The organism is Azospirillum sp. A1-3 (assembly GCF_023806445.1).
Classification (GTDB): Bacteria; Pseudomonadota; Alphaproteobacteria; order Azospirillales; family Azospirillaceae; genus Azospirillum.
The window spans coordinates 403,480-518,822 of the sequence record NZ_JAMSLU010000007.1; the positions used below are offsets into that span (position 1 = coordinate 403,480).

91 protein-coding genes and 8 pseudogenes (1 of these 99 running past the window's edge) are annotated in these 115,343 nt (G+C 64.8%); 57 read left to right on the plus strand and 42 right to left on the minus strand.

Annotated features, from left to right (window positions below):
* A protein-coding gene (locus tag M5E06_RS36130; RefSeq protein WP_502802026.1) for a HigA family addiction module antitoxin crosses the window boundary here: on the minus strand, positions 1 to 266 show its beginning. The gene continues 1,015 nt to the left of window position 1, outside the view; only the first 266 of its 1,281 coding nucleotides appear in the window; the start codon lies at positions 264 to 266; its stop codon lies off the left edge, out of view.
* On the opposite strand from M5E06_RS36130, the pseudogene tnpA (M5E06_RS32290) reads away from it, so the two are divergent.
* Positions 222 to 487 (plus strand): annotated as a pseudogene (gene tnpA, locus M5E06_RS32290) (IS200/IS605 family transposase); the annotation flags it as partial. The gene M5E06_RS36130 and the pseudogene tnpA (M5E06_RS32290) sit on opposite strands and share 45 nt — an antisense overlap.
* Before the next feature lie 92 nt (positions 488 to 579).
* Here tnpA (M5E06_RS32290) and ypfJ read toward each other — a convergent pair.
* Complete coding sequence (gene ypfJ, locus M5E06_RS32295) at positions 580 to 1,503, minus strand: KPN_02809 family neutral zinc metallopeptidase (RefSeq protein WP_252141741.1); 924 nt, start codon at positions 1,501 to 1,503, stop codon at positions 580 to 582.
* 437 nt (positions 1,504 to 1,940) lie between these two features.
* On the opposite strand from ypfJ, the gene M5E06_RS32300 reads away from it, so the two are divergent.
* The 4 genes from M5E06_RS32300 (at position 1,941) to M5E06_RS32315 (ending at position 5,945) form a co-directional block, all read left to right on the plus strand.
* On the plus strand, positions 1,941 to 2,153 hold the full coding sequence (locus M5E06_RS32300; protein ID WP_252141742.1) for a hypothetical protein: 213 nt from the start codon (positions 1,941 to 1,943) through the stop codon (positions 2,151 to 2,153).
* A 56-nt stretch (positions 2,154 to 2,209) separates the two neighbouring features.
* A complete protein-coding gene (infC, locus tag M5E06_RS32305) occupies positions 2,210 to 2,743 on the plus strand; it encodes a translation initiation factor IF-3 (protein ID WP_081506050.1) in 534 nt (177 codons plus the stop codon).
* A gap of 220 nt (positions 2,744 to 2,963) precedes the next feature.
* Entirely contained in the window at positions 2,964 to 4,613 is a 1,650-nt protein-coding gene (locus M5E06_RS32310; RefSeq protein WP_252141743.1) for a PAS domain-containing hybrid sensor histidine kinase/response regulator family protein, read from the plus strand.
* Between the two features lie 111 nt (positions 4,614 to 4,724).
* The gene (locus M5E06_RS32315) at positions 4,725 to 5,945 is read left to right on the plus strand and encodes a D-alanyl-D-alanine carboxypeptidase (protein ID WP_252141744.1); all 1,221 of its coding nucleotides are present in this window, start codon (positions 4,725 to 4,727) and stop codon (positions 5,943 to 5,945) included.
* Positions 5,946 to 5,955: 10 nt separating this feature from the next.
* Here the strand turns inward: M5E06_RS32315 and M5E06_RS32320 are convergent, their stop codons facing one another.
* Positions 5,956 to 8,214, minus strand: coding sequence for a hybrid sensor histidine kinase/response regulator family protein (locus tag M5E06_RS32320; RefSeq protein ID WP_252141745.1), 2,259 nt, complete (start codon positions 8,212 to 8,214; stop codon positions 5,956 to 5,958).
* 250 nt (positions 8,215 to 8,464) lie between these two features.
* Positions 8,465 to 8,887 (minus strand): MerR family transcriptional regulator, encoded by a 423-nt coding sequence (locus tag M5E06_RS32325; protein WP_252141746.1) that lies wholly within the window; start codon positions 8,885 to 8,887, stop codon positions 8,465 to 8,467.
* A 92-nt stretch (positions 8,888 to 8,979) separates the two neighbouring features.
* Between M5E06_RS32325 and M5E06_RS32330 the strand changes: the two genes are divergently transcribed.
* Together M5E06_RS32330 and M5E06_RS32335 are read left to right on the plus strand one after the other, a co-directional pair.
* A complete protein-coding gene (locus tag M5E06_RS32330; protein WP_252141747.1) occupies positions 8,980 to 11,208 on the plus strand; it encodes a heavy metal translocating P-type ATPase in 2,229 nt (742 codons plus the stop codon).
* A gap of 40 nt (positions 11,209 to 11,248) precedes the next feature.
* Positions 11,249 to 11,728: a DUF411 domain-containing protein gene (locus tag M5E06_RS32335; RefSeq protein WP_252141748.1), complete on the plus strand. Its 480-nt coding sequence runs from the start codon at positions 11,249 to 11,251 to the stop codon at positions 11,726 to 11,728.
* A gap of 52 nt (positions 11,729 to 11,780) precedes the next feature.
* Here M5E06_RS32335 and M5E06_RS32340 read toward each other — a convergent pair whose 3' ends face one another.
* Positions 11,781 to 12,968, minus strand: coding sequence for an acyltransferase family protein (locus M5E06_RS32340; protein WP_252141749.1), 1,188 nt, complete (start codon positions 12,966 to 12,968; stop codon positions 11,781 to 11,783).
* A gap of 382 nt (positions 12,969 to 13,350) precedes the next feature.
* Here M5E06_RS32340 and M5E06_RS32345 point away from each other — a divergent pair, with 382 nt between their 5' ends.
* Complete coding sequence (locus M5E06_RS32345; RefSeq protein WP_252141750.1) at positions 13,351 to 13,737, plus strand: YkvA family protein; 387 nt, start codon at positions 13,351 to 13,353, stop codon at positions 13,735 to 13,737.
* Here the strand turns inward: M5E06_RS32345 and M5E06_RS32350 are convergent.
* Entirely contained in the window at positions 13,734 to 14,318 is a 585-nt protein-coding gene (locus M5E06_RS32350) for a D-glycero-alpha-D-manno-heptose-1,7-bisphosphate 7-phosphatase (protein ID WP_252141751.1), read from the minus strand. The genes M5E06_RS32345 and M5E06_RS32350 overlap by 4 nt on opposite strands.
* Before the next feature lie 125 nt (positions 14,319 to 14,443).
* Positions 14,444 to 15,616, minus strand: a complete 1,173-nt coding sequence (locus M5E06_RS32355; protein ID WP_252141752.1) for an RNA-guided endonuclease InsQ/TnpB family protein — start codon at positions 15,614 to 15,616, stop codon at positions 14,444 to 14,446.
* 611 nt (positions 15,617 to 16,227) lie between these two features.
* Between M5E06_RS32355 and M5E06_RS32360 the strand changes: the two genes are divergently transcribed.
* The 11 genes from M5E06_RS32360 (at position 16,228) to M5E06_RS32410 (ending at position 26,431) form a co-directional block, all read left to right on the plus strand.
* Positions 16,228 to 17,685, plus strand: a complete 1,458-nt coding sequence (locus M5E06_RS32360; RefSeq protein ID WP_252141753.1) for a type II and III secretion system protein family protein — start codon at positions 16,228 to 16,230, stop codon at positions 17,683 to 17,685.
* Entirely contained in the window at positions 17,685 to 18,467 is a 783-nt protein-coding gene (locus M5E06_RS32365) for a CpaD family pilus assembly lipoprotein (protein ID WP_252141754.1), read from the plus strand. Before M5E06_RS32360 ends, M5E06_RS32365 begins: the two co-directional genes overlap by 1 nt.
* Before the next feature lie 7 nt (positions 18,468 to 18,474).
* Positions 18,475 to 19,728, plus strand: a complete 1,254-nt coding sequence (locus M5E06_RS32370) for a CpaE/TadZ family protein (RefSeq protein ID WP_252141755.1) — start codon at positions 18,475 to 18,477, stop codon at positions 19,726 to 19,728.
* Between the two features lie 3 nt (positions 19,729 to 19,731).
* Positions 19,732 to 21,156: a TadA family conjugal transfer-associated ATPase gene (locus M5E06_RS32375; protein WP_252141756.1), complete on the plus strand. Its 1,425-nt coding sequence runs from the start codon at positions 19,732 to 19,734 to the stop codon at positions 21,154 to 21,156.
* Complete coding sequence (locus M5E06_RS35970; RefSeq protein WP_252141757.1) at positions 21,153 to 22,142, plus strand: type II secretion system F family protein; 990 nt, start codon at positions 21,153 to 21,155, stop codon at positions 22,140 to 22,142. The genes M5E06_RS32375 and M5E06_RS35970 overlap by 4 nt, the downstream gene beginning before the upstream one ends.
* Before the next feature lie 15 nt (positions 22,143 to 22,157).
* Entirely contained in the window at positions 22,158 to 23,108 is a 951-nt protein-coding gene (locus M5E06_RS32385) for a type II secretion system F family protein (protein ID WP_252141758.1), read from the plus strand.
* A 40-nt stretch (positions 23,109 to 23,148) separates the two neighbouring features.
* Positions 23,149 to 23,874 carry a Crp/Fnr family transcriptional regulator gene (locus M5E06_RS32390; protein ID WP_252141759.1) on the plus strand — a complete coding sequence of 242 codons (726 nt, stop codon included), beginning with the start codon at positions 23,149 to 23,151 and terminating at the stop codon, positions 23,872 to 23,874.
* 168 nt (positions 23,875 to 24,042) lie between these two features.
* Entirely contained in the window at positions 24,043 to 24,228 is a 186-nt protein-coding gene (locus M5E06_RS32395; RefSeq protein ID WP_252141760.1) for a Flp family type IVb pilin, read from the plus strand.
* Positions 24,229 to 24,293: 65 nt separating this feature from the next.
* Positions 24,294 to 25,574 (plus strand): pilus assembly protein TadG-related protein, encoded by a 1,281-nt coding sequence (locus tag M5E06_RS32400; RefSeq protein WP_252141761.1) that lies wholly within the window; start codon positions 24,294 to 24,296, stop codon positions 25,572 to 25,574.
* Between the two features lie 55 nt (positions 25,575 to 25,629).
* Positions 25,630 to 26,022 (plus strand): TadE family protein, encoded by a 393-nt coding sequence (locus tag M5E06_RS32405; protein WP_252141762.1) that lies wholly within the window; start codon positions 25,630 to 25,632, stop codon positions 26,020 to 26,022.
* Positions 26,023 to 26,029: 7 nt separating this feature from the next.
* Entirely contained in the window at positions 26,030 to 26,431 is a 402-nt protein-coding gene (locus M5E06_RS32410; RefSeq protein WP_252141763.1) for a TadE/TadG family type IV pilus assembly protein, read from the plus strand.
* A gap of 10 nt (positions 26,432 to 26,441) precedes the next feature.
* Here the strand turns inward: M5E06_RS32410 and M5E06_RS32415 are convergent, their stop codons facing one another.
* Positions 26,442 to 26,876: a pilus assembly protein N-terminal domain-containing protein gene (locus tag M5E06_RS32415; protein WP_252141764.1), complete on the minus strand. Its 435-nt coding sequence runs from the start codon at positions 26,874 to 26,876 to the stop codon at positions 26,442 to 26,444.
* Between the two features lie 55 nt (positions 26,877 to 26,931).
* Between M5E06_RS32415 and M5E06_RS32420 the strand changes: the two genes are divergently transcribed.
* From M5E06_RS32420 to M5E06_RS32440, 5 genes and pseudogenes are all read left to right on the plus strand, one after another.
* Positions 26,932 to 27,660 (plus strand): tetratricopeptide repeat protein, encoded by a 729-nt coding sequence (locus tag M5E06_RS32420; protein ID WP_252141765.1) that lies wholly within the window; start codon positions 26,932 to 26,934, stop codon positions 27,658 to 27,660.
* Positions 27,657 to 28,154, plus strand: coding sequence for an A24 family peptidase (locus M5E06_RS32425; RefSeq protein WP_252141766.1), 498 nt, complete (start codon positions 27,657 to 27,659; stop codon positions 28,152 to 28,154). The genes M5E06_RS32420 and M5E06_RS32425 overlap by 4 nt, the downstream gene beginning before the upstream one ends.
* 41 nt (positions 28,155 to 28,195) lie before the next feature.
* The gene (gene cpaB / locus M5E06_RS32430) at positions 28,196 to 29,776 is read left to right on the plus strand and encodes a Flp pilus assembly protein CpaB (protein ID WP_252141767.1); all 1,581 of its coding nucleotides are present in this window, start codon (positions 28,196 to 28,198) and stop codon (positions 29,774 to 29,776) included.
* A gap of 55 nt (positions 29,777 to 29,831) precedes the next feature.
* Positions 29,832 to 31,172: a tetratricopeptide repeat protein gene (locus tag M5E06_RS32435; protein ID WP_252141768.1), complete on the plus strand. Its 1,341-nt coding sequence runs from the start codon at positions 29,832 to 29,834 to the stop codon at positions 31,170 to 31,172.
* A 153-nt stretch (positions 31,173 to 31,325) separates the two neighbouring features.
* A pseudogene (locus M5E06_RS32440) lies at positions 31,326 to 31,472 on the plus strand (transposase); the annotation flags it as partial.
* Between the two features lie 165 nt (positions 31,473 to 31,637).
* Here the strand turns inward: M5E06_RS32440 and M5E06_RS32445 are convergent.
* Together M5E06_RS32445 and M5E06_RS35975 are read right to left on the minus strand one after the other, a co-directional pair.
* Positions 31,638 to 33,230 (minus strand): GlcNAc-transferase family protein, encoded by a 1,593-nt coding sequence (locus tag M5E06_RS32445; protein ID WP_252141769.1) that lies wholly within the window; start codon positions 33,228 to 33,230, stop codon positions 31,638 to 31,640.
* Between the two features lie 92 nt (positions 33,231 to 33,322).
* Positions 33,323 to 34,618 (minus strand): calcium-binding protein, encoded by a 1,296-nt coding sequence (locus tag M5E06_RS35975; protein WP_252141770.1) that lies wholly within the window; start codon positions 34,616 to 34,618, stop codon positions 33,323 to 33,325.
* Positions 34,619 to 34,682: 64 nt separating this feature from the next.
* Here M5E06_RS35975 and M5E06_RS32455 point away from each other — a divergent pair, with 64 nt between their 5' ends.
* Positions 34,683 to 36,353, plus strand: coding sequence for a putative sodium/potassium/calcium exchanger (locus tag M5E06_RS32455; RefSeq protein ID WP_252141771.1), 1,671 nt, complete (start codon positions 34,683 to 34,685; stop codon positions 36,351 to 36,353).
* 405 nt (positions 36,354 to 36,758) lie between these two features.
* On the opposite strand, the gene scpB is transcribed toward M5E06_RS32455, so the two are convergent.
* Both scpB and M5E06_RS32465 read right to left on the minus strand, forming a co-directional pair.
* Entirely contained in the window at positions 36,759 to 37,586 is an 828-nt protein-coding gene (gene scpB, locus M5E06_RS32460; RefSeq protein WP_252141772.1) for an SMC-Scp complex subunit ScpB, read from the minus strand.
* 10 nt (positions 37,587 to 37,596) lie between these two features.
* A complete protein-coding gene (locus tag M5E06_RS32465; RefSeq protein WP_252141773.1) occupies positions 37,597 to 38,535 on the minus strand; it encodes a DUF1403 family protein in 939 nt (312 codons plus the stop codon).
* Between the two features lie 543 nt (positions 38,536 to 39,078).
* Between M5E06_RS32465 and M5E06_RS32470 the strand changes: the two genes are divergently transcribed.
* Both M5E06_RS32470 and M5E06_RS32475 read left to right on the plus strand, forming a co-directional pair.
* On the plus strand, positions 39,079 to 39,561 hold the full coding sequence (locus tag M5E06_RS32470; RefSeq protein ID WP_252141774.1) for a DUF1579 domain-containing protein: 483 nt from the start codon (positions 39,079 to 39,081) through the stop codon (positions 39,559 to 39,561).
* Positions 39,562 to 39,630: 69 nt separating this feature from the next.
* Positions 39,631 to 40,662, plus strand: a complete 1,032-nt coding sequence (locus M5E06_RS32475; RefSeq protein ID WP_252141775.1) for a tyrosine-type recombinase/integrase — start codon at positions 39,631 to 39,633, stop codon at positions 40,660 to 40,662.
* A 629-nt stretch (positions 40,663 to 41,291) separates the two neighbouring features.
* Here M5E06_RS32475 and istB read toward each other — a convergent pair.
* The 5 genes from istB to M5E06_RS32500 form a co-directional block, all read right to left on the minus strand.
* On the minus strand, positions 41,292 to 42,044 hold the full coding sequence (gene istB / locus M5E06_RS32480; protein ID WP_252141534.1) for an IS21-like element helper ATPase IstB: 753 nt from the start codon (positions 42,042 to 42,044) through the stop codon (positions 41,292 to 41,294).
* Between the two features lie 9 nt (positions 42,045 to 42,053).
* Positions 42,054 to 43,580, minus strand: a complete 1,527-nt coding sequence (istA, locus tag M5E06_RS32485) for an IS21 family transposase (RefSeq protein WP_252141533.1) — start codon at positions 43,578 to 43,580, stop codon at positions 42,054 to 42,056.
* A gap of 286 nt (positions 43,581 to 43,866) precedes the next feature.
* Positions 43,867 to 45,993, minus strand: coding sequence for a bacteriohemerythrin (locus M5E06_RS32490; RefSeq protein ID WP_252141776.1), 2,127 nt, complete (start codon positions 45,991 to 45,993; stop codon positions 43,867 to 43,869).
* Between the two features lie 45 nt (positions 45,994 to 46,038).
* Entirely contained in the window at positions 46,039 to 47,259 is a 1,221-nt protein-coding gene (locus tag M5E06_RS32495; RefSeq protein WP_252141777.1) for a GGDEF domain-containing protein, read from the minus strand.
* A 161-nt stretch (positions 47,260 to 47,420) separates the two neighbouring features.
* Complete coding sequence (locus tag M5E06_RS32500; protein ID WP_252141778.1) at positions 47,421 to 49,196, minus strand: sensor domain-containing diguanylate cyclase; 1,776 nt, start codon at positions 49,194 to 49,196, stop codon at positions 47,421 to 47,423.
* Between the two features lie 282 nt (positions 49,197 to 49,478).
* Between M5E06_RS32500 and M5E06_RS35980 the strand changes: the two genes are divergently transcribed.
* A complete protein-coding gene (locus M5E06_RS35980; RefSeq protein ID WP_252141779.1) occupies positions 49,479 to 51,203 on the plus strand; it encodes an HD domain-containing phosphohydrolase in 1,725 nt (574 codons plus the stop codon).
* Between the two features lie 33 nt (positions 51,204 to 51,236).
* A pseudogene (locus tag M5E06_RS32510) lies at positions 51,237 to 52,126 on the plus strand (transposase); the annotation flags it as partial.
* A 165-nt stretch (positions 52,127 to 52,291) separates the two neighbouring features.
* On the opposite strand, the gene M5E06_RS32515 reads toward M5E06_RS32510, so the two are convergent.
* Positions 52,292 to 54,610, minus strand: a complete 2,319-nt coding sequence (locus tag M5E06_RS32515) for a glycosyltransferase (protein WP_252141780.1) — start codon at positions 54,608 to 54,610, stop codon at positions 52,292 to 52,294.
* Between the two features lie 366 nt (positions 54,611 to 54,976).
* Here M5E06_RS32515 and tnpA (M5E06_RS35985) point away from each other — a divergent pair.
* Positions 54,977 to 55,195 (plus strand): annotated as a pseudogene (gene tnpA / locus M5E06_RS35985) (IS200/IS605 family transposase); the annotation flags it as partial.
* 84 nt (positions 55,196 to 55,279) lie between these two features.
* On the opposite strand, the pseudogene M5E06_RS32520 reads toward tnpA (M5E06_RS35985), so the two are convergent.
* Positions 55,280 to 56,937 (minus strand): annotated as a pseudogene (locus M5E06_RS32520) (ISL3 family transposase).
* A 148-nt stretch (positions 56,938 to 57,085) separates the two neighbouring features.
* On the opposite strand from M5E06_RS32520, the gene M5E06_RS32525 reads away from it, so the two are divergent.
* The gene (locus M5E06_RS32525) at positions 57,086 to 57,562 is read left to right on the plus strand and encodes a transposase (protein WP_502802032.1); all 477 of its coding nucleotides are present in this window, start codon (positions 57,086 to 57,088) and stop codon (positions 57,560 to 57,562) included.
* A 41-nt stretch (positions 57,563 to 57,603) separates the two neighbouring features.
* Here the strand turns inward: M5E06_RS32525 and M5E06_RS32530 are convergent, their stop codons facing one another.
* Entirely contained in the window at positions 57,604 to 57,759 is a 156-nt protein-coding gene (locus M5E06_RS32530) for a hypothetical protein (protein WP_252141781.1), read from the minus strand.
* 201 nt (positions 57,760 to 57,960) lie between these two features.
* Between M5E06_RS32530 and M5E06_RS32535 the strand changes: the two genes are divergently transcribed.
* From M5E06_RS32535 to M5E06_RS32560, 6 genes are all read left to right on the plus strand, one after another.
* Entirely contained in the window at positions 57,961 to 58,116 is a 156-nt protein-coding gene (locus tag M5E06_RS32535) for a hypothetical protein (protein ID WP_252141782.1), read from the plus strand.
* A 412-nt stretch (positions 58,117 to 58,528) separates the two neighbouring features.
* Positions 58,529 to 60,712 (plus strand): papain-like cysteine protease family protein, encoded by a 2,184-nt coding sequence (locus tag M5E06_RS32540; protein ID WP_252141783.1) that lies wholly within the window; start codon positions 58,529 to 58,531, stop codon positions 60,710 to 60,712.
* A 40-nt stretch (positions 60,713 to 60,752) separates the two neighbouring features.
* Positions 60,753 to 62,756, plus strand: coding sequence for a hypothetical protein (locus tag M5E06_RS32545; protein WP_252141784.1), 2,004 nt, complete (start codon positions 60,753 to 60,755; stop codon positions 62,754 to 62,756).
* 182 nt (positions 62,757 to 62,938) lie between these two features.
* Positions 62,939 to 67,525, plus strand: coding sequence for an N-acetylmuramoyl-L-alanine amidase (locus tag M5E06_RS32550; protein WP_252141785.1), 4,587 nt, complete (start codon positions 62,939 to 62,941; stop codon positions 67,523 to 67,525).
* Positions 67,518 to 69,068 (plus strand): hypothetical protein, encoded by a 1,551-nt coding sequence (locus M5E06_RS32555; protein ID WP_252141786.1) that lies wholly within the window; start codon positions 67,518 to 67,520, stop codon positions 69,066 to 69,068. The genes M5E06_RS32550 and M5E06_RS32555 overlap by 8 nt, the downstream gene beginning before the upstream one ends.
* 313 nt (positions 69,069 to 69,381) lie before the next feature.
* On the plus strand, positions 69,382 to 69,597 hold the full coding sequence (locus M5E06_RS32560; RefSeq protein ID WP_502802027.1) for an IS4 family transposase: 216 nt from the start codon (positions 69,382 to 69,384) through the stop codon (positions 69,595 to 69,597).
* A 50-nt stretch (positions 69,598 to 69,647) separates the two neighbouring features.
* Here the strand turns inward: M5E06_RS32560 and M5E06_RS32565 are convergent, their stop codons facing one another.
* The 5 genes from M5E06_RS32565 to M5E06_RS32585 form a co-directional block, all read right to left on the minus strand.
* A complete protein-coding gene (locus M5E06_RS32565; protein WP_252141787.1) occupies positions 69,648 to 70,259 on the minus strand; it encodes a hypothetical protein in 612 nt (203 codons plus the stop codon).
* Positions 70,260 to 70,325: 66 nt separating this feature from the next.
* The gene (locus M5E06_RS32570; protein ID WP_252141788.1) at positions 70,326 to 71,288 is read right to left on the minus strand and encodes a hypothetical protein; all 963 of its coding nucleotides are present in this window, start codon (positions 71,286 to 71,288) and stop codon (positions 70,326 to 70,328) included.
* A 138-nt stretch (positions 71,289 to 71,426) separates the two neighbouring features.
* A complete protein-coding gene (locus tag M5E06_RS32575; protein ID WP_252141789.1) occupies positions 71,427 to 72,503 on the minus strand; it encodes a CsgG/HfaB family protein in 1,077 nt (358 codons plus the stop codon).
* A gap of 100 nt (positions 72,504 to 72,603) precedes the next feature.
* Entirely contained in the window at positions 72,604 to 73,050 is a 447-nt protein-coding gene (locus M5E06_RS32580; RefSeq protein WP_252141790.1) for a curli production assembly/transport component CsgF, read from the minus strand.
* 589 nt (positions 73,051 to 73,639) lie between these two features.
* Positions 73,640 to 74,653, minus strand: a complete 1,014-nt coding sequence (locus M5E06_RS32585) for a sensor histidine kinase (protein ID WP_252141791.1) — start codon at positions 74,651 to 74,653, stop codon at positions 73,640 to 73,642.
* 579 nt (positions 74,654 to 75,232) lie between these two features.
* Between M5E06_RS32585 and M5E06_RS32590 the strand changes: the two genes are divergently transcribed.
* The gene (locus tag M5E06_RS32590) at positions 75,233 to 75,841 is read left to right on the plus strand and encodes a bacteriohemerythrin (RefSeq protein ID WP_252141792.1); all 609 of its coding nucleotides are present in this window, start codon (positions 75,233 to 75,235) and stop codon (positions 75,839 to 75,841) included.
* Positions 75,838 to 76,209 carry a transposase gene (locus M5E06_RS32595; RefSeq protein ID WP_502802033.1) on the plus strand — a complete coding sequence of 124 codons (372 nt, stop codon included), beginning with the start codon at positions 75,838 to 75,840 and terminating at the stop codon, positions 76,207 to 76,209. Before M5E06_RS32590 ends, M5E06_RS32595 begins: the two co-directional genes overlap by 4 nt.
* Positions 76,210 to 76,302: 93 nt before the next feature.
* Here M5E06_RS32595 and M5E06_RS32600 read toward each other — a convergent pair whose 3' ends face one another.
* The 10 genes from M5E06_RS32600 to M5E06_RS32645 all read right to left on the minus strand — a co-directional run bounded on the left by M5E06_RS32600 (position 76,303) and on the right by M5E06_RS32645 (position 87,998).
* Positions 76,303 to 77,994, minus strand: a complete 1,692-nt coding sequence (locus M5E06_RS32600) for a methyl-accepting chemotaxis protein (RefSeq protein WP_252141793.1) — start codon at positions 77,992 to 77,994, stop codon at positions 76,303 to 76,305.
* Between the two features lie 228 nt (positions 77,995 to 78,222).
* Entirely contained in the window at positions 78,223 to 79,398 is a 1,176-nt protein-coding gene (locus tag M5E06_RS32605) for an acetyl-CoA C-acetyltransferase (protein ID WP_252141794.1), read from the minus strand.
* An 87-nt stretch (positions 79,399 to 79,485) separates the two neighbouring features.
* Positions 79,486 to 80,859 carry a TIGR00366 family protein gene (locus M5E06_RS32610; protein WP_252141795.1) on the minus strand — a complete coding sequence of 458 codons (1,374 nt, stop codon included), beginning with the start codon at positions 80,857 to 80,859 and terminating at the stop codon, positions 79,486 to 79,488.
* 100 nt (positions 80,860 to 80,959) lie between these two features.
* A complete protein-coding gene (locus M5E06_RS32615; RefSeq protein ID WP_252141796.1) occupies positions 80,960 to 81,616 on the minus strand; it encodes a 3-oxoacid CoA-transferase subunit B in 657 nt (218 codons plus the stop codon).
* Positions 81,609 to 82,271 carry a CoA transferase subunit A gene (locus M5E06_RS32620; RefSeq protein ID WP_252141797.1) on the minus strand — a complete coding sequence of 221 codons (663 nt, stop codon included), beginning with the start codon at positions 82,269 to 82,271 and terminating at the stop codon, positions 81,609 to 81,611. The genes M5E06_RS32615 and M5E06_RS32620 overlap by 8 nt, the downstream gene beginning before the upstream one ends.
* A 375-nt stretch (positions 82,272 to 82,646) precedes the next feature.
* A complete protein-coding gene (gene atoC / locus M5E06_RS32625; protein WP_252141798.1) occupies positions 82,647 to 84,098 on the minus strand; it encodes an acetoacetate metabolism transcriptional regulator AtoC in 1,452 nt (483 codons plus the stop codon).
* Positions 84,095 to 86,053: a two-component system sensor histidine kinase AtoS gene (gene atoS / locus M5E06_RS32630; RefSeq protein WP_252141799.1), complete on the minus strand. Its 1,959-nt coding sequence runs from the start codon at positions 86,051 to 86,053 to the stop codon at positions 84,095 to 84,097. The genes atoC and atoS overlap by 4 nt, the downstream gene beginning before the upstream one ends.
* A 15-nt stretch (positions 86,054 to 86,068) precedes the next feature.
* On the minus strand, positions 86,069 to 86,371 hold the full coding sequence (locus tag M5E06_RS32635) for a ribbon-helix-helix domain-containing protein (protein ID WP_252141800.1): 303 nt from the start codon (positions 86,369 to 86,371) through the stop codon (positions 86,069 to 86,071).
* 214 nt (positions 86,372 to 86,585) lie between these two features.
* A complete protein-coding gene (locus M5E06_RS32640; RefSeq protein ID WP_252141801.1) occupies positions 86,586 to 87,053 on the minus strand; it encodes a hypothetical protein in 468 nt (155 codons plus the stop codon).
* Positions 87,054 to 87,569: 516 nt separating this feature from the next.
* Entirely contained in the window at positions 87,570 to 87,998 is a 429-nt protein-coding gene (locus tag M5E06_RS32645; protein ID WP_252141802.1) for a Ros/MucR family transcriptional regulator, read from the minus strand.
* 803 nt (positions 87,999 to 88,801) lie between these two features.
* Between M5E06_RS32645 and M5E06_RS32650 the strand changes: the two genes are divergently transcribed.
* From M5E06_RS32650 to M5E06_RS32720, 15 genes are all read left to right on the plus strand, one after another.
* Positions 88,802 to 89,635 carry a lytic transglycosylase domain-containing protein gene (locus M5E06_RS32650; RefSeq protein ID WP_252141803.1) on the plus strand — a complete coding sequence of 278 codons (834 nt, stop codon included), beginning with the start codon at positions 88,802 to 88,804 and terminating at the stop codon, positions 89,633 to 89,635.
* 120 nt (positions 89,636 to 89,755) lie between these two features.
* Entirely contained in the window at positions 89,756 to 90,064 is a 309-nt protein-coding gene (locus M5E06_RS32655; RefSeq protein WP_252141804.1) for a TrbC/VirB2 family protein, read from the plus strand.
* A 3-nt stretch (positions 90,065 to 90,067) separates the two neighbouring features.
* On the plus strand, positions 90,068 to 90,406 hold the full coding sequence (locus M5E06_RS32660) for a VirB3 family type IV secretion system protein (protein WP_252141805.1): 339 nt from the start codon (positions 90,068 to 90,070) through the stop codon (positions 90,404 to 90,406).
* Positions 90,399 to 92,783 (plus strand): VirB4 family type IV secretion/conjugal transfer ATPase, encoded by a 2,385-nt coding sequence (locus M5E06_RS32665; RefSeq protein ID WP_286209084.1) that lies wholly within the window; start codon positions 90,399 to 90,401, stop codon positions 92,781 to 92,783. The genes M5E06_RS32660 and M5E06_RS32665 overlap by 8 nt, the downstream gene beginning before the upstream one ends.
* Before the next feature lie 13 nt (positions 92,784 to 92,796).
* Positions 92,797 to 93,522, plus strand: coding sequence for a type IV secretion system protein (locus M5E06_RS32670; RefSeq protein WP_252141806.1), 726 nt, complete (start codon positions 92,797 to 92,799; stop codon positions 93,520 to 93,522).
* A 3-nt stretch (positions 93,523 to 93,525) separates the two neighbouring features.
* Entirely contained in the window at positions 93,526 to 93,936 is a 411-nt protein-coding gene (locus M5E06_RS32675; RefSeq protein ID WP_252141807.1) for an EexN family lipoprotein, read from the plus strand.
* A gap of 6 nt (positions 93,937 to 93,942) precedes the next feature.
* Positions 93,943 to 94,995 carry a TrbL/VirB6 family protein gene (locus M5E06_RS32680; RefSeq protein ID WP_252141808.1) on the plus strand — a complete coding sequence of 351 codons (1,053 nt, stop codon included), beginning with the start codon at positions 93,943 to 93,945 and terminating at the stop codon, positions 94,993 to 94,995.
* Positions 94,996 to 95,038: 43 nt separating this feature from the next.
* Positions 95,039 to 95,224: a hypothetical protein gene (locus tag M5E06_RS32685; RefSeq protein ID WP_252141809.1), complete on the plus strand. Its 186-nt coding sequence runs from the start codon at positions 95,039 to 95,041 to the stop codon at positions 95,222 to 95,224.
* Positions 95,221 to 95,952 (plus strand): VirB8 family type IV secretion system protein, encoded by a 732-nt coding sequence (locus M5E06_RS32690; RefSeq protein ID WP_252141810.1) that lies wholly within the window; start codon positions 95,221 to 95,223, stop codon positions 95,950 to 95,952. The genes M5E06_RS32685 and M5E06_RS32690 overlap by 4 nt, the downstream gene beginning before the upstream one ends.
* 113 nt (positions 95,953 to 96,065) lie before the next feature.
* Complete coding sequence (locus M5E06_RS32695) at positions 96,066 to 96,803, plus strand: TrbG/VirB9 family P-type conjugative transfer protein (RefSeq protein WP_252141811.1); 738 nt, start codon at positions 96,066 to 96,068, stop codon at positions 96,801 to 96,803.
* A gap of 9 nt (positions 96,804 to 96,812) precedes the next feature.
* A complete protein-coding gene (gene virB10 / locus M5E06_RS32700) occupies positions 96,813 to 97,949 on the plus strand; it encodes a type IV secretion system protein VirB10 (RefSeq protein ID WP_252141812.1) in 1,137 nt (378 codons plus the stop codon).
* Complete coding sequence (gene virB11, locus M5E06_RS32705; RefSeq protein WP_252141813.1) at positions 97,946 to 99,007, plus strand: P-type DNA transfer ATPase VirB11; 1,062 nt, start codon at positions 97,946 to 97,948, stop codon at positions 99,005 to 99,007. The genes virB10 and virB11 overlap by 4 nt, the downstream gene beginning before the upstream one ends.
* A gap of 47 nt (positions 99,008 to 99,054) precedes the next feature.
* The gene (locus M5E06_RS32710; protein ID WP_252141814.1) at positions 99,055 to 101,073 is read left to right on the plus strand and encodes a type IV secretory system conjugative DNA transfer family protein; all 2,019 of its coding nucleotides are present in this window, start codon (positions 99,055 to 99,057) and stop codon (positions 101,071 to 101,073) included.
* A gap of 79 nt (positions 101,074 to 101,152) precedes the next feature.
* The gene (locus tag M5E06_RS32715; protein ID WP_252141815.1) at positions 101,153 to 101,758 is read left to right on the plus strand and encodes a hypothetical protein; all 606 of its coding nucleotides are present in this window, start codon (positions 101,153 to 101,155) and stop codon (positions 101,756 to 101,758) included.
* 93 nt (positions 101,759 to 101,851) lie between these two features.
* Complete coding sequence (locus M5E06_RS32720) at positions 101,852 to 102,940, plus strand: relaxase/mobilization nuclease domain-containing protein (RefSeq protein WP_252141816.1); 1,089 nt, start codon at positions 101,852 to 101,854, stop codon at positions 102,938 to 102,940.
* A gap of 42 nt (positions 102,941 to 102,982) precedes the next feature.
* On the opposite strand, the gene M5E06_RS32725 is transcribed toward M5E06_RS32720, so the two are convergent.
* Both M5E06_RS32725 and M5E06_RS32730 read right to left on the minus strand, forming a co-directional pair.
* On the minus strand, positions 102,983 to 103,618 hold the full coding sequence (locus M5E06_RS32725) for a hypothetical protein (protein WP_252141817.1): 636 nt from the start codon (positions 103,616 to 103,618) through the stop codon (positions 102,983 to 102,985).
* 196 nt (positions 103,619 to 103,814) lie between these two features.
* Positions 103,815 to 105,614, minus strand: a complete 1,800-nt coding sequence (locus M5E06_RS32730) for a PQQ-dependent sugar dehydrogenase (protein ID WP_252141818.1) — start codon at positions 105,612 to 105,614, stop codon at positions 103,815 to 103,817.
* 605 nt (positions 105,615 to 106,219) lie between these two features.
* On the opposite strand from M5E06_RS32730, the gene M5E06_RS32735 reads away from it, so the two are divergent.
* Positions 106,220 to 106,576, plus strand: coding sequence for a hypothetical protein (locus M5E06_RS32735; protein WP_252141819.1), 357 nt, complete (start codon positions 106,220 to 106,222; stop codon positions 106,574 to 106,576).
* Positions 106,577 to 106,881: 305 nt separating this feature from the next.
* On the opposite strand, the gene M5E06_RS32740 is transcribed toward M5E06_RS32735, so the two are convergent.
* A complete protein-coding gene (locus M5E06_RS32740; RefSeq protein ID WP_353654384.1) occupies positions 106,882 to 107,385 on the minus strand; it encodes a BLUF domain-containing protein in 504 nt (167 codons plus the stop codon).
* A gap of 933 nt (positions 107,386 to 108,318) precedes the next feature.
* Positions 108,319 to 109,336, minus strand: a pseudogene (locus tag M5E06_RS32745) (IS110 family RNA-guided transposase).
* Positions 109,337 to 109,430: 94 nt separating this feature from the next.
* Here M5E06_RS32745 and tnpC point away from each other — a divergent pair.
* Positions 109,431 to 110,601: pseudogene (tnpC, locus tag M5E06_RS32750) on the plus strand (IS66 family transposase); the annotation flags it as partial.
* Between the two features lie 152 nt (positions 110,602 to 110,753).
* On the opposite strand, the gene M5E06_RS32755 reads toward tnpC, so the two are convergent.
* A complete protein-coding gene (locus tag M5E06_RS32755; RefSeq protein WP_252141899.1) occupies positions 110,754 to 111,938 on the minus strand; it encodes an IS110 family RNA-guided transposase in 1,185 nt (394 codons plus the stop codon).
* A gap of 231 nt (positions 111,939 to 112,169) precedes the next feature.
* Here M5E06_RS32755 and M5E06_RS32760 point away from each other — a divergent pair.
* Positions 112,170 to 112,376, plus strand: a pseudogene (locus M5E06_RS32760) (IS66 family transposase); the annotation flags it as partial.
* Positions 112,377 to 112,631: 255 nt separating this feature from the next.
* On the opposite strand, the gene M5E06_RS32765 reads toward M5E06_RS32760, so the two are convergent.
* Both M5E06_RS32765 and M5E06_RS32770 read right to left on the minus strand, forming a co-directional pair.
* Positions 112,632 to 113,702 carry a glycosyltransferase family 2 protein gene (locus M5E06_RS32765; RefSeq protein ID WP_252141821.1) on the minus strand — a complete coding sequence of 357 codons (1,071 nt, stop codon included), beginning with the start codon at positions 113,700 to 113,702 and terminating at the stop codon, positions 112,632 to 112,634.
* 527 nt (positions 113,703 to 114,229) lie between these two features.
* Positions 114,230 to 114,685, minus strand: coding sequence for an NlpC/P60 family protein (locus M5E06_RS32770; protein WP_252141822.1), 456 nt, complete (start codon positions 114,683 to 114,685; stop codon positions 114,230 to 114,232).
* Positions 114,686 to 115,343 lie beyond the last annotated feature (658 nt).

A 115,343-nucleotide genomic window follows, 5' to 3' on the forward strand; every position in this document is an offset into this window, starting at 1 on the left:
ACGATGATCGTGCTGTGCTTGTGGAGAAAGTCCTTGCGGGCGTTCGCCACCCGCATCTGAATGCGCGCGATCCGGCGCACCGCCTTGCGGCGGTTGGCCGATCCGCGCGTCTTCCGCGCCAAGGCCCGCTGAGCCTTGCGGAGCGCCCGCAGCGCCTTTTGGCCGTGGTTGGCCGGGGCGATGCCGGTGCCGTCGCTGAGCGCGGCGAACACCGCCATGCCGAGTTCGGCGCCGACCTCATCGAGAGGGACGGCGCGGACGACCATGTGCACCTCCTCGTGAACTACCCGCCAAAAATGGCGGTCTCGACGCTGGTGAACAGCCTCAAAGGCGTGTCCAGCCGCCGCCCGCGCCAGAACCATCCGGCCTTGGTTCACCGCTACTGGAAGGGCGTCCTGTGGTCGCCCAGCGACTTCGCTTCGTCTTGCGGCGGAGCCCGATCAGCATCATCCGCCAGTCCATCGAGCAACAGCGCACCCCCGGCTGAACCTGATGTCGGCGCGAACGCGCATCTGCGCCTATCTCCGGCCGGAACGCCGGAGCTTGCGACGGTGAACTCCGGGTCAAGCCTGCCTCCCCTCACAGCCGGTCTGCCCCGAAGGTGTCGCAAGACTCCAGCCGGCCGCTTTCCAGGCCGGTGCGGAACCAGCGGACGCGCTGGGCGGAGCTACCGTGGGTGAAGCTGTCGGGGCTGACGGTGCCGCGCGCCTGACGCTGCAGGCGGTCGTCGCCGATGGCACTGGCGGCGGTCAGCGCCTCCTCGACGTCGCCAGGCTCCAGCATCCGGCGGTCGCGGTTGGCGTGGTTGCCCCAGATGCCGGCGAAGCAGTCGGCCTGCAGCTCCAGCCGCACCGACAGGGCGTTGGCCTCGGCCTGACCGCGCGCGCGCTGCTGGGCCGCCTGCACCTTGTCGGAGATGCCCAGCAGGTTCTGCACATGGTGGCCGACTTCATGGGCGATGACATAGGCCTGGGCGAAGTCGCCGGGCGCCTGGAAGCGGTCGCGCAGCTCGCGGTAGAAGCCGAGGTCGATGTAGAGCTTGCGGTCTATCGGGCAGTAGAAGGGACCCATCGCCGCCTGTGCCCGGCCGCAGCCCGACGACACCGTGCCGGTGAACAAGACCAGCGTCGGGTCCTGGTACTGGCGCCCCATCTGCTGGAACAGGCCCTGCCAGGTGTCCTCGGTGTCGGCCAGCACGACGGAGACGAAGCGCTTCAGCTCGTCGTCAGCCTGACTGCGCGGGGCGGCGTCGCCAATCTGCGTCCGCCCGGCCGTGCTCTGGTCCGCCGGGTCGCCGCCGTTCAGCAGCACCGTCGGGTCGACCCCCAGCACCATCGACACCACCAGCAGAACGATGGCTCCGCCGATGCCCAGCCCGCCCCGACCGATGCGGAAGCCGCCACCCCTGCCGCCGAAGCCGCCCCCGAAGCCTCCGCCGCCGAAGCCGCCTTGCCCGCGGCGGTCCTCGACATTCTCGCTTTCCCGTCCGCCCTGCCACCGCATCGCCACCCTCCTTTGCCCGTTCTTCGTCCGTCCTTCGTCATGGGCCGGCCGGCCCGATGGACCGGTGGAGACGAAACCCAGTGGAGACGAAACCAAGGGCGGGCTTCCCGTGTTCCCTTCAGGTTCGGCGACCGGATGGAGAGGCGGAGCGGAACGCTTGAAAAGCCAGGACTCGACCCCCATCTGGGGAAAGGTCGAAAACCGCTTGCGCGGTGCGTTCCCCTGCCTTTGCTCCCCACCTTCTCCGTTCCAACGGAAGGGAGCCTTTTCCGGGAACGCCGGCTCTTTGGAACATACCCGCATCCGGGCCTGTTTCGTTTTATCGGAGCCTCTTGCGGCGGTGCGCTGCTTTGGTTCCCGTTTCACGACGCCACACACAAGCAAGAGCCGGCCGGCACCGACCCCATCGGTCCGCCCATCCGGCCTGGAGGAATTTCATGACGACCCAGATCGTTTCCGACCTTTCGCAGACCGCCGGCCATTTCGCCGCCCAGCCCGCGCTTGCGCCGGCCCAGCTGGCCCCCACCCGCCTTTCGGCAGGCCAATTCGCCGCAGTCGAGGGCAAAAAAGCCGATTTTTGCTCCGATCCGGAGCCGTCCGGCTTGACCCGGAGCGAAGTGCGGCAGATTGTGCTCGACATCCTGGGCTGAGCCTCTTGACCCGGGCTTAGCCCCTTTCTACCCCTCCACGACCACAGGAGATCACCATAGCCAAGCTCTACGACGCGGACCCCGTCCGCGAAGGCCCGCGCCTCAACCGTGAAATCACCGCCCGTATGGTCCGCCTTGTCGGCGCCGACGGCGAGATGGTCGGCGTGGTGCCGCTCCGCCAAGCGCTGGAAGCCGCCGCGGATGCCGACCTCGACCTCGTCGAAGTGGCGCCCCAGGCGGATCCGCCTGTCTGCAAGATCCTCGATTACGGCAAGTTCCGTTTCGAGGAGCAGAAGAAGGCCAACGAGGCGCGGAAGAAGCAGAAGATCATCGAGCTGAAGGAAATCAAGCTTCGGCCGAACATCGACGATCACGACTATGACGTGAAGATGCGCTCCGCCATCCGCTTCATCGAGGAAGGCGACAAGGTCAAGATGACCATGCGCTTCCGCGGCCGCGAGATGGCGCACCAGGATCTCGGTCTGAACGTGCTTGTCCGTGTGCGCGACCAGCTCCAGGACATCGCCAAGGTCGAGCAGATGCCCCGGGTCGAAGGTCGTATGATGGTCATGGTGCTGGCTCCGCGCTGAGCCCTGGCCAAAAGGGAACCCGCGGGGCGGTGCGCCGCCCCGCCCCTTTCCCCTGATGACTGCAAATCCCGCCACAAATTGCGCCGGACAACTCCCGGCAAATTCCGCGTAATGCGGCGGAATAACACCTGGATATTCGTATTGGGTTATTGACCCTGTCGGTATCGAGCGCGGATCATTGGGAACTTTGCTTCCCCTCGTGTTCCGGAAAGTCGTTGTTATGAAGGATGAACGTGTCGCGCCCGCCTGGGAGCCCATCTCCGGCGAACGGCAGTTCCGCCTGCTGGTCCAGAGCGTGGTCGACTACGCCATCTTCATGCTCGACCCAACCGGCGTCATCCGCAGCTGGAATGCGGGGGCGGCCCGGATGAAGGGCTATGCCGCCGACGAGATCATCGGCCGGCACTTCTCCAGCTTCTACACGCAAGAGGACCGCGCCGCCGGCATGCCGCAGCGCGCGCTCGCCACCGCCCTGTCGGAGGGCAAGTTCGAGGCGGAGGGCTGGCGCCTGCGCAAGGACGGCACCCGCTTCTGGGCCAGCGTCGTCATCGACCCCATCCGTGACGAGACGGGCGCTCTGCGCGGCTTCGCCAAGGTCACCCGCGACATCACCGAACGCCGCAAGGCCCAGCAGGCGCTGGACGAAGCGCGCGAGGCCCTGGCCCAGGCGCAGAAGATGGAGGCGGTCGGCCAGCTGACCGGCGGGGTCGCCCACGACTTCAACAACCTGCTGCAGGCCATCAGCAGCAGCCTGGAGCTGATCGAGCAGCGGCTGTCGGACGGCCGCACCGACATCGCCCCCTTCGCCGCCACCGCCCGCGCCGCCGTGGACCGGGCCGCCACCTTGACCCGGCGCCTGCTGGCCTTCGCCCGGCGCCAGCCGCTGAAGCCGGAGCGCGCCGACCTCAACCTGCTGGTGGTCGGGCTGTGGGACCTGCTGGGCCGCTCGGTGGGCGAGGAGATCCGGCTGGAGCGCCGGCTGGCGGAACCGCTGTGGCCGGTCCATGCTGATGTGAACCAGATCGAAAGCGCCCTGCTGAATCTGGTCATCAACGCCCGCGATGCCATGCCCGACGGCGGATCGGTGACGGTGGAGACCGCCAACGCCAGCCTGCGGCCGGCCGATCTCGCCAACGAACCGGGGGTGGAGCCCGGCGACTATGCCGTGCTGACCGTGCGCGACAGCGGCACCGGCATGCCACCGGACGTGCTGGCCCGCGTCTTCGAGCCCTTCTTCACCACCAAGCCGATTGGCCAGGGCACCGGGCTGGGGCTGAGCCAGCTCTACGGCTTCGCCCGCCAGTCCGGCGGCTTCGTCCGCATCGACAGCGCGGTCGGCCGTGGCACCGCGGTGCATCTCCACCTGCCGCGCGACCATGCCGCCGCCGCCGAGCAGGCAGATCCTACCCCTGCCCCCGCCGCCGTCCCCACCCCGCCCACCGGCCGCGCCGGGCGGGGCACGGTGCTGGTGGTGGAGGATGAGGGGTTGGTCCGCATGCTGCTGGTGGAGGTGCTGGAGGGCGACGGCTACACCGTGCTGGAGGCCGCCGACGGCACCACGGCGCTTGCCCGGCTGAGCGAGGCCGCGGCCGGACGGGAAGGTGTAGGGGAAGGCGCAGGGCCGCCGGTCGACCTGCTGGTGACCGATGTCGGACTGCCCGGCCTGAACGGCCGCCAGCTGGTGGAGGCGGCGCAGGCGCATTATCCCGATCTGAAGGTGCTGTTCCTGACCGGCTATGCCTTCCAAGCCCTGGACGACAGGCCCGGCGATGGCGAGGATGGGCTTGGCCGCAACATGCGCATGCTGGCCAAGCCGGTGGCGGTCGATGCCTTCCGTGCCATGGTCCGTTCGATGCTGTCCGACGGATGATGCCGGCCGCCCGGCGGCCGTCCCGCCCCGTCCCGCTTTCAAAGGGGGAACCCGCAACGCCGACAGCGCCCGCGCCGCAGCGGGGCTGCACCAACCGCCGGACCTGAGACGATGCCCCTGCTCGCCCGCGCTTCGACGCTGCTGCTTCTCTCCCTGACCGTTCTCGCGGTCCTGCTGGCGCCCCTGCCGGCCTCGGCCAAAAAGGGCTGGACGCCGGTCGCCGCGGAGATCCTGATGGATGCGGACAGCGGTAAGGTCCTGCGGGCGCGCAATGCCGACCGGCTGACCTACCCGGCCTCGCTGACCAAGATGATGACGCTGATGCTGACCTTCGAGGCGCTGGACCGCGGTACGCTGCGGCTGAACCAGACCCTCGTGGTGTCGCGGCATGCCGCGTCGATGCCGCCGTCGCGGCTGTGGCTGGCGCCCGGCAGCACCATCACGGTGGAGCAGGCGATCCTGGCGCTGGTCACCCGCTCGGCCAACGACGTCGCGGTGGTGCTGGGCGAGGCGCTGGGCGGCAGCGAGACGGCCTTCGCCAAAAAGATGACGGCGCGCGCCCGCCGGCTCGGCATGCGCCACACGGTGTTCCGCAACGCGTCGGGCCTGCCCGACCGGCTGCAGCGGACGACGGCGCGCGACATGGCAATCCTGTCCCGGGCGCTGATCCGCCGCCATGCCAAACATTACGCCTATTTCAAGCGCCGCAGCTTCGACTGGCAGGGCGATACGGTCTATGGCCACAACCGCCTGATGGCGCGCTATCCCGGCATGGACGGCATCAAGACCGGCTACATCGCCGCGTCCGGCTTCAACCTTGCCGCCTCGGCGGTGCGGGACGGCCGCCGCCTGATCGCCGTGGTGATGGGCGGGCACAGCGCCGCCGCCCGCGACACCCAAGTCGCCGACCTGCTGGACGCCGGCTTCAAGCGCCCGACCAGTCCGTCCAGGCCGGCGCCGGTGCAGCCGGATCTGGTGATCACCAAAAACAGCGCCTCGATCGCCGAACGCAGCACGGCGGTGAGCGTTGCCGTCCCTTCGATGAAGCCGGCCGCCACAAAGTCCGCCACCACAAAGTCCGTCGCGAAGCCCGACGGCGGCTCCTGGTCCATTCAGGTCGGCGCCTTCGCCAGCCATGCCGCGGCGGTGCGCAGCGCCCGCGACACGGCCAAGCGCTTGGGCTCCCTCGCGGCCGGCGCCAGTCCCGCGATCGTCCGCTCCGGCGGTCTCTACAAGGCCCGCCTGACCGGATTCCCCGCCGCCACCGCCGACGCGGCCTGCAGCGTCCTGAAGACGGCCGGACGCGGCTGCTTCCCGCTGCAGGGCCGGTAACGCGGGCTTCCTAAAGCGCCTCCATGATGTGGCCGATCAGGGCGGCCGGCGGGATCGGCTTGGACAGGATGCGGATGCCGGGCTCGCGCCCCAGATCCTGCAGCACCGCCTTCTCGGCATAGCCGGTGACGATCAGGACCGGCAGGCCGGGGCGGTGACGGCGGACGAGGCGGGTCAGGTCGGCGCCGGTCATGCCGGGCATGGCGAAGTCGGTGACCAGGACGCCGATCCCCTCGTCCGCCTCCAGCAGCGCCAAAGCCTCCTCGCCGCTGGAGGCCTCCGACACCAGGATGCCGGCCTCGTCCAGCACCGCCGCGTTCGCCATGCGGACCAGGGCGTCGTCCTCGACCAGCAGCACGCGCACGGCGGCGGCCTGGGTGGCGGCCTGGGCGTCGTCGGACAGGGCGGCAGACGGCACGGGCGACGGCCGGTTTCCGGCGGCGGCCTCGTCGGGCGCGTCCGACCCGCCGTCCGCCGGAACCGGGGCGTGGGGCAGGTACAGCGTCACCGCGGTGCCGAGGCCGGGGTGGCTTTCCAGGCGCATGCCGCCGCCGGACTGCGCGGTCAGTCCATGCACCATGCTCAGCCCCAGACCGCTGCCCTGCCCAACCGGCTTGGTGGTGAAGAAGGGGTCGCAGGCCCGCGCCAGCACGTCCGCCGGCATGCCGGTGCCGCTGTCGCGCACGGTCACGGCGACATAGCCGCCGGGCGCCAGAGAGGGTGCCACGGCGGGAGAGAGCCCGTCGCCCGTCCCCGTCTGCGCGTCCTTTTCCATCTCCACCGACAGGCTGGTCACGGCGATGGTCAGGGTGCCGCCGTCCGGCATGGCGTCGCGGGCGTTGATGGCGAGGTTCAGCAGGGCGATGTCGAACTGGTGGGGATCGACCAGCGCCGGCAGCACACCGGCGTCGCGGTCGATGCGGATGCGGATGGCGCCGCCCAGCGTGCGTTCCAGCAGCGTCGCCATCCCCGCCACCTGGGCGCCGAGGTCGACCGGCGCCGGGGCCAGCCGCTGGCGGCGGGCGAAGGCCAGCAGATGCTGGGTCAGGGTGGCGCCGCGGTCGACCGCCTGGCTTGCCACTTGCAGCGCCCGGTTGCTCTCCGCCCCACGCAGCTCGCCGCCGGCCTCCAGCATGTGCAGGCTGGAGCGCACCGCCTGCAGCAGGTTGTTGAAGTCGTGGGCGACGCCGCCGGTCAGCTGGCCCAGCGCTTCCATCTTCTGCAACTGGCGGACATGCTCCTCCGCCTCGTCGCGGGCCTCGACCGCCTGCCGGCGCTCGCTGAGCGCGCGGTTGGCGGTCTCGTAGGCCAGGAACTGGCGCGCCATCGCCCACAGCATCAGGGCGAGCGCCACCGCGCTGATCAGCCCGGCGCCGGCGATGACGACCGCCTGGCTCTTCCAGCGGGCCAGGATCTCCGTCCGCGTCCGGCTGACTCCGACGACCAGTGGGTAGTTGCGCAGGACCTGGAAGGACAGGATGCGGTCCTTGCCGTCGATCGAGCGCGGCGTTGCGTAGGTGCCGGTGTCGAAACGGGCGATCTGTTCGGCGACGCCAGGGCTGGTGGCGATGGTTCCGACCTTTTCAGGCACCGGCGGGAAACGTGCCAGCAGCATGCCGTCGCGCCACCACAGGCTGAAGCCGCTGCCCGGTTCGACATGCAGGCTGCGGTAGAATTGCTCGAAATAGGACAGGCGGATGGCCGCGACGACCAAGCCCGCCAGCCCGCCGTCGGGGGTGTTCACGCGCCGCGCGATGTAGAGCGTCCACTCCCCGGTGACGATGCTCTTCGTCGGGCGGCTGACATAGACCTGTCCGGGATCGGCATCCTTGAGCGCCAGGACATAGTCGCGCTGGGACAGGTTGAGTGTCGGAGCCGGGAACTGGCGGGTGAAATTCACCAGATTGCCGTCGGCGGCGACCAGGCTCAGCGCCTCCATCTGCGGCAGGCTTGACGCCTTGGCCTTCAGGATTTCGTAGACCTGCCGCTCGAAGCGCAGCCGCTTGAAGGCCTCGAGGTTGCGCCGGTTCTCAAGCGGAATCTGCTCGGCGATTCCGCCGACGGTCAGGTCGATCCCTTCGATGGCGCGGGCCGTCTGCTCGGCCAGCGAGGCGTTGAGCGTGCGCAGGCCCAGGGTGGCTTCGGCCAGCGTTTCGTCATGCAGCCGGTTCAAAACGATCGCGGTGCCGCCGCACAGCACCGCCAGCACGGCCACGCCGAGCGCTCCGATGCGCTGGAGCGGACGGTTGGTTCTCAGAAGCCGCAGCATGACACCCGTTTCCGATCCGCCCTCACCGCCGCGCCCGCAACCATCCTCGGTCCTGTCGCCATGACAATTTGCTTCCTCCCGTGACAGCCCCAAGCGTAACGGCCCAAGTGGCGTTCGCCGTCCTGAAGCACGGAAGGTTTCGACACTGCATAAGCGTGACTATAGACGCCGCCGCTCGCCGGGCAATCGGCTGCAGGTCATAGAGCGTGCTTGTCCGCTGCGGCGCGTCGTCCTGGAAGGAGCTTTTCCGTCAATGCCGGTCGTTCAGGCAATGGGCATGGTCGGCCAGCACCTCGATGACATGGCAGCTGCGCACCTGGTCCTGGGCGCAGCCCTCGACCATCCGCCGCACCTCGTCGCGCAGGGCCTCCAGCCGGGCGATCCTGGACTCGATCTCAGCCAGATGGGTGCGGGCCAGCAGGTCGGCGTCCCGGCAGGGCCGGCCGGGATCATCGGCCATGGCCAGCAGCTGGCGGATCGCCTCCACCTCGAAGCCCAGCTCGCGGGCATGGCGGATGAAGCGCAGACGGTTGACCGCCCCGTCGTCGTAGCTGCGCCGGTTGCTGCCGGTGCGCGGCGCCTCCGGCAGCAGGCCGATGCCCTCATAATAGCGGATGGTCGGGATCTTCACGCCGGTCCGCTTGGCGAGCGCGCCGATGGTCAGGCTGGACATGCTCGGCATTTCCTTCTTGATCCTCCAGTCGCTGGAGGATCTAGGCTTCGGGGGAGCTGCCGGCAACCGGCCATGATCGAGGAGCCTCTTCCATGCACGAATCCCTGTCCGACTCCCAGTCCGGGATGCAGGCCGACCCCGCCCTGCGCACCAGCCGCTACCGGGTTTCCGGCATGGATTGCGGGTCCTGCGCCGCCAAGATCGAGACGGCGCTGCGCCGGGTGCCGGGGATCCGCGAGGTGCGGGTGTCGGTGCCCGCCGGCACGGTCGCCGTCTCGCACGACGACACGCTGGGTGCCGACGCGGTGGTCCGCCCGCTGGCCGCGCTCGGCTATGGCGCCACCCCCGCCGATCCGGGGGCGGGGGCCGGGCCGTCGGGCTGCGGCGGGGGCTGCGGCGGCGGTGCCGACCATGCGCACTCCCATTCCCATACTCACTCCCATTCTCACGGCGATGCGGATGAGGCGTCCTGGTGGCGCGGGGGCAAGGCCCGGCTGACCATGACGGCCGGTGCGGCCCTGGCCGCCGCGACGGTGCTCGGCCTGTTGGTGCCGGCGACGGAGCCCTGGGCCTTCCCGCTGGCGCTGATGGTCGGGCTGGTCCCGATGGCACGCCGCGCCCTGGCGGCGGCACGGGCCGGAACCCCCTTCTCCATCGAGATGCTGATGACGGTCGCCGCCATCGGCGCGCTGCTGATCGGCGCGGTGGAGGAGGCGGCGACGGTCCTGGTCCTCTTCCTGATCGGCGAACTGCTGGAGGGGGTGGCCGCCGGCCGGGCGCGGGCCGGCATCCGCGGCCTGACTGCGCTGGTGCCCGACACCGCGTTGCTGGAGCAGGACGGCGGCGCCCCGCAGGCCGTTCCCGCCGCCGGGCTGGCCGTCGGCTCCGTCATCCTGGTGCGGCCGGGCGACCGGGTGGCGGCCGACGGCATCGTGCTGTCCGGCCGCAGCGCCGTCGACGAGTCCCCCGTCACCGGCGAGAGCGTGCCGAAGCTTAAACGCGAGGGCGATGCGGTCTTCGCCGGCACCATCAACGCCAACGGCGCGCTGCGCGTCCGCGTCACCGCCGCGGCGCGCGACAACACCATCGCCCGCATCGTCCGGCTGGTGGAGGAGGCGCAGGCGAGCAAGGCCCCGACCGAACGGCTGATCGACCGCTTCGCCCGCTTCTACACGCCGGGCATCGTCGGCGTGGCGGCGCTGGTCGCCCTGGTGCCGCCGCTGGCCTTCGGCGGCGGTTGGTCGGAGTGGATCTACCGCGCCCTGGCGGTGCTGCTGATCGGTTGTCCCTGCGCGCTGGTGATCTCCACCCCGGCGGCCATCGCCGCCGGCCTGTCGAACGGCGCCCGGCGCGGGCTGCTGCTGAAGGGCGGCGCCGTCCTGGAGGCGCTTGGCCGCATCACCACCGTCGCCTTCGACAAGACCGGCACCCTGACGGAAGGCCGGCCCCGCGTCACCGACCTGATTCCCTTCGGCGGCAGCGAGGCGGAGCTGCTGGCCGACGCCGCGGCGCTGGAAGCCGGGTCGAGCCACCCGCTGGCCCGCGCCATCCTGGCCGCGGCGGCCGACCGCGGCATCGCCCCGCCCGCGGCCGGCGAGGTGACGGCGCTCCCCGGCGCCGGGCTGAACGGCCGGGTGGCCGGCCGTAGGGTGGCGCTTCTGTCGCCCCAGGCCGTCACATCCGCCCTGAGGCCTGCGCAGGCGGAGCAGGCGGCGGCCTTCGCCGAGGCGGGCAAGACGGTCTCCGTCCTGCTGGTGGACGGCATCGCCGCCGGGCTGATCGCCATGCGCGACGAGCCGCGCCCCGACGCCCGCAGCGGGATCGCGGCGCTGGCCCGCGCCGGCATCCGCTCGCTGATGGTGACCGGCGACAATACCCGGACCGCCGGGGCGGTCGCCGGAGCGTTGGGCATGACGGCACATGCCGAACTGCTGCCGGAGGACAAGCTGCGCATCGTCCGCGGCCTCCAGGCCGATGGGCAGCGGGTGGCGAAGGTCGGTGACGGCATCAACGACGCCCCGGCGCTCGCCGCCGCCGATGTCGGCATCGCGATGGGCAGCGGCACCGACGTGGCGCTTGAGACGGCCGACGCCGCCATCCTGCACGGCCGGGTCGGCGACGTGGCGGCGATGGTGGCGTTGTCACGCCGCACCATGGCCAACATACGGCAAAACATCGCATTGGCTTTGGGCTTGAAGGCTGTCTTCCTGCTCACCACCGTGTTGGGCATCACCGGGCTGTGGCCCGCGATCCTGGCGGACACCGGCGCCACCGTGCTGGTCACCGCCAACGCCCTGCGCCTTCTGTCCGTCCGTGCTTAAGCGCCCGGACCAAAGTTCTGATTTCGTTAGGAGAAATTCCATGAGCATGACGCGGCGGACGATGATGCGGGGGGCAGCGATGACTGTTCTGGCGCTCGGCCTCGGGTCGATGGGGCTGCCGGGCATGGTCCGCGCCGCCGTTCCCGCTAGCGGTCCGGCGGTGGAGGTCTGGAAGGCCGCGAGCTGCGAATGCTGCGAGGGCTGGGTGCGGCACATGCGCACTGCCGGATTCGAGGTCACCGTCCACACCGTCGACGACGTGACGCCGATGAAGCGCATGGCCGGCGTGCCGGACGACCTCGCCTCCTGCCACACGGCGCGGGTCGGCGGCTATGTGCTGGAGGGCCATGTGCCGGCCGACGACGTGCGGCGGCTTCTGGCCGAACGGCCGCAGGCCCGCGGGCTGGCGGTCCCCGGCATGCCGCAGGACGCCCCCGGCATGGACATGGGCGTCGGCCAGCCCTATCACGTCATGCTGTTCGGCGCCGCCGACGGACCGCAGGTCTTCGCCCGGCATTGACGGGCCCAATGCGCCGGTGCCGATGGCCGGGGGTGATGGCCGGGGGCGGCGTTCAGGCCGCCTCGACCATTGGCGGGTTGGCCGGCGCGGCTTTGCGCGATCCGACCGGCAGGCCGTTGACCATCGCCTGCCCCGGCAGCTCGATGAAGCGGTAGGTCAGGGCCGACAGGGCGATCACCGCCAGCAGATAGCCGCCGCTCACCAGATCCATCACCCAGGCATCGCCGAAGGAGAGCAGCCGGTCGCTGCCGCCCTCCACCTCGCGCTCGACGAACAGCGGCCGGCCGAGAACCCCCTGCATCACCGTCGTGCCTTTCTGCAGCACGGCGATCAGCAGGGCATGCACCATGTAGATCGAGTAGGACCAGGCGCCCAGCCGCTGGAAGGGCGAGGTCGCCAGCAGGCGGGAGACCGGCCCGGCTTCGAAGGCGAACACCCACACCACCAGCCCGAACAGGAGCGGCGCCGCCAGCGACAGGGCGTTGCCCCCCGCGGCCGAGACGAAGGCCACCACCGCCAGCAGCGCCCCCGCCTCGGCCAGCCCGCCGGCAAGCCGGGACACGGCTTTATCGGGGCACCGGCCGCCGGCAGCCTGATACAGCCGGTAAACGAGACAGCCGGTGAAGAAGCCGTAGAGGCAGCGGAAATAGCCGTAGTCGATGCTGGTGTCGATGTGGTTGGCGGAAAAACGCATCACCACCAGGGCACCGGCGACGGCGAGCGTGACCATCGCCACGGCCAGCACGCTGGGCCGGCGCACCGTCAGGCAGAGGAGGGCGAAGGTGATGTAGACGAAGAACTCCGCGCTGATCGACCAGCTCGGGATGTTCCAGGTCCATTGATCCTCCACCCCCAGCGCATGGACCAGGGCGAGGTTGCTGACCAGGGCCGATGGGGCATAGGTCCCGGTGAAGGCGGCAGTTCCAACATGGCCGCCGGATGGTCCGGAGACCGCCTTCACGCATTCCAGCGCCACGAAGGCCAGCAGCACCGCCGCATGCAGCGGCCAGACCCGGCCGAACCGCCGGACCAGGAAGGCCGCGGCCGACTTCCCACCGCCGATGCGGCCGGAATAGGCGTGGACGATGACAAAGCCACTCAAAACAAAGAAGAAATCGACAAAAAGATAGCTGCCGCGCACGAAGTCGATCCTGTGGAAATGATCGATGCTGTGCAAATGGTACAGGGCAACGCATAACGCGCACAGGCCACGCCAGCCGTCGAGCACCGGGAACCGCATGGGAACCTCCGGGTGATGTTCAAAGGCGTTTCTTGGAAAACTGTTCGAAATGGCAACAAAACCTACGACTGATTGCGGGGGGTAAAAAAGGACGCGGGAGGTTTATTCCGAAGGATCGCCGACTACCCATGGCGGCCCTGTCCCAAGACCACCGGCACAGCGCCCCTCCCGTTCGGGTGATCCCGGACATCCCGGTCCGGCGTGTTGAAATATCCGCTCCGGAGGATAGGATCGGCGGCATGAGCACGCACCGTTCCCCTCCCGACATCGACAAGCGCCTGAAACGGGCCGGCAGCCATCCGCATGGGAGGCCCCTTAGAGGCGTCGACGGGATCGTGGCCGGACGAGGCCGGTCCGGCGCCGGATGATACTCCCGGCGGCAATGGCAGCTGCGAAGACCTGGGCGGGCGCGATCAAGCGCGACGTGCTGGCCGTCTATCTGGCGGCGCGCGACCCGCGCACCCCCTGGCCTGTCCGCCTCCTGGCGATGGCGGTCGCCGCCTATGCGCTGAGCCCGATCGACCTGATTCCCGATTTCATCCCGGTTCTGGGCTATCTGGACGATCTGCTGATCGTGCCGCTCGGCCTCCTGCTGGTCGTCCGCCTGATCTCGCCGGAGCTTCTGGCCGAACACCGGGCCGCCGCGGCACGCCGATCCGCCCGCCCGGTCAGCGTCGCCGCCGCCGCGGTCATGATCGCCCTCTGGCTGGCGGCGGGGGCCTTTCTGTGGCGGTGGCTGGAGCCGTTGGTCGAAGGCTGGCTGTTCTAACCGCCCGCCGTCACGCTGTCCGTGGAGCGCGCCATGAGTCCGGCGACGATCCTGGCAACGACGGCGTCGAGGTCGCCGCCGCGGTAGAGCGTGCCTTCGATGCCCGCCCGCTGCGCCGCCTGCAGGTCGGTGTCGCGGTCGCCGATCAGGAAGCTGCCCTTCGGCTCCACCGGCCACTCGGCCATCGCCTGCAGCAGCATTCCCGGCTCCGGCTTGCGGCAGGCGCAGTCGGTCCGATAGGGGGGCTCACCATGCTCGGGATGGTGCGGGCAGTGGTAGAAGGCGTCGACATGGGCGCCGACGGCGTGCAGTTCCTGCTGCATCCAGCGATGCAGGGCCCGCACATGCTCCTCGCTGTAGAGACCGCGGGCGACGCCGGCCTGGTTGGTGACGACGAAGACCAGAAAGCCGGCATCGTTCAGCCGCTTCACCGCCTCTCTCGCCCCTGGCATCCAGGTGATCTGTTCGGGACGATGGGCGAAGCCGATGTCCTCGTTCAGCACGCCGTCACGGTCGAAGAAGGCGGCTCTGCGGCGATTGGCAGAGATGGTGTCCCGGGCTGGGGCGGACTCGTCGGGCATGCCGGTCTCCAAGAAGAAACACTCGTATCGTCGAAGCTCTACCGAACCGGTTCATCGACCGGATGGCGGAGGAACGGCCGTCCCCCGCCGGGGCCGGAGAGGCTCTGGCGTGACAACTCCGCCGGTTAAAGCGCGGCGGCTTCTCGGACAAGCTCCGCGGCACCCCGCTGGCTTGGTGTCCGAAGGCCGTGTCCCGGCCCCGTGGCGTGGCTGGCCCGCTGCAGGATGACCGTGGCTGCCGCAACGTCGCGGTCCATCATGCAGCCGCAGAGGCAGCGGTGGACCCGGATGTCGAGCGTCTTGGCGACCACGGCCCCGCACTGCGGGCAGGTCTGGCTGGTGCCGCGCGGATCGACCGCTTCCACCCGAGTGCCGGCGCTTGCAGCCTTGTACTCGAGGAAGGAACGGAGCTGGCCCCAGGCGGCGTTGTGAACGGACTTGGCGAGCATTGAGCGGGCCAGTCGCTCGACGCTCAGGTCTTCGAGGGCGATGAAGGCGTAGCGGTCGACCAGCGAGCGGCTGAGCTTGTGCAGGACGTCACGGCGCTGGTTGGCGGTGCGGGCGCTGTGCCGGGCCAGTCGCTGCTTGGCCTTGCGCCGGCGCTGGCTGCCCCGTTTGCAGCGGGACAGCGCGCGCTGGAGACGGCGCTGCGTCTTGGCGGCGCGCTTGGTCCACGGCGGCGTCGGCACCACCTCGCCGTCCGAGGTGGCAACCAGAGATGTCAGACCAACATCGATGCCGACGGCGGCGCCGTCGCGCTCCGCCACCGCCACATCCGGCACGGTGACCTGGAAGCAGACGGACCAGTGTCCGGCAGACCGCGACAGAACGGCGGCGCCGAGCTTGGCGCCCGGCGGCAACGGCCGGTGCCACTTGACCTTGATGTCGCCGAAAAGGCCGGTGAGCCCGAGGCGCCCGCTCTTGCGCAGCGTCAGGCCATCGCCGACGCGGAACTCGGCGCTGTCGAAGCGAGCCTTGGCCTGGAAGCGCGGGAAGCCGGCCTTGCCTTTCGCCTTGAGGCGACGGAAGAAGGCCTGGAAGGCCTTGTCGAGGCGGCGCAGGACCTGCTGCTGGGCGGAGAAGCTGTAGCCGGCCAGGCGCTCATCGGCGGCGCGGACGGCCTTCAGTTCGCCGGCTTGGTCGGTGTAGCGCAAGGTCTTGCGCCGGCGGCGGTAAGCTTCGATGCGTTGCTGCAGAGCGGCGTTGTAGAGGTCGCAGAACGCGCCCAGCATCGCTTCCATCCCGGCGACTTGTGCTTGGGTGGGATAGAGGCGGTATTTGTAGCTGAGCACGGACATGCGATGAGTTTACCTGTCGTTCCCGGTTCGTTCAACTCTCGATCTTCGGCCTGCGGCCGACCAGCTTTCCTCCGCCGCCTCAAGGCGACGGTCCCCAGCCGGATCACCTGATGGTGCCGGACGTGTTGGCGGCCCGAGCCGCGCCCCCCCGTCCGCCAACAAGACTGACAGCCTGATGCAGCATGGGTGCAGGGGGTCTTTCTTTCACTGCTGTCGGAGGCAGGAGCGGGGTTTGGCAGGGTCTCTTTTCTAAGGTGAAGATCCGCTTGGCGCCGGCCTTGTCAACCCGGATGTCGCCTGCCGTCCAGGATGATCGGTCGGAGGGGCCGAGAGGGCATGGTGTGGGGCTCTCCGTAGCCGTCCAATTAACACTGACGGTCGTGCAGCCAAGGAGCTCCCCCACCCCTTGTTGCAAAGCCTGGCCATACCCGAACGGGGCAGACAGTTGCGGGAGAAAAAATACAGAATACTGTTACAAAATAGAGATTAAAAAGAGACAAGCTTACCCAACAAGGCATGGCGTTGCCGACGATGTTAACCGGATTGAAAGCATAGGAAACCTAGGTTTTGACGTGAAAAGCGACCCAATGGCAAATCCTTGGTGGACAACCGTGCACAAGACCTCTTCAATCAAGAATGATATTCTTGATATTCGGACCCGATGGTCTTCTGTGTCGGCGGCTTTGCAAACGCTTTGGTTGCTTGGCGCACTTGTGCTTCTGGGATCGGCACCGGGCCATGCTGCAACATCAGCGGTGACTGCCCCGGCCCCAATCGCTCCGGTGGCGGGCGAGCGGCATCTTGAGCTGACCACCACCAAGGCGGTTCTCATCGCGCTGCCCAGCGATGCCAAAGATGTGTTGGTCGCCGATCCGAGCGTTGTTGACATTGTCGTCAAGACGCCGCGCGTGGCCTACCTGATCGGGCTGAAGACCGGCGACACCAATGCCTTTTTCCTGGATGAGTCCGGCAAGCGCATTCTGTCTTTGGACATTCGGGTCGACAAGGATTTGACCGCGCTGCGCAAGGCGATCACCGAACTGGTCCCCAATGCGGCGATCGCCGTCAGGTCGGTCAACGGCGACATCGTCTTGTCTGGCGAGGTGCCGTCCTCCGAGGCCGCGGAGAATGCCCAGCGGCTGGCCCGCCGCTTTGTTACCAGCGATGCTGGCGTGGTCAATCTGCTGCGGGTCGGCCGGCCGGAGCAGGTGCTGATCCAGGTGCGGGTGACCGAGATGCGGCGCAGCGTCGCCAAGAAGCTTGGCATCAGTCTGCTTGGCACGGACCAGGGCAGCGGCGGGTTCCGCAGCGGGGCTGCACGCGGGTCGGCACTGTTCAACGACCGCTTCGCCCAAGCCGTCGTCACCGGCAACATCGGCGGATTTTTGAACCTTCAAGCGATGATTGAGGCGCTGGAGGCCGATGGCTATGTCAAGACGCTGGCTGAACCCAATTTGACCGCGATGTCGGGGGAGTCGGCCAATTTTCTGGCTGGTGGCGAGTTCCCGGTTCCGGTGGCGCGCGACGACCAGGGCCGCATCACCCTGGAGTTCAAGCCGTACGGCGTCAGCTTGAAGTTCACCCCCGTCGTGTTGGAGGGCGGACAGATCAGCATGCGCATCGGCACAGAGGTCAGCGCAATTTCCTCCGATGGTGCCTTCGTGTTGGCCGACACCCAAATCCCGGCTCTGACCGTCAGGCGGGCGGAAACCACGGTGGAAATCCCCAGCGGCGGCAGTCTGGTGCTGGGGGGCTTGCTGCGCAACGACGCGTCCAACCAGCTGCAAGGGGTGCCGGGCTTGTCCGAGTTGCCAGTGATCGGCTCGCTGTTCCGCAGCAATGCGTTTCAACATGATGAATCCGAACTGGTCGTCATCGCCGTCCCCTACATCGTCCGGCCGACCAAGCCTGGCCGGCTGACCGAGCCGGTGAAGGGCTTCCGGCCGGCCGGCGACCTCGACCGCTATTTTCTCGGCAAGCTCTATGAGCGCTATCCAGCGGCCCCGCACCCGGCTCCCCAGCGTTCCGGTGCCGGCGAGGTCGGCTATATCTTGGATTGGAGCCATTGATGGGCCGCTCCTTTTTCCGGTCGTTGCGCCGGTTGCCGAGCGTGACGACGGCTTTGCTGCCTCTGGCGTTGCTGGCGGCCTGCGCTGCGTCCCCCGCCCCACCCGACAGGGCGGCCAGCGCGCAGAATGGGGCCGTCCTGGTCAGGCGTGAGGAGCAGCGGCTTTCTCTGGATGTGGCCGCATCCGGTGCGGTTCAACGGAGCGAGAGGGCGGGGCTGCCGGCCTTTCTGGCCTTGTGGCGGGATGAGGGCTGGGGGCCTTTGGTCATCGAACCCCCACCGTCCCTGCCCCCGGTATCGCGTGAAAGGCTGCATGCGGATCTGGCAGAGCGGGCGCGCCGGGCCGGTGCTGACGGAAACAGGATTATGCTGGCACCGTCCGGATCGCCTGCCCAGCCGACTGCGCTTGAGGGCAGCATCTCTGTGGACGGACAGGGGGCTGCTCCGACCCATCTCAGCCCCGACCGCGTCGCCAGGCCCGCCGATGGCAAGGTCTGGCTGCGCTTCGACCGGGCGGTGGCGCTACTGCCCGCGTGCGGGCCAGACCGCTTCAGCTACGGCCAGTCAGCCGACACCACGGCCTCCAGCTTCGGCTGTGCCACCCGTCGCAACCTGGGGGCCATGGTCGCCAACCCTGCCGATCTCGTCGAGCCAAGCCTGGACGGCAGCGTCAATGCGTCCCGCGGGGCGGCGGCGATTGCCAACCACCGCCGGGGAGCCGCCCCTGCCGCCGATGGAGCGGCCGGCGGCGGGGCATCCTCTGGACTTGGCTTGCAACAGTGAGGCGGTCATGCTGCGCACCCAAGCCCACTGCTTCTTGACCACGACCGCCACCGAAGCGGCGATGGCGGCGGCCTTCCAGGACCGGCGGCTCGCCCGGCTCGTGCCGACGCTGCTGCCCGGCGGCTTCGCCGCTGCCGAGGCGCGCTACGCCCATGAGCCCTCGCCCCCGCTGATCATCATCGAGACCGACGCAGACAGCGGCGAAGACTTGCCGGGGCGGGTTGTCCGCCTGGCCGAGTGCTGCGACGCCGGGTCAAACCTGATCCTGCTGGGCACTGCCAACGACATTGATCTCTACCGGCGGCTGCGCCGCCAGGGGGTGGCTGATTACCTGCGTCTGCCATTGGAGCCGGCACGGGTGGTGGAGGCGGTGCAGGAGCTGTTCGATGACCCGGCCCGTGCCGCCCGCGGCAAGGTGGTGGCCATCATCGGTGCCAAGGGGGGATGCGGTGCCTCGACCATCGCCTGCAATCTGGCGCATATGCTGGCCAACGTGTCGGATGGCGATGCCCTCCTCGTCGACCTGGACCTCGCCTTCGGGGCTGGCGATTTGATGGTCAACATCGACACCAGTGTCGGCGTGCGCACCGCGCTGGGCGAGGCCGAGCGGATCGATGATCTGTTTCTCCAGCGGGTCGCTGTGCGCTATGACGAGCGTCTGCAGCTTTTGGCCTCCCCGGTCGCCCTTGAGGATGAGGGGCGCATCGACCCGGATCGTCTGGAGATCATGGTCGAGGCCCTGCGGGCCCAGGCGCGCTGGGTGGTGCTCGATCTGCCGCATCAGTGGACCGCTTGGGGACAACGCGCGTTGCGCATTGCCGATACGGTTGCGGTGGTGGCGCCGCTCGATTTGCCGGGATTGCGCAACACGCGCAACCTGATGGACTGGTTGAGCGCCGAGCGGGCGGAAGCCACCTCACACCTGCTTGTGATGGGTGGTGGAGCGGCGCCCATGATTGAAGTGGCGGAGTTCCTGCGCACGCTTGGGCTGACGGCGACAGCCCAGCTGCCCGAGGATCGCGACGCGCTGCGCGTCGCCTCCAGTGCCGGGAAGATGATTGCCGAGGTGCGCCCGCGTTCGCGCCTCTCGCTTGCCCTGCGTGACTATGCCAACCTTCTGGTCGCCCAACTGGCCCCCAATCCGCGCTTGGCCACGGCGGCGTCAGCCAGCCATCTGGGCGGTTCTTTGCGGTCCGCTCGCCCGTTTGGCTGGCTGCTGAGCCGCCTGTCCGGCCGGCGCGCCGGCGGCATGGGGGGCTGAGCCATGTTTGGCCGGCGCACCACCCCACCCGCCCCCGGCCAAGCGGCGGGTGTTCCAACAATGCCTCTTACCAAGCCGATGGCTGTGGTGCCTGCGGTTGTCGCTCCAACGCCGGAGCATGCTGGTGAGCGTGGGACCGACCGGCCCTCGCCTGCTGCCGGTGACGGTTATTACGAAATCAAGACCAGGGTGTTCGAGGCTCTCCTCGATACCATTGATCTGGCGGAGCTGAGCCGGCTGGACGGCACCACAAAACGCGATGAGCTCGGCGACATCTGCCGCGAGATCATCCACGTCAAGGGCTACGTCCTCAGCCCCTCCAAAGAGGAGGAGCTGGTCGACGACATCTGCAACGATGTGTTGGGTCTGGGGCCGTTGGAGCCGTTGCTTGGGCGCGACGACATCTCCGACATCATGGTGAACGGCGCCGACAAGGTCTACATCGAGGTCGATGGCCGCATCGAGCTGACACCGATCCGGTTCCGCGACAACGCTCAATTGATGAATGTCTGCCAACGCATCGTCAGCGCGGTCGGTCGCCGCGTCGACGAGGCCAACCCAATTTGCGACGCCCGGTTGATGGACGGCTCGCGTGTCAACGTGATCGCCCCACCTTTGGCGCTCGACGGTCCTACCTTGACCATCCGCAAATTCAAACGAGAAAAGCTGACACTGGACAAGCTGGTGGAGTTCGGCTCGGCCTCGCCCGCCTGCGCCACGGTGCTGCGCATCGCCGGAGCCAGCCGCTGCAACGTGCTGATTTCCGGTGGCACCGGGTCGGGCAAGACGACGCTGCTGAACTGTCTGACCCGCTATATCGATCCTGGCGAGCGCATCGTCACCTGTGAGGACGCTGCCGAACTGCAGCTGCAACAGCCCCACGTCGTCCGGCTGGAGACCCGGCCGAAGAATTTGGAAGGGGTGGGTGAGGTGACCATGCGTGAGCTGGTGAAGAACTGCCTGCGCATGCGCCCGGAACGCATCATTGTCGGTGAGGTGCGCGGGCCGGAGGCTTTCGACCTTTTGCAGGCGATGAACACCGGCCATGACGGGTCGATGGGCACGTTGCACGCCAACTCCCCGCGCGAGGCGACCAGCCGCCTGGAAAACATGATTGCCATGGGTGGCTTCAGCCTGCCGGTCCGGGCGGTGCGCGAGCAGATCGCCTCGGCCATCGACCTGATCGTCCAGGCCGCGCGTCTGCGTGACGGCACACGCAAGATCACGCACATCACCGAGGTGATGGGCATGGAGGGCGACGTGATCGTCATGCAGGATCTCTTCGTCTACGAGTTCCTTGGCGAGGATGACCGCGGCCGGGTCGTCGGCCGTCACCGTCCCACCGGCCTCAGGCCGCATTTCATGGAAAAAGCCCGCTATTTCGGCCTTGAGCGAGAGCTGTTCGCCGCGCTGGAGGAGGGGGCGTGACGGGGGCCGACCTTTGGCTCATCCTGCTGCTGGCCACCATGCTGGGTGTGGTCCTGCTTGTCGGGCTTGCCAACCGGCGGGCAACCGGCGGCCGTGCCGGCATGCGCCGGCGGTTGAAAACATTGGGGGTGGCCTTCGCCCGTACAGCGGCCAGCCGTGCCGGTGCCGGCGACAGCACGGCACGGCGCCAGCTGATCCAGGGCAAATTGCGCGAACTGGAACGCCAGCGGCAGCGCTCCCGTCGCAACACGCCGCGCCAACTCCTGCTGCAGTCGGGCATGCCGCTGACGTTGCGCGGCTTTGCTCTCGGCAGCGCAGCGGCGGCGGCAGCGGCGGGCGGGCTGCTGGCTCTGGCCGGGCTGGCGCCGTTTTTGTGCCTGCTCAGCGCCGCCGGGGTCGGGCTTTTGCTGCCGCGGCTGGTGCTGCGTGCTGTCGTGCGCCGTCGCCAAGCCCGCTTCACCCGGCATTTTGCCGATGCGCTCGACATCATGGTGCGCGGTGTTCGGTCCGGCTTGCCGGTGGGCGAATGCCTGCGCATCGTCGCTCGGGAATCGCCTGATCCGGTCGGACCGGAGTTTCAGCTCTTCACCGAAAGCCAGCGGCTGGGGATGACGCTGAAGCAGGCGCTGGACCGGGCGGTGGAGCGTATGCCGGTGACCGAGCTGCAATTCTTCTCCATCGTGCTGCAGGTCCAGCAGCAGACCGGCGGCAACCTTGCCGCCACGCTCGACAACCTGTCGGGTGTTCTGCGCGGGCGCAAGCGGCTGCTCGACAAAATCCAGGCGATGTCCTCGGAAGCCAAGGCCTCGGCCATGATCATCGGAGCCCTGCCTTTCCTGGTCTGCGGCGGCTTGTGGCTGGCCAATCCCGAGTATATCGCCCTGCTGTTCACCCAGCGTCTTGGCACCGTCATGCTCGGCGGGTGCGGAGTCTGGATGCTGATCGGCATCGCGGTCATGCACAAGATGATCCATTTCGAGCAATAACGGAGTCGGCAGCCGATGGATGTTTTGCCGGATCCAACCTTGGTCATTGCGGGGCTTGCCGCCCTGGCGGTCGGGCTGGGCGCGGCTGGGTTGCTGCTGCCCTACCTGCGCCCCGACCCGCTGGCTGGTCGGCTGAAGGCAGCTGGCCAGCGCCGGCGCGAGCTGCGTGCCCACCAGTTGGAGGTGCAGCAGCGCCGCTCCAAGCTGCGGCGCGACCAAACCCCCGTTCTGCGCCGCTTGGTCGACACGCTGAAGCTGCGTGAGGCCTTGGCTGGCGATCGGGTCCGGCAGCGGCTGGTCCAGGCCGGCTGGCGCGGTCCCAATGCCCTTGCGGTCTACCTGATCGCCCGGCTGGCGGGACCCGTGCTGTTCGGCGGACTGGCCGCAGCGCTGCTGTATGGCGGCGGCCTGTTCGACCTGGGCCCGGTGGCCCGCCCCCTGGCGGTTGCCACGGTGGCGCTGTTCGCCTTTGCCTTGCCGGCGATCTTGACCACCAATGCGATCCAGCGCCGGCATATGGCGTTCGCCGCCGCCTTTCCCGATGCGCTCGATCTGCTGCTGATCTGCGTGGAGTCGGGTCTGTCGCTGGAGGGGGCCTTCAGCCGCGTCGCCCAGGAGCTCGGACAGGCCACACCGGTGATGGCCGAGGAGTTCGAGCTGACCACGGCCGAGCTGGCGTATCTGACCGACCGGCGCCAAGCGCTGGAGAACTTCCACATTCGTGTCGGGCTGCCAGCGGTCAAGGCTGTGTGTACCACCATGATCCAGGCAGAAAAATATGGCACCCCACTCGCTCGCGCCTTGGCTGTCGCGGCTCAAGACGGCCGTGACAGCCGCATGGCGGCGGCGGAAAAGAAGGCGGCTGCATTGCCCGCCAAGCTGACCGTGCCGATGATCGTGTTCTTCCTGCCCGTCCTGTTCGTCATCATTCTGGGGCCGGCGATCATCCAGGTGATGATGCAATGACGCCCAGTTTTCCCCGCAACCGGCCCCAGAGTGTCCAGCCATGCAGATCTTGACCCATGAACCCGGCCGCTCCCGTTGGAGCTTGTTCGCCAGCAAGCTGCTGGCTGGCCTGCCGGACGAGGCCATTCGCGATCTGGAGGCCGCCTGCGTCTGGTACCGGTGTGAACCGGGGGGTATTGTCCTGGATGCCGAACAGCGATTGGATGGTGTCTATTTCATTGCTGAGGGCACGGTGCGCATTTTCCACCGGCTGGAAGGAAAGCGCGAGATCAACTTCGCCCAATTCGGACCTGGAGACGCCTTTGGCGAGTTGTCGGCCATCGATGGTCAGGGCAAGACGGCCGACGCCATCGCCGTCAATGCCGCGGTGATCGCCGTCTGCCCGCAGCCGGTCTTCCGCGAGATTCTGGTCACCCATCCGTCATTGGCGCTGCGCCTGCTGGAAAAACTGGCGGCCATCATTCGCAAGTCCGACGCCCGCATTGCCAATCTGGCCGCCATGACCGGTCCGCAGCGCGTTTATGCCGAGCTGCTGCGGCTGGCAACGCCTGATATTGAGCGGTTGGGGCGCTATGTCATCGAGCCGGCCCCCTACCATCGTGACATCGCTGCCTGGGCTGGCACCACGACCGATGTCGTTGCCCGCGCATTCGGACATTTGATGAAATCCAACCTAATGCAACGCCAAGGTGCGGCTCTGATCCTGAATGATCGTGACCGCATTAATGTGCTGACGCGCATCTCAACCGAAGAGGGGGTCGATTGATACGAATGAAGAAATAAATTCTTGCCAAATCCGACTTGATCGTTACAGTGACAAATTGAAGATAAAATTTAGATCAGTACTTATAAACATCAATATATTAGCTAACTAAGAATTAACGAATTCAGGGTAACACTTTTTTCAGGTTAATCCCTGACTGCGGAGATTGTCATGGCCAAGCTCTTTTTTGCCGCCTCGGCGCTGGTTGCCCTCAAGGACCGTCGTGGCGCCACCGCCATCGAATATGGACTGATCGCTGCCGGCGTCAGCGTTGTCATCGCCGCCACCGTCTGGCTGATCGGCGGCAACCTCAGCACCATCTTCACCGGCATCAAGGATGCCCTGGTCAAGCCCTGAGGCCGACGCGTCCATCAGGATTGGCCACTCCACGGCAACGGGTGAGCACGAGGCTGGACGGCGCCATGGTGGTTACGGTGAGGACTTCCCTTGCGCGCGACCGCCGTGGCGCCGTGGCCATCCTGTTCGCTTTGGCCATGCCGGTGCTGATCGGCTTTCTCGCCCTCGGCACGGAGGTGGGCGTCTGGTACCTCGAGCGGCGCCAGATGCAGACCGCTGCCGATATGGCCGCCATTGCCGGGGCGTATGAACGGCTGGCGGGCAGCGATGACGAGGTTGCGACCGCGGAGCAGGAGGCGGCGCATCTCGGCTTCTCGTCGGCGGACGGGCGCACCACGGTTGCGGTCAATTGGCCGCCGACGCAGGGCACAGCTGCCGAAGACGATGCGGCGGTCGAGGTGGTGATCACCCGCACCCGTGCCTTGTTGTTTGCTGCCATGTTCTCTGCCGATCCGGTGGCAATCTCGGTGCGGGCAACCGCGCGGATGGACGGCACCAGCACCGCCTGTGTGTTGGCGCTGGATCCCACGGCTTACCGGGCGGTGGATGTCACGGGCACCGCCGACTTGTCGATGCCGACCTGCACGCTGGCGGCCAATTCGACCGATGCCGAGGCCATCGCCATTCGCGGCAACGCCGATGTGGAGGCGCTGACCTTGACGACGTCTGGCGACTATGCTGTGTCGGGGTCCGGCACGCTGACCACCGGCACACCACCGCGCACCGGCGTTCCGCCGCTGCTTGATCCTTATGCCGACCGCCCATTGCCGCCGGGGTCCCCCTGCACCCAGACAAGCTATCAGCGCACCCAGAGCAGTCCGGTCACGATCGCTCCCGGGCGCTATTGCTCAGGCATGAGCTTTGGGGCGCAATCCGTTGTCGATTTCTCCCCCGGCACGTACGTCGTCGACGGCGGCAGCGTGACCATCAACGCAGGAGCGACGCTGAGCTGCAGTGGGTGCACCGGCGGTCAAGGAGTGACGATCGTGTTGACCGGATCGGGCAGCGACTACGCGACCGTGCGCATCAACGGCGACGCCACCATCACGCTGGCAGCCCCCACCTCCGGGAGCTATGCCGGCTTGTTGTTCTTCCAGGACCCTGCGGCTCCCAGTGGCGGCTCCAACCTCTTCAACGGCGGTGCCGCCATGTCCCTGACAGGAGCGCTTTATTTTCCAAACCAGTCGATCGCCTTCCGCGGCAACACCGCCAGCGCCAAGAGCAGCTGCACGCAGCTGGTGGGTCGGCTGGTCAGTTTCACCGGAACCGCATCGATCGGCAGCAATTGCGACGACACTGGGGTGGAGACCATCAATGCCGGTGGCACGATCCGCTTGGTGGATTAGGCGCGTTGCCCGCCTCTTCCCAAGCGCCCGCCTCGGGCGATGTGGAAGCGTTGCGGTGGAGGCGGCCCTGCTGATGCCTGTCGTCCTGTTCATGCTGGCCGGCATCGCTGATTACGGCGATGCCGCACGGGCGCGCATGGCGCTCGTCAGTGCAGTGCGCTCGGGCCTGCAATACGCCACCCACCACAGCGCCGACCCGTCTCGGGTGGAGTTGGCGGTGCGCGGTGCGCTGACCGGTGCTCCCGATGACATCAGCGTTGCCGTCGCCCAGAGCTGTGAATGCCCGGATGGGAGCGACGTCTCCTGCACCGGGACCTGCGGCGCGGGCGAGCGCCGGCGCGCCTTCGTCTCGATCGCTGTCGAACAGCAGCATGCCACGCTGATGACATGGCCCGGGATCGACAATCCGACGATCTTGAGGGCATCGGCCCGGGTCCGCATCCAATGAGGTTTTCATGGTCCCCTGCCCTGCCCGTCTCCACCGCCTGGACCGGCGCGGCACTGCCGCCGTGGAGTTTGCACTGCTGGCCCCGTGTTTGTTGCTGCTGCTCGTCGGCACAATTGAAATGGGCCGGGCCTTTTGGATCGGCAGCACCCTGCAGTACGCCGCCGATGAGACCAGCCGCTACCTCATGGTCCATAGCGACGCCAGCAACACCGACGTCACCGCCTATGCGCTGGGCAAGCTGGTTGGCGTCGATCCAACCCAGGTCACCATCGATGTCGAGCGCGAGACGGTGGATGACGTTGACTTCATCACGGTGCGCACGCGCTACACCTTCGCCGTTTTGTCCTCGTTGCTGCCGACCGCCAGCACCCCGCTGGAAGGCCGCGCGCGCACCCCGCTGCTGGAATGAGGCGGGCCGTTCACCGGGCAGGGGCTGCCGAGGGCGAGGGGCTGCCGGTCGGAGCCGACGCTGTGGTTGGGTCAGCGGCCGCACAGACCGGGGCACAGGTCAGCTGGCTTTCCGTTCCGCCGCGATGGACGGTCACCGTCCAGCGGCGGTCCTGGCCCACCACCACAGTGGTGTCGAGCAGCCGCTCGCCCGCTTTGGAGAGCACCACCAAGCTGGTGCTGCCGGGACGTTTGCCGATCACCGCCAGCCGGCGGGGATCGATCGGCACCACATCGGCCACGGCGGGGTTGGCCACCAGTACGGTGCCGATCTCGCCGGTCAGATCAAGCGGCTTCAGCCGGTCTTGACCGAGATGAGTGATGGCCTGTGCCAGGGCTGGGGAGGCCGTCAGCAGGATGGCCGCTGCAAAAAAACCGCGGCTTCGGGAAAACATGGTGTTAAGCATCCCTTGATCCTCTCGCCCTACCGTGGCGGTCCGCTTCCGTTATGGATCATCAATCATGCTCTCGGTTAAAAAACCTTTGGGTGCCGGCCGCGCACGCGGCGTTCGCCTGGTGTTGGCCGGGGCCGCCTTGACGCTGCTTGCCGGCTGCGAAGGGATGGGCTCCCCCTCGTCCTTGCAGGCCGGAACCAACATTGACCGCTACCTGCAATCGGCCGCCCGCAGTGCAGAGATTGCCGGCAATGATCAGGCAGCCGCGGCCCACTATCGCGCTCTGCTGGATGGGCAGCCCGGCGATAAGGCCACCACGCTGGCGCTTGTTCGCAGTCTTGGCCGCAGTGGCGACACCGCCGAAGCGGTTGAACGGCTGCGCACCGCCCTGGCGGCTTCCGGCCCTGACGCTGATCTGCTCGTCGAACTGGGCAAGCTGTCCATCGCCGACGGGCGTGCGGCCGACGCGCTGGAGCCGCTCGAGCAAGCAGCGCGGCTGGCACCGTCCGCCGCCGATCCTGAGCACGCTCTTGCCATTGCCAACGACCGGCTCGGGCGTTATGCGGCGGCCGCGGTCCATTACGACAAGGCGCTGAAACGCAGCCCCGGCGATGCCGTCTTGCTCAACAACTATGCCATGTCCAATGCGCTTGCCGGGCATTTGGCGCAAGCGCAAGCGCTGCTGAACCGGGCGGCCGCCCTTCCCGGTGCGCCGGCACAGGTGCGCGCCAATCTCGCTTTGCTGGCGCAGCTGGAGGCCGCCGGCACGGCGGACGGCGGCGGAGAGGCGCCATGACCCTGCCCCTGCTGCTCCAGGCGCTGCTGGTGCTGACGGTGGTGGTTGCGATGCTGTGGGATGTCGCCACGTTGGAGATCCCGGACACCGTTTCTGTGGTGCTGGTCGCTGCCTTTCTCACCGGCGCCGCGGCAGTGGGGATTGGCTGGACGGTGCTGCTGGCACATGCGACGGCCGGGCTGGCGTTGTTTGCGGTTGGCGTGGCGTTGCACCGCTTCGGCATCTGGGGCGGCGGGGATGTCAAGCTTGCGGGTGCATTGGCGCTGTGGTTCGGCTGGGCCGGGATGCCGTCCTGGCTGCTGGCGGTGTCGTTGACAGGCGGTGGTCTGGCGCTCGTCCTGCTGGGGCTGCGGCGGATGGGGGTTCCGGCGGGAGCGCCCGCCTGGATCGCCAGGCTGGGTCGTGACGGCGAGGGCATCCCTTATGGCGTGGCGCTGGGGGGTGGGGCGCTTGTGAGCTGTGGTGCGGCGTTTGGCGTCTGGGCGCCCGCCTGACGGTTGTGAAAGGTGGCATGATGGCGCGATGGATCCTCCTGATGGCTGCCGTGGTCGCCAGTGTGGCGGCGGTTTTGCTGACGCGAAGCTACCTGTCGGGCCGCGAGCGCCAGCTTCAAGCCGAGCACACGGTGACGACGACGGAGGTTCTGGTGACCGCCACCGGTCTGGAGGTTGGCCAGACCGTGTCAGAGCGGACATTGACCTGGCAGCGTTGGCCCAGCGACAATCTGCACCCGCGCTATGTCACCCGCGACAAACAGCCCGACGCCATCCACCGCCTGACGGGGGCGGCGGCCCGCCAGCCCCTGTTTGCCGGCGAGCCGGTAACCGACGCCAAGCTGGTCAAGCGCGAGGGGGCCAGTGTGCTGGCGGTTGCTTTGCGGGAGGGGTTTCGCGCCGTCACCATCCGGGTGGACGAGGCGCAGGGCTTGGCCGGTTTGGTGCGGCCGGGCGATCAGGTGGATGTGATCCTGACCCATAAGCTGGCGTTGCCTGGTGAGGTCGAACGGAGCGAACGCGAGGTTGCCGAGATCATTGCCGGCGCCGTGCGTGTGTTGGGGGTCGGTCAGGACATCAAGAATGCCGACGACAAAAGCAAGGTTGCCAAATCGATCACCCTTGAGGTGACGCCGGCCCAAGCAGAGGCCGTGGCGCTCGGCCGTGTGCTGGGCAGCTTGTCCTTGTCATTGCGCAGTGCCTTTGCCGATGCCGGACAGCCGGATCGGCCGCATGCCTACACCAGCGCCGATGACATCTCCGCCGCCTTGCGGGAGCAGCGGCGAAGCGGACCGGTCATGCTGGTGGCCGCCCGGCCATTGCCGGCAGGCAGCTTGCTGGCCGAGTCTGACATTGTCTGGGCTCCTGCCACCGCCGACGCGGATCCGGAAGCGGTGTTCGTGCAAGACCGCGTCCGTCCTGCCGGGCTGCGTGGTGCGTTGCTCACGCAAGCCGCGCTGGAAGGCGAGCCGATCTTGCGCCGCCAGATCGTCCGGCCGTCGGAGGCACGCTTCATCCCCCTGGCGCTGCACCCCGGCCATCGGGCGGTCAGCGTTGCTATTGCCGCCAGCACTGCGGTGAGCGGATACATCGCCGCCGGCGACCGGGTAGACGTGATCTTCGTCGATGATGTTGAGGATCGGTCGCCGGACGCCCGGTTGCCCAAGCGCAGCTGGAGCGAGACCGTGGCCCTGGATGTTCGGGTTCTCGCCATCGAGAGCAGCTTCGACGCCAAGTCGCAGCAGCCCAAAGTCGGCAGCACAGCAACGCTGGAGACCACCCCGGGCCAGGCGGAGGCAATTGCGCTTGCGGCCAGCATGGGCAAGCTGTCGCTGTCGCTGCGCCCGATGGATGCCGAGACAGTGGCGGTGGCAACAGGCGGCGCCTCTGCAAACGGCGCTGGACCTGGCAGTGTCAGTCCGGCCACGGCGGTGCCGATCAAGCCATTGCGCCCAGACCAGCGTCTCAGCGGCTTTACGGTGGACCGCAGCATGAGCCACGGTCTGGATGCCATCGTCCGGGGCAGTGACCGGGCTGACAGCGTCGTGATCTACCGCGGAACCACTCCCTCCATCGTCCCCCTCCGCACTCCTGTGTCCCCCCCACCCTCTCCGGGCTCTTGACGATGCCGAAGCCGGCCTCAGACGCGGTCGCGCTGGAGTGCGTGCTTGAACACCTATGCTCATCCTTGCGAGGGCAGGCGCGCCCGGCCAAATCAGCCTGACCGCCTCGGCCAACGGACCTTCCACAGTGATCACACTCGTCGACCTCGAACAGTCAATCGATCGCAGCGACGTGCTGTTCTGCACAGTCGTCACCCGTTCGCATTTGTCCCAAGCCTGGGTGCTGCGCCAAGCCATGCGGCGGCATCACCCTGAAGAGCCATTTTGTATTCTTGTTGTTGATGCTGTTGCTGAGGATACCCTTCCAGAAAAGATCCAGTTTGACGTCCCCCTCATTCGTCTTGATGATCTGATGACGCCAAACATTGCCGACATGACGATTTACTATTCAGCCTATGAATTATGCGGAAACATCAAGCCGTATTTTTTGCTTTACCTTTTCGGCAAAACGCGAGCCCGCAAGATCATCTACCTTGATTCCGATCTGTTCGTTACCAGCCCTTTATGGACCGCCAGCGCAATCCTCGACACCCACGACGTCACTGCAGCCCCCCACAGCTTATCCCCAATTCCCGATGACGGGCGCGAGCCCAGCGATCTCACCATCGCCGCCAATGGCGCCTACAACACCGGCTTTCTGGGCTTCCGCCGGACGGCCAAGGGTCTGGATTTGCTGGGCTGGATGGCAGAGCGTGTCCACCGCCGTGGCTTCAACGCCTTTTCACAAGGGATGTTCTGCGAGCAGAGATTCTTTAATCTTGGTGTAACCTTTCTCAAGGAGCGGTTTCAGCCCGTCACGCTTGAGAGTTACAATGTGGGCTATTGGAACTTGCATGAGCGCGTGATCACGCGGCGGCCTGGCGGGTACTTCGCCAACGAGCAGCGTGTCGTGTTTTTTCACATGAGCGGGTTCAGGTTGGATAACCCCGATCTTCTCTCTATTTATGACGAGCGCCACAATCTCACAACCTATCCGCAAGCCGCGGTTCTGCGCCATCTCACGAGCGAGTACCGGGCTCTGTTTGCTGATGTGCCCTTTCCCGCCCACAGCGGCTACCGGTTTGACACCCACAAGGGCCAACAGCTCACCCCAGAGATGCGGCGGCACTATCACCAGCATGGTGTTCTGCCTGGTGTGGTGTCGATGGAGGATGCCTTAAAGGCGGCACGACAGCATGAGAATGCTGGTCAGCTGGACAAAGCCGCGCAGATCTATGCGGCGATCCTCCAGAAAGCCCCCCGCACCAGTGCTGCCCTCCTTGGCTATGCCGGTGCCGTCGCGCAGCTCGGCAGACGAACCCAGGCTCGTCAGATCCTCCATCAGCTGCTTGCTCTCACCCCGGACCACAGGGAAGCAAAACGCCGATTGGCGCTCCTGGAGCAGCACGACGAGTGAGGGTACTATCGCCTTAGCCGGGACAATTCATGAGGGGTGGCGGGTGTAGCGTCCTCCGTTGAGCGGCCGTAGGATTTGGGTGCTGACGTCAACTCCTGCCGTTTCCGAAGCGCCCACCCGCCATGGTTGATCATACCCTGCCTCTGCCCGGCCTATCACCCGTTGCGGCTGCGCTTGGTGAAGATCGGCGCGCGCATCGTGGAGATGAAGACGCAGATTAAGGTGCATCTGCCGACCAACGCGCCCGATCAGGCGATCATCCACCTCGCCCTCGGCCGCCTGCCGCGGCTCATCTGCTGAGCACCGGGGCAGCGTGCCCCAGCCCTCACCCAATCCCCTCCACCATCAACTCCGCCACCGTCACGCCGCCGTCAGCGCGGCGGCGGCGACGCACGCCTATGCAGCCCCACGTCGAGCATCTCCACGCGGCGACCAGATCGCTCGCCACCCTGGTGACAAAGACGGCTAGCTGGCGTGCCGGCCGAAATTCATAGGCAGATCGTCCAAAGCCCAAACGCCGAGTGCTTTGCTTGAGTTTGCCAACTCCTCCGACAGCAACAGCCTTGGAGCTGGCATGTTGAATGGGTTGGCTGTGAGCTTAATCGGGCGCCACCCGCCGACGCGGATAACGTCATTCCGCCCGTTGGGAAATGTGGTGGTAATCAAATACCGGGCACCGCTCGCCTTGAATCGATACAGCGCCATCTGAACAAGATCATCAGGTAGGTGCGTCAGGCAATCACGGCAGATGATTGCGTCCGCTTCTGGTAAGGTGTCGAACGAAATATCGGCAATGTTGAAGAAATGATTTTTGCGATCACCGTAGCGGCGACGCAGATCTTCGATAATTCCCTCAACAACATCAAATCCAAAGTAATGCTTTAGGTCCCCCGTAATCAGATGCATCCAATTGAGGTCACCACATCCCGCATCAATCAGGGTGCGTACACCGAGAAAACGCAACAGACTTGGCAAGCGGTCGCGCAGAACTTGTGTCTGCATCAAAGTAGATCCTTGACCGCTGCGTGCTTCCCCCCTTCCCCAACTCTGATTTCTCCAAATGGTTGAAAATACATCGATGGAACGCTTGCGGCGCTCTTCCGGTTTTAATGCAGCTTCGATCTGCTCGAAGCTCTTGCCATTGATCAACCGTTTGGCAAAGTCGATCTTGGCGAAAGCTTCATACTCTTCAAAGCGGCGCCGTGCGCCCAGGCCAAAACGCTCGATTTCCTGTAGAACTGCAGAGTCCTGACACTCTTCCATTCTTAAAAGAGCCCGAACACGCGCATAAGCCCGCTTGCTCAGCGTTTCCCACTCGGCGTCATCATCCCAATGGCGACGACGGCCTGGGCGCTTGGTGTAGTCATGCCATGCGACAACTCGGTTCGGCACAAAGATGTCCCATCCCGACGTCCACAGCCTGACCGCCAGCGTGATTTCCTCACCTTGAAAATAAAGATAAGGATCGTAGGGGACCTCTTCGATGATTGTTGCAGGACCGAACAGCAGTCCGGCTGCGACATAGGGGGTGGGTTGTGGCATGGTTGGCGCATCTTTGATTGCGACAGCCGTGCTCCGAAACATCAAAACGCCATTCGTATCGAAATGCTTCGGCAGAATGGTTGCAACTGTTTCAGGAGCCAGTTCATTTGGTGGAACATAGGCTGGCGGATAGGTCGACAGCAGCGCCCGCTCTGATGGGCATGCCGCCAACATCTCCAGCAAATGCTCATCCCAACCGACGGCAAAGCGCATATGGCTGTCAATCTGCAGGACATAATCCTCGCCTTGCCACAGCCGCTGTACCTGATGGCGTGCCCAGCAGGCTCCTTTGCTATCGCGTGCATGGTATTCCAACACCCGGCACTGTTCAGGCCGTGTTTTTACTTGGAAACAATCATCATCATCACCAGGCACGAACTGCCAGCAGATTCCGACAAAAATCCTGTCAGGAAAGGTCGCCTTCTCGAAGAGGTCCTTCACAGTCCACTGACACTCAAAATCTCGATAGCTAGCAATGGATACAAAAATACTTGACCGCTTCTGTGAATTGTTCAAAAGAAATCTCCACGTCTGATAATTTAATCCCAGCGCAGCTTTGCTATAATCCGGGAAACCACTTCAGCAAATGCCTTTCGCAACATCAGATTTTACCATTCAATTCTCTCAACGCCATTCACATCGACGCTCCCATGCTCAGTTATGATTGCTACATGCTTGCCAGTAACGTCAATGGAGTGTTCATTATGGTTGGGGAAGTAAGCCTGGTTATCGATTTCGAGCACCCATCCTCCACCACTCAAACTACCCGACGGCGCGCCCATGCTGACTTCGATCATATCCGTCCATGCTCCGGCTCCGCCATCAATGGTGCTGTCTCCGGTGACACCGTCCAAGATGAATAGGTCATTGCCGGCATCGCCATAGACTTGCTCTCCGGCTTCCATGGTTCCCAGTAGAAGATGATCGTCACCGCCACCGGCATGGACGAGATCTGCTCCAGAGCCACCGATCAGGGTGTCTGCCCCCTTGCCGCCGACCAACGTGTCATTGCCCGCGCCACCGTCTAGGACGTCGCCATTGTAGTCGTCTGCGACACGGAGAAGATCGTTGCCCACACCGCCAATCAGCGTGTCATTGCCATAGCCGCCATCGAGGGTGTCGTTTCCATCACCACCATCGAAGGCATCGTTGCTCCAGTAAGATCCGCCTTCGGAAAGGCTGTCGTCTCCGGCACCACCAATCAATGTGTCATTGCCATCGCCGCCATAGAGGCTGTCATTGCCGCCGCCACCATCGATCCAGTCGGCGCCGCCATTGCCATAAACCGTATCTTCACCGCTACCGGCGGTGACGCGATCATTGCCACCTCCAGCAATGATCATGTCATTGCCAGACCCGCCATCGACCGTGTCGTTGTTCTCTCCGGCATCGATCCAATCATTACCGGCACCGGCATTAATGATGTCGCTGCCAGAGCCAGCGATGACGCTGTCATTGCCAGACCCGCCATCCAGCAGGTCATCCACGCCACTGCCGATCAGCGTGTCATCGCCGCTGCCGCCATACAGCGTATTGGAATCCGTGCCACCGTCGAGATAGTCGTTGCCCATCCCGCCATAAAGCAGATCGTGGTTGCTGCCGCCAAGCAGCGTGTCATTCCCGGTGCCACCGCACAGCGTGTCGTCTTCGCTTCTACCATCCAAGTAGTCATCACCGGAACCGCCGGACAGCACATCGCTTTGTGCGCTGCCATAGAGACGATCGTTTCCTGAGCCACCATAGAGGGTGTCGTTGCCCCAGTCGCCGTTCAGAACGTCGTTGCCAGCACCGCCATCGATCACGCCGCCGCCGCCGCCACTGCTGATGGTGTCGCTCCCGCCACCGCCATTGAGGGTTTCGGCACGCCAGTCACCGACGATGATGTCGTTGGTGCCGCTCTTCACCTCCGCAGCTTCTCGCGCTTGCTCCCCATACACCGGGCAGCCATTCACATCTGGAACCCCGTCATTGTCCGGAGTTGAGGTGGAGGGCGGCTCTGTCGAAGGCGGCTCCGTCGACGCCGGCTCTGTCGACGCAGGCTCTGTCGAAGGCGGCTCCGTCGAGGGCGGCTCTGTCGACGCAGGCTCCGTCGACGCCGGCTCTGTCGAGGGCGGCTCTGTGGAGGGCGGCTCTGTCGACGCAGGCTCTGTCGACGCAGGCTCCGTCGAGGGCGGCTCCGTGGAGGGCGGCTCCGTCGACGCAGGCTCCGTGGACGCCGGCTCTGTCGAGGGCGGCTCTGTGGAGGGCGGCTCCGTCGACGCCGGCTCTGTCGACGCAGGCTCTGTCGAAGGCGGCTCCGTGGACGCCGGCTCTGTCGACGCAGGCTCCGTCGACGCCGGCTCTGTGGAGGGCGGCTCTGTGGAGGGCGGCTCTGTCGACGCAGGCTCCGTCGAGGGCGGCTCTGTCGACGCAGGCTCTGTCGACGCAGGCTCTGTCGAAGGCGGCTCCGTCGAGGGCGGCTCTGTGGAGGGCGGCTCTGTCGAAGGCGGCTCTGTCGAAGGCGGCTCTGTCGATGCAGGCTCCGTCGACGCAGGCTCCGTCGAAGGCGGCTCTGTGGAGGGCGGCTCTGTCGAAGGCGGCTCTGTCGATGCAGGCTCTGTGGAGGGCGGCTCTGTGGACGCCGGCTCCGTGGACGCCGGCTCCGTGGACGCCGGCTCTGTCGAAGGCGGCTCCGTGGACGCCGGCTCTGTCGAAGGCGGCTCCGTCGACGCCGGCTCTGTGGAGGGCGGCTCCGTCGATGCAGGCTCCGTCGACGCAGGCTCCGTCGACGCAGGCTCCGTCGAGGGCGGCTCCGTCGACGCAGGCTCCGTCGAAGGCGGCTCTGTCGAAGGCGGCTCTGTCGATGCAGGCTCTGTGGAGGGCGGCTCTGTCGATGCAGGCTCCGTGGACGCAGGCTCTGTCGACGCAGGCTCCGTCGAGGGCGGCTCCGTCGACGCAGGCTCCGTCGACGCAGGCTCCGTCGAAGGCGGCTCTGTCGAAGGCGGCTCTGTCGAAGGCGGCTCTGTCGATGCAGGCTCCGTCGACGCAGGCTCCGTCGAAGGCGGCTCTGTCGAAGGCGGCTCTGTCGATGCAGGCTCTGTGGAGGGCGGCTCTGTGGACGCCGGCTCCGTGGACGCAGGCTCTGTCGATGCAGGCTCCGTCGAAGGCGGCTCTGTCGAAGGCGGCTCTGTCGATGCAGGCTCCGTCGACGCAGGCTCCGTCGAGGGCGGCTCTGTCGATGCAGGCTCCGTGGACGCCGGCTCTGTCGAAGGCGGCTCCGTCGACGCAGGCTCCGTCGAAGGCGGCTCCGTGGACGCAGGCTCTGTCGATGCAGGCTCCGTCGAAGGCGGCTCTGTGGAGGGCGGCTCCGTCGAAGGCGGCTCTGTCGATGCAGGCTCCGTGGACGCAGGCTCTGTCGACGCAGGCTCCGTCGAGGGCGGCTCCGTGGACGCCGGCTCCGTGGACGCCGGCTCTGTCGAAGGCGGCTCTGTCGACGCCGGTTCTGTCGAGGGTGGCTCTGTCGAGGGTGGCTCTGTCGATGCAGGCTCTATCAACGAAGTGCGTTTAGCCCTAAAGGGGGACTCAGTCGTCGAATCCGACTCAGAAATCGAGGGAAATACCGAAGCTGTGTTAGCTGCTACAGCGAAGCTGTCGCTGTAAATAGTTTCAGTTTGCAAGGCACCAGCAGTTATTAAATCATCGGCGCCACGGTAATCGGTTTGCACATAGCCCAGCGTATCATCGGGCCGTTGCAACACAATTTCGTTAGCCTCGTGGATCACTCCCCCTAAACGTTGGGAGTCTACCTGCTGAAGAAGCGTCAGGTCATCAAGGATCTGCCGATCATCCACCGCCGGCCTTTGTCCCGAACCCGTCTCCTCAGCCATCGCATCACTCCACACGAAAGAGGCAAAACCGCCCCCTCTGGTCAGGCAGCATCCTCCTTTCTAGCTTAAGCACTTGCTAGTGATAAGAAACAACCTGTGATTAGTTTTTCCTGCCCCTACACGAATTGTGACAAAGGCCGGGCCTCATACGGCAGCCACCGACTCTTAAAATTGCGTGTCACTCGCCAGTCTCATCAGTGCAGGCCGCATCACCATCATCAGGGGACAACGTGTTGAGCCGTGCCGTCACCCGGGCCGACGCGGCGGCCACCTCGGCCAGAGGGCCAGCGAGGTCGACGGTCGGTGAGCTTGGTTGGCTTAGCCGCCGGGCCGATGGGAGCGACGTTCGCCCCACCGGCTCCGGTGAAGCCGGTGCGCCCGCAGGGGTGCCGTCGAGCACACCGGTGTCGGCCAGGCCCATCGCCCGTAGATCGTCCAAGTCGGGCAGATCGGCCAAGCTCTCCAAACCGAACCGGTCGAGGAAGGCGTCGGTGGTCACAAAGGTCAGCGGGGCGCCCGGACGCGGACTGCGTGGTCCTGGGCCGACCAGCCCCGCCGCGCGTAGGCGGCCAACGGCGTCGGCATCCACCGTGCGGCCGAGCAGGCGCTCCAGATCACGCCGGGTCACCGGCTGGTGGTAGGCAATGGTGGCGAGCAGCAGCTGGTCGGTGGGGCCGAGAGCGGGGAAGCCGGCGCCGGCGGGGCGCACCGCCCGCAGCACCGGGGCGAGAGGAGGGCGGGTGCGGTGATGCCAGCCGCCGGCGACCGCCACCAGGTCGTAGGGTCGGGGGCGCAGCTCCGCGCGGATGTCGGCGATCACCGCGTCGAGCGGGCAGTCGTCGCCGACCACCCGTGCCAGCACCGCCCGCGGCACCGGAGTTGGCGAGGCGAAGATCACCGCTTCGACCCGGCTCATCCACTCCCGCCACCGCAGCTCCGGCGGCAGGTCAGCCAAGGTCCGGTCGAACGGCAAGTCATCACCGGCCTTTGCAGGGGGCTGTGCCATGGTCCCTCGCTTAGAGCCCGTAGAGGCGGGCGGTGGGTCGGCCGGTCAGCTCGCGGACGGCGCCAAGGGCGACCAGCCGATCGAACAGCCGGCGGGCGGCCCGCTCGGGAATGAGGTCGCGCACCCCGGCCACCGACAGTGCGTCACGGGCGAGCAGACGATCGATGACCTGCCCGGCGGCACGGGCGCGCAGCCGCGGCCGCACGGCCTGGAGGGCGGCGGCACGGTGGCCGAGCAGGGCGAAGCGGTCGAGCATCCGGGCGCTGCCGCGCAGCACCACACCAGCAAGGCCGGCCCCGTCTTCCGCGGCCGCGAGAGCGGCGAGGTCGACGCGGCCCTGTGGCAGGCCGAAGGTGACCAGCGGCAGGCCATAGGCCCAGCCCAGCCAGCGGACAAGGACAATATCGGCCGCCCACAGGGCGAGCGCGCCACGGCCGGGCCGTACCGCCAGCACCGCCTGGAGGGCGGCGACGGCGGCGGCAAGCGGACAGGGGCGCTCGGCGGCAGTGGCGAGCGCCTGGGTAAGCGCGTCCGGCAGGCCGTCGGTGCGGGCGCCCAGTCCAGAGATCAGGCGGGGCAGGTCGCCCCAGCGGGGGCCCGGCGAACCGGCGGCCAGCCAAAGATAGGCGCCCAGCACCGGGGCGGCCGGTCCAGCCGGTGGCACCGCACCGACGGCGACCAGATCGCGCAGCGCCGCCTCGTCCTCGGGGCGCCCATTGCGGGCAACAGTGGTCGCCGCCGCGGCAAGCGCCAAACGGTTGGCCCAGGCGCCGGCGTGCGGGGCCTTGGACATGACCGCGGCATCGAGCACGGCGAGCACGGCGCCGATCTGGGCGGGCCCGGCGGGTCCAGCATGATCAGCTCCACCACGGCCGTCGAGAGAGCGGATCGCCCAGGCGGGCAGGTGCAGCCGGATGGCAGCGGCAGGAGAGAGCTCAGGGGACGTCATCGACCACGATACGGACAGAGGGCAAACGAGCGCGCCGGTGACACGTCTTTCTTGACACCAGTCGGGTGGACAACGGCGCTTGTTGGCTCCTATAGCACAGAAAAGCGCCGGGGCTAAGGGTGAGCCTCTTATGTCCGATAAGCTTGGCTTATCGGACATAACTTGACAGTGCTGCCGCGGCCCGCTACTGTCTTCACGGCAGGAGGGTTTGTCGGTTTTCCGGGATCGCTGGACCGAAGCCAGAAATCGCGAAAAACGGCGGAATTCCTGCCCAGGATCGCCGGACAGGCGGTGCCAGGATCACTGGACTCAAACCGGGAACGGTGGACAGGTTCCGTCCTCCAGCCCCTCTAAGCATCCCCTTGAGATCCGCATTTTCGCCGCTTCAGGTTGGTTGGCGGTCCGCTGCGGCCGAGGCAAATCGCGGCCATTTTGATTCTGTCCAACAAGAAGCAGTCAGACCACGTCATTTCTTCATATGCCATTGACACCGGTCGGAACATAAAGCGAACATAACGCTCTTGTTAGCCTGGGAGACTGCAGATGAGTGAGCGTGACTTGATGGCGCGTGCCTTTGATTTCGAGATTGGGTCTTGGCACGTCTCGCATCGCCGTCTGCGAGACCGTCTGGCTGAGTGTCAGGAGTGGGATAGCTTTACCGGGACGGCGGACATGCGGCCAGTTCTTGGGGGAAACGGAAACATCGAAGACAATTTTCTGAACCTTCCGCAGGGCGCTTACAGAGCGATTGCGATCAGGTCCTATGATCCACAGCGCGGGCTCTGGGCCATCTGGTGGCTTTCCGCTGCCGCCCCTCTTTCAATTGAGGCGCCGGTGGTGGGTCGGTTCGAAGATAATGTCGGAACCTTTTTCGCGGATGGGCACCTCAAGGGACGACCGGTCAAGACTCGTTTCCTCTGGCTGGATACCCATACCGCCACTCCGCGGTGGGAGCAGGCGATGTCCGCCGACGGCGGCGAAACCTGGGAAACGAACTGGACCATGGATTTTAAAAGGGCTGTTTGACAACGACCCTCCCAAATTCAATGATCCCAGTGTACTCTCCACCAATCCTGGAGCGACGGACGGTTCAGCATGGCCTCAGACACCGTCCCCGCCCCTGCCCTCTCCCAGGATCAGGCGCTCGACCACCTGTCCGAGCTGGCCGACAAGGCCCGGGCCTATGCCCGCAACGCCAAGGCCGAGAACACGCAGCGCGCCTACGCCGCCGACTGGCGCCACTACAGCGCCTGGTGCATGCGCCGTGGCGTCTCGCCGCTGCCGCCCGATCCGCAGGCGATCGGCCTCTACCTCGCCGATCTCGCCTCCGAGACCTCAGCGACAGGCCGGCGCTCCCGGGCTGCTGCGACGGTCGAGCGCCGCTTGTCTGGCCTGGCCTGGACCTTCCGCCAACGGGGCTGCCCCCTTGACCGCGGCGACCGGCACATCAAGGAGGTGCTGGCCGGCATCCGCCGCAGCCACGGCCGACCGCCCGTCCAAAAGGAGGCACTGCTCACCGCCGATCTGCTGCGCATGCTCGGCTGTCTGGCCGGCGACCTGCGTGGCGTGCGCGACCGCGCCATCCTGCTGCTCGGTTTCGCCGGCGGGCTGCGGCGCAGCGAGATCGTTGGCCTTGACCATGGCGCCGAGGAGACCGCCGATGGCCGCGGCTGGGTCGAGGTGCTGGAGGGTGGGCTGGTCCTGCACATCCGCGGCAAGACCGGCTGGCGCGAGGTCGAGGTCGGACCGGGCACCACGCCGCTGAGTTGCCCGGTGGCGGCGCTGAAGAACTGGATGGAGTTGGGCCGCATCGCCCATGGGCCGCTGTTCCGCCGCATCGCCCGCAACGGGAAGCAGACTTTGACCGACCGGCTGTCCGACAAGCATGTCGCCCGTCTGGTGCAAGCGACGGCTCTTGCCGCCGGCATTCGCGGTGATCTGCCGGAGGGCGAGCGTCGCCACCGCTTCGCCGGCCATTCCTTGCGCGCCGGGCTGGCCACCGCCGCCGAGGCGGAGGAGCGCTTCGTTCAACGGCATCTCGGCCATGCCTCGGCCGAGATGACCCGGCGCTACCAGCGCCGCCGTGACCGCTTCCGCGTCAATCTCACGCGGGCCGCCGGCTTGTGAGACGGGGGCGCCGGATCGAGAGCGCGGCGGATGGCCTTGCGCCACCCGCCGCCAGTATCGGCTCCATAGTGGAGCGTGGGCAAAATGAAGGCCACCAAGCGGGAGCTGTCGGCGGCCTTTAGTATGGATCGGGAGGAGCTTACCATAGACAGAACCCAATCGGTTCACTCTCTGAACAGTCCGAGACGGCAACACGCTCCCCCGTCTTGAAGCAATATGCCTTCAGTCCCGAATTCTTCGGGGATGGCGCAGGACTGACCCCTGGCGGAAGTTGGCTGTGGTGGTGGGGTGCCGAATGATAGGTGAAACGCACTCACGGCTCAAGAAATTGCAGATTCCGATGAAGCCGGCCGGGTATTCCGATTTGAAGGCGGCCACCGTTCCGAACTGAAGCCGGCCAGCGTTCCGAAGGAAAGCGGCCGGGGTGGCGTATCCCCGCGAGGCGTTTTTCGTGTCGCATGAGCATGGCGTCGGGTCAAGCCGCCATGATCATGTCGAGGTGGAGGGCGTCCCCGGAATCCATAGGAGGGCCCCGGGCAAGCCGGTCGCGAGCGCGCCTCATCACGCTAGAGAGCGGCCGGCTTGCCTGGGAGGTGCCTGTGGAGCTCCGGGGGCGCCCGGCGGTCTCGTCACTCTCCGTCGGCCAGGGCTGGCTGGCGTCGCGGCTTGCGCATTGAGTCTCCGGTGAGGTCGATGCGGTAGGCGTTGTGAAGAATGCGGTCCAAGATCGCGTCCCCGAGAGTCGGATCCCCAATGAGTTCGTGCCAGCGGTCCGTGGGGATTTGGCTGGTGATCAGCAGAGAGCCGGCGTTGTAGCGGTCCTCTACGATCTCGAGCAGGTCGCGGCGCTGCTCTGCGTTCAGCGGCTCTGGTCCCCAGTCGTCCAAGATGAGAAGTCGCACGCGGGCGAAGCCACGCATCAGGCGGGCGTAACGGCCGTCGCCATGTGCCAGGGCCAGGGTCTCGAACAGCCGGGGCATCCGCTGGTAGAGTACCGATAGGTTTTCGCGGCAGGCACGGTGGCCAAGCGCGCAGGCCAGCCAGGATTTGCCGATGCCGGTCGGCCCGGTGATGATCACGTTCTGGTGGTCGTGGATCCATCGGCAGGTCGCCAGCTTCTGGAACAGCGCGCGGTCCAGCCCACGCGGCGCCCGGAAATCAACATCCTCGATCACAGCGGGATGGCGCAGCCGGGCGCTCTTGGCGCGTGCTTCGAAACGTTTCTGCCGCCGCAGCGTCACCTCGTGATCAAGCAGCACACCCAGCCATTCCTCATGGCTGAGGGTGCCGGCCTCGCGGTTGTTCTGCATCTCGCGCAACGCCTTGGCCATGCCGTGCAGCCCCAGGTCGCTGAGCTGGTCGAAGGTGGGATGGGAAAGCATGGTGGGCTCCTAATGAAAGTACCGCGAGCCGCGGATGTTGGCGTGGTCCAGCGCCGGCGCCTCGGGGCGGGCGGTGGAGCGAACCCGGTCCAGGTTGTTGCGTAGGATCGAGGCGATGCTGTCGGCAGTGGTGGCGCCGATCTCCAGTGCCCGGGCACTCACCGCCTCAGCGCGGGCCCGGTTGGGGCCGCGAAACAGCTTCAGCACGCCACGGCAGGTGCGGAAGCCCTGTTCCGGGTGCGGCCGGCTGGCGAGGATGGCGCGGATCAACGCCACAGTATTGGGGCCAAGGTCGCCGGCGTCCCGCTCGAAACGCTCGGGGCTCCACTCGGCGTAGCGGCGGTGTGCCGCCGGCATGTGCTCGGGCACGGTGCTGTGGCGCTCGCCGCCGTGCCGGCGGGCATGGGCGGCGATCCGTTGGCCGCGGTGAAAGAACTCCACCGTGGTGGCGGTGAGGCGTGCGTCGATCTGTTGGCGGATCAGCGTCGCCGGTACCGAGTAATAGAAGCCGGCGACCTCGACATGGTAGTCGGGGCCGACGCGCACGAGCTTCCACTCCGCGTATTCGTAGGGCGTGTCGGGCAGCGGCCGCAGCGCCGGCCGATCAAGCTGTTCGAACAACTCCCTGCGGCTGAGCCCGAGGCGGCGCTGGGGCCGTGTGTTGAGGTCCTCCAGCACCCGGTCGATCGCGCCATTGGCTTCGGCCAAGGAGAAGAACGGCAGATTGCGCAGCCGGCCGAGGATGAAGTACTGGGCGATGCGCACACCGGCTTCCACCTTGGCCTTGTCACGTGGACGACGCGGACGCGCCGGCAGGATGCCGACGCTGTAGGCGTGCGCCATGTGGGCGTAACTGCGGTTGAGCTCCGGGTCGTAAAAGGAAGCCTTGAGGACGCCGCTTTTCAGGTTGTCCGGCACGATCAGGCGCGGGCAACCGCCGAGGTCCTCGAACATGCGGACATGCGCCCCGATCCAATCGGGCAGTGTCTGGGTCCAGGTCGCCTCGGCGTAGGTGTAGTTGGAGGCGCCCAGCACGGCGATGAAGAGCTGGGCGGGCCGCACGGCGCCGGTGGCGGGATCGCGGATGGGCAGCGTCTTGCCGGAGTAGTCGACGAAGACCTTGTCGCCGGCCAGATGGGGCTGGCGCATGCTGGGGGCGAGCCGCGCCTCGAACTCCCGGTACAACTCGCAGTAGCGGCTGTAGCCGTAGCCGTCGGGATGAGCGGCACGGTACTCCTCCCACAGGATCATCAGCGTGACGCCCGGGCGTTTGAGTTCGCGGTGCATAGCCGCCCAGTCGGGTTCCGGACGCCGGCGGACGCCGGGGCGAATGTTCGGACGGGCGAACAGCCGCTCCTCCAGCTCGGCATCGCTGAGGTCGGGGGGCAGTGGCCAGGACAGGCCGGCGGCATGGGCGCGCTCCAGGTACTCCGCCACGGTGCTACGCGCGACACCGAGCTGGGCTGCGATTTGGCGATCGCTGGTCGGCAGCAGGCTGCCGAACTTCAGGCGAAACAATTCACGGATCTGCCGCATGGAAAGCCTCAAGGCTGGCATCCGCTCCTCCTGTCGGTTGGATCAGGAGGCGGTGCTTGATGGAAGCTCTCCTCGCGGGGAAGACGCCATCATCATGCCGACGATGGTGCCGGTCGCCTTCACAGCGGAAGGGTGGCCGGTTTCATGTCGGAATGGTGGCCGCCTTCAAATCGGAATGCCGGCCGGCTTGCGATCGGAATACTGGCCGCTTTGGCGTCGGAAACCGTGGCCGCTTTCAGTCGGAATCTGCAAAGAAATCGGCCGTACGAAGGTAAGGTGGGCGACTTCAGGCCGCTCGGCCCGACCGTGGCGCTGAGGCGGCAAAGTGCGCAACGGCTGCGTCAGCGTCGGCGATGTGATTTTGCCACCAGCTGCCAAGCAGGCTGATGACATCAATGCTCGTCGTCTTGGCGCCGCGTTGGAAGTCCTCGGCAAGCGCGTCCAGGCGCGCGAGGAAGATCTGATGCTGCCGACGGTGCTCGTCCGTCCCCGGATAGCAGAGCCGAACCATGAAAGCGTCCTCCTCGGTGAAATGCTTCGAGGCGTAACGGCGCAGATCGGCGAAGGCCTCAGCCAAGACCCCAGCCTCAGCTCCGGCCTTGACCGCGGCGTAAACCCGGTTGACCAAGTCCATCAGCCGCCGATGGTCGTCATCAATGTGCGGCACCCCGAACTCGAGATCTTCGCTCCAGGTCACCAAAATCGAATAATCGACCCCGTCGAACCGCACATCGCGCAGGAAATCGTGCACCCGCTCCTTCAGGCGCTCCGCCTGACGGCCGAGCTGCGCTGCCGTGGCCTCCAGCTCATCGGTGGCCACCCCCGCGTCCTTGGCCGCAGCCTCCACGCGATGAATGGCCCCCGACACGCTGGCCGTCCCCGCCGCCGCCCGTTCGGCGTTGCGGGCGATCTCCTGCGTTGCCGCGTGCTGCTCCTCAACCGCCGCCGAGATCGCCGTGGCCACGCCGCTCACCTCTTGCACCACCGACGCGATGCCGGAGATGGCGTCCGCCGAGGTGCGGGTGCGCTCCTGGACTTCGCCGATCTGGCGCGTGATCTCATCCGTCGCTCTGGCCGTCTGGTTGGCCAGCGCCTTGACCTCCTGTGCGACCACCGCGAAGCCCTTGCCCGCCTCGCCCGCCCGCGCCGCCTCAATGGTCGCGTTGAGCGCCAGCAGGTTGGTTTGTGAGGCGATGTTAGCAATCAAATTGGCCACGTCTCCAATACCGCTCACGGTCTGCTCCAACGCCCGCATCGCGTCGGTCGTCACACCGGCCTCGCGCACCGCGCGCACGGCAACCATGGAGGCGTGGGCGGATTGTCGGGCGATCTCCTGGATCGAGCTGGTCAATTCCTCGGAGGCCGCGGCCACCGCCTGGACATTGGAGGACGCCTCCTGGGCGGCTCCGGTGACGGTCGCGACTTGGTCTTTGGTTTCCGCGGAGCTCGACGACAGGCGCTGGGCGCTCGTGCGCATGGCGAGATCCGCGCTCGACAGGCCGTCTACGACGCCAACGATCGTCAGCTCGAATTCCTTGATGGTGGTTTGCAGATGCGACCTTTGATCTTCCTTGATCGCCTGTTCGCGCTTTTGCGTCTCGGCCAGATCGCGCGCCTGAATCAGGCCCTCCTTGAAGACCTGCACCGCCTTGGCCATGCGGCCGATTTCATCACCACGGCCACCGTCTTCGACCGGCGCCTCCAACTGGCCATCGGCCAACGCCCGCATCGTCTCGGTCATGCGCGTCAGCGGCTTGGCGATCGCCCGCGAGACCAGGAGCGTCAGGACGATCACGGTGGCGAGAATGGCCGTACCGATGCTCACCAACCCCAACACATGCTCCCGGTACACCCCGTCGATGTCGTCGACATAGATGCCCGAGGTGACCACCCACCCCCACGGTGGAATCGCCTTGCCATAGGAGATCTTGGCGACCGGGTCCTTCGTCGCGGCCCCCGGTTTGGACCATTCGTAATGCACCACCCCCTCGCCTTTGACCCGCACCTCGGTCAGCAAGAGATCGATGAAGGCGACGCCCTTGGGATCCTTGGTGCTGCGCATGTCGCGGCCGACCAACTCCGGCATCGCCGGGTGCATCAGCATTTTCCCCTGAGCGTCGGTCACGAAGAGGTATTCGCCGTCGCCATAGCGCATGGTGGCCAGCACCGCGAGGGCTTCCTTCTGGGCGGCGCCCACCGCCAGTTCGCCCGCCGCCACCCGTGCGGCGAAACGTTCCACCACCCCAGATGCGGTCTCGACAACATGCCGCGTTTTCAGCTCTCGGCCAGCCATCAGCTCGGTTTTGAATTCGCTCAGTGTGAAACCGAGCAGCAGCAGGAGCGCAAACACGAACAGTGGAATTGTCGCGGCGACCTTGGCGCCGATCGGCAGATCTCTGAAGCGAAATGACATGTCCCGACTCACAGCTTGGTATTTTTAGGAAAAAGGCAGTGATAATCACGCAAGCACGGATGGCCGGACCGGACGGAGCGGTCCTTCCGGCAGAATGGCACGATCGCGCCCGGCGCGTTTGGCCTCGTACATGCGTGCGTCCGCCAGCTCGATAAGCTGAGGCCAGTCCTGCACCCGGTCCAGACGCCGCTCCGCGACGCCGATCGACGCGGTCATGGGAGCGCCGTCCGGTCGTAGCCCCAGGCCCATGGTGCGGAGGCGCTCGATGACCACGCGGGCACCGTCAACGTCGGTGTTGTTGAGGATGGCGACGAACTCCTCACCGCCCCAACGCACCAGAATGTCGCCGCTCCGCAGGCCTTTGCGCAGGCCGTCCGCGACGGCTTGCAAGGATCTGTCGCCTTCCTCATGGCCAAAGGCGTCGTTGATCGCTTTGAAATGGTCGATGTCGAAAAAGGCCACCACCAGGGGCGAGCTCTGCTGCACCGACAGGCGAAAGAACAGGTCGAGCGTCTCAGCCCCGGACCGGCGGGTGTACGCCCCGGTCAGCGGATCGATCATGGCGCGGTTGACCAGGGCCATCATGTAGTGCAGCTGGCTCATCCCCGAGAAGGTCGCGGCGCCCATGACCAGCAGCATGAGCCACAGCATTGGTCCGTGCTCGAGCACGGATGGCAGGTCGCCACTGAGAGCGATGCCCACGATGGTGAATAGGAAGGCGGGCAGCGAAAAGACCACCACCTCGCAGGCGGTCAATGGGAACACCGCCAGTCCCGCCAGAACAACGTCAGGCATCAGAGAGTACAGCTTGACCACCAAGGCGCTGCCGTCCGTGAGTGGCACCCCAGCCAGGATCGTGAGCGACAGCAGGTAAAAGACCGGCGGGACCAGTAGCAGGGTCAGCAACAGCAGATTGGCCTGCGCACGCGAGGTCGACCAGCGCCATGGCCAGGCAAGCAGGAGGAAGATCCCGCCCGCGACAAGCCGCAACATGGTCATCTCGGCCCACTGCGGCCACGGAAACGCAAAAGCATCGATCATCGACCACAGGGGCACCAGAATGGCGAACAGCGCCGCCACGAGCCGGACGCGCGAGACAATCACAGCCGCCGCATGGCGACGGATGTGCGCGGCGTGTCCGAAAGGCACCAGGAGTTCGGCGAGCTGATCGCCCCTGATCTTGATCGGCGAGAACAAATCGTCGGTGACTCTCGCGCCAGGACGGGTGCGTTTGTTCGAAGAGGGTGACGTTGCAGCGTTGCGCATGGGACGGAAGCCGACACGGGTGGGAGCCACGAGAGACCGGGGGGAGGCGCTGTGACCATCGGGAGCGTTCCGGCCGAAGCGAGTGCGATCGGTACCGCACCGAGTAGAAAAATTGATTAAAATTGAAGGCAAATTGGCGCGCGGGGCGTGACAGGTCCGGATCATGGCTGCTCGGGCAGCGGACCGTTTGCGGGGGTCCCTGGGGCGGCGATTCCGACGTCCACGAGGTTGGCGAGGCACTTCTTGCAGTCGCCGCTCTCGTCACTGGCACTGAAGATGGTAAAGCGGTTCTTGCCGGACCGTTTGGCCTGATACATCGCCCGGTCGGCGCGCCGTATGGCGCAGGTTAGATCGCCGCAGCGGCTTGGGTTCACCGCGATGCCGATGCTGCACCCGACGCCGTGGCCCACCGTTCCGACCTGAGCGATGATCCGCTCAGCAAAGTCTGCTGAAATGGCGCCGATGCGATCAGGAGGCGCGGTGAGGCAAACGGCGAACTCATCGCCCCCGAGCCGTCCAGCCAAGTCGCTGTCCCGCAGCGTCGACCGGAGCGCGCTCGCCACCGCGACCAACACTGCGTCTCCGCGGTCGTGACCAAGCCGATCATTCACCTGTTTGAACCCATCGAGGTCGATGAAGAGAAAGGCCATGGCGTCTTCCTCCGCCTCGCACCGCAGCCTCATGGCTTCCGCCAACTCCAGGAGGAGAGCCCGCCCTGGCAGCCCGGTCAGGGGGTCGCGTTTGGCCTGATCGAGCTTCGCGCTCGCCTGCTTCCTGATGGCGCGCAGCTTCACCTGCGTGCGGCGCTCGCGCGCCAGAGAGCGCATTCCCCAGCCAATCGCCAGCAGCATCACGCCCGAACTGACGGCCGACTCCGTGACGGTTGTGAGGGTCCGCCTTTTCCAATCGGCCAGGGCTCGATCCTGGTCAATGCCCACAACAACCCTCAGTCCGTAAAACGCCTGTGTCCGATCGGCTGCGAGGCGTTTCCGGCCGTCGCCAAACGGCATCACCGCGGAGGTTCTAATGTCCGTGAGCCGCTCGGTGTCCACTGGCTGCCCACTGGCCGTGCTTGCGCCAACCACGGTCTCAAGGTCGGGATGACGTGCCACCAGTTGCCCGTCAGAACGGAAAACGCTGATTACCGGCGCCAGATCGAACCCGAGCAGGTCGTAAAAGTCGGTCAGAAAAGCGGTGTCCATTTCCAAAACGGCAACGCCGACAAACGTACCCTCAGGATCGTGCAAGGGCCGAGAAATGGTGAAGATGACCTCGTTGCTGTAGCGGCTGAACACGGCTTGGCCGACCAGCGTGGCTCGGTCACGGCGCGCGATTTTGAAGTAGTCGCGGTCGGACACGGTCAGTGTCGAACTCGGAAACAGTGCCGTGCTCAGGATGGCGTTGCCCGAGGCATCAAAGAGCCAGAGCCGCAGCCCCCCGGCGGCATGGGCGGCGTACTCCCGGAGGCGTCGCCAGTGGCGCTCATCGCGCACCCGATCGAGCCCGCCCGCCTCCCGCACCATGTTGGCGGCCTGACGCAGCACGACGTCGGCACCATCGACGGTGCGGAAGACATGCGCCTCGACCACCTTGGCCATGTCGCCGATCATGGTGAGGCTGCGTTGAAGGGTGTCGTCATAATCCCGATACGTCCGAAGCGCCGCATTTCCGGTCACCACGGCCACAACGACTGACAGGACGACGGGGATGTGGAGGCGGGAAAACATTGGCCGTGGCAACGCGGGCGTGCGGTCTAACAAGTCGCGATAAGCGGGAAAAGAGCCGCCACTTGCATATACAAAGCTGATCGTCTTCCCAATATCCCCACTTTTCCGTTCATCTTTGTTGTTGCGACTGGATGATTGGCGGCTGGCGGCGCCGAGCAAAGTGTTCCCCTGCCCCACCCGCGCAAAGCCTTTCCACGCATCCCGGCCCATCCCCTGCCCTGTCTCGAGCCCGTTCTGCCGTGAAAAGCCTAAGCGAACAACGATGGGCGTGGAGGCGCTACCATTTGTCGCATGCCCGTCACACTGCGCATACTTCGTCGGCGTAGCATTTTTCTGGCGTCCATCTTACCGTTGCTGCCCCGATTTGGGGCCCTTCCCCGGTGCAGCGATTTCGGACCAGGCGAATGGCCGGGTTCTTTTCGGTGCCCCTTGTTCCAGCAACGTGCAGCAAGGCGAGCGAAGCGTATGGGTTCGGCAGAAGAGCGGGGCGCTGTGTCAGACGCCCGCGACACGGTCTCTCCCAGCGTGCTTGAAACCCAGCTGGCACGCCGGAGCGCGATCGCCGCTTCCATCATCGTTCTGCTCACCGGACTGGCGACGGTCGTGCTCGATGGCATTCTAAGGGATGTCGCTGCGGATGCCGAGTTCGTGAAACTGAGTGGGCGTCAGCGCATGCTGTCTCAGCAAGGGACGTCGTTGGCCGCGACGCTGGCCGCAAATCCCGAGCAGGCGCGTCGCACGGAACTCGCCGCACGGCTGGAGGATGTAGCAGCCGAACTATCCGAGGGGCAGGAGGTTCTGTCCACATCGTCGCACCTCCCCGAAGAGGTCAGAGCCTTGTACGCGGTGGGATGGCTCAGCCCAGGTGGCCTAGTTCGGGAGTTCGTCGAGGATCTCCACGCATCCGCAGCCTCGGCCTCGGCGCTCCCCCCCGCCAACGTGGATACTGTTCTGAAGCATCTGCACGGTGCCACGTCGGCCCTGGCGGCGGTCTATGGCGAGCGGACCCGAACCGCCCGCGTCGTTGGCCTCGGCTTGCTCGCCACCATCGCGGTCGCGGCCGGGCTCACGTTCGTGCTCGTGTCGCGGCTCTCCGCGCGCCTGGTCCGGTGTCAGATGCAGAGCTTGTCCGACACCGCGACCGAACTCGCCGCGGCGAAAAGTCAGGCGGAGCGCCACGCTGCCAAGGCCCGTGCCGCCGAGGAACATCTGCTTCGCTTGTCCCAAGCGGTCGAGCAGAGCAACAACATGGTTTTGATTGCCTCGACCGAGGGCATTATCGAGTATGCCAACCCTCGCGTCTTCGAGGTCACCGGCTACAGCCGGGAGGAGCTGATCGGTCGACACACCCGCATTCTCGGGGCGGGCGAGACGGCGCGGGAGGTGTACCGGGCTCTGTGGACGACGCTGCGGGCGGGGCGCGAATGGGACGGCGAGCTGCGCAACCGGCGCAAGGACGGCTCGCTCTACTGGGTGGCCGCGACCATTTCGCCGGTGCGCGGACCGGACGGCTCCGTGGTTCGTTACCTGTCCATCGAGAACGACATCACGGCGCACAAGGACACCGCGGCGGCCCTGCACACCATGCGGGAGCGCACCCGCGGCCTGGTCGAGAGCCGCCTGAGCGTGATCCGCTGCCTGGGCCGCGCGGGCGAGTACCGCGACAACGAGACCGGCATGCACGTTGCGCGTGTCGGTCAGATCAGCCGCCTGCTCGCTCTGGCGCTTGGGCTGGGCGACGAGCGGGCGGAGATCATCCTCCATGCCGCGCCGCTGCACGATGTCGGCAAGATCGGCATTCCGGACGACATCCTGCTGAAACCCGGCAAGCTCACGGTGGACGAGTTCGCCGTGATGAAAACCCATGCGAGCATTGGGGCCGACATCCTGGGCCACGGCGACGAAGAGCCACTCCGGACCGCGCGGATTATCGCGCTCACCCATCATGAGAAGTGGGATGGCTCCGGCTACCCGAACGGGCTCAGAGGTGAGGCCATCCCGATTGAGGGCCGAATTGTTGCCGTCTGCGATGTCTTCGACGCACTCACCTCGACCCGTCCCTACAAGACTCCATGGTCCATTGATGATGCCCTCCGGCTGTTGCGGGAGAACGCTGGCACGCACTTCGATCCGACGGTGGTCGACGCCTTTCACCGCATTCTTCCTGCCGTGCTCGACGTTCGCGGGCGGTACGCCGATGAGCCCGTAGCCGCCTAGGGCGAATCGGTGCCCACTCGGCAGACGGTCATTGACCTCCGCGCCGCCGCCCGGATGGCGAGCGCGCCATCGCAGTCGCCGGGGGAGATGAGCGAAGCTCCCCAGCCGGTCGCCGCCGAACCGGAGCGGCGGCTGCGCAGCACAGAACGGCGGGCGCAAGCAGCTCAGGAGCGCCGCGACGCCCGCTATGCGGAAGCGGTTCGCTTGCGCGACCAAGGCCTGTCCACCCGGGCGGTTGCCCGATCGCTCGGTGTCGAGCGCAAAACGCTGCGCCGTTGGCTTCGCACCGGTCATGCCCCGACATGGCGGCATGCCGACCGCGGCACCAGCATCCTCAATCCGTACCAGGATTATCTGGAGGATCGCTGGCAGGCGGGTTGCCGGAACGCCGCGGCGCTGTGGCGGAAACTCCAGGAGCGCGGGTTTCCCAGACAGTACAGCGTCGTGCGGGATTGGGGAACCCGGCGCCGGCGACAGGATCCGCCGGCCGAACCGAGGGGGACCTCCGATAAGCCGGTGTCGGCGAAGCAGTCCGAGCCTCCGACACCCCGGCGTGCGGTGCGGCTCCTGGCCGGCGATCCCGACAGGGTAACCGACGAGGGCCGCCGCTTGTCCAGGCGTTGCGGGAGCGCTCGCCGTCGATCGCGACGGCGGCTGATCTCATCACCCGCTTCTGCGAGATGGTGAAGGGCAAGGTGTCCGACCCGTTCTATGACTGGCTGCGTGAGGCAGAGGTCAGCGCGCTGTCATCGTTCGCCGCCGGGATCCGCCGCGACGAGGACGCGGTGCGCGCTGCGCTCAGCGAGCCGTGGAGCAGCGGGCAGGTCGAGGGCCAAGTCAACCGGCTGAAGGCGATCAAGCGCACAATGTATAGCCGGGCCGGCTTTGAGCTGCTGCGCGCTCGCGTCCTCGGTCACGCCTGACGCGAACATCAAATGGTGAAACACGCTCCGGTCATCCATACAAAAATTGGAAGAGCCCAGTGTTGCAGGCCGATGCACATATGAATCACAGCTCAGCAGTCTTGGCACCTCCGGCGCGATTTCGTTTCAAGCGGACGGACTCTGGAGTTGTTTAGCGAACACCTATTACGCCTCCCTTGACAAGCTTGAGACCCTCCCTTCAACCGCCTTGCATGGGCTGTGTGCTTGCCTGTGTGCATGTGCAAAGTCCGGCAGAGAGAGGCGGCCAGGAGATGCTGTCTCATACACTTGCTGCCAGCGGACCGGCACGCCACCCAGCTCTCCAACAAAGAAAGCATAGAATCCGTCGAGCCATTCCAGGAAACGCGCGAGATCGCGTCCGTCACGCACATATGGCGTATTCCCGGGTGCTAGCGACGGCGAATGATAGGTTACAGTGAAGACCCTCTGGCCCGCTTGGATCATGCTTTTCACCAGACGACGGGCATCGTGAAGTGTCGTGCCTTCGGGGCTGAGATTGATCCGCTCCAGCAGACCGGCTCGCGCCAAAAGACCGGGGAGGTGCAGCCGGGTGGCCGCCGACGAGAACGCCAGGGGCGCCAGCCTTGGGCCATAGCGGCGAAGGCGGCCGACCACCGAACAGGTCACTGGGATCTCGAGCAGAGTGGACTCTGTATCGAGCCAATATGGGGATGTCGGACAACCGTAGAAGTTGGTGCCGCCGATGGGCGTGTAATCTCGATAGGGAAAGACGCTGGTATCGACGCGATACCCTAAGCTTTTCAGGATGTCACCGGTCCTGAGCCCCAGCCCGTAGCGGCCAGTACGGAAGATTTGCGGAGCCGCCCCGAAGTTGCGGTGAATGGTCTCCGTCAGAGAGGCTATTTTCTCGTACTGCAGAGCCAAGGGCAGGTTGCAGGCAAAGCTGTTACGATTGTTGACTTCCTCCAAGAAGGGAGGAGTGACCCAAGGGTGGAGCTGGGCTCCGATGTCGCACCGGCCATCCTGCAGCAGGTCATTGAGCACAGTGATGCTTTCCGGCGTGCTGGCGACAGCATGGTCAATCAGATATACAGGAACAACCCCATAGCGATCGTAGATCTGATGCGCCAACACTTGCGCAGCCATTGAGTGGGTGCTCGTGTTGTGGCGCGAGAACGGCTGAGACCAGTCGAACTCTTCCTCGGCATCAATGATGGTGAGAACGACCGGCAGGTCGTCGGGCGTGCTACAGATGTGCCTCCGAGCATCGCTGGTGGTGATCGGGATAGCGGCTGGAAGGGCTTCAACCCGGGCAAGGGTATCTGGCGCAAGCTCCTTTTCCATCGGTTGGGCGTCATCGACAAAGACGCCATAGATCTCCAGATATCGGGCGGCGATGGTGCGCATAGCAAAGCGGGCCGAGACACTGGCACGCGCGGCCATGCCCACCCGGATACGCAATTCAGGGTTATCAATCAATGACTTTACAATAAATATGAATTCCTCATCTTTCTTAAAATAAAATCCGTTCTCCCCATTTTCAATGAATACATCGTTTACTCCTGGAAGTTCACGAACAACAACTGGCAGGGCGTTAGCCATTGCCTCGATAACCGCCGTCCCAAATCCTTCGATCTTGGAGGTGAAGGTAAAAAGATCAGCAACGCCAAGATAAGGGGTGGCGTCCGGCACCCGCCCGATGAACCGCACATGGCGTTCCATTCCGAGGGCCTCAATTCGGTCCACCATCTGCCGATGGTAATCAGGTTCGAGAATGGGTCCGATCACCAAAAGCAGGGCATGTGGGTGTGCCGACACAATTTTCGGCAGTTGCTCGACCAGGAACAGAGGGTCCTTGCGCTTACAGATTCCACCGACGAAGACCAGGACCAGGTCATGGGACGCAAGGCCGAGGGCGGCTCGCCTCCCCTCGCGCTCTTGGGGAAAGAGGGGCGGAATGATGATTCCGACCGGCACCAAATGGCAGCGGCCCGCCACCATCACCGTCTTGGTCTCACGGTGCAGCCGCGGGCTTATGGCGACAAAGGCGTCGAACAGCCGGAACAGGCGAAGGGCCAGAGGCCTCAGAAGCGGGCGATAGGTCTTCACCAGACCAGGAATGCTGTCATCCAGCGTTGCTGAGATGATCAGCCGTTTGCCGAAGAGCTTGGCGAGCAGGTAGGTGATGAAGTAGCGGTCTGAATGCGTGCGGATGTGGACAACTTGGTAGCGGTGAAGATGCCGCAAAAACCACCACACCTGCCGCAGTTCCTGCTGCCAGTGCGCAAGCCCCTCACGCGGGCAGATATAATGCACTTTCCGCAAAGCCGAAGACCCACCATACCCTTGCTCTGGACGGGGGGTCACCGTGGCCAACATCTCGTGCTCGACACACGGCGCTAACATGTCCATCACCGGCGCGATGCGCTCGGCAAACACACCCTCGCCGGTAAAATCAGGTTGGAATTTTTTGAGAACATGGAGGACTCGTGCTTGTGCCATTTGCCCTTCCCAAAAGGCGGCTCGGACCTCGGGGCCGCTGTTCGAGGATCCCGCAAGACAGATCGGCCAAGGAGACAGACGCTCCGAAGCAACGCTCCTTTTTTGGCCTCCATGATACCCTGAGCGTCGGGTTTTGCTGTGGGACTTTGGGGCAGCGGCAAGCGCAATCAGGTCTCTTATGAGAACGGACGGCTCCCGGTAGGAGTGGCCACCCCCCTGCCCTTCCGACCACTGCCGCATACGACGCCATCAGGGCGCCTGTCATCTGCTGCGCCATCATGATTTCGCGGCGGGGACTGCCGGCTTAAGCCGACAGCGGAAGCCGCGCCTCCTTTGCTGTTGCGTTAGGTTTCTGGCGGAAGCAGAATTTCTTGCAGGACGACGCGCTCTGCGAAGAACGCCGGGGCGGTATTTTCGCTGACGTACCACATCGTATGGTGCCCGAAATACCGGTGCCCCGTCCTGACGCCGCCCGTTGACGACCGGCTTAGGCAAGTTCTTGGCGAAGTGGCGTCCGCGTACGATATGACGGTCCACGCGCTGGACGTCATGCCCGATCATGGTCACGTCTTCGTTGAGGCTGATCCAACTGTGCATCGGCCTGCAACACTGGGCTCTTCCAAGTTTTGTGTGGATGACCGGAGCGTGTTTCACCATTTGATGTTCGCGTCAGGCGTGACCGAGGACGCGAGCGCGCAGCAGCTCAAAGCCGGCCCGGCTATACATTGTGCGCTTGATCGCCTTCAGCCGGTTGACTTGGCCCTCGACCTGCCCGCTGCTCCACGGCTCGCTGAGCGCAGCGCGCACCGCGTCCTCGTCGCGGCGGATCCCGGCGGCGAACGATGACAGCGCGCTGACCTCTGCCTCACGCAGCCAGTCATAGAACGGGTCGGACACCTTGCCCTTCACCATCTCGCAGAAGCGGGTGATGAGATCAGCCGCCGTCGCGATCGACGGCGAGCGCTCCCGCAACGCCTGGACAAGCGGCGGCCCTCGTCGGTTACCCTGTCGGGATCGCCGGCCAGGAGCCGCACCGCACGCCGGGGTGTCGGAGGCTCGGACTGCTTCGCCGACACCGGCTTATCGGAGGTCCCCCTCGGTTCGGCCGGCGGATCCTGTCGCCGGCGCCGGGTTCCCCAATCCCGCACGACGCTGTACTGTCCGGGAAACCCGCGCTCCTGGAGTTTCCGCCACAGCGCCGCGGCGTTCCGGCAACCCGCCTGCCAGCGATCCTCCAGATAATCCTGGTACGGATTGAGGATGCTGGTGCCGCGGTCGGCATGCTGCCATGTCGGGGCATGGCCGGTGCGAAGCCAACGGCGCAGCGTTTTGCGCTCGACACCGAGCGATCGGGCAACCGCCCGGGTGGACAGGCCCTGGTCGCGCAAGCGAACCGCTTCCGCATAGCGGGCGTCGCGGCGCTCCTGAGCTGCTTGCGCCCGCCGTTCTGTGCTGCGCAGCCGCCACTCCGGTTCGGCGGCGACCGGCTGGGGAGCTTCGCTCATCTCCCCCGGCGACTGCGATGGCGCGCTCGCCATCCGGGCGGCGGCGCGGAGGTCACGATGATGGTGCTCCAGAACAGAGCGAAGGGCATCGCTGGCGTTGCGCAGCAGATGCCATCTGTCGGTGATCTGGAGGGCGTCCGGCGCCCCACGCGCCGTCCCCTCGGCATAGGCGCCGGCGCGGTCGCGCACGACGACGGTGACGCTGGGGTGGGCTGCCAGCCACGTCGCCAGTGTGTCGGCGCTGCGGTCTGGCAGCAGGTCGATGACGCGCCGGCGCTCGAGGTCGCACAGGATCGTTCCGTACCGGTGGCCCTTGCGCCACGCCCAGTCATCCACCCCCAGAACCGTCACTGGAGCGACCGCCATGTCGATGCCGATGCGCACCCGATGTCCCAGCGTCGTCCGGCTGATCGGCACGCCCATGGCCGTGGCATGACGGGACCCTGGGTTGCCGCCGAGCGCCAGACCAATGGTCCGGTGCACGGCCCGCAACCGGTCGGTTTGGCGCGCCCGCGGGCGGGCGACGCCGGGCAAGGGTTCGGCAAAGGTGCGGCGCGGACAAGTGGCATTGGAGCAGCGGAAGCCCCGGACGCGGATCAGCAGCACGGTGGGGCGTCCGAAGCATGCCACATCACCAAGGCTGCGCCAGTAGGCGCCGTGAACGCGGCGTGAGGGTGTGCCGCAGCCGGTGCAGGACACTGACGCTGCAGCCGGCTGTGCACGTACGGTGATCCGATAGAAGCTATGATCGATCTGATCCAGGACTTGAAGATTGGGCAGAAAGCCGATCGACGACAGAGAGATGTTCAAGGGCACAACCATGATGAAGGAGGGTTCTTTCCTTCCATATGGCCTCCCTGGCCCGCGAAAGAGCTTGCGTCTTCCACCGGATGTTCAGAGATTCCTACTCAACCTCTGCTTGGTCATACAAAACTTGGAAGAGCCGGAAATTGGAAGCCGATTGACAGTCGTGGTCGACAGTTGCTCGGTGCGGGCCAAGCGAGGCGGCGAATTGACTGGCCCGAACCCGACCGACCGCGGCAAATCCGGGACCAAGTACCACGTGGTCGTCTCGACCGACGGCCTGCCGCTGGCGGTCGTCCCTTCGCCCGCCAACGTGCATGACACCAAGCTCTTCCCGGACTTGCTGCGCTTGGCTCAGGTTGTCTGCACCGCCATCGGCAGGCTTTACGCCGACGCAGGCTACGACAGCGCCGACAACCGCTGGCTCTGCTTACGCGACGGGGTTCAGCCGCACATCCGCAAGATCGGTGAACCCCACGGTTCGGGTCTCGGCAAGGTCCGATGCATCGTCGAGCACGGCTGCGCTTGGCTGCTGGCCAACAAACGCCTGGATCGACGACAGGATCGGTTGGCGCGGATCATCCTCGCGTTGCTCACCGCCGCAGCCATCTTCATCATCGCAAACCGACTCAGCACATTCTGAAAACCGTCTATAAGTGGAGCCCCCATCCGCCAAATGGTGGGTCATGGTCGTCTACGATCAGCTTGATAGCCAAGCCAATGCTCCATTTCTGGCTGCGCCCCATTAACAGCACAGATGCTTCGAATTTCAATGTAATTACCGTCCATTTGCGCAGCATCTGCAAACTTTGCCAGCATGAATACCACTGTCTGCACCATCCAAATTATTCCTGCGGCCTTCTCTTTGGTGGTTAACTGACACCCACCAAGGATTTCTTGCCATCCTCTCGCTATCTGGACCACAATATCTTATTCGCTGTTGCTCTGTTGAGCTCCCGCGATATTTATTCTCACCACGAGAAAAAGCCCAAATCTTGGATGCCTATATTCGTGGAGAAACGCCATGCCTGATAAATTGGCATGATCAATGGCAGCATCCGCAGCGGCGTTGTTCGTGCCGGACTTGGTGGAGATATCGTGTACGCCAAGCCGGACAATGACAGCTTGGCGGGTAAGGCTGACAGTGCTTTTGGGCAGTTTTTTAAATACCGACGCATCAGGAAAGGCGAAGTGTAATCTTATAAAACCATCTTTTGCTTACCTCCCATGTAATATTTACGTTACTAGAGCGTTTTGAAATAAATTCGGTACACAATGGGCCGTTGCATCTTCGAAAGCGTCACCTCTACAAGAAGTATTCTCAAAAATTTCTTTAGATATGATTAGCTTTCTCTCAAATTGACGGCTTTATTTCGGTCGCTTTGAGTACAATCAGAGCCACCCGAAATGTTCCCGCCGGAGAGCCGACCGGAATAGCCGCACCCGCGTAGGGCATCGAAGCAACTGTGGTTCCTGTTCAGAGACTAATTGGCCACGAAGTGAGTGGTGCGGAGGAGTACCCTGCTGAGGGTACTCTGACCAATACGGGCAGCCGGTGGACCGTGCCACCGATTCTGGCGGCATCTCCAGAGAACCGAAGGGACATCCAATGTCATCGACGCTGATGGAAAAGATCGGTGTGACGAGTGGGGGCGCTCACTGGGATGTCGAGGGCTACCGACTCTTTGCAAGCGCGATTCAGGGAGTCGTTCTCTATGTCCCCAACATGCTCCGGCTCGCGCGGGAGGGCGGGCGCTACCGGGCGGGCCTGACGTGCACGCAAAGTTGGAATGGCAACGGCTACGAGGTGCGTGGTGGCTCGGCGCTTCTTGGTCTGTTCGGCGACGAGAGCGTCGAGAATGATGCATCCGCGCTTGCGGATCAGTGGCGGCGTGTCCTGCTCAACACAGGATACAAGGAATCGCCAAGTCCGCGCTTTCTGCCATTGCCTCTCCGCGAGGTGCGCCTGACTTCCACGGCCGACGCCGCACAGGCGCGCGCGACGGAGGAGCCGGCAAGCAGTCAAAATTCACGAACCCTGGTCCTGGATCTGACGGCGGCGGGCGTGCAGGCATGGGAGCGCGCCATCCGGGAAAAGTCGCCCGTCACCGGCGGGGTCCGCCTGTCCTATCTTTATCCGCAACTGATGCCGCAGGCGACGGCACGGGTGACGCTCCATGGGCCACAGGTCCATGCACAGCTCGTCGCGACGCTGAGCAAGGCTGTCGACGGCACACTCTACGGCAGGTCCGACGAGATTCGCGCGGCTTGGTCAGCCCTGGTTCGCGGAGGTGCCATCGAGATCTCCCTCTTTGATACCCCACCGCTGGATCCGGCAGTTCCCCGCGCTGAGATTCTCGACCGCATCTCCGAGCAGGCGCGAGAGCAGCTGTTCGACACACTGTTTGAGCCTTGGCCTTGCTCGGCATCCGGCACGGGCTCGCTCTATGCCCTGCGGTGGAAGAGCGCGAGCGATGCGACCAATGCCGGCCTGACCGTCACGGTCGAGGGATGGACATGGCTTAGAGCCAGTCTCGAGGCCGAGTTATCGGCGTTACTAGGCGCGCTGGACGAAAGCTACATCCAGATCACCTACGAGTCGGTTTCGGTTCCCGTCTCGCTGGTCGTGGACCCTTCACCGAGCGTGTCGAGCGTGGCACTGTCAATCGACTTCACCGAAGGACATCCCCCGCAGGCGCCAGTCTTCGGCTCGGCCGGCGGCATAAGGCAGTTCCCGATTTCCACGCAACGCCCCGAGAGGGTCGGCGTCTCCTATCGGGTGATGGGCGTCTTCAGGAATAACTGGCCCGTCATCGAGGATACCGGGACGGCGACGCTTATGCCGGATGGAAACAGGATCATGGTGCGGCCCGAGACTTGGGTGCACCGCCACACCGTCTACATGTACGTGCGTCGTGGCGATCGGATCATTTCATCGTCCGACGCAGACCCCACCGATTATCTCGCCCTAACGGCAACCTACCAGGCTTCCTATCTCGGCGCACCGATCCGGGCTGCGTCGAGGATCACCCCACAGACGCCGATCGAGTTCAGCTATCCGGTTCCGCCCGGGCAGACGGTCGGGAAAGCCACGCTCGGCGCTGTCGGCATGGTGGGTGGAAAACTCGTGCGTGCCTCCGATCTCGCGATCGAGGAGACGGAGGACGCGATCTATCTCCTGGTCGATGGCACGCGGGTACAGATCGTTGGCCGCAACGTGGTGATCAGCGAGGTCGACGCGCTCATTGGCCGCCTGCGTTCGGCCAATGCCCGACCAGTCATTTCTTGCAGTGTCGGCCCGCTGCCGGAAGATACGCGCGAGCTGGATACGGAGGTGGAGGTCGCCCTGATCCCGCAACCGACGGACGTATCGTGCTGGGCGGCCGCTCTTGCGATGGTCGTCAGCACACGCGACCAGGCCTCGACGACGCCGGAAGCGGTGGCTACACAGGCTGGAATGGACCTGGAGACGGGCTATGGCTGGACCGACATCCGGCGCTCCGTAACTGCGTGGGGTTTGGTCGAGGAAGGCCCGCGCAGCGCTATGCCGGAGGAATGGGCACGGCTGCTCAGTGACTGGGGACCAATCTGGGTGGTGGAGATCGGGGCACCGTACCACGCCGTCATCCTCGGCGGCGTCCACGGAGATGGCACGCCCGAGGGCAGCTACGTGACCGTCTACAATCCCTGGCCGCCCGGCTTGGGTGCGATCGAGTCCAAGCCATTCTACGACTTCGCTGAGGAGTTCGGCCTCGGTGCCGGATCAGAGGCCGCCATGGTCCATGCGGGTTGAGCGGAAGCTCTGACGCATTTCAGAAAATCAGGAGGGAGAAATGGGAACTTTCCTTACGGAAAGCGTGCCGGTCAGTCTGTCCGGTGCACTTGGTGATGTGGGCAAGTTCAAGCTGTACGCCTGCGACCAGCCTAATGTCATCCTTTACGTCACCAAGCAGCCGGTGCTGAGCCTCGACCGCCAAGGCAAGCCCGGCGTGGCCGTGACCACCTACACCGCCCAGCAGCCCGACCACAGCGTTAAGATCATCGGCGGCGCCGCGACGATCGGCCTCAACACCTCGCCTCAGCTCGACCAGGCCTCAATTGATCAAGCGAAGGCCCTCGTTGCTTCGCTCGGCGTCGGCGATCCGAACAGGCTGCGTTTTCTGCCCCTCACGACCCAAAAGGGCAAGGCGCTGCTGAACCTGCCGCCGACGGCAGGAAAGCCGGACCAGAAGCACAACGAACGCGACGTCGGCACTCCAGGTGGTTCACTGTCCTTCCTCGCCGAGCTGTCCGAAAGCGGTGCCCTCGAGTGGTCGAACGCCATCAGGAACCAGAGTCGGGTCAACGGCGACATCACCATCGAGTACGAGTACCTGCGGCGGGTGCCGGACATCGGTGCGGAGGTACGCGTGCATGGCCAGCGCGTCTTCGAGCATCTCTCGGCGGAACTCGCCACGAGCTACAACGGGTTCTTCTACGGCGGTAGCGCAAAGATCCAGGCTGCGTGGGATGCGTTGTCGCGCAATGGCGGTGTCGAGGTCGTTTTCCTGAATCAGGGGCTCCCGCCTGATCTCGAAAAGCTGCGTCAGGAGATGGTGACGACCTTCGCCAAGCAGGCGATGCAGATCCTGTTTGACCAGATCTTCGCGCCGATGCCCCAGGTGGCTCCTGCCGAGGCTGGTCACAGCGGCGGCTTGTTCGGTGGCGCCAACTTCGCACTGAAATGGCAGAAAAAGACCGACGCCATCGAGATGATACAGAAGATCGAATTCCGTGGCACGACTTGGCTGAAGGACACGATGGACATCAGCCTCGCCGCGTTGTTCAGCGATCTCGACGCGAGTTGCCTCACGGAAGTGCCAGCGCAGCAGGCCTTTGACTCGGTCGTGCTGGTCGATGCCGATCCGATGCTGGCTAATGCCGCAGCCTCAATGTCCTGGGACAGGGGACATTCTCCGGAAGCGCCGGTCTTTACAAAAGACGGCGGGAACCAGCGCTATACCGTGATTAGCACGGACCCGCGCAGTGTCAACGTTACCTGCGACATTAAGATCAACTATTCGCCACCACGTTGGCCGGTTATCCCTTACAAGCAAGTCAAGACCGTGGGCGACGGTGGCAACCAAATGGTGATCAAGACCTCGGCCTGGGTGGGACGGCAGACGATCTTTATGTTCCTGCGGGAAGGCAACCGCATCATCCCCCCGCAGGACCTTACCCCCGACGACTACCTGATCCTCAACGTCTCCTACGCGGGGCCGCATCTGCCCACGGCGGTGCGCGATTCGGCGCATATCGATGCCATGACACCGATCGATTTCGCCTATCCGCTTGATCCTCAGGGCCGGCTAGGCGTCGCCAAGTTCAGCGCCTTCGGCGTCATCGGCGGACAACTGAAGCGCGCGCCGGAGCAGGTGATCCCGCCGACCGACAGCGCGGTCTTCATCCTGGCGACGCGCGGCGGTGATATCCAGCTGGTCACCAGCGAGGCCGTACTGGGCGAAAGCGACAACCTCGCCCAAGAGCTAATCCAGGGTCAGGGGCATCCGCTCATCAGCCGCGCCGGCAGCCCATCGTCCGAGACGACGAAGAAGGGCAAGGGCACAGGCGGCAATGGCAAGGACGGCATCATCACGGGCCACACCGCCGGCATCGAATACGGGGTGCAGGGCACGTATCTTTGGATCCGAGCCGATGATGGCTCGTCCAGGCGCCTGCACCTCCACAGCGTGCAAGACGCTCTTCCCTTCGAGCGGGAGAGCAAGCTGGTGAAGGTGGAACTCGATCCCTCGGGAGAATACGCCGAAAGCATCTTCGTCGATCTGGTCGGCGCCTGATGCTGCGGACGCGACGGAGGCGTCAGCGCCGTCGCGTGAACGGACGAAGGGCCAGGGCCACGGCGTGACGGCATCTTCCATCGCCGCCGCAGCTATGGCCTTCGTCGGCTGGCGTGAGGATCCGGGTGCGATACCCGGGTCCCGCCCGGCCTGCTCGCCACGCGTGCAGGAAAGGCCCGACAATGCCGCGCACCATCCTCTTGCCGCAGGATTCGCCGATCCTGCGCGATCCGAGCACCCGGCTGCTGAACCTCTATCCGAGCGGAGCGGCACTGGTCCTCACGGACGCGCCTGTTCCCGAAGCGGGCGAGCCGGCCGAGCTGGACGCCTCCTCTGGGTTGAGACTCCCCTTCGACTCCGGTCCGGAGGCCGAAGCCGCCCGGCCACATCTCGGCACCAAACTTGCTACCAAAGCCGGACGTTTGATCTCGGCCTACGTCGAGTTCATCGGGCCTCCTGACCCGCGTTGGCTTGCTGGACTGCGTGAGCACCGCGTCACACCCGTCGCCTACCAGCCAGAGAACAGCTATCTCTGTTATGGCCCTGCCGCGGCATTCCGCAAGGCGTTGCAACAGGTCAGGACGACCACGGGTGAGAGAGCCATCCGAAGCGTGACCGAACTCACCCCCGACCTCAAACGGCGGGCACTGAACCTCGGCGAGGCGGGCGAGTCCGTCGTAATTGTCGTTATCGGCACCCTCGAATCCAGAGACGCTATCCTCGCGCAACTCAAAGCCGTCCCAGGTGTTGAGATCCTCAAGGGTGCCGGCAACGACGTGCTTGACGGCGGCCGCCTGCGGATCCGCGCACGCACGCACGAGGAGGGGCAGGCGGCCTTGCTGCGGCTTCCGCTCGTGCTGGCGGTGGAGCCCTTCCGCGTTCCGGTCGATGAGGACGAGATCGCTGGTCTCATCCTCGCCGGCCTCTACGACGCGAACAACCGTCCCGCGGGCTCCTATCTGCGCTGGCTCCAGGACCACGGCCTGAACGGCCAGGGCACGACGATCGGGATCGTCGATGGCGGGATCGACGTCTCACATCCCGCTTTCGCGGGCCGGGCCCGCGACCTAACCGGCGGACAGAAGGACTGGCACGCCACGATGGTGGCCGGACACGCTGCCGGCAACTACCTGGACGAGACGGACACCAACCGTTTCGTTTACGGCCTCGGAACCGCGCCGGGCGCAGCACTTCTCTCGCAGGACAAAATGCAGCCGACCACAATGCTGTGCCGGCAGACAGCCGTCGAGGCCGGCGCCGAGGGCGCTATCCAGAACAATTCCTGGGGCAAGGAAACGTGCAACCCGATGGACTACGGCTCGGACGAGGCGCTGTTCGATGCGCTCGTCCGCAACGCTGATCCGCAGGGTCCACAGCCGTTACCGCTGACTGTCTGCTTCTCCTCGGGCAACAGCGGATCGCTCGGACTGACCCGCCCCAAGGCTGCCAAAAACGTGATCGTCACGGGCAATTCCGAGAATTTCCGGCCCGATGTCGGAGGCGAGGGCAGCGACGACATCCGTGAGGTCTATAGCGGCGCGCACGGCTCCAGCCATGGCAACTGCGGCGACGGCCGCATACGCCCTCATGTGGTGGCCCCTGGTGAGTGGACAGCATCGGCAAATTTCGACTGCCACCCGGGCGAGGACGAGTATATCAGCCCGAGGCTCACCTGGGGCGGTGGATCGTCGGGCGCGAGTCCGAAAACCGCAGGTGCTTGTGCCTTGCTGACCCAGTGGTGGCGCCGGAACAATGGCGGGCGCTCCCCCTCCCCTGCCATGCTGCGTGCCCTGATCGTGAACGGGGCCGAGCCAATGGCCACCGGCGGGCCGATCCCCAATAATCGCCAGGGCTGGGGGCGGCTGAACGTTCAAAACATCCTGAACCCGTCCGTCTCGCGCATTCTGGTCGACCAGACCATCTTCCTGTCCCATCCCACCGAGGTGCGGGAATGGCGCATCCGTGCGGCCGACCCTACCCGGCCGGTCCGGATTACCCTCGCCTGGACCGATCCCCCCGGCGCGATCGGCAGCGGCGGCAGTCCGAATCTATCGCCTCTGACGAACCGGCTTGTATTGCGCACCGAAATTGGATCGGAGGTTTTCCGCGGTGTTCAGGACCGGTTCCGCGGCGGCTTCTCCGCCTCCGACACGACGCTGGCGAAAGCGGGGGAGAAGCCGGTTTTCGCGGAGGGATCGGACAACCTACAGAACATCTTCCTCGCGCCCGCCACTGTCACCGGCCCGATGCGCGTGACCGTGACCGCTCTTCACGTAACGATGGACTGCCTGACCGGAGCCCCCGATTCCCCGCGCCAGGACTTCGCGCTGGTCATCAGCAACGGTCAATTCGATACCGCCGCCTCCAGCTCGGATGTTGTGGTGGCGGTGGACGGCATGGCGAACGAGCCGCCCCCCCTTGTTGACGGGAAGGAATTCTGGTCCGACGCGCCCGACAATGATGACCATGGGCTCTTGCATGGGGCGGTGGCGTCCGGCACAGCCGCCGCACCGGTCTACGATGCCGATACCGACGCGGTCGCGTCGCCGGACAGCATGGCGGACCCGACCGCCTCATCCTGGGGCTACGATCCTTGGTGGGCCGACGAGGAGGCACCGACATCCGACGCCGAGACGAACACGTGCATTCCGGCCGCGGCACCGATCGATCATGCCGAGTTCGCCCGCAAGCTCGATGCCGGCCTCAACCTGCTCGCGGCCACCGATCACCGACCCCTTACCGCTTCGCTTTCCGAAGTTGGCGATGCGCCCCCGCGATCCACCACCGCTGTCGATTTGAGTGAGGCCGTCGCAAAGCTGAATGCCCGGTTCGAGGTCGGACCCGGTGGATCCGATGCCTGTCTCCTCTCAGCCGTGCTCGTGGTCGGAGCCGGCACACGGGTTACCATCGCCGACATCGCGGGCCTCCGTGCTCTGGCCTCCGCCGGCAAGCTCTTCCTCGTCTCCGCCAGCCCAGAGATCCTCGCCTTTCTCGCCCAGAGGATCGGGAAAGAAGTCGGCATCCAGTACCGCCTGGCCCGGGAGCCCAGGGAATTGCCCGATCTGGTTCTCGACACCCTGGCCGAGGCCGCGGGGCTGCAGCCCATCGTGATGGCCGCCGCCCCCGAAGCGTCCAGTCCCGCAGGGATTGTGCGAACCTACCGGTTCGGGGTGGCTGTCGCCGACCGAACGGTGTTCCTGCAGCTCCACGTTCCGCAGGCCACTCCGCAGGAAGTCCGGCTGATCCGTCCCGGTGTTCCCGATCTCGTCTGGACCCTCGACGGAAACGTGACCACGACGAACGCCGGATTGTCGCTGGTCTACGAAAACGGTCTGCTGTGGTTCTGTCAAGCAGAGGCGGACCGAATGGCCGGCACTTGGAGCCTTCAGGTGACGGCGGGCGGCAGTGGCGCCCTGGCGGGCTCTGTGCGGGGCTGGGCGCTCGGGGGGCCAGGGATTGCGGTCAGTGAAGGCGTCATCGTCGCGGGGGAAGCAGGACGGCAGGACGAGCGGCAACTTGTCCGGATTTCCGCCGATCCCGGCATCAGCCTTCTGCAGGCGTCCTTCGCGGCGCCCCGGACTGCAGGCCATGCGGGCGTGCCAGCAGGTGAAGCCGCGCGAGAGGTCATGGTCAGAGTCCGGCCATCGCGGCTCGACAGACAGGCGCAGCCCGCGGCGGCGGACCAGCAACGTGCGATGCCGGTGGCAGTGCTCGGACGGATGGTGCTGGTGCCGCGCTCCCCGATCGGCGCCACGGTGCTCGACCTCCCGATCGAGGTGCTCGGTACCGATTCCCAGGGAAATCATTTCGCCCGTCGAGTCCACATGAATCTGGTTCGGCTGCGTCCCTGGTCGGAATGGCGGACGGAAGTGGTGGCCGCTGCGCGGAAGGCGGTCTATGTCCGGGGCCGCATCCGGGAGATGTCCTTGCGGAACGGGGTTGTCGTCTCGCTGCTTCTGTCACGGGGATCGCGCGAGTGGAAGGTGCAGGTGGCCTCGCCCACACTCGGCAAGCTCCTGGCCGAACTGGATGACACCGAACTGCGCGACCGCAGCTTCGAGTTCTGCGTCAGGGGGCGGGAGCTGCGCTCGATCTTCCGTCCCCTTAGAATGAACGCGGTTTCACTCCTCCCCGACGATCGCGGCATTGAAGAAGCGGTGCGGGAGACCGCGGTGCCGCGGGCGGAGGCGGACACGACCGACTATCCCGGTGCAACCCGCTTCGTGCCAGCCGCCTCTTTCGGGCCCGGTGGACCAGATCGCACCATCAGGCGCGTGATCATCCACATCACCGATGGTGGTCCGAGCATTGAGGGGCCGATCAGCTGGTTCCAGAATCCTGTGAGCGGCGTCAGCGCGCACTACATCGTCGGCCAGAACGGCGAAATAGTGCAGCTTGTTCGGGACCGTGACATCGCTTGGCACGCCCACAGCGCCAACGCTGACAGCATCGGCGTTGAGCATTGCGCCCGCGCGCCGGGAGCGCGGGGACTGAGCGATTTGGGGATGATGCCGACCCCTCTCCAGTATGCGGCCTCAGCCACACTCGTGGCCTGGCTCTGCGGGCAGTATGGAATCCCCATGGACCGCGAACACATCCTTGGCCACGCCGAAGCGGATCCGCGGACGTCGCACCGGGGATGCCCCAACGCCGTCTGGGACTGGGACCACTACATGGAGATGCTAACCACCGGCATGAGCCGGCCACCGGAAAGCGAAACGATACCCAGGCGAAAACAGCAACATCCCGGGAGTCTCGTCCATGTCTGAAGCATCGCGGTTTGCCTGGCAGCAGACGATCGCCGAGACCGTCATGCGCACACACAAGGGCACCGCTGGCGTCGCCACGAATCCGCAGGCGGAAGCCGGGCGGATCACCGAGTTCCGTTCTGGGCGCCTGGAGGCGACGACCGGCATCTGCACCTTCACGAACAGGATCGCCTGCGACGCGGCGCCGGTCACCCGACCTGCTTGGAGCCGCGATCGGCTACCGGTCCAGGCGACCACGCCAATCCTGGCAGGCACCCGTCCCATCGAAGTTGACGGCTTCACCATTCGGCCAGTTCCGGACGAAAGCATCGTCTATGTCTCCCCGTCCCAGGTATCCCTCCTGAGCTTCTCGCTCACCCTGCGTCGCAGCTTGCTGCCGGATCGGGCAATCAACATCACCGGCGGCTCCGCGTTGTTTTCGGTCACCACCTATCCCTCAGGCAGCCTGCCCGCCATCGCCCTGCTGCGGAAGAACTGGAGCGCGGTTTTGGCGAAGCACCATGTTGCGCTCCGCGAATGGTCGTTCCGGGCGGAGCAGAGGCAGGGGCTCGCGGTCTCTCTTGAGCTGCCGCCGGGCATCGCAGCCTCTGCACCGCTGATCTCGACATCGCCGCTCGCTGGGGCGGCCACCGTCAGCGTGGAGTTGACGGAGAACGGCGCCCTGGCCTGGAAGATGGCGCTGGAGCAGGGCGCGGGATCGACCATCGCCGGCGTGTTGCACGTGAGCACGAGCACGCTGGGTGTGGAAGGCGTCGCCATGAGGCTCGACCGCAGGTCACTCGATACGCCGCTCGGGACGCTGCTGGCGAGCTGCGGAGCCGCAGACATCCGCTATATCGAGCCGCAGCAGACGGTCCTGGGTAAGCTCATTGTGGTCACCAGCGATCTCGTCGAGCGGATCACGGTCGATCTGCGGCCCAGTGCGGGGCAGGCTCCGGCGTCGCAAACCTTCGGCCCAGAAGGAGGACAGGTGGAGGTGGCGGTCACCACCCAGGACGTCGCCTCCGTGACTGTGGACTGGTCTGCGCAAGTGGCCTTCACCTCCCTCGGCTGGTCACCCGTACCCGCATCGGGACGCATGGACGCGGGCAATGGCTGGATCGACATGGTGAAGCCTGATTCCTGGATCGCGAGCTACACCTTCATGGCGATTGCCGTGGACGAGCGCGGCCAGGCGGACTCCGGCGCGATCGCGGACCCGACGCGGCAGATCCAAGGCGTGCTGAACTTCACCGCCTCCTACGTTGCCAATGGCCTCATCAACAGTTCGTTTCACACAGACTTTCTGCGCGTCGTCAACATCGCCCTGCCGCGCTACCCTGGCCAACCCTTTGGTGATGTCGTGCTTACCGTGTTCGCCACGCGGAATGGTAAGGGCGGTATGCTGTCCCGCAAGCTCGGTGCCAATGACCTGAACGTTGTTGCCCTGATTCATCCCGACGGCCGGGTAGAGATCCGGACCGGCTCGGACGCGCTCGGCGAACTGTCCAGCGCATCCGAGGCGCTCCGGCTGCTTGAGGGCGTCAAGGGCGAAAACGCCTAGGGCACGACAGAGAACTATCTGCTCATTCGTCGCCCCGGTCAGTTCGTGGTGACTTCTCCGCTCCTTGAAAGGCTTGCCGTTACCCACATCGTGAAGGCGGCGGATTCCATCCGTTGAACAGAGCAGCGGATGGAGGCTGGGATGGACGATGCCGAGACCTGGGCTGAACAGCATGGGGGCATGTTAAGCTGGGCGATGCCCGTCGGACGCGGCGCGCGGTGGCTCTGGGAGCGGGGATGGCGCGCTCCGGGAGCGGGTCTTCCCAAGCAGACGGCGGGGTGGGCGGGCCTGAAGCGACGAGCCGGAAGGCGTGGTGCAGTTGCTCGCCGCTGCCTTGAAGAGACCCCCGGCTGTCGTCACCAGCCACCGTGACTTTCAGCGCGGCGTCGCTCGCCTTGGCGGTTTCCTGGCCCGCAAAGGCGATGGCGAGCCGGGCTGGCAGACCTTGTGGTTTGGCTTTGAACGCCTCTTTCTGCTCATGCTCGGCGCTCAGCTCGCTTCCGAACTGCAACCCCCGAGATGTGGGTAACGGTAAGCCCTAAAGCCAGGCGGAGGTTCGGAAGCGATCTGTGTCGTCTCTCAGCGACCAGGAGCCTGGATCACTTTGATGTCCAGGCCAGAGCCGTTCTGCTGGATGCGAAAGCCTTGTCCCCCATTGCGGATTTGGCTGTCCACACTGTTGTCTTTGCCAATTTGAGTAACGGACAGCGTGCTGTTGCCGTCCTGGACGGTGGTGACTTCGTTGCGAGAGCCATTTTGAGAATGCTCCGCGGTGTTGTTGTATCCCCGCTGGATGGTCGAGGACAGATTGCCGCCCCCGCTTTGGTTCACGCTGGACCGGTTGCCCGAACCAGACTGGGTGATGGTTGCCTTGTTGGCAGCACCATCCTGGTACAGGGTCGCGCTGTTGGCCAAACCGGCCTGAGCAATCAAGGCGGCGTTGGTTCCAGATTGATCCATGGATGCCTTCTGTCGCTGGCCAGTTTGCACGATGATGCCGGTGTTGGCGCCGGACTGGAGTTGCTCAGCCCACAGATCCGACCCCGTCTGCCGGATGCGTGCGGTGTTCGATCCGGTTTGAACTTGTTCAGCCCAGTTCCCCTCCCCGATCTGGTCGATGTAGGCGATGCTGTTTGCCGCAGCGGGGGACGCCGCGAGCAAGGCGAGAACGGCGATGCCAGAACCACGCATGGCGCGCCTCCAAAAATGGGCGGCGGTGGAGTGGACCTCCACCGCCGGATCATCGACTGTACCCAATCAGCGCTGGATCTGGGTGCTGCGGTTGCCGTTGCCGGACTGGGTGGCGCCCAGGGTGTTGTTGGAGCCGGTCTGCGACTGGAAGGACTGGTTGCCGTTGCCGTTCTGGTACAGCGTGGCGACGTTCTCGTTGCCATATTGACGCTGCTCGCCAATGTTGCCGGCCAGACCGCCGTCATACTGCCGCGACGTCGCGCTGTTGCCCATACCGGCCTGGGTCTGCAGCATCCGATTGTGCTGGCCTTCCTGAAGAGCCATCACCGTGTTGCCGGCACCGATCTGGCCCTGTGTGGCGACGTTCAGAGCGCCGGCCTGGCTGATCGAGGCGATTTCATTCACCCCCGCCTGGGTCTGGGACGCCCAGTTGCTCCGGCCATCCTGGTTGATGCGCGCGTTGAGCAGGCTGCCCGCCTGGTGCTGGCTGGCCTCGTTGCTGATGCCGACCTGTTCGACATAGGCCATGCTGTTGCTGGAAAGGAACTGGGTCTGGCTCGCGTCATTGCCCATACCGGCCTGCCGCGCCTCCATGCGGTTGTTGGAGCCGAAGGCTTGGGTCTGTTCGCTGTTGTTGCCGCTGCCGAACTGGGTTGCCCAGGCCCGATTGTAGGTGCCGCCCATCTGGGTCTGGCTGACAACGTTGCCGCCCGTCCCATTCTGGGTGGAGGTGAGCTCGTTGCGCTCCCCGCTGGTCTGCGTCTGCGTGGAGGTGTTCGCGGTGTTGTCCTGGGTGCTGTAAGCACGGTTCAACACACCCCGGCTCTGCAGCGTCGTTGCGCTGTTGCGAGAGCCGCGCTGGATCGTGCTGGTCAGGTTGCGAGAGCCATCTTCCTGGGTCTGAAGGTTCGTGTTCGACAGACCGGCCTGGTCGATATAGGCCGTGTTGTTGGCCGACTCTGCGGAGGCCGCAGACGCGACCAGAGCAAAAGCGAGCGCGGCGACCGACGAGAGCAGAGTGTTTTTCATGGTGTGCTGTTTCCCTGATTTTATTGCAGTGGGGCTTCTAAAGAGCCAAACGAATGAATTTTGATCATTATTTGAGTAATTAATTCAGCGAACTGGAGGAGCAGCCTTGATGGTGGGGTGGCGGTCCACCTCCCGCCGTCAGTGGGCGGCGGGGGGCAGGGAGGGGACCGGCGGCAAATCGCTTCGATTGGGCGTGGGCGGAAGGACAAAGGTGGGGCTGTTGGGCTGCACCTGCGGGGAGGCGACCGGGGGGACCATGCTGCGCTCGCCATTGGCGCCCGATCCGGTCGGTGTGCGGCTTGCCGGTGGCGGCACGGTGACCGGCTGTGGTTCGGCTTGCATATCCTCAGGGGTCGCCTGGAGCCGTCGACGCTCGATGATGCCGTCACGCTCTTGAATATAGCGTTCGACAAATGGCTGCGCCTCGGGCCCCTGGAACTGCCAGTATCCGTCCAAGGCCCCTTCCATGATCAGTGTAAAGACCGCTTTTTCGATGGCCTGCTTGACCGCCAACTGGACCGGCTCGTTGGTGGTGATGCCGCCCTCAATTTCCAACAGCTTGTTAAAGCCGATGTAGCGGAAAGCGTCGCCATGCAAGAGGACAGAATAGACCGTCTTGGTGGTGTTGACGCTCTTGATGACCTCGCCGGTCTGGACCGAAACCGCGCGCAAATAGACGGTTACCGTGTCGCGACGGTACTGGGTGTCGCCCCCGACGCCGAGGAAGCGTGCACCAAAGCCACCGGTCAGCGTGTTGCTGTCATATCCGATGATCCCGCCTTCAAGCAAAAGGCCGGCATAGGTGAGGGGAGGCAGGGTTTGTGGTCCGCCCCCATAGGTCTCCCGCATGGCGCGGATGATCTGGCGCTCCTGCAGCAAGGCCGGCAAACCGCGGCGCTCGGCAACCTTGAACCAGGATTTCCGCCCAGCCCGCTCCAAGGCATTCACCAAGATGGTGGCGCCACCTTGCGTGACGGCACGGCTATATTCTGAGAAGGTTTCGTTGGGTTTGTTTTGTCCTGTCTGGTCTTCAAAATTATAGACGGCGACCGTCAGTTGGCGCACCGGTGGCGGCAGGGCCATCAAATCGTCCAGCATCTCCGTCTTGGGCTCAAGGCGGGGAGTTTCGGAAAAGGCGGTTTCCGGACGCGTGGCGGAGCAAGCACCAAGGCTGAGAGCACAGGCAGCAACCAACAAGAGGGTTTGAATACGCATGTCATCTACCCGCAATGAAAATCCGAGCAAGCAAGAGCATTGGTTCCAGCCCAAAGAGGATGGAGCCCGACCATCACGCCTCGATCAGAGAAGCGTTGGCTCAGTAGCCCGGTGTCGGAATTTGGATGAGGGTTTTCCCACCCGTTGATGAGTCGGTGATCGTCACAGACGTCGATCCACCACTCTTTGCAAAATCAACTGTCGTGCTGCCGATGACAAACCGTCCGGAGTCTCTGGCATTCTCGCCATAGATTTGATCAGCGATTTGTGAGGAAATCCGGCTGAGCAGACTGCTTTGGATGACCCGTTCAAATTCTTTGGAAGGATCCTGCTGTGTGAGAAGTCCGCTGTTGCTGCTCGGCTTCTCGAACTTGTTGTTTGAGTTGGCCACCCCAAGAAGGTGATCGCTGTAAAAAGGGTTTCCACCGAACGATGGGTTTCTCGGCGTATAAACGAGCTCGCCGGCATAGGACAAAGAGGAGAAAGAAATTAAGACGGTAAGTGACAGAACAGAAATTGAAAACGTACTGAAAAAATGCTTTCGCATTCTATTTTCCTCCACTTTGTCCGGCAGCCAACAAAGATTGTTCTCAGACCAACCTGAGGGACACGCAAGGGGCGCAGTGAATTTGTTTATCGGCTACCAATGTTTTGAACGATATTTAAGAAATTTGCGGAAATAAATTCGGTAAAAGTATAATTTCTCCTCTAACCACCCTGAGCTGCCCGTTCAGACCGACGTAACTCAAAAGGAATTAAAAGGAAATTCGATGAAAATTGCACACAGTCTGGTGCGGAGAAGCAGGCGGTGGTGGGCTTGATCGGAAAAAATGAACTACCGCCCCCATTCTGCGAATGGAGGTGGTTTCGCGGGCATGACGCCACATCGTGTGTATCAGCGCCGAAGTGAGACCCTCCGATGTCTGCCCGTAACTTCTTGAAATAGTAGTGGAACTTTCCATTGAGGGTGGGTCCTGATTGGCGCCGGTCGGGCCCCCAGCTCAATGGCCAAAATGCCTGCATCTACAATGACTTAATCCCGTTGTCGACGGGGGTTCCAGTTCCGCGCTTATTCACAACCTACCAAAAGGCGAGGAACTATAGACAGGCAATGAGTGTGCGGCATCCTGTCCAGATTATACGCGGGCTGGAAATTGCACCGTACATAAGGTCCCGCCCTTAGCATCGCCCGGTTGAACCTTGACGTGCCCTCTGAGCTGGGCAGCCAGGGCCTGCACCAGCCTACGACCCAGCCCCGTGCCTCGTGGCGCGGACGCCGGATCGAAACCCACCCCATCGTCCGCCATACTCAGCACGAAAGCCTCGCCATCGCGCCGGAAGCGCACGGTGATGGTTCCGGCGCGCTCTTCCGGGAAGGCGTACTTGAGCGCGTTGTTGACGACTTCCGTGACGATCAGGCTCACCGCGACCGCCTGTTCTCGCGGGAGTTCCGCCGCCTGCACCGCCACGTCAAACGCGATGGGGCGGAGTTCGGCGCCGCTCTGCCGAATGTCCTCGACCAACCCGGAGAGCATCATCCCGATGTCCACCGTGTCTGGGCCGTTCCGATGGTGTTCGATGTGTCGATCCACACGGACCAGTGCCTGCACCCTGCCAGCGGCTTCCTCCAGTGCAAGACGCACGCGGTCATCGTTCGAAGCCTTGGCCTGGAGTTGGAACGTGGCAATCAGCCGTTGCAGGTCGTTCTGTCGGCGGTGCGCCGCCTCGCTGAGCAGCACCTGTTCCTGCTCTTTCAGCGCGGCAAGCTGTTCATTCGCATCCGAGAGTTCGTGGACCGAGACGTGGAGGTTCTCGATCAGGATCGCGATGGGGATTGCAGTGGCGAGGTACAGGATAAGGGCGACAGCATCCACCGGGTTCGGGATGTAGAGAGCATCAATTGGTTTCACAAACAGGATGGTGCCGAGCAGCGCACAGATCGCGAGCGTCAGGAAGGCGCTGCCTCGGTTGAGGATCAGTCCTGAGGTGATCACCGCAGGAAACGCCAAAACATATGGGTATGGTTCTGGGCCGAGCAGCATCCAGCGTAAGCCTATGGCCGTCAGAGCTATGCTCGTCGCGGTGAGATATCGCTTCCAGTTTGGCCACGTGCGCGTTTTTCGTGCAAGTCTAACCAGACGATAGGGCATCCACCATTCATCCCATGGATCAGCCGCTTCTCTCACCCAGAACATAAAGGGCGTTGCAAGATACAACAATCGCGGAACAGATTTTGTGGGAAACGGACGGCCCTACCGTCCTTGGTCAAATGGCCCTTGGTGACACAACTGTTGGGTCTACCCCCGATAGGCAGAAAACCCATGGCGTTGCCACCATTCATAATGCAGATTCCTTGACCGGCTTTCCTGCCTGTCAAAGCCGCAGATTGCCGCTCCATTCGTCTCCTGCTGACCAACGGCCGGAAAACGTTCGTTTTTCTGCCAGCGGATTTCTGTCTCACGGAGTGAGGCCCGCCGCCGGCGATCTCGGGTCTGTCTCAGACAATGTGGGTTCCGTCTCACGCAATCCGGGCCGAAGCTCGATTTGAGTCTCAGGAAATCTGGTCCAGGTTTGTGCCAGAATCTCGGGCCGGAGCGCCGATGATCTCGGGTCGCTACAGTTAACCGTGCCACTTTGTCGCATGCGAGGCAGTCAGATTCGCTTTGCCATCAAACAAGCACAAAGGCATCCTCGATTTATTAAGTATTTTAGCATGGTAGATATTAGGCATGTCTAAAATTAAAGAGATTGGAAGCCATGAGCTCTCCAGAGAAACCGTTTCGATCGGTCAAAGCGCCGACAAGCACACCTTTATCAAAGAGTTATACTTACGGGATGAGAAATCAAAAGAGGCCACTTCTCTCTTTCAGACGCAAGATATCAATTTCTCATGGGATCAACTGATCAACCAGCCCATAGAATGGTCTTCAAAATTAGAAGTCGGGATACCAGAAGTTGACTCTGATCACTCAAATCTGGTGACTCTACTCAACGACCTTGGTCACGCGATTCGATCTCAAGTCTCAGACGCCTCTCAACGGAGGATTGCGGCAGATGCCATTCGCTTTCTCCTCCAGCATTTTAAGCGGGAGGAGGTCCTTTTGGCGCGTCACCAGCATCCTCTTATCGCAGAACATCTGCAACAACACGACCGCTGCGCTGCAGCCATGATCGACTTGGAAGCTCGCCTCAACAAAGGGCTGAAAATGTCGTCTGTGGCTCACTTCCTTCGTGATTGGATTGTAGATCATATAACAGACAGCGATCGAGAGCTCTTCTGCAGCTTGACCATGCAGACAGACGTGGACCGCCTTGACCCTGTCCGGTCAAAGAGCTGACATCCCTCCGCCCTGACGGGCGGAGGGATGTCAGCAAGTCCCGTCGCTGTGTGCTCACCAAGGCCGTGCTGGACCACGTCCGCACCATCTTTGCGTCGGTGTGCGCCGACTTCGGCGCCGAACTCATCGAGATGGATGGTGAGGACGATCATGGGCATCGTCTCGTGACCTCCCCGCCCAAGGGTGGCGATCTCGACCCTGGTGAACAGCCTCACGGGCATGTCGAGCCGCCGTCGGCGCCAGAAACACCCAGCCCTGCTCCGCCGCTGCTGGAAGGGGGGCTGTGGTCGCACGGCTATCTCACCTGCGGCGGCGCGCCGCTCGCCATCCTCCGCCAGTCCATCGACCAGCACCGCACGCCCGGCTAAACCTCATGTCGGCGCAGACGCGCCTCCGCGCCGATCTCCGGCCTGAACGCCGGAGCGTGCGGCGCTGCACTCCGGGTCAAGGCGGTTTTCTGCTCAAGCGGCGCGGATTTCGGCCAGGAATGCGTCGAGCTCCTGTTTCAGCACACTCGCCTGATCCGCCAGCGTTTCGGCCGACCGCTTGACCTGCTGGGTTGCAATCCCAGTTTCGCGCTCGGCCCGCTGAATATCGACGACGTTGCGTGAGACTTCGGTGGTGCCGATCGCCGCCTGCTGTGCATTGCGGCTGATCTCCGCGGTGGCGGCACTTTGCTGCTCGACCGAGGTCGCCATGTCGGCAGTTGAGTGGTCGATGTGCTCGACTTGGCCGATGATGCCACGCATCGCCTCCACCGTCCGGTCGGATGCGGCTTTCACCGTGCTGATTTGCTGACCGATCTGTTCGGTCATGGCGTGGGTCTGGCTCGCCAAATTCTTGACCTCGCTCGCCACCACGGCAAAGCCTTTGCCAGCCTCGCCGGCCCGTGCCGCTTCGATGGTGGCGTTCAGCGCCAGCAGGTTGGTCTGCGACGCCACGGCATTGATCGATGCCACGACCTGGTCCACCTGCTCGATGGCGGTGGACAGCGCATCCAGGTGGGTTCGGGCCTGCTCGGCCCGCTCGGCCGTCACCTTCGACTGCTGGGCTGCCTGTGCCACGCGCCCCGACAGATCGCGGATTGCCGTCGACATTTCCTCGGCAGCGGACGCGACCGTCTGGACATTGACAGACGCCTGTTCCGAAGCAGACGCCACAAGGGTGCATTCGCGCTCAACCCTCTCGACCGCCTGGGAGACGTGAGAGGCGGTTGCTTGAAAGGCGTTGGCTGAGTGGCCAACCTGATCGACGATAGGCCCGACCCTGCTCTCAAAGCGGGTTGCCAGCTCGAGGACCGCGGCCCGCTTGTCCGCTGCCGCCTGAGCGGCCGCGGCACGACCCTCCTGTTCCATCTGGTGGTTGCGCAGGATGTTCGACTTGAAGACCTCAAGGGTGCGGGCCATGCCACCGATCTCGTCGTGTCGGCCGCGTTCCGGCACCTCGGCGTCCAGATCATGTGCGGCCAGCCGCAGCATCACATCATGCACGCGCGACAGCGGTCGCGTCACGCTGCGGGCGACCGCCCAGCCCAACAGCAGTGCCAAACAAGACAGTCCAGCCACCACCAGCCCGAACACCGTCATCATGCCAAAGAAGGCCGAACGCAGGTCATCGGTGTAGACGCCTGTGCCAATCACCCAATCCCACGGCTTGAAATGCACAGAATAGGCAAGCTTCTCGTACGTCGGCCCCTGCGGGTCGCTGGGGCGCGGCCATTCGTAAGACACGAATTCCGGCACCGGCGCCAGAGCTCCGCGCACGGCCTCGCGGATGACGTAGACGCCGTTGCGGTCCCGGATCTCCGCCCCGCTCTTGCCAATCAGGCCAGCGTTGGCGTGCATGACGCTGACGATCTGCGAGGTCCAAATCCAAAGATATTCGCCATCGGCATAACGGATCGCGCCGATTGCCGTCCGGGCGCGTTCCTTGGCCTCCTCCTCGCTCATGACGCCGTCCTGCGCCAACGTGTAAAAGCGCGCGGCGATGCTGTTGCCGCTTTGCGCGATGAAGCGGACGCTGTTCATGCGCTGTTCGACCAGCGCTTGATTGACGAAGTGGCCACCGATCGCCGCCACCAAACCGGCGGCGATGATCGACAGCGAGGCGAGAAATCCAATGCGCCACCGTAACGGCAGCTCCGACAACCGCATGGTCAAGACATCCTCTTCTTTGAACCGGCATGCGCTTCAAAACGACAGGGTCGAACTGGCCTGCCGCCCGCAAGGCTGTGGTCAGCGCCCCCGCACGGTCGGCAACCACATTTGCGCAGGATCCCGGCACCCTCCCCGATCTGCACCAAGCCCTGCTGTCCATTAAACTGCCTAGGGTCGCAGTGCCGTCTCTGGCCTGAGGTCAAAGACGGCACTGCCGGGGTAGCGTCAGCCGCGCTCGACGCAGAGAGCCACCCCCATGCCGCCACCGATGCACAAGGTGGCAAGCCCTTTTCCAGCATCGCGCCGTGCCATCTCATGCAGCAGGCTGACGAGGATGCGCGCACCCGACGCGCCGATGGGATGGCCGAGCGCGATGGCGCCGCCATTGACGTTCACCCGGCCCTCGTCCCAGCCCATCCCGGCATTGACCGCCAGCGCCTGCGCCGCGAAGGCTTCGTTGGCCTCGATCAGGTCGAGATCGTCCACCGACCAGCCGGCCTTCTGCAGAGCCAGCTTCGAGGCCGGGATCGGCCCGGTGCCCATGATGCTGGGATCGACGCCGGCCGTCGCCCAGGAGGCGATGCGCGCCAGCGGCGTCACCCCGCGGCGGGCGGCGTTCTCCGCCGTCATCAGCACCAACGCCGCCGCCCCGTCATTGAGGCCGGAGGCATTGCCGGCGGTCACCGTGCCGTCCTTGGCGAAGGCCGGGCGCAGCTTGGCCAGCGCCTCCAGCGTGGTGCCGTGCTTGGGATATTCGTCATTGTCGACGATGGTGTCGCCCTTGCGGCCCTTGATGGTCACCGGCACGATCTCGCCGGTGAACCGGCCGGCCTTCTGCGCCGCCTCCGCCTTCTGCTGTGAGGCCAGAGCGAACTGGTCCTGCTGCTCGCGGGTCAGGTTCCAGGCGCGCGCGACATTCTCCGCGGTGGTGCCCATGTGATAGCCGTGGAAGGCCTCCCACAGCCCGTCCTTGATCATGCTGTCGAGCATCTCGGCGGCGCCCATCTTGGTGCCGTTGCGCAGATGCATCAGGTGGGGCGACAGGCTCATGTTCTCCTGGCCGCCGACCACCATCACCTCGGCGTCGCCGCAGCGGATCGCCTGATACCCGAGCGCCACCGAGCGCAGGCCGGACCCGCAGACCTGATTGATGCCGAAGGCGGTTTTCTCGACGGGGATGCCGGCCTTGACCGCGGCTTGGCGGGCGGGGTTCTGGCCCTGGCCGGCGGTCAGCACCTGGCCCAGGATCACCTCGGTCACCTCGGCGGCGTCGGTGTGGGCGCGCGACAGCGCCTCGCGGATCACGGCGGCGCCAAGCTCATGGGCGGGGACGGGCGCCAGCGCGCCGTTGAAGTTGCCGATGGCGGTGCGGACCGCGCTGGCGATGACGATCTCGGTCATGGAGGACTCCTCCGGAACAAGGTTTCTTGCAGGATGGAAGGCCGCCGCGCCCGTTCAGGATCGCGGCGGCCGGTTGGTCGCAAAGGTTCAGAAATAGAGGCCGATCAGGAAGATGGGCAGCGTGATGACCAGAGCCGTTGCGCAGTAGCCCATGATGTCGCGCACCCCCAGCCCGGCAATGGCGAGCGCCGGCAGCGCCCAGAAGGGCTGGGCCATGTTCATCCATTCCTCGCCATAGGCGATGGCCATGGCCGCCTTGCCGAGATCAACGCCGAGCTGCTGGGCCGCCGGCATGATGAAGGGGCCCTGCACCACCCAGTGGCCGCCGCCCGACGGGACGGCGAAGTTGATCAGGCCGGACGACAGGAAGGCGAGGACCGGGAAGGTCTCCTTGTTGGCGATGTCGACGAACAGGTTGGTGATCAGACCGCCCAGGCCGGAATGCTCCATCATGATCTGGATGCCGGCATAGAAGGGGAACTGCACCATGATACCGGCGGTGCCGCGGGCGGCGTTGGCGACGGCGCGGGCATAGGCCATCGGCGTGCCGTGCAGGATCAGGCCGGCCACCAGCATGATCAGGTTGACCGTGTTGATGTTCAGGTCGAAACCCTTGGCCTGGAAGTGCAGGAACAGGTAAGCGATGCCCAGGGCCGCGACGACGAAGCCGAGAACGCGGCTCTCTTCCAGCTTTTCCGCCGGGCTGGCGTCGGGGCCGAGCACGCGCTTGGTCGAGGGCTCCGGCTTCAGCAGGGCCGGGTCGACCGCCACCACCTCATGCGGCTTCGGGTGCATCATCCGGCAGACCAGCGGCAGGACGACGATCAGCGCCAGCGTGATGCCGATGTTGTAGGTGGTGAAGATGGTGTCGGCGATCGGGATCAGGCCGACGGTCTTCTCCATCGGGTTGCCTTTGGTGGCGGCAACCAGCGGAACCGATGCCGAGAAGCCGCCATGCCAGGTCATGAAGCCGATATAGGCGGACGCGATCAGCAGCCGGTAGTCGGAACTCGGAACGCGGCGCGCCACCTCGCGGGCGAACATGGCGCCGACGACGAGGCCGAAGCCCCAGTTGATGACGTTGGTGACGGCGGCGGCGAAGCAGACCAGCATGACGCCCTGGGTCGGCGTCTTGGCGATGGAGGCCACCCGGCCCATGACGTTGCGCACCGGTTCGGAACTGGCGAGCGCATGGCCGGTGACCAGCACCAGCGCCATCTGCATCGAGAAGGCCAGCAGGTTCCAGAAGCCGTTGCCCCACATGCGCACCAGATCGACCGGCCCGCTCGGCGTCAGCCACAAGGCGAAGCCGAAGGTCAGCACGGTCAGGATGATGGCGAAGATCAGCGGGTCAGGCAGATAGCGGCTGACCAGCCAGGTCAGCGCGCGGGAAATCGGCGTGATCGGGTTGAAGCGGGCGCTGACGTCCGGCGCCGGCGGGGGGGCTGTGGTGACGCTCATGGCGGGTCTCCGGCACAAGGGGGGCCGTTCCCGCGCCGCCGGGCACGACAGCCGGGTGGCGCGGGGAAGGGACCTTCCCATGCTCAAGAAAGAAGGACGGTCAGGCGCCGACCGGCATGGTCGGCACGACGGACGGGACGATCAGCTCGGCGCCGGTCTGGGCCAGCACGTCGGCGACCGTGACGCCGGGCGCGATCTCCCGCAGCACCAGCCCCTTGTCCGTCGGCTCGATCACCGCCAGTTCGGTGACGATCAGGTCGACGCGCCGCACCGAAGTCAGCGGCAGTTCGCAGCGTTTGACGATCTTCGGCGTGCCCTTGGCGCTGTGCTGCATGGCGACGATCACCCGCTTGGCGCCGGAGACCAGATCCATCGCACCGCCCATGCCGGGCACCATCTTGCCGGGCACCATCCAGTTGGCGAGCCGGCCCTCCTCGTCGATCTGCAGGCCGCCCAACACGGTCACGTCCAGATGCCCGCCACGGATCAGCCCGAAGGACGTCGCGCTGTCGAACGACGCGGCTCCGGGCACGGCGCCGATCGGGCTGCCGCCGGCGTCGCTCAGATCCTCGTTCTCCGCCCCCGGCTCGGGCACCGGCGCCATGCCGATGATGCCGTTCTCCGACTGGAAGAAGACGTTGACGCCGGCCGGCAGATGGGCGGCGACCATGGTGGGCAGGCCGATGCCGAGATTCACCAGGTTGCCCGGCCGCAGCTCCAGCGCGACGCGCTTGGCGATCAGGGTTTTCTCATCCATGGCGATGCTCCTTGGCGACCAGGCAGTCGACCAGCACATTCGGGGTGACGACGCTGTCGGGCGGAATGACGCCCACCGGCACGATATCCTCGGCTTCGACGATCACCGTTTCGGCGGCCATCGCCATCAGCGGGTTGAAGTTGCGCGCGGTCAGCGCGTATTCGAGATTCCCCAGGTAATCGGCCCGCTTGGCGGCGATCAGGGCGAAATCGGCCTTCAGCGCCTTCTCCAGCAGATAGACGGTTCCGTCCAGCTCGATGCGCTGCTTGCCGTCCTCCACCACCGTACCGACGCCGGTGGGGGTCAGCACGCCGCCGAGGCCGAAGCCGCCGGCCCGCACCCGCTCGGCCAGCGTGCCCTGCGGCACCAGTTCCACCTCGGTCTCGCCGGCGATCATCTGGCGCTGGGTCTCCGGATTGGTGCCGATGTGGCTGGCGATCACCTTGCGCACCGCCTTGGCGGCAATCAGCCGGCCGATGCCCACCGCCGGGCGGGCGGTGTCGTTGGCGATCACCGTCAGGCCGCGCTTGTTCTGGCGCAGCAATTCGTCGATCAGGTGGGGTGGCGTTCCAACCCCCATGAATCCCCCGATCATCAGCACCGCACCATCGGGAATCATGGCGACGGTCTCTTCCAACTTCCGCACTTTACTCATTCGACGTCTCCCTTGGACGTCGGGGCGCAGCAGGGCATGCCCGCCGCGACCCCGCGGGCGCGGAGCCCGTCCCCGGTCCGAAGCCGGACCGGAAAGACGAACCGCGCGCTCATTCTTGGTTTCATAGCGCTGCGATCGGAGGGCCTGCGACACCCATGCCGTTGCATGGGATGGTCGGGGCCGACCGGCATACCCACATATTTGCAATGGATGTGCCAGCCTGCGGGGCCATAGCGGACAGCGCGAAAACCAAGGCCTCCGGCCACGGAACAGGTCAGGCAGCGGGCGGAATCGTCAACGGCCGGCGCCGTCGGGTGCGCAACTTTGTGCGTGCTGCGCAAAATTTTGCGCAGCGATGACGGCCCCCTACCCTGCTCAGGAAATGCCGTATTCCTGCAGCTTGTAGAGCAGCGAACGACGGCTGATCCCAAGCTCCAGCGCGGTCTTCATGCGGTTGCCGTCGTTGCGGGCCAGCGCCTCGGCGACCACGCGCGCTTCGAAGCGGCTGACCTGTTCGCGCAGGGCACCACCGCCGGCAACGGACGCCGAGGCCTCAATTCCGGCAGCGGAGTCTCCAGCCACGGGATCGCCGTCGTCCGCACGGCCGGCGATCTGTTCCGGCAAATCCTCCGCGACGATCATCGCGCCGGTGCTCATCACCACGGCACGCTCCATGGCATTGGACAGCTCGCGGATGTTGCCCGGCCAGCGGTAGGCCAGCAGGCGCTCCATCGCCTGCTCATCGATGCCACTGACATCGATCTGGTTCTCGGTGGCGAAGCGTTGCAGGAAATGGCTGGCGAGCAGGCGGACATCCTCCGGCCGCTCGCGCAACGGCACGGTCCTGAGGGTCACCACATTCAGCCGGAAGTAGAGATCCTGCCGGAACAGCCCCTGGCGGACCATCTCTTCCAGATTCCGGTTGGTGGCGACGATGACGCGCACGTCCGTACGCATCAGCTCCGCACCACCGACCCGCTCGAACTCGCGCTCCTGCAGGACGCGCAACAGCTTGACCTGCAGGCTGGAAGAGATGTCGCCGATCTCATCCAGGAACAGGGTGCCATGCTCGGCCTGCTCGAAGCGGCCGCGGCGGCGCGCCTGCGCGCCGGTGAAGGCGCCCTTCTCGTGGCCGAAGAACTCGCTTTCCAGCAACCCTTCCGGCACCGCGGCGCAGTTGACCTTGACGAAGGGCCCGGCGTTGCGCGGGCTGTTGTAGTGGATGGCCGCCGCCACCAGCTCCTTGCCGGTGCCGCTCTCGCCGGTCACCAGCACGGTCGCGTTGCTCTTGGCCACCTTGGCGATGGTCTGAAGAAGCTCGCTCATGCGTGGGCTGGCGGTCAGGATGCGGTCGGTGTGATAGCTGCTGGACAGCTCGCGGTGCAGGGTTGCGATGTCGTCGCGCATCCGACGCATCTGCAGCGCCCTGCCGACCAGCAGCAGAATCTCCGCAATGTCGAACGGTTTGATGACATAGTCGAAGGCGCCATCCTTGATCGCCTGGACAGCCGAACCGACCTCGGCGAAGGCGGTCATCAGGATGACCGACGCCGACCGGTCGAGTTTCCGGATCTCCGCCAGGGCCTGCAACCCCGTCATTCGCGGCATGCGGACGTCCATCAGCACCACGGCATGGCGTTGCGCGGCAAAGGCGGCGACGGCTTCCTCCCCATCGGCGGCGGTGGTTACGGACAGGCCGTCACGCGACAGGACGGCGGCGAGCATCTGGCGGATCGCCTCGTCGTCATCCACGACCAGGACACCCGGCGCCTGGGGGGGCTGGGGTACGGCGGCCGCGGACAGCGCAGCTGGGAACTGGGGGGTCATGCCTCAACCGTTTGACTATGAACGACGGGAATCCGCAAGGTCACTGTGGTGCCGGAGTGGGGCGTGCTGGAGATGGTGATGGTCCCATGATGAGAATCGACGATTCGGTGGGCCATCGCCAGCCCCAGTCCGGTCCCGTTGGGTTTGGTCGAGAAGAAGGGATCGAACACCTTGTCGAGGTTTTCCGGTGCGATGCCCTCGCCGTCGTCAGCCACCGTGACAACGGCCTCACGGCGGTCCTGCACCGCTGCGGCGGTGGTGGCAATGGTGATGCCTCCGGTTTCCGATGTGGCCTGGATGGCGTTGATGATCAGGTTGAGCATGACCTGCTTCAGCGCCTCGCCGTCGGCTTCGACCAGAGGCAGGTCGGGTGCAAGCTGGAGGGCGATGCGGGCGTTGGATTTGCGCCCGGCGAGCAGCGACACTTCGCGGATCAGGTCATTCAGCTGCACGGGCCGAATCGCTGGCGGTCGGGGCCGGCCGAATTCCAGCAATTCGGTGACGAGGTGGTTCAGGCTGTCGACCTGCCGGATGATCAGTGGGGCATAGCGCTGCCACTCCGTAACGTCGTCGGAGCTTTCAAGGAACTGCATGAAACCGCGGATCGAGGTCAGAGGATTGCGCACCTCATGGGCGAGGCCGGCGACCAGTTCACCCAGCGCGGCCAGCCGGTCGGCACGCATGATCTGGGTCCGGAGCCGCTGCTGCTCGCTCAGGTCCCTCAGCACGACAACCGCTCCGATCGCGTCGCCGTGGCTGTCGCGCAGCACGCTGCTCGACACGGTGAGATGAAGTGTCTGCTTGCCGCCTGGGAACTCCAACGTCACGCCGACATGCGGCCGACCGGTTTTCAGCGTGTCGAGCAACGGGCTGGAGAACCGGGCATCAGGCTTGAAAAGCGACTCGTAGGGTTTGCCGATCACCTCGGTTGCGGTCACTCCGATCATCGCTTCGGCGGCCGGGTTGAGGGCGGTGACCTGCCCGGCCCAATCGACGGCGATCACCCCATCGGCGATGCTGTGCAGAATGTTCTCGGTCAGCGACCTCGCATCCAGCAGGGCGCGTGCCATGGCGTTGACTTCGACCGCGATGGCGCCGAACTCGCCCGGCGGCGGTCGGATCGCGTCGCCAAGGTCGTTGCGCATGCGAAGCAAGCCATCGATGATCTGTCGGATGTCGCGGCCGACCCCGCGCGCCAGCACCTGTGTCAGCGCAAGCCCGAGCAATATTCCTGCGAGGCTGACCGTCAGCACGGCCCGGTCCATCGCCGCCGCCTGCCGCTCAACATCGTCGGAAAACTCATTGGCCCAGATGTAGCCGATCACGGTGCCGTCGCGGACGATCGGCAGCATCGCGTTCAAGATGAAGCCGCGCACTTGTCGACCGCTCTCCAGCGCCTGCTTGCCGCTTTCCAACACATGCCACCCCGGATGCTCGGGCGGAATGCTGGTGCCGACCGTGGCGCTGTAGTCCCGGCTGGGTCCATAGGTGATGATGGCGTTGAGCGCCTTGCTGTAATAGCCGACCCCTACTCCCGGATTTGCCCCGGCGATCATGTCGGTGAAGGGAGTCAGGCGCGCTGACAGGGTCTGGATGGCAGCGCCCCGGTCGCCGGCCGCGATCCCCATCTCGGCCAGCAATGGATCGAAGCCGGGACCGAGATGCGCATCCAGCAGGCGCGTCAGGCCGAAGAGCTTCTCCGACTTCTCCTGCACCAGCGCCTGGCGCCCTTCCCGCTCCAGCAGATAGCCGGTCAGCGCGATGGGCAGGACCACCACGGCAAGTGAAACCAGGAGCAGCTTGCCGCGCAAGGTGCTCGGCAGAAAAGGATGGATCCAGTCCAGGGGCCGCATCGCGCCCACTCCTTTCATCGGGGGCGTGCCTGTTCGGCCCACTCTTGCGGCCATGGCGATTCTGACAGCGGCAAAGGAGATGTGTGCCTCACGGCAGCCCAAGCCAAACCGCCGGTGTCAGGCATGATCAGAGACGGCAGGGGTCGCTTTGCGATAATACTGCACCACCCAGAGGCGAAGCGCCTGGTTGAACCGTTGGCCTTGGCTGCGCCCAGGCACGTCGGCGCAGATCTCGGCCACAAGAGCGGATGCCGTCATGCCAAGCTCCTCGGCCGCCTGCTCCAACGCCCCCCAGAACGCCGCTTCCAGCACAATGGTTGTGCGACGGCCATGAAGGTGGTGACAGCGCTGCTCCTGGACCAAGGCTGGGGAGATGGTCATCGTCTGCTCCTGTTGGTTCATCGTGATCACACCGGACATTCTCTTCCCAAAGGGGCAGAGCGGGCTTGATCCGCACCGGGATGGCCGGACACCGGGGCCGCGTCAGGGCTTTGGCTGAGGTGCTCATCGTTTGGCCGGGTGTCGGCATGAGGCCCCCGACCACCCGTTCCAGCGATGCGTCGGCAAGCATGAGCGCCGGCCAGCCCAGCAAGTCCAAAACGCGAGAGAAGACACCGAAGCCTTCGGCATCGGGCTAATCCGGGACGATTTGCCGTGGGGGCAGAATGCACTCCACTGCTCCTGGGCCAACAAGATAAAGTCCATAGCCGAGCACGTCAAAAGCATAAACAAACGCTCCAGAATGCCGCCTGAAATGCTCGGTGTCTGGAACAGCCAAGGAGACGAGATCGGGTTTGACGTTGTGCTCCACTCTGTTGTCCAGCGTCCGCAAGCTTCTCAGCCCAGAGGCGATTTGAGGCAGCCGTGCAAACCCACTGTCAAAAGACTGTTGGCAGCATCCCCAACTCGGATGGCCTCCCTTGACCTCAAATGCGTGCAGCAGCTGGCTTGCCGTGAGAAAAGCAACATCAAAGCCGGTCTGCCCTCCCACCGCGCATCCCACAAGATCGCCCAGACGAAGCTGGTTGGCGCTGGCGATCAAAGCCTCGGCAACCTCATCTTCGCTCAAAAGTATTTCTTCTGACCAATTATCGTTGTCCATGATCAGCACCAATAAATTCTTATAAAGCCAGAGAAACTGTTTTCGCGCTCTGCACCTCTGCACTCGCAGTCGGCACTCCACCTTTTATCTTACGCTGCCATCGTATTTTTCGCCAAGAGCCCCGCATGGGGACGGCGTGTTTGCTGGGTACGCTCGCCTGACCTCAGGCAGCCAGAAGGGCTTGAGTATCAGGCGGTTTCACGGACGCCTCCCGGTGTTCGGACGACCTCACCGCCCAACGGCTTGTCCCCGAAGTGGGGATTGGTTGATCGTCGGGCGGCGGGGGCACCCCGGCTCCCGGATTGGCTCGGACTCTGGCATTGTGCGGCATTTGGCCAAGGCGATAAGCCTGAAGCCGCTTCCCCCGATGTCCTTCCACCGGCCTCCATGCCGGGGCTCGCTTCACAGAAGGGTCTTTGATCCGTCTGGCTGTGGTTGGACACCGATCCACAGGCAGGGCATGCACCGTCAGCTTGGGTGAGCCAATCTGCATGCCCAACTCGCCGCCAAGAGCCGTCAGTCTGCCAGCTTTTTCGGTCGGCCAATGCGTGCCGCGCGACCGTTCGAGCGGCCCAGACCAATTTGCAGCGCCAAGGATGATCGCGCTTTGGCATAGTTGGGAGCAACCATTGGATAGTCCGGCGGCAGACCCCACTTGGCACGATATTCACGCGCAGTCATGCCGTAGACGCTCCTCAAGTGCCGCTTCAGCATCTTGAATTTTTTCCCGTCTTCGAGGCAAATAATATAGTCAGGCGTCACCGACTTTTTGATCGGCACTGCCGGCTCCCTTGCCTCCTTTTCCTCCACCTTGGAAATTGGCTCCTGGCCAAAATTGATAAGTGTCTCATACACCCTGGTGATAAGCTTTGGCAGCTGCTCAAGAGACACAGAATGATTGCCGACATATGCAGATATGATGTCGACGGCGAGTTGCTTTGCCATCTGATTGTTTCTAGTACCAACTGGTTCCACTTAGGCTCTCCTGCCTTATTATTTATAACTTTTGACAGTATGACACCATCACTGCCCCCTTCAAGTCTTGAAATTCCCCCAGTCTCAGTACAACTTTGCCCTGGAACTCCGATTCCTTACAAAGGGCGTCACACAGACCAGAGATCGTCTACAGACTTGTCGCAATTATCTTGAGGATTCGCCGCCTCTTTCCTTAGTGCTGGCATGAGGAGCGAACGGCTTTCGTTGCAACTCGACCAGAGCTCTCTGAAGCGGACAAGATGGTCGACCTTTGAGGAATTTCACTTTCCTGATTTTGTTTCCGATACCTCACAATGATGGTTTTGATACATTTCATAATTCGAATTTTTGTTTTTGGTTTTTACGACTATCACGCTGGCGCCTATCTGATGGAGCTACGACGTCACAGCACGTCTCATCCCAAAGGCCACCATTTTACCCTTAATATGATCCAATGGAGCGCACTGCATGGTTGCAGAGCCCCCGGCTTTTTGAGAGGCTGAGCGTCAAGGCGCTCTGCTTTTCCACCGGCATCGCAGTCCCTCTGCGACCCGCACCTTAACGCCACCGCGCCGTGGCGTGCCCGGACCCCACCGTTTGGGGCTTCACATCCATGATCTTGCCCCGCTGGCGCCCGTCAGCGTGTGCTTGTTTGCGCCTCTTGGCCTGGCTGCCACAGCCGGGCATCGCCTGCACCTTTATGCCGAATCCGGGCACCGTGCGGCTTGCGCGCGTCTTGCGACGGTCGGCTGTGCCCTTGACGGAGGTGGTCGATGCTGCTGCCCCTGGCTTTGTTTGCCGCGCTCGCAGCCCACTGCGGACCGGCGGTCCATCTTGAGACTCTGGCGGCGGTCGCCCGCACCGAGAGCCGCTTCAACTCCTTGGCGATTGGCGACAATCACACGGGTCGCTCCTACACGCCGTCCACTGTTCCCGCGGCGGTGGCGACCGCCTCGGCTCTGCTTGCGCAGGGGCATTCGCTTGATCTGGGCCTGATGCAAATCAACAGCGCCACCCTGAGCCGTCTCGGCGTGGGGGTCGCCGCGGCGTTCGACCCCTGCACCAGCCTGCGGCTTGCCGCGGATGTGCTGGTCGAGGGTTACCGGCCACGGGCGGGTGGCGACCAACAAGATGCACTCCGCCACGCCCTATCCCGCTACAACACCGGCTCGCCCACCCGCGGCCTCGCCAACGGCTACGTCACCAAAGTTCAAGCCTCAGCCGAGCAGGTTGTGCCGGCGCTGCGCCTGGCGGCGCCACCGCCCTCCTCCCCTGCGGTGGCCGACACCGGCGCGCCGCCGGCCTCCCCTCCCAGCTGGGATGTTTATGGTCAAGCGCGGGCACGGGCTGCAGCCGCGGGTGCTTCGGCTCCTGGCAGGGCACCTCCCGGTGCCCTTGCTCCGGTCACATTGACGGTGCGCCCGGGTGACCCACGCCCTACGCCCCCCTCCCCGCTCCCGCTGGCGCCGGCGGCACCGCTGCAGCCCGCTGAGGCAAAGCACAAAAGCCGGCCACAAAACCGGGGGCGGCGCCGGTCCTGCGGCCACTCCGTTCCGGCCGCCACTCCGGCGCTGGTCTTTTCCTCCTCCCGCCGCCACCGACCGTAAGAGGCTTCCATCATGCCCACCCTCATGCCGCCTCACGCCACACGGCCCTCTGCTTCGCCACGCTGGCCCGTCTCCATCCCTGCCGCCGCCCCTGCAGCGGCGCCACGATGCCATTCCCCCTTGGCCTGCCGACCTGGCGCCCGCTCCCTCATCCTGGCCAGCCTGGCGGCGGCCACCCTCACCCTGGCTGCCGATCCCGCTTTGGCCCAGGCGGCTGGCGGTGGGGGCGACATCACCACCTTTCTTCAAAACCTGGTCAACATCATCACCGGGACGACCGGTCGCCTCCTGGCGGTGCTGGCGATCTGCATTGTCGGGGTGGGGGCGCTGTTGGGCGCGCTCAGCATGCGCACGGTGGGCGGCGTTTTGCTCGGCGTCATGCTGATCTTCTCCTCGGCCTGGCTCGTCGACCAGATCATCGGAGCATAGGCGATGGAACCGGAGGCCGGGGGTGAGGATCCGCTGTTCTTGGCCTGCACCCGTCCGGCGATGTGGCGCGGTGTGCCGCTGGAGGCGGTCGTCGTCAACGGCATGGCGACGACCATCGTCTTCGTGATGATGGGCAACCCGCTCTATCTGCTGGTTGGTGTGGTGCTCCATGGCGCGCTCCGCATGGTGATCGCCTATGACCACAACCTGTTCGGCGTGCTGCGGCTATGGGCGGACACCAAGGCCCGCGCGCGCAATCGCGAGCTGTGGGGCGGCTCCTCGATCAGTCCGCTGCCCCCTGGTCGCGCCCGCCATGCCCGGGAGGTCCGCATCCATGTTTAAGCCCAGCCACGCCGCGCGGGAGCGCGCCCCGGACACCTACATGCCCTATCTCGGGCATGCCGCCGCCGAGACCCTGCTGCTCGATGACGGTTCGCTTCTTGCCATGCTCCGCCTGGACGGCTTGGCGTTTGAAACGACCGACCCGGCGGAGATCACTGGCCGCCATGCCCAGCGCAACCTTCTGCTGCGCAACATCGCCTCTGACCGTCTTGTTCTGGCCAGCCATGTGGTGCGCCTGACCACCGACGGCACCGATTATCCCGACACCCCGTGCATCAGTGGGTTTGCCCAGGCGCTCGACGCCGCTTATCGGGCCCGTCTGCAGGCCAATCGTCTTTTTTGCAACGCACTTTTCCTGTCGGTGCTGCTGCGCCCGGCACTGGCCGGCGAGCGCCGCATTGCCGACCTGCTGTTGCGGCGGCGGCGCGGCGATTGCCGCCGCAGCGCCAGCCCTGCCGGGCTTGAGCAGCTCGAGGCCGTTGTTGCCACCCTCTTGCAGGATTTGGATGCCTACCACCCGCGCCGGCTGGGCTTGCGCGAGGCGAACGGCATCTTGTTCTCTGAGCCGGCCGAGGCGTTGCGCTTGGTGCTGACTGGTCAGCCTGTGCCGGTGCCGTTGGTCAACGGCCATCTCGGCGGGGCAATCTACACCGACCGCGTCATCATCGGCCGGGAGGCCATCGAGATCCGCGGCCCTGGGGGCTCCAGCTATGCCGCCGCCTTCGGCTTGCGCGAATACCCCGCCATCACCTGGCCCGGCATGTTCGACAGTGTGCTGGCCGCTCCTTATCGCTGCGTGTTGACCCAGAGCTTCGGCTTTTTGAACAAACAGGCGGCACAAGCCATCCTGACGCGCAAGCAGAACCAGATGGTCACGGCCCAGGACAAGGCGGCCAGCCAGACCGCAGCATTGAGCGAGGCGGCCGATCTGCTCGCCTCCAACGCCTTCGTCATGGGTGACCATCACCTGAGCCTGGTCACCTTCGCCGACAGTTTGCGCGCGCTTGGCGAGGTGGCGGCCCGGGCCCGGCGCGACCTGGCCGAGAGTGGGGCGGTGGTGACGCGCGAGGATTTGGCCCTGGAGGCGGCCTATTGGGCGCAGTTGCCCGGCAACATGCGGCTGCGCCCGCGGCCGGGAGCGGTAAGTTCCCGCAATCAGGCGGCGATGGTGAGCTTGCACAATTACCCATCGGGTTCCGCGCTCGGCCATTGGGGAGCCCCACTGACGCTGTTCCGCACCAGCGGGGGCACCGCCTACCGGTTTCATCTCCATGCCCCGACCGAAACGGTCACCGATCTTGGCAACGTCTTCGTCGCTGGCCCCGCCGGCTCCGGTAAGACGACGCTGATGCTGTTTCTTGCAGCGATGGCTGAACGCCAGGGCGCGCAGGTGGTGTTCGTCGACAAGGACCGTGGCGGTGAGATCCTCGCGCGGGCGGTTGGTGGTGTGTATCTGGTGCTGCCGGCCGGCGCCGCCTCGGGGTTGGCGCCACTGAAGGCGCTCTCCAACACCCCCGGTGATCTTGTCTTCCTCAAGCGCCTGATCACCGGATTGGTGACGGAGCCGGGCAAGGGGCTGCCGCCGGAGGAGGAGCGGCGGCTCGATCTCGGCTTGCGCTGCGTGATGGCCCTGCCGCGCGAGTCCCGCTCGCTGGGCGAGCTGCGTGCTTTTCTTGGACAGGCCGATCCGGCCGGACCGGGAGCCCGGCTGGAGCGCTGGTGCGCAGGGGCAGCGCTCGGCTGGGTGCTCGACAATGCCACGGACGCACTGACGCTCGACGCCCCGTTTCTCGGCTTTGATGTGACAGCCCTGCTTGACGACCCGCTCGCCCGTGGGCCTGTGCTGGCCTACCTCTTCCACCGCATCGAGCGCCTGCTCGACGGCCGGCGGCTGATGCTGGTGATCGACGAATTCTGGAAAGCGCTGCTCGACCCCGGCTTCCGCGATTTGGTGAACGACAAGCTGAAGACGATCCGCAAGCTCAACGGGCTGGTGGTGTTGGGCACGCAATCACCGGCCGACGCCCTGAAAAGCCCGATCGCCCACTCCATCATCGAGCAGTGCCCAACGCAAATCCTGATGCCGAACCCACGGGCCGATGCCGCCGACTACCGGGAGGGGTTGAAATTGACCGGGCCCGAGTTCCAGGCAGTGCGGGAGGATCTGACCATGGGCGGGCGGCGCTTTTTGCTCAAACAGGGCACGGCATCCGTCGGTTGTGAGCTCGACCTGAGCGGGCTTGACGAGTTCGTTGCCGTGCTGTCGGCCCGTGCCGGCACCGTGCGGCTGATGGAACGGCTGATCGCTGAACGGGGGCCGGCTCCCGACGCCTGGCTGCCGGCGTTCCGCCAGCTTTGGCACACGGCCACGGCATGAAGGAGACCACGTCATGACAAGACACGCGTTGCCCGTTGTGCTGGCGCTCGCGGCCACCATTTTGACCCGTCATCCTTCGGCCGCCCAGGCCCAGGTGGCGGTCATCGACCCCTCCAACCTGGCCCAGGCGATCGAGCAGGTGCAACAGCTGGCCCAGCAGCTGCAGATGATGCAGCAGCAGTATCAGCAGCTCCAGCAGACCTACCAGGCGATCGCGCACGCGCCAGCGCCATCTTTGAACGCACTTGGCCAGCGCCTTGACATCGATGCCTTCCGCAACGCGCTGCCGCCGCAGAGCAGCGTGCTGGGATCGGTGATGACCGGCACCTCGCTGGGGCCAGGATCCTTGGGCACCACCGTTCGAGAGCATCGGGAGCAAAACCGCGTCTACACCCCCGACGGCGCAGACTTCCAGGCCCAGGAGATGCAGCGCAACGCCACCAGTGTCGCCGGCGCGCAAGCCATGGCGGGGGAGCTCTACCAGTCGGCCACAGACCGGGTGACCGCGCTGCGGGGGGTGGAGGGGGAACTTGCCTCCGCTGCCGACGCCAAGGCCGTCGCCGATCTCTCCGCCCGGATTGGTGCGGAGCAGGCCTACATCCAAGCCCAGCAAGTCCAGGCCCAGGCGCTTGTGCTGTGGCAGCAGGCGCAGATGCGCAACCAGGACCAGCGCGAGCAGGAGCGGCGCCGGCAGTCGATCGATGCATTGATTGCCCAAGCCAAGGCGCGGGGAGGCTGAACGATGATGACGCTGCTCTTCAAACGGTACGTCTTGCTTGCCGCTGTGCCCCTGGCGCTCGGCATCCCCGTCCCAGCCGCCGCGCAAGACAGCGGCGCCCGGCCGCGCAGTGTGAGCTGGTACGCCGATCACCCGCAGGTCCGCGCCGAGGTGCAACTCGCCTGTTTCGACGACCCCGGCCGGCTCGGGCGCGACCCCGACTGCCGCAATGCGCAGCAGGCAAGCGTGGAGGTCGCCCTGCGCCAGGCCCGCGCCCGCACCGGCACCATGGATCCGAATGATCCGGCATATTGGTCCAGCTCTCCAGAAACCCGGAAAAGTCAACTCATCATGTGCCGGCGGACCCCGACGCTCGACCATTGCGACGCCGCCCGGCGCTCGCTGCTGATCGAGGCCGGCAAGGCCGGACGGTGAACGACGATGGACGACATCCAATGGCGGATTTTCGCCTACATCGTCACCCAGGTGGAAACACCGCTGGTCGGCGCGGTGGCCGACGTGCTGGAGGCCTTTCTGGCCTATGTCGCGACCCCTTTGCGGGTGGCGCTGGTGCTCCATGTCGCGCTGACCGGCCTGGCCATCCTGTCGGGCCGGGTCACCGACACCGCCGCCACCCTGATCGGCCGGCTGCTGGCGATGACCCTGGTGGTGTGGATCATCACAGGAACGGGCACCTATCAGCGCTTTGTCTATGAGTTCTTCTTCACCACGTTGCCGAGCGGTCTGGCTGAGGCTTTAACCTCATCAGGCTCCATAAACATCATCAATGCAGAAAACTTTGATGAGGTTTGGCTAAGAGCATGGCGTGCCGGATTGGAGGTGTGGCGCACGCTCGGCTGGAGCGACGTCGCGGAGAAAGCGGTCGTCGTGCTGTTCTGGGCGGCCTCGATCCTGTCGACGGCCTTCTGCTTTGCCATCTGGCTGATCTCGCGGGTGGTGCTGGCGCTCTACATCGCGCTTGGCCCACTGCTGGTGCCCCTGGCGCTGTTCGCCGCCACCCGCACGGTGTTCGAACGCTGGATCGGTTCGCTGATCGGCTGCGTCATCCTGCAGGTCGCCACCATCGTCCTGCTCTTCATCGTTCTGGCCGTTGAACAGAGAGTGGTGGGGACCGTTGCTGCGATGGGCTCGGTTGACCCTATGGTGATGCTGCAGGTCCTGCTCGCCGGGGTGATCTTCTTCGCGGTCGCCACCTATGTGGCGCTCCAGCTGCCAGCGCTTGCCGCCGCCTTGTCCGGCGGGCTCGCCCTCCACACCGGAGCCTTGGTGCGCAGCGCCCAGGCTGCCCTCGGCTCGCCCGGTCACCCGCAGCTTGATGGTCATGGCCACGCCCGGCGCGTCGGCCGCTCCGGCGCACTGGGCGCGCTGCACATGGCCGGTTCGGCGGCGTGGGGGCGCACCCGCCCGGCCGCCATCCGGCATCGCTCTCCGCCGCCAGCCGGCTCGCTGTCGGACCGGGCAGCTCCCCCTTGAGCGACACACCGCCTCACGCCCCTTCCTCATACGGAGCACCGCCATGATCCGAGCCCTGGCCCTCCTGCTGTTGTGCGCCCTGCCGGCCTGCAGCGACCACCCGCCGCTTGGCCAGGCGTCGGGGCCGTTGCGCCCGCTCAACCCGGGCCGTTGGACCCCAAGCGATGCCGATCTGCGCCTGTCCTCCTCCGCCTGGCCGGCCTCCCTGACGGCGGAGACGGTCCAATGACCATCGATGCCCGTCCGGCGCCCCCGGCCGCCGCCTTCCAGGCCCGCCCGGTCGGCGCCGATCCAGCCCTGGTGTCCGCTTACTTCACCCAGGTCGCCAGCTATGAGGCCGATCGGTTGCGGAGCAGCCGCCGAATGGCGAAGATTGGTTTCGCCGTCGGGGCGGCCGGGGCAGTTGTGGGACTGGCGGGCACGCTGGCGGTGGCCGCCCTGGCACCGCTCAAGAGCGTGGTGCCGCTGGTGTTCCGGGTGGACAAGGCAACGGGTGTGGTCGAGCGCGTCTATGACGTCCGCGGCGGGCAGATGGAGGCGAGCGAGGCCCAGCAGCGCTATTTCTTGTGGCAGTATGTCCGGCTGCGCCAAGGCTACAGCGCCGCCGAGGCGCAGGCCAATTTCGACGCGGTGGCACTGATGTCGGCGCCCCAGGTGCAGGCCGACTACGCCGCGGCCTTCCGCGGCTCCAACCCGGCAAGCCCGCAGGTGCTGCTCGGCCCCGAGGGCAGCGCATCGGTCCGCTGGATTTCCACCAGCTTTCTCGGCCCCAAGCTTGCTCAGCTGCGCTTCATTCAGGCCGAGCGCAAACGTGACGGATCCCCCGCTCGCCAGCAGCTGGTCGCAACCGTCGGCTTCGATTTCGCGCCCGGCAGGCTCAGCGCGTCGGCCATCAACGTCAACCCGCTGGGTTTTCTCGTCACCAGCTACCGGGTGGATGTGGAGGTAACACCATGATGAGTGCTTGGCATCGTTCCCGCCGCCTTGCCGGTTTGCCGCTGCTCGCCCTTGTGCTGGTTGGGACTGCCCGGGCTGAGCAGGCACCGCGGCCTGGGCGGGATGACCCGCGGGTGGCAAGCGTCACCTACGACCCGCTCAACGTGGTGCGCATCGTCGGCAGTCCGACCAGTTCGACCCAAATTCTCTTCGCTTCCGGTGAAGAGATCACCCAGGTCGCCGTTGGCGACGCCGAGGCCTGGCTGGCTCAGCCGGCCGGGGCCATGCTGTTCGTGAAACCGACCGGGCTGCACCCGCCAACCAATGCGCAGGTGGTGACACAGCGCCCAGACGGCACCACGCGCTCCTATCAGCTGCGGCTGGTGGCCACCAGCCCGGAGGGCCAGGGGGAGGGCGCCGCTCTGTTCGCGGTCCGCTTCCGCTACCCGGCCGACGAGCGCCAGGAGCGGGCGGCGCGCCACGCGAGAGCCCAGGCAGCCATGCGCGAGCGCGCCGTCCAGGACCGGCTCGCCCAGAGTTGGGCCGGTGGACCGCGCAACTGGCGCTATGTCGCACAAGGCTCGCGTGCCATCGAACCGGTCGAGGTCAGCGACAACGGCCGCCAGACGGCGTTCCGCTTTCCTGGAAACCAGCGCCTGCCTGCCATCTATGCCGCTGCTCCCGACGGCAGCGAGACCATCGTTCCCTTCACCATGGCCGGCGACCGGGTGGTGGTGCAGACCACCGCGCACAGCTTTGTCTTGCGCGATGGTCAGGAGGTGCTGCGCATCCTCAACCGCGGCTTTGATCCAGCCGGCCACACGCCAGGCACCGGCACCGGAGCGCCCGACCTCATCCGCACCGTGCGCTAAGGAGGGGCCATGAGCGACAGCGCCCCCGACCCCATCACGCCGCCGGCCGCAGGCACTGTGCCAGGCGAACGGCATGTTTCCGACGTCGCCGGCCACCAGCGCGGGGTGCGCAAAGCCACCGGGGTCGGTGTCATCATCGCCGGCACGATTCTGGCCTGCGGCGTCATCCTGCTCACCGCCGAACAGCCGGACCTCGGGAGCAAAGACGGCCCGGTGCCGGCTGTGCGGGCGGCCGTGCGCTACGAACCACCGCCGCCGCCACCGCTCGAGCCGGTGGTGTTGCCGCTCACGCCTGCCCCGCCTCCGCTGCCGCCAGCGCCGACGACCAGGGCGATCCCGACCACCGCCAAACCACGCCAACCTGACCGCCTGCTGGTTTACACCACAAGGAGCCACAGCGACCAACCGGCAGCGCTGGCGCCGATGCAGGCCCTTGGGGCGGCCAAGGGCGACGGGGGGGATGGCGGTGTGCCTGGTGGCGATGATCTGGCTGCCCGCCTTCGCCCCACCCCGCTCACCGGGGTGGCGGCCCGCCTTCTGCACAACCAGCCTTATCTGTTGACCGCCGGGACGATGATCCCGTGCATTCTGCAGACGGCCATGGACTCCAGCCTGCCGGGCTTGGTGAGCTGCCTTGTTCCGCAAGACGTGCTTGGCAAGACCGGCCTGACGCTGCTCGACCGCGGCACCCGCGTGGTCGGCCAGTTCCGCGGCGGCGTCCAGCAGGGTGCTGAGCGCCTGTTCGTGGTGTGGACGCGGGCGGAAACCCCGCAAGGGGTGGTCATCGCGCTCGACAGCCCAGCCACCGACCCGCTTGGGCGTTCGGGTCTTGATGGTGCGGTGGACCGCCATTTCTGGCAGCGCTTCGGTGGAGCGTTGCTGCTGTCGACGGTGGAGGGCGTCATCCAGGCCGGGGTGGCGGCAGCGGCGAAGGAGGGCACGACCACCATCAACACCGGCCAAACCCAGGCGGTGATCGCCGAAAGTCTGCGCGGCAGCATCGCCATTCCGCCGACGGTGCGCAAGAATCAAGGCGACTTGGTCAGCATTCTCGTCGCCCGTGACCTCGACTTCTCCGGCGTCTACACGGTCGAACCGGCCGCCGCTCCTTCCGGTCCAGCGGGTTTTCTGGAGCGCGGGCCATGAGGCGGCCAGGTGAGGCGACCTTGCGCCGGCTGCTGGAGCCGATTGCCGGGCCGCTTGGCCATGACGGCGTCACCGACATCGTCATCAACCGACCGGGCGAGATCGGCATCGAATGCCATGGGCGCTGGGACTGGCAGGCGGTGCCGGCCTTCGATGCCGAGCGGCTCGAGGCGATCGCCACCTTGTGCGCCGCGCTGACCCAGCAGGATGTCGGACCGGAGCGTCCGTTGTGCGCCTCGGTGCTGCCGGATGGCCAGCGGGTGCAAATTTGCCGGCCACCGGCCGTGGCCGCTGGAACACTCAGCCTGACAATCCGTCGGCCCTCGAGCATCGTTCCGACCATCTCGGGATTGGCGGCGGACGGCCTGTTCGCCAGCACCGAGCGGGCCGGCGTGCGCGGGTCCAGCGTCGATGCCGCCTTGCTGGCACTGCACCGCCAGCGCGACTGGAAACAGTTTTTCCCGCTGGCGGTCAAAGCGAAGAAGACGCTGATCGCCAGCGGCGACACCGGATCGGGCAAGACGACCTTTGCCAAGGCGCTCATTGCCGCGATTCCCGGAACTGAGCGGCTGGTCACCATCGAGGACACCCCGGAATTCACCCATCTGCCCCAGCGCAACCATGTGGCGCTGTTCTACAGCAAGGGCGGCCAAGGCATCGCCCATGTCGATGCTGAAGACCTGATCGAGGCTGCCTTGCGCATGCGTCCCGACCGGGTGTTGATGCAGGAGCTGCGTGACGGGGCTGCCTTCACCTTTCTGCGCGCCATCGCCGCCGGCCATCCGGGCGCCATCACCACCTGCCATGCGCCAAGCGCCCGTGGCGCCTTCGATGCGTTGCGCTTGATGGTCAAGCAGCATGGGGCCGGTCAGCATCTGGCCGATGTCGATGTGCAGGCCCTGCTGCGCCAGCGGGTCGATGTCATCGCCCATTGCCGGCGCGGCCCTGAAGGTTTTGGCATTGCCGAGGTGCATTTCGATCCGCCGGCTGACCGGGGTACCGGCGACCCCAGCGCGTCTGTCCTGCCATCTGCCCCAGCTTTGGACATGGTCCGATGACGGGCTGGTCCGACTGGCCGGTGGGGGCCAAGGCGCTTGGCGTTGTGGTGGCGCTTGCCCTGCTGGGGCTGGCCTGGTCGGTGCTGGCGTCGCTGATCTTCCTCGCCGGCACCCACCTGCTCAGCGCCGACACCGTGCCGCTGATCCAGTTCTGGCAATATCTGCTGCACTATGGCCTCGGGCACCCTGTGGTCGGCCCCTGGCTCACCGCTGCCGCCAGCATGGCGTGCGCCGTGCCGGTGTTGCTGTTGTTGGGCCGGTTTGCGCGCCAGGGCTGGCCAGGGGGGCGGGCACAGCCGCTTTATGGGGACACGCGCTGGGCCCGCCGCCACGAGCTGGCCGCAGCCGGGCTTTACGCCGGCTTTGGCGGGCTGTATGTCGGCCAGGACCGGCAGGGCCGCCATCTGCGCTTTGGTGGACCCGAGCATGTCGCCTGCTACGCCCCGACACGGTCGGGCAAAGGGGTCGGGTTGGTGATCCCCAACTGCCTGCTCTACGAAGCGTCGCTGGTTTGTCTTGATGTGAAGAAGGAAAACTGGGCGGCGTCTGCCGGCATCCGGGCTGCCGCCGGGCAGTGCGTGTTTCTCTTCGACCCCTTGGCACCGGATGGATGCACCGCCCGCTACAATCCCTTTACCTATGTCCGGCGCGGCACCATCGACGCCTTCGAGGACATCCAGCGCATCGCCCAGATGGTGTTCCCCCATGCCTCGGGAGACCAGCAGTTCTGGACCGACGCCGCCCGATCCGCCTTCACCGGAGCAGCCGGATTTCTGGCGGAGACGCCCGAGCTGCCTTTGACCTTTGGCGAGGTTCTGCGGCTGCTGTCCAGCGCCGACGCGGCGCCGTCGATGGGGGCGCGCATCGAGGCCCGCCGCCATGCCGGCCGTCCCTACACCGAGGCCACGGTAAAGGCACTGGAGGATTATTTGAAAGGCTCGCCCGATCTGGTGAATTCAATCCGCAAGACGATCACCGCGCGTCTGTCCTTGTGGTTCAACCCGCGCATTGACGCCGCCACCTCGACGAGCGATTTCGATCTGCGCGCGCTGCGCACCCGGCTGCACGCCCTTTATATCGGCGTCTCTCCTGACAACATCGCCCGGCTGCGCCCCCTGCTGGCCCTGCTCTTCCAGCAGCTGATCGACCTCACCGCTCGCACGCTGCCCCAGCACGATGCCGCTGCCCGCCACCAGGTTCTGGTGCTGCTGGACGAATTTCCGTTGTTGGGTCCGATGCCGGTGCTGGCTGATGCCTTTGCCTACATCGCCGGCTACAACATGCGGCTGATGCTGGTCATGCAGAGCAAGGCCCAACTGCGCGACCGCGCGCTCTATGGCCCGGACAAGGCCGAGGCCATCTTGGAGAATTGCGGGCTGGAGGTGGTGTTTGGCACCAAGGACCTGCGGCTGAGCGAGGAGCTGAGCGCCCGGCTCGGCTATGCCACGGTTGCGGGCGTCTCGCGCAGCGGTCCGCGCTTCTGGCGCCTGTTCCGCCGCGACCGCCTTGGCCTGACCGAAACCGACCAGCGCCGCGCCTTGCTGCTGCCGCAGGAAATCATGCGTCTTAAACCCACCGAGGCCATCATCCTGCGCCCTGGGCTCCATCCGATCCGGGCGCGCCGCATCCGCTACCACACCGATCCGGTCTTTGTGCCCTTGCTGCGCCCACCGCCGCCGGTGGCACCGATCGACATTCCTGTGCGGCTGGATCACGGCAAAGGTGAGCCCCTGGACGGCGCAGCCACCTCAGGCTCCACACCCTGTGCTGGCTCAGGAAAGGCGCCTCGCCCTGTCCGCCGGCGCACGGCGCGCAAACCACCGGCGGAGACCTCCAAGGGCAGTGGAGTGGACGCTGACACGCGCACCGGAGCCGCCATCACCACACCGCCCGCGTCGTCCCTGCCGCTGTCAGAGGGGCCCTCAACCGATGGATTGATCGCCGCCATCTTGGGCGCGGAGGTGGATTTGAGTGGCTGCGGAGTGGCCGATGCCAAAGCGGCGGTGGCCACAATCCTGGACAAGGTGCCGACCGTCAGCCGGCCCGGACGCGGCGACGGCGGTTGAGAGCAGGCGGCGTGTTGAGACGTCCCCCTGTTCCGGGCTGCAGCCCTTCCCAGTGTCTTGCACCGAGGAGCTCTTTATCATGAAGGCCAACGAGATGCCGTTCACCGCCCCGCGCTCCAGCAACACCGTCGCTGCGCCAGCGACAGCACACGCGGCGGTGGAGGGCGGCACACAGACGCCGGCGCCGATCACAGCGCCCGGTGATGCGATGATGACCCCGGCAATGGGGGCCAGGCAGGAGGTGCCCAGCGCCCGACCAGCGACGCCCCCCTTGGATGCCACCGCCCCGCCCTCCCGTTCGGTTGCGGCGGAGCGCACCAGCCTCACCGGGGCGTGCCCTGTGGCAGCGAACGGAGCGGACGCGGCAGCAACCCGACGACAGCTGACCGCCGCCCGAACCGCACTTCGTGTTGCGCAGCGCGCACTGTCCGGTGATGGACGGCTGGTGCTGGCGGCTTTGACGGAAAAGATCGCGCGCGATATGGCATCGGCTGGCGCACAGGCCCGGGCCGAGGTGACGCGCTTTGCCGCCTCGGCGCTGGTGCGCAAGGAGCAGGCTGAGGGGCCGGTGATCCTGTCGACCGCCCAGCGCCGGGCCCTTCAGGCGCTGGAGCGCACCATGCCCCCGGCATCGCCCATGCCAGCGCGGCCTCATCCCCCTGAAGCGCCACGCCTGACCCGGTGAGCCGCCGGGCCCACCCCCCAAACACGGACCAAGACAGCCAGGCCCGCTCCGGCCGGCTTCGTCGGTTGCGGCATAGCACAGGAGACCGGGACAATGACAGCAGCGGACGACAAGGTGTGGCGGTTGCCCACCAGCATTCGAGGGCAGGATGTCCGGCTCGCGCCCGGCTTGCCAGGCGCAGCCGCCCTGTCGGCGGACAGCAAGGCGCGGTTGCGGCGCATCGCCAACAAGGCGCCCGAGGCCATGGTGAAGATCGCCGGACGGGCGGGCGGCGGCGGTGCCGACTTGCACAACCACCTTGCCTACATCACGCGCCAGGGACGGTTGTCGGCCGAAACCCAGGATGGCGAACGGATCGGCGCGCCCGCCCGGCTGGACGCGCTGATCGAGGAGTGGCTGCTGGCCAACGCCGCCGAGGCGCGTGGGGCCAATGATCCCAGCGCGACGCAAGCTGTGGCCCTTATCGTGTCGATGCCTCCCGGCACACCGCCAGACCCGGTCGAGGCCGCCGCCCGTGCTTGGGCCCAGGACATCTTCGCCCGCCGACATGATTGGGTGATGGTCCGACACGACGACACTGGCCACCCGCATGTGCACATCACGGTGCGGGCCGTCGGTCATGACGGACGGCGGCTGGCACCGGGGCCGGGCGAGCTTCAGCGGTGGCGGGAGCGCTTCGCCGGCGAACTGCGCCGATGCGGCCTCGAGGCGGAGGCGACACCGCGGCTGGCCCGTGGCCGCGTGCGCAAACCGTCTTCCCTTCCCACCCATAAGATCGAGCAGCGGGGTTTGATCCCGCGTGCGGCAGACGCCATCGGGCGGGCCGCGGTGGCCGATGCCAGCGCTGCGGTTGCTCCTGAGCCACCGGCATGGAGCCATGCCTTACAGCTGCGCCATGAGGCCGTCCGGGAGGCTTATCTGCGCAGCGCCGAGCTTTTGGAGGGCGGCGACGTCGCCGACCGTCAGCTGGCCCGTGACCTTCGGCGATTTGTCGCTGATCTGCCGAATCCCCTCCCCCGCCGCCACGCTTTGGCGCTGGCGCTGCGGGCCGCGCAAGACCGGGCTGCACACCCCCAGCGCTCCGCCTCATCGCCGCCGGCCTGTCCTGGTGAGCCTGGCCTGCTTCACCCACCCCCCAACCCAGCGCCGGCCCCCCGTCTCCGCTTGCCGAAGCCAGGCTGAGCCCAAGCTTGAAAGGCGGCCCCAACGCAAGGCCTGGGGGGCTCAGCTGTCGAACCGACCGACCCGGCGAGTCCGCTGCCGGACCACCGCCTTGCCTGCCGGGGCCTTGGTCCGCTCGCGGGTGCCGGGGCGGGCGGTGGGTCGCTCAGCGTCAGGCAATCCCCAATAGTCGAATTGTCCTGTCAGAACGGCGACAACCCGGCGCATCTCGTCCCGAACCAAAGCGGCAGCCTCGCACGCAGCGTCAGCGGCACAGGGGGCCGGCGCCTGGGGATCGAGCGTGCCATCGGGCTGAGGCGCCAACCGGACCAAATTGGCGTTGATGGCGCGCAAGGCAGCGAACACGGCGCGCAGCGCCTCGACTTCGGCCGGGCTCCAGTGCGGACGGTGGGTCAGATGAACCAGAGCGAGTGAGCGCAACCAGTTGGCCGGGCTGGTGCCATGCGCCGCTGCGGCGGCGGACAATGCTGCGCGTTCAGCCGCTTTGAAGCGGACGCCGACCTGCCGCCCCATCCCGGCGCCCGGTGACGGCGTCGGCTCCTGGCCATCGACCGCCTGGGTGATCAGCCGTCGCAACGCCGCCGATGCGCTGCCATCGGTCTGCCGGGCCCAGGCGGCAAAGCGCTCGGCCAAGGCTTGGTCCACATAGGCTCCGATCATGGTTTGTTTTGATTTCACTGGCCTCACCTCCCTCCGGTTTCACCGTTGATGGCGACAGCTTGGTTGTGCAGCCAGGAGAGCTGGCATGATCCTCTCGGCCATGGCTGGTCGAGCGTCCTGAACGTACATGTCCGATCAAGCCTTTGCTTCCTTGTCTGACATCCCCTCCACCCGGACGTGCGGAGGTTCCGGAGAGGCGCACCGTCACCACAGCCTAGCCGACGAAGATCCAGCTGGCCTGAAGCTCTGAGCCGGAAACGCCGCTCACTGTCACACTGCTTTGATCGCTGAAGACGATCACCCCTACGCCGGCAGCGTTGGCGCTAAGTTGATAGCCGAGGCCGACGGCGACCCGGATGCGATCGCCATCAACAGCGTTAAAATCAGTGATGATGTCCTGGCCACTGCCGGGCGCAAAGGCGAACAGGTCTGCCCCTCCGCCACCGGTCAGCGTGTCGTTACCACGGTCGCCGGCGAGCCAATCCTCCCCCAGGTCGCCGAACAGCCAGTCATCGCCCTGCCCGCCATAGAGCGTGTCGGCGTCCTGACCACCGTAGAGTGTATCGAAGCCGGTATTGCCAAACAGCGCGTCACGACCACTGTTTCCAAAGACGAGATCACGTCCAAGCTCGCCGGACACCGTGTCGTCGCCGCGGTCGCCCGACAGGCGGTCGGCATCGCGCCCGCCATAGAGGGCATCACCATCCGCCCCGCCATACACGCTGTCGGCACCGGCATTGCCGTAGAGGATGTCGCTGCCGGCCATCCCGGTCAGGAGATCATCGCCCGCCAGGCCGATCAGCTGGTCGGCCGATGCACTGCCTGCCATCACGTTGTTGGCGCCATCCCCGACCGCGCCAGCGCCAACATAGCGCACCGCATAGATCGTTCCCCCAATGTCATCCCCCACCAGCAGTGTTCCATTGGCACCGACCGCGACGGTGGTCGGCCGCCCGAACACCGAGACCTGCGGCTCCTCACCCAGCACGAAGCCGGTCATGAAGGCATCGTAGCGGTTTGCCGGTACACCATTGTCGACATCGACATGGGCGACCATGAAGCCACGCGTCTGGGAGGCGTTCCAGGATCCCCGCAGAGCAACAAAGGCATCGCCTTGATAGGAGGAAGGGAATTGGGTGCCGGTGTAAAACGTAAAGCCGATGGGCGTGGAATGGGCTTGGAACAGCGTGTCCGGGACTAGGGTCTGGGCCACCAGGTCCGGCCGCGGGGGGATGCCGGGTTGGGCATTTTGCCCAACATAGGCGTAGGGCCAGCCGTAGAAGCCGCCAGGCTGGACGCGTGTCAGATAGTCAGGGACCAGATCATCGCCCATGCCGTCCCGCTCAACCACGCTGGCATACAGCGTGGCAGTGGCCGGATTGATCTCCAAGGCGGCGGGATTGCGCAGGCCGCTGGCAAAGACACGGACGTTGGCGCCGGTGCTGTCCAGTTGCAAGATCGTGGCGCGGGGTGGCGCCTCTTCCGCCAGATTGGTCTGCGACCCGATCCCCACATACAAGGATTGGCCATCCGGGCTCAGGGCCAGGGAGTGCAGGCTATGCCCGGCACTGCCGCCCAGTTGCCCCGGCGCGGTGAGCGCAATGGCCGCCCCTTGTGCGCTGTTGTCCCCTGGGGTGTAGGGGAGCCTCCAGATCGCGTTGACGTCGACGACATAAAGGCTGTTGTTGCCGAAGGCCATGCCATGGGGTTGGGTAAATCCGCTGGCGAAGGTGGTTATGCTGTCGGCGCGCCCGTCATCGTTGCCGTCTCGCAGGAGGAGAATGTCGCCGGTGGTCGGGCGCGACAGCAGAACATCGCCATTGGGAGCCGTTTCAATCCACCGCGCCCGATCCAGCCCCTCGGCGAAGACCGAGACGGCAAACCCAACCGGCACTTGCGGCAGCACGCCTGCCGGCCTTGCAGCGCCGGTTGCACCATTGTTGGTCCACACACCAGACTGTGGTGTGGGCAGGCCTGTCCCGCTGACGCTGAATTGATCGCCGGGTCGATCCACAGCCCCCTCCCTTACCACCAGTCTCACGAAGTTTCTTAGTATAGTTCAATAGAATTCAGAAACTTCATTGGGATGATGCATTAACCAGAGAGGATTTCTGAGGTCACTCTTTTACACCTGCGCACCATTTGCGCCGGCATTCAGCCCAATGCAGTGGGAACCACAACATAGCAACAAGATTTCCATTTCTCTCGCACGCTTGCGCCTCCTTTGTCCGCAGCCGAGCCCCACAGCAACAGACGAAGGCTCCCACTTCAATGTGCGGATCGGGTGTCCTCAAACTCCACGAACCGGCCGAATACAGGGAAGTGGCAAATCCAACCAAACAAAAATCCAACCAAACAGTGTGTCAGGACAAAATCGCCAACCGCCACCAAACAGCGGCGGCGCTATGCCCGTGCACAGCTTTTGCGAGTTATCGCTTTAAGAGTGGCCAAAGCCAGGCTCACCGATAAGCTTTAAGTTCATGAAGGTACTTCCATATCTGGAGCCCCAGATACTAGTGTATCAGTTCCAAACTTGTAACACACCCCTGCTCAATATTGTACTAGACTCAACCGATATCTCCATGTATTCTTTGGAATGCACTCAGCAGGGAGGGTCCTATGGCAGTCATGGTATGGGGGCCGACGCTGGACGACTTTGGCGAGTTGTGGTCAAAGGAGTTCAAACGCTGCGATGACGCCATTCTCTACATTGTGAACACCCTTCCTGAGGACATTTGGTACGTCATCGTGATCTCGCATGTCGATGGCTCTATCATCACATGGCCTGACATCCATCGTCGTTACCTGGAGTTGGTTGCTGATCCCGTGCTCCTCGCTGATGCCCCCGCAACGCGCGCAGACGGGGGATGGCTGGGAGTGGTGCGGGCTTACTGTACAAAGCCGTGGCGCCTTATCCGCTCTCGCCGGGAGCCGCGCCCCCGGACGCTGGGCGACGCCCACCCCGCATTTTCTTAAAAGTCGCGCCAGAAGCAGCGCTGCGCATCAGCCGCGAATGTTTTGGCCAAAGCCGCGACGTTGCCAGAGCTCAAGTCACAGATGCGCGCTGTGCGCACCCCCGACGGCTGACTGCTCCACCACAAGGCGGCGTCCCTTGTTGACCTTGCACGCAAGGACAAGAAACAGCGGACGCGGGCTTTTCGATACACAACGAACCAAGGTGATCGCGCTTGACGAGGCTTGGTGATCTCCGAGACGAGGTTCTCGCTATATAGTTCATGATCATCGACTTTGATGCTTCACAGACTGGGCAAGTGCGAAAGTTACAATTTTGAATCTCTTAGAATTTGACTTGGAAGCGGAAGTTTCCCGCAGTGTTCTTCGGATGGCATCGCATTGAGGTGTGATACCTCACACGCATGCCGATAAGACAGAATCAAAACACCAATGGCAAAAGCAGCATCATAGGATTTTATATAAAAACCATCATACGCCTTCAGAGTGCCGATTGCCCGCTGCCACAGGGTTGGGTCATCCAGGAACATCATGTTCATAGCCCACAGCCCAAATAGCCGGTTGGACGCGGTTTCATTGTAAAACAATATTTGCGTGTTGCGCTGCTTTTCGTCAGATTCAATATTATAGAGCGCCTCGTTTAGAGCGGTCGGCGGACCTTCCAGAGAACAGAGAAATACACCGCCGCATTCGATCAGAAATCCAGTCACGCCAAATTCTTTATTCCGCCGCGCATATGATAGGCAGATCTTTACGATCTCGTCATATGACACCATGACCATCAATTCACTGCGCAAAACCAGTCTGTGCACAGCAGCACCTCTAAGTTGCTATCACGAATGCATAAGAAACTCTGGAGCGGCACCAATTCAGCATCGATCATAAACTGTTCGTGTTGCTGAATAAAGGCTTTTGCCGCAAATATGTGCTATTTCGATGAGGTTCCTGGTGCCGGAGCGCGGCGACCATCCGTTATGAGGGGAGCTTCTGGCGCCAACGTGCCAAGGTGGGACGCAAGAGGGACTTGGTGCGGGCGGTTCGGCGGCGGGGGCGCTCCAGACACCGCAACAGGCGTCGACATTGGCGATTTGGTGACCAGTCTCGGCCCTGAAGATCTTGGCGTTACCCACATCGTTTTGGCAATGGCCGGAGATCTGAGGCGCGTCGAGCGCCGGGCAACGTGACAACCCTTGGCCGTCATGGGCCGAGTTTCCAAACCTCACAACGCGGCGTTCTTGCGTTCGATCGCTGGAGCAGTTCGATCCACAGGCGCCCCCGGAGATCCTCCGGCTGCAAGGTCAAGCTTCAGAAAGCCTTTGGCGGTGGTCAGGTTGGCGTTGCCGACATGACCTCATGCGCGACAGGCGTGCCAACACGTGTTTGCTCACCGGGCTGGGTGAGGGTGTGACGCCGCCTTGTGGCCACGCGCATTGGAGGTGGCTGGTGATCGGGTTGTTGCACGGCGACTCGGGATATGAGTCATGTGTGGACGACCGCTGCGGTGCAAGGGAAAACGGGTGAAGTTGGCAATGCGGGCGGGTGCGGTCATGTGTCCGGCCTCCAGAGTGCGGCGCTTATGACCGCGGGCCATGATGAAATCCGCGGATAGGGTCCCAATCAACGGAACGCGCCTTGCGCGCATTGACTCATGCGGGTCTTCCCCATCCTCGGCTCGAACCGTATCGCCATCACCTCACTCGTCACCCTCGCACGTGCTTTTCCCGGTCTCTGGCGCGCCCTCTGCTTTAAGCGGCGGCTGGAACGGGAAAATCTTTCCGATAGACCTCGCCTCTGGTCAGCACAGCCCAGGCGATGCGGGCCATCTTGTTGGCCAAGGCCACGGTGACGAGCCGGGCCGGCTTGCGATCAAGCAGGCCCTTCAGCCAATCGGCGTCTCCCGGCGCCCGAGTGCGTGCGTGGCGAATGACGCAGGTGGCGCCGATCACAAGCAGCCTGCGGATTGAGCGGTCCCCGGTCTTGGTGATCGGGCCCAACTTGTCCTTGCCGCCACTGGAGTTCTGACGCGGAACCAGGCCTAGCCAAGCGGCCAAGTGGCGTCCGGTCCGGAAGGCCGCCGGCTCCGTAATCGTCGCGGCCAGAACCGAGGCAGTGATCGGGCCAATCCCGGGAATGGTCGCAAGATTGCGGCTCGCCTCGTTCGTCCGATGCCAGGCGATGATCTCCCGCTCAACCGTCTCGATCCGGGCATCGCAGCTCGGGATCTGTCCCGTCAATTCCTGCAAGGCAATGCGGGCCATCTCTGGAATGCCCAGTTCATCCAGCCCCGCGATCAGCTCGGCGGCCTTCTTGCGGCCCTGGGCGGCAACGATGCCGAATTCCGCCAGATGGGCGCATCAGCATGGTCCGCTGACGCACCAACTGGTCGCGAACGCGATGCAGCATCAGAACGGCCTGTTGATCTTCGCTCTTCACCGGAACAAAAGCCATGTGCGGGCGCGCCACCGCCTCGGCGATGGCCGCTGCGTCGGTGGCATCGTTCTTCTTACCGCGCTGCACGTACGCTTTGACGCGTGCCGGCGGGATCAGCCGGACCTGATGACCGAACGCCCTGATCCGCCGAGCCCAATGGTGGGCTGTGGCGCATGCCTCCATTCCGACCAGGCAGGGCGGCAACTCCTTGAAGAATCCATCCACCGCCTCACGCCGCAGTTGCCGGCGGACGACGACTTTTCCAGCCTCGTCAACGCCATGAACCTGGAAGACGTGCTTGGCAAGATCGAGACCGACGGTGACAATGCTCATGTGGACGGCCCTCTCGTAGGTGGGATTCAGCAACCACCAGTCTATGGCACCTCGATGCCGGAGAGCAGCGGTCGTCCACACCATCAACATCTCCATGACGGTTCCGCCGCGCTATCGTCTCAGTGACGCCGAGAAGGACGCCCTGCTGATCGAGCAGGCGGCGCTGATCGAGCGCATGGCCGCACGGATCGCCAAACTGGAAGCCTTGGTCGGCAAGCCGAAGAAGACCTCGGCGAACTCGCACATCCCACCTTCGCAGGATGGCCCCGGGGGCAAGGCCCGCAAGGCGAAGCGGGGGCGCAAACCGCGGCCGTCCCGTCCCGGTGTCGCGCGGCCGCTCACGCCCGACCCTGATCGCACGGAGCGCCGTCTTGCCGAGGAATGCCCGCACTGCCAAACGGCGCTGTTGGCAGCGGGACAGCGCTGCCGGCATCGCTACGACCACATTGACCTGCCAGAAGTCCGCCCGGTGGTGACGCGGGTGGAGCTGTTCGGCGGCCGCTGCGGTTCGTGTGGACGGCGCTATCGGGCTGAACCGCCCGCCACCATGCTTCCGGGAACGCCCTTCGGCCCAGGGATCCGCTCGCTGCTGGCCTACCTGCATCACAGCCATCATGTCGGCTTCGAGCGGCTGTCGCGCCTGCTGAAGGAGGTGTTTGGGCTGAGCATCTCCGAAGGCGCCATCGCCAATGCCTTCCGCCGCATGGGGTCGGCGTTCGATACCGCCTGCGCGGCGATCAAGACCAAGCTCCTGACCGCTCCCGTCATCGCCTCGGACGAAACCACAACCCGGGTTGACGGCGTGACCCACTGGCAGTGGGTGTTCCAGTCCGATGAGGCTGTGCTGCACACCATCGCCCCCAGCCGGGGACGGGCGGTGGCCGCCGACATTCTGTGGGATCATCGACCCGAGGTGTGGGGCTCCGACCGCTACGCCGGCCAGCAGGAGCTGGGGCAAGTGCACCAAGTCTGCCTGGCCCACGTCTTGCGCGACGTTCAGTACGCCATCGACTGCGGCGACAGCGTGGTGGCGCCGAAACTCCGTGATCACCTGCGCTGGGCCATCCGTGTCGGCAAGCGAAGACCGGAGTTGAAGGACAGCACGCTCGCCGCTTACGCCGCCAAGGCCGAGCGCCGCCTGGATGCTTTGCTCGGTGTCCCCGCTGCCCATCCGGCTGGCCGCGAACTGCAGCGCCAGATCAAGGCGTGGCGCGGCAAGTTCTTTGTCTTTCTCAGCGACCGCCGCGTGCCACCGACCACGGATGATGTTGAGAACCTCCAGTTGGACATTGGACCGATGCGGTCGGTGCAAGGCATCGACCGCATGGATACCCAAGGCCGGATGATAAAGCCCGGGTCAAGGCCGCAGCCGCGCGGAGCGCGGGGCCGCGAAGCGGTCGCCTTGAGGCGGACTTTATCATCCGGTACCCACCGGCCCCGCCGTCTTCCACGCCTCGACCATTCGCTCATAGACCCGCTCGGCCTGTTCGACATACTCGGCCTCACGTTGTCGGATTTCTTTGATCCAGTAATCGTGAGTGGTGCCGGCATGGCCGTATTCCCGGGGAGCGCCAGCCTTGAGCGCGGCCCTGCGGAGCTTCATGGCTGTGAAAGCCGGCCGGGCAAACAGGTATTCCGTCCCTTCGGACAGCAGGTGCCAGATCAGGATCGCCAGTTTCCGGGCGGTCGCCACCGCCGCCGCCGGCGCTCCCGCCTTTTTCTGTACACGGGTGAAGAACGCCCGCAGCGGTCCAGGCGCCTTTTTCGCCGACCAAGCCGCCTCGACCAGCATCTTCCGGGCGGACGCATTTCCCTGCTTGGAGATACGGCCATGGCGTGCGGGATGATCACCGGACTGACGGGTGGTCGGGGTCAGGCCGAAGTAACACGCCAGCTTCTCGGCTGTCGGAAAGCGGGCGATATCTCCGATCGACGCCAGGACGGTGGTGGCGACGATCGTGCTGATCCCCGGAATCGTCATCAACCGTCGAGCCCGCGGATCATCCAATGCCTGCCGGGCCAGGTTGATGTCCAGTTCGCGAAGCTGCCCGACAACCCGTTCAAGATCAATCAGCAGGCGTTCCAGGATCCGCCGTTCATCGGGGGGAACCGGAAGTTCCGCCAGCCATTCCCGGCCGGATTTACCGAACAGGTCACCGTCGTATTTCGGGAGCAGGTTGCCGTGCAGGATGGCATGGACCCGGCTCTTGAGCCGCACCATCTGGTCGAGCACGGCCATTCGCTCCGAGATCAACCGCCGCCGATGCAGCGTGTCGTCATCCGGAGCCCAGACCTCGGGCAGAAAGCCCGAGGCATAAAGCCGGGCCAGGATGCCGGCGTCGATCTTGTCGGTTTTCACCCGGGCGAAGGCGATGGCCCGCACCAGCCGGGGATTGGCGATGGCCACCTTCGTCACGAAGGGCCGGAGCAATTTTTCAACCGCAGCGCTGTTTCCGGTCGCCTCGATGACCACCACATCGGCTTTCTCGAGAGTCCGGGCGAACGTAAGAAAGCGCTCGTTGGTCAGCTCAACGCGAAGTTCCTGTTGTATCTGGCCCTCGGCGAAGATGGCGACCTGCGCGAAGGACCGATGGATGTCCATCCCGATGATACGCATGCTCCCTCCTGTTGTCTTCTCGGGAGCCAGCGGGCTTGCACGACATCTACGGATTCGCGCTCGCAGCGCAACCGGGCAAGTCGTAGGGGGCGGCCACGTAACAACGCGAGCTCACAGCTCATGGTTAAGGACGGCCTGCCGCCGTTTCATGCTCCCGACGCCCCTATCCCGGTAAGCCGAACTTTACCAGAGCGCGGCCCTGCCCAGGAAGGCGCCAGAAACAGCATGCCCTTTAACAACGTCAGTGAGCAGGAAATCCGCCCGTCCGTGATCTTCCGCAAGGTCACCAACGGCTTCCGATCCGACTGGGGGCCGGGCATCCACGCAGGCTATCGTTCCGTCACCGGAACCGCGCGCCGCCAAGGCCAGTCCGCCTGGACCGCCATCCGCAACCTCATCGACGGCACCTTCGTCGTCGCTTAACGGCTCAGCTGCCGCCAGCCGGGTGAGCAAACACTCCTGCAGGGCCGCTTCGATCGCCATCACCTGTCGCCTTCGCCGCCCCTCCCCACGACGACGCCCCCCCCATTCGCCCCCATTCGTTGGACACGAAGGCCAACGAATGGGGCAGCACTTCATGATGCTGTCCGTAACAACAAGCCCTTCCAGACCAAGAGACATCACCAAATTGGAAAAGACCGAATTGCTCAATCCGGTAAATTTCATTACAAACCTTACCTAAAGCGCGCGTATCTTCTCCTGTCGAGAGGTGAGATATACTGCTGTCTCACAAAAACAGTCTTTCAGTCTTTCCGGTATAGGACGGGACGCGAGAATTCCACCACGGGCCAGGAGATGGTTGAGTGCCGATGACATGGTGTCTGGCAAGGAGGCAACCACCATTTTTGCTCTGATCTTGAGAGAAACATCGTCGGCAGCAACCATTCTCATCAGAATTCGGAAGAACTCCATATTGCCTGATGCAAAAGCTGCGTTTAGAGCAGTCATGATCCGGCGGTTTATCTCGACAATCACAGCAGAGCGCCAGGATGAGTCCAAGTCATGATGTCTAAGAACATAGCCAAGAACACAAATCTCTCCAATAAATTGCTTTAGGTCACTCCCGGAATCATTGTTTTCATGCTTGCGAATGCCGACGGTGGGCTGGGTCACCAATCCGATGGGGCCTTGCGCAACGCAGCGCAGCAGGAACTCCAGATCTTCCGCAGGAATACCCGACATCCGTCGATCGAAGCCACCGACCTTTTCAAAAAGGCCACGGGAGACCGCGATGGTGGAGGGGAAAATGGCTTGGTAGCATAAGATGGGCGTCACCATGGGCTCATCGATAACCCACACCCCGTCAGCGACCTCATGCTTGGCGAAGGTCCAGAATTCCCGTGGAGCATCGTCGAGCTTGGTGGAGGTGCTCCACACACCGTCTCGGACCACAGAGAAATTGGAAAAGGCGAAGGCCAGCGATGGGCTGGCGGCAACGGCTCGGGCAAGCTCTGCCAGATGATGAGGCTGCCACAAATCGTCGTCATCGCAAAAGGCCAACCAAGGCGCAGAGGACAAAGCCACGCCAGTGTTGCGGGCAACTGGTTGGCCTCCATTCTCAGTCTTGTGATAGCGAACCCGGTTTCCAAAGCGGGCACACACCTGGGCGGCGGCATCGTCTGGAGAACCATCATCAATGACGATCACCTCGGATGGTGCATGGGTCTGCGCCAGCACGCACCTCAAAGCCTCGTTCAAAAAATCAGCGCGCTGATAGGTCGGAATAATGACACTCACATCAAAGCTCATCAATAGACCTCCAAAACTAGTGGACCGAGCCAGACAGATAGTGTCGTTTGTACATTAGCAGATTCGAGGCATTCTGCCGACTGCGCCGAGCTACATACGTAACGATCCGTCTGGCGCATACCACTAGCCGTGCATGTTCCTCCGTACCCACGTGATGACCTGTATTCCATGCACAGGCGATGGGTACCAGAAGGCACGAACACACAGATCACGCATGCTGCACCGAGCCGTAAGCCACAAAACTCACAGCAAGGCTTGGTTGGCTACGTCGCCAAGATCACAGATCATGAGGCAACTATCATCGACAGTGAGACGGGTGAGGTACTTAACCTCTACACCTACCTTGGCCTGGATAGATGGTCCTACAAGTGGGATGAGAACACTCCCCCTGTTCCTGTCACACGTTACGGGGTGAGCCATTCCTTAGGGAAGAAAGCTCGAAGTGCCGCAGCTTTCACTTCAATTCCTGATAACTGCCTGAAAACCACCCGTATTTCTCCGAGTAAATAACGAAATACCGGACCCCATCAGAATTCGTGCCAACGTCGAAAAATCCTTCCCGCTCTTGTTGCCCAGTATCCAGTGCAGTAGCTTGCTATCGCAACACCAGTTGATGTTTGCGCTCCAATGAACTTTCCGGCTAACGGATCTATCACAATTCCGCAGTGACCATCCCAGGATACAACGTCGCCAAGTTCCGGAATGCTAACCGTCTTGAACAGATGCGATACCCTAATAGATGCTGCGTTCATGCTAAGAACGGATAGCTGTGGGTTGTTAAAGACTTCTGCATAGACTTTCGTCACAAACCCAGAACAATCGATTGCTTTGTTCCCTTGAGGAGTGCCATAAGCACCATCCAAAGCGTTTGCTGACTTTGATCCGTAGCCGTAATGTGTTCCTAACCAAAACAATGCGGCAGAGGCGATTTTTGCCTGTGGTGACCCACGATGGTTTAGCTTCCAATCCAGAAGTGCAACCACTTTACCACCTCCTCCTTGTACCCCCCAGCCACTTCAAAAATTATAGTACACTTCATCATTAGTGAAATATAGTTTCGTCAGGAATGGTGGCTGGCGCGATAGTGTTAATCTCCATAAGGAGACTCTCTGTCTCAGCTGATTAACACGTCTCTGAGGTAGCTCCACCCTCACGCGCAATTTCCACAGGGCGCCCCCTACAACTAGTGGCGTGCACCAGACGGATCTTTACGTATGTAGTACAATACGATCCGTCTGGATCGACTCACTAGAAAGAGGACATCGTTATATTTGTTCGAGAACACAACGCTGAGTTCAAACGAGCCACGATTGTGGATTGATCGGTATCTGGCCTGATGCTGGTCAGGAAGGAGTGGTTGGCCCCTGGCTTCCTGCCATGCTGATGTCCTGCCCGAGGATGGAGCGTCCCACCCTCAGCTGTTTGCCGACCTCGGCTGGCGACAGGCCCCCTCTTCCTGCGTCAGTGCCGCCTTGATCTTGTCCGTCCTGATGGGCTGCCGCCCCGGGCGTTTGCTGCGGATCTGGACGACCGAGATGGTGTCGATCCTCTCTTCCGGGCTGAGCAGGCCGATGCTTGCGCTCCTTCAGCATGGCCGGCGCCAGCAGGTCGCCGCGCAACCCGCCGAGGCCGTCAAGGTGA

What these genes read in the sequence shown, in the direction of transcription:
- ypfJ (WP_252141741.1), bottom strand. Translation starts at nt 1,503, where the DNA reads ATGCGGTGGCAGGGCGGACGGGAAAGCGAGAATGTCGAGGACCGCCGC.
- M5E06_RS32300 (WP_252141742.1), top strand. Translation starts at nt 1,941, where the DNA reads ATGACGACCCAGATCGTTTCCGACCTTTCGCAGACCGCCGGCCATTTC.
- M5E06_RS32310 (WP_252141743.1), top strand. Translation starts at nt 2,964, where the DNA reads ATGAAGGATGAACGTGTCGCGCCCGCCTGGGAGCCCATCTCCGGCGAA.
- M5E06_RS32315 (WP_252141744.1), top strand. Translation starts at nt 4,725, where the DNA reads ATGCCCCTGCTCGCCCGCGCTTCGACGCTGCTGCTTCTCTCCCTGACC.
- M5E06_RS32320 (WP_252141745.1), bottom strand. Translation starts at nt 8,214, where the DNA reads ATGCTGCGGCTTCTGAGAACCAACCGTCCGCTCCAGCGCATCGGAGCG.
- M5E06_RS32325 (WP_252141746.1), bottom strand. Translation starts at nt 8,887, where the DNA reads ATGTCCAGCCTGACCATCGGCGCGCTCGCCAAGCGGACCGGCGTGAAG.
- M5E06_RS32330 (WP_252141747.1), top strand. Translation starts at nt 8,980, where the DNA reads ATGCACGAATCCCTGTCCGACTCCCAGTCCGGGATGCAGGCCGACCCC.
- M5E06_RS32335 (WP_252141748.1), top strand. Translation starts at nt 11,249, where the DNA reads ATGAGCATGACGCGGCGGACGATGATGCGGGGGGCAGCGATGACTGTT.
- M5E06_RS32340 (WP_252141749.1), bottom strand. Translation starts at nt 12,968, where the DNA reads ATGCGGTTCCCGGTGCTCGACGGCTGGCGTGGCCTGTGCGCGTTATGC.
- M5E06_RS32345 (WP_252141750.1), top strand. Translation starts at nt 13,351, where the DNA reads ATGGCAGCTGCGAAGACCTGGGCGGGCGCGATCAAGCGCGACGTGCTG.
- M5E06_RS32350 (WP_252141751.1), bottom strand. Translation starts at nt 14,318, where the DNA reads ATGCCCGACGAGTCCGCCCCAGCCCGGGACACCATCTCTGCCAATCGC.
- M5E06_RS32355 (WP_252141752.1), bottom strand. Translation starts at nt 15,616, where the DNA reads ATGTCCGTGCTCAGCTACAAATACCGCCTCTATCCCACCCAAGCACAA.
- M5E06_RS32365 (WP_252141754.1), top strand. Translation starts at nt 17,685, where the DNA reads ATGGGCCGCTCCTTTTTCCGGTCGTTGCGCCGGTTGCCGAGCGTGACG.
- M5E06_RS32370 (WP_252141755.1), top strand. Translation starts at nt 18,475, where the DNA reads ATGCTGCGCACCCAAGCCCACTGCTTCTTGACCACGACCGCCACCGAA.
- M5E06_RS32375 (WP_252141756.1), top strand. Translation starts at nt 19,732, where the DNA reads ATGTTTGGCCGGCGCACCACCCCACCCGCCCCCGGCCAAGCGGCGGGT.
- M5E06_RS32385 (WP_252141758.1), top strand. Translation starts at nt 22,158, where the DNA reads ATGGATGTTTTGCCGGATCCAACCTTGGTCATTGCGGGGCTTGCCGCC.
- M5E06_RS32390 (WP_252141759.1), top strand. Translation starts at nt 23,149, where the DNA reads ATGCAGATCTTGACCCATGAACCCGGCCGCTCCCGTTGGAGCTTGTTC.
- M5E06_RS32395 (WP_252141760.1), top strand. Translation starts at nt 24,043, where the DNA reads ATGGCCAAGCTCTTTTTTGCCGCCTCGGCGCTGGTTGCCCTCAAGGAC.
- M5E06_RS32400 (WP_252141761.1), top strand. Translation starts at nt 24,294, where the DNA reads ATGGTGGTTACGGTGAGGACTTCCCTTGCGCGCGACCGCCGTGGCGCC.
- M5E06_RS32410 (WP_252141763.1), top strand. Translation starts at nt 26,030, where the DNA reads ATGGTCCCCTGCCCTGCCCGTCTCCACCGCCTGGACCGGCGCGGCACT.
- M5E06_RS32415 (WP_252141764.1), bottom strand. Translation starts at nt 26,876, where the DNA reads ATGCTTAACACCATGTTTTCCCGAAGCCGCGGTTTTTTTGCAGCGGCC.
- M5E06_RS32420 (WP_252141765.1), top strand. Translation starts at nt 26,932, where the DNA reads ATGCTCTCGGTTAAAAAACCTTTGGGTGCCGGCCGCGCACGCGGCGTT.
- M5E06_RS32425 (WP_252141766.1), top strand. Translation starts at nt 27,657, where the DNA reads ATGACCCTGCCCCTGCTGCTCCAGGCGCTGCTGGTGCTGACGGTGGTG.
- cpaB (WP_252141767.1), top strand. Translation starts at nt 28,196, where the DNA reads ATGGCTGCCGTGGTCGCCAGTGTGGCGGCGGTTTTGCTGACGCGAAGC.
- M5E06_RS32435 (WP_252141768.1), top strand. Translation starts at nt 29,832, where the DNA reads ATGCTCATCCTTGCGAGGGCAGGCGCGCCCGGCCAAATCAGCCTGACC.
- scpB (WP_252141772.1), bottom strand. Translation starts at nt 37,586, where the DNA reads ATGGCACAGCCCCCTGCAAAGGCCGGTGATGACTTGCCGTTCGACCGG.
- M5E06_RS32465 (WP_252141773.1), bottom strand. Translation starts at nt 38,535, where the DNA reads ATGACGTCCCCTGAGCTCTCTCCTGCCGCTGCCATCCGGCTGCACCTG.
- M5E06_RS32470 (WP_252141774.1), top strand. Translation starts at nt 39,079, where the DNA reads ATGAGTGAGCGTGACTTGATGGCGCGTGCCTTTGATTTCGAGATTGGG.
- M5E06_RS32475 (WP_252141775.1), top strand. Translation starts at nt 39,631, where the DNA reads ATGGCCTCAGACACCGTCCCCGCCCCTGCCCTCTCCCAGGATCAGGCG.
- istB (WP_252141534.1), bottom strand. Translation starts at nt 42,044, where the DNA reads ATGCTTTCCCATCCCACCTTCGACCAGCTCAGCGACCTGGGGCTGCAC.
- istA (WP_252141533.1), bottom strand. Translation starts at nt 43,580, where the DNA reads ATGCGGCAGATCCGTGAATTGTTTCGCCTGAAGTTCGGCAGCCTGCTG.
- M5E06_RS32490 (WP_252141776.1), bottom strand. Translation starts at nt 45,993, where the DNA reads ATGTCATTTCGCTTCAGAGATCTGCCGATCGGCGCCAAGGTCGCCGCG.
- M5E06_RS32495 (WP_252141777.1), bottom strand. Translation starts at nt 47,259, where the DNA reads ATGCGCAACGCTGCAACGTCACCCTCTTCGAACAAACGCACCCGTCCT.
- M5E06_RS32500 (WP_252141778.1), bottom strand. Translation starts at nt 49,196, where the DNA reads ATGGGCCGGGATGCGTGGAAAGGCTTTGCGCGGGTGGGGCAGGGGAAC.
- M5E06_RS32515 (WP_252141780.1), bottom strand. Translation starts at nt 54,610, where the DNA reads ATGGCACAAGCACGAGTCCTCCATGTTCTCAAAAAATTCCAACCTGAT.
- M5E06_RS32530 (WP_252141781.1), bottom strand. Translation starts at nt 57,759, where the DNA reads ATGGTGCAGACAGTGGTATTCATGCTGGCAAAGTTTGCAGATGCTGCG.
- M5E06_RS32535 (WP_252141782.1), top strand. Translation starts at nt 57,961, where the DNA reads ATGATCAATGGCAGCATCCGCAGCGGCGTTGTTCGTGCCGGACTTGGT.
- M5E06_RS32540 (WP_252141783.1), top strand. Translation starts at nt 58,529, where the DNA reads ATGTCATCGACGCTGATGGAAAAGATCGGTGTGACGAGTGGGGGCGCT.
- M5E06_RS32545 (WP_252141784.1), top strand. Translation starts at nt 60,753, where the DNA reads ATGGGAACTTTCCTTACGGAAAGCGTGCCGGTCAGTCTGTCCGGTGCA.
- M5E06_RS32550 (WP_252141785.1), top strand. Translation starts at nt 62,939, where the DNA reads ATGCCGCGCACCATCCTCTTGCCGCAGGATTCGCCGATCCTGCGCGAT.
- M5E06_RS32555 (WP_252141786.1), top strand. Translation starts at nt 67,518, where the DNA reads ATGTCTGAAGCATCGCGGTTTGCCTGGCAGCAGACGATCGCCGAGACC.
- M5E06_RS32565 (WP_252141787.1), bottom strand. Translation starts at nt 70,259, where the DNA reads ATGCGTGGTTCTGGCATCGCCGTTCTCGCCTTGCTCGCGGCGTCCCCC.
- M5E06_RS32570 (WP_252141788.1), bottom strand. Translation starts at nt 71,288, where the DNA reads ATGAAAAACACTCTGCTCTCGTCGGTCGCCGCGCTCGCTTTTGCTCTG.
- M5E06_RS32575 (WP_252141789.1), bottom strand. Translation starts at nt 72,503, where the DNA reads ATGCGTATTCAAACCCTCTTGTTGGTTGCTGCCTGTGCTCTCAGCCTT.
- M5E06_RS32580 (WP_252141790.1), bottom strand. Translation starts at nt 73,050, where the DNA reads ATGCGAAAGCATTTTTTCAGTACGTTTTCAATTTCTGTTCTGTCACTT.
- M5E06_RS32585 (WP_252141791.1), bottom strand. Translation starts at nt 74,653, where the DNA reads ATGCCCTATCGTCTGGTTAGACTTGCACGAAAAACGCGCACGTGGCCA.
- M5E06_RS32590 (WP_252141792.1), top strand. Translation starts at nt 75,233, where the DNA reads ATGTCTAAAATTAAAGAGATTGGAAGCCATGAGCTCTCCAGAGAAACC.
- M5E06_RS32600 (WP_252141793.1), bottom strand. Translation starts at nt 77,994, where the DNA reads ATGCGGTTGTCGGAGCTGCCGTTACGGTGGCGCATTGGATTTCTCGCC.
- M5E06_RS32605 (WP_252141794.1), bottom strand. Translation starts at nt 79,398, where the DNA reads ATGACCGAGATCGTCATCGCCAGCGCGGTCCGCACCGCCATCGGCAAC.
- M5E06_RS32610 (WP_252141795.1), bottom strand. Translation starts at nt 80,859, where the DNA reads ATGAGCGTCACCACAGCCCCCCCGCCGGCGCCGGACGTCAGCGCCCGC.
- M5E06_RS32615 (WP_252141796.1), bottom strand. Translation starts at nt 81,616, where the DNA reads ATGGATGAGAAAACCCTGATCGCCAAGCGCGTCGCGCTGGAGCTGCGG.
- M5E06_RS32620 (WP_252141797.1), bottom strand. Translation starts at nt 82,271, where the DNA reads ATGAGTAAAGTGCGGAAGTTGGAAGAGACCGTCGCCATGATTCCCGAT.
- atoC (WP_252141798.1), bottom strand. Translation starts at nt 84,098, where the DNA reads ATGACCCCCCAGTTCCCAGCTGCGCTGTCCGCGGCCGCCGTACCCCAG.
- M5E06_RS32635 (WP_252141800.1), bottom strand. Translation starts at nt 86,371, where the DNA reads ATGTCCGGTGTGATCACGATGAACCAACAGGAGCAGACGATGACCATC.
- M5E06_RS32640 (WP_252141801.1), bottom strand. Translation starts at nt 87,053, where the DNA reads ATGGACAACGATAATTGGTCAGAAGAAATACTTTTGAGCGAAGATGAG.
- M5E06_RS32645 (WP_252141802.1), bottom strand. Translation starts at nt 87,998, where the DNA reads ATGGCAAAGCAACTCGCCGTCGACATCATATCTGCATATGTCGGCAAT.
- M5E06_RS32650 (WP_252141803.1), top strand. Translation starts at nt 88,802, where the DNA reads ATGCTGCTGCCCCTGGCTTTGTTTGCCGCGCTCGCAGCCCACTGCGGA.
- M5E06_RS32660 (WP_252141805.1), top strand. Translation starts at nt 90,068, where the DNA reads ATGGAACCGGAGGCCGGGGGTGAGGATCCGCTGTTCTTGGCCTGCACC.
- M5E06_RS32665 (WP_286209084.1), top strand. Translation starts at nt 90,399, where the DNA reads ATGTTTAAGCCCAGCCACGCCGCGCGGGAGCGCGCCCCGGACACCTAC.
- M5E06_RS32670 (WP_252141806.1), top strand. Translation starts at nt 92,797, where the DNA reads ATGACAAGACACGCGTTGCCCGTTGTGCTGGCGCTCGCGGCCACCATT.
- M5E06_RS32675 (WP_252141807.1), top strand. Translation starts at nt 93,526, where the DNA reads ATGATGACGCTGCTCTTCAAACGGTACGTCTTGCTTGCCGCTGTGCCC.
- M5E06_RS32680 (WP_252141808.1), top strand. Translation starts at nt 93,943, where the DNA reads ATGGACGACATCCAATGGCGGATTTTCGCCTACATCGTCACCCAGGTG.
- M5E06_RS32685 (WP_252141809.1), top strand. Translation starts at nt 95,039, where the DNA reads ATGATCCGAGCCCTGGCCCTCCTGCTGTTGTGCGCCCTGCCGGCCTGC.
- M5E06_RS32690 (WP_252141810.1), top strand. Translation starts at nt 95,221, where the DNA reads ATGACCATCGATGCCCGTCCGGCGCCCCCGGCCGCCGCCTTCCAGGCC.
- virB10 (WP_252141812.1), top strand. Translation starts at nt 96,813, where the DNA reads ATGAGCGACAGCGCCCCCGACCCCATCACGCCGCCGGCCGCAGGCACT.
- virB11 (WP_252141813.1), top strand. Translation starts at nt 97,946, where the DNA reads ATGAGGCGGCCAGGTGAGGCGACCTTGCGCCGGCTGCTGGAGCCGATT.
- M5E06_RS32715 (WP_252141815.1), top strand. Translation starts at nt 101,153, where the DNA reads ATGAAGGCCAACGAGATGCCGTTCACCGCCCCGCGCTCCAGCAACACC.
- M5E06_RS32720 (WP_252141816.1), top strand. Translation starts at nt 101,852, where the DNA reads ATGACAGCAGCGGACGACAAGGTGTGGCGGTTGCCCACCAGCATTCGA.
- M5E06_RS32735 (WP_252141819.1), top strand. Translation starts at nt 106,220, where the DNA reads ATGGCAGTCATGGTATGGGGGCCGACGCTGGACGACTTTGGCGAGTTG.
- M5E06_RS32755 (WP_252141899.1), bottom strand. Translation starts at nt 111,938, where the DNA reads ATGGACATCCATCGGTCCTTCGCGCAGGTCGCCATCTTCGCCGAGGGC.
- M5E06_RS32765 (WP_252141821.1), bottom strand. Translation starts at nt 113,702, where the DNA reads ATGAGCTTTGATGTGAGTGTCATTATTCCGACCTATCAGCGCGCTGAT.